Here is a 115343-nt window from a genome sequence, read left to right as displayed (position 1 = left end):
CATTCGCCAACCGTTGCCGTTTTGCACCCTGGTTTGCTTAGTCCGGCGGATACTCCAGCACATTCAACTCATGAATGGACCAATAATTGCCCACGCTTCCTGTCTGTACGACCTTGATATAGCGCGCTGTCTTCGCTTCCGGGAAACGGATCGTTAGTTTTTGCGTGCCGGCGCCTGCAGCAACGGCCGTCCCCCAATTCACCCCATCCGAGGATACGTAGACTTCATAGCCTCTCGGATAGTCGTAAGCACTTCCGGCAGCGTCCAATTCGAGGCCGTTGAAGATGTTCTGCGTACCCATATCCACCTGAAACCACTGCCCGCTTAGCTGATGTACCCCCGTATCCCACCGGGTAGCAAGATTACCGTCCAGTGCGCTCACAGCCTTAGCTGGTTGATGGGATGCCGCAGCCGTCCAGCCGGTCCGTTCCAGCTTATAGACTCCTCCCGGTGAAGCGTAGGTCGCAGCCGTGACAGGCAGCGAATCCCGCGATTCAAGCCCTGCTGCCGTTTTGGCCTTGACCGTAAACGTATAGGACGTAGCCGGAGCCAGGCCGGATACCGTGTACGTCGTCCCCGTCACCGTCTGGCTGTTCACTTTCTCGGACCCCTTGTATACCTCGTAGCCTGAGATAGCCGTATGCCCTACCGGCTCGCTCCAGCCAAGCCGGACTGTGGAAGTCGTTCTTCCAAGCACAGTCAGATTGGCAGGTGCTTGCGGAGGATTAGTCTCTGCGGCAGGCACGCCTTGAGCGAAGATATAGACGGGGTCGCCAGCGGGTCCGTCGCCGCTTCCGTTGAAGCCTGTGATCCGGTACGTGTAGAACACGCCGGGGCTGAGCCCTTCGTCGTGATAAGTCGTTCCCGTAACCGAGGCAGCTACAGTCTGCCAGGCGGCGCTTCCCCCGCTGCGCCGTTCTACCCGATAACCGGAGGCCAGCGGATCGGACGCCCAAGACAAGACAGCCGACGAGGCCGTAATCCGTGTCACGCCGAGGAATTGAACTGCTCCGGGTGCCGGCGGCGCCAGCTGAACCAGTTCATCTACAGCTGCGGTGAGACCTGCAATATCATTCGCTATGACATTTAGCGCCTGATATTCTCCGACAAAGGGCGAATTCGCCAGGCTAACCGCCGCGTGTCCCGGCTGAAGCCCGGTTCCCTGCTCCGGCAGCAAATAGCCTCGTGCCTGGTCCAGCAGCAGCACATTAGTGGATGATGTACCCAGCAGCACAAGATCGGAATCGATCGTGCTCCATTGCGGATATTTGTTGATCGATTGGTAGGTTTGCAGGCTCTTCACGACACCTCCGGGCTCAGCCAAGCCGAGCGATACGCTCCTGCCCTGCCGCGTATAATGCTGCGCAAGCCGGTCAGCCTGCGCCAACCAGACCGGATCAGCCTGCTGTGCCTTCGTCAGCGCGATCGTCAGCGGAACATCCGTCCGGGAACCGAAAGCGCGAATAGCTGCCGCCCGGTCCATCTTAACGGACGTTTCCGGCTCAGAGGCCGCAGGCTGTATGGTTACTTGCACGGTCGTCTCCAGGCCGCTCAGCAGTTCCTTTGCCTTCACATGATAGAGCCCGGGGACATCGGTGACATGCAGCGGCAGCTTGGCGGTCAAGCCGGTCGCCGTATATACCGTTGCGCTATCGCCGCTTGACGCGTTCGACACCGTCACCTCCACCGGGATGCCGGCCATAGCCTCGGGATTGCGGATCGCCGTGAAAGCCTCGTAATACCCGGTACTGGACGGGGTGACCGTGATCTCCGGCGCAGTGACCTCGGCAGGGGGCAATGCATACCACTGGAACCCGTGCGATTGAAGGTCAACCTGTGCCGCCTCTGCAGAAGTGAGCTTCCGCCCTGCCCTAATATCGTAGATCGGCCGTGACGTGCTCCACTGCAGCGCGGCCGTCTGGCCAATCAGATGCTGGCTTTCACCGGCAGCAGGGTCATGCTGCTCGTTCAGAACGGTAACGTATTCCGTATCGCCCGCCCGGGCAGGAACGGCCCAAACGGTGGTGCTGCCTGAGGATGCCGCAGGTCTTGGCACAGCCGCCATCGCCGTCCGCAGCTTGGCTATATTCGCCTCGTTACGGCTCAAGAGCAGATTCGTCTGGTCCGTGTTGCTCTGAATCACGTAGGACGCAATCTGCATGCCCGTTCCGACAGCGCTTACCGGGGAGACGGATTCGTCGTCCTTCAGAATCAATCCGCCTTGATCGACAAAGCTCTGCAGCTCAGGAACGAGACCGTCATACCATCGCCAGCTTGCGTCGAATTCATTCAGCCCAACGAGCAGAATCGCCTTGATCGACGACGGAAGCCCGCGTTTTAACTCTTCCGGCGTAATGATTTTAGAAGGCCAACCAGCCGCATGCGTCAGGAACAAAGCTTCCGTGACCTTGCCTTCATGTGAGCCTTTCAGCAGTTGCGTTTCGGTCGGATGTTCACCCCCGACAACACCCCGCAGCAGCGCCTGATCGTTCACATACATAATGCCGATCGACGGTGTGGGCTCCGTTATGGAATACACCCCGCCGTACTTGTGAATCCAGTCATAGAGCTCCTTCTGCTCCGCAATCATCTGCGGGCGGGCCAGCGAGCCGCGGTCGTTGGGCAGCACATTGGTGCCGATCGCCTGTACCCCGCGTGTTAGCGTCATCGCATACGTCTTCTCCCGGTCGGCTTTGCCGAAGAACAGGGAGAAATCGTCCTGCAGCGCCCATGTCGTTTTATTCGGTGCATAGCTGCGCAGCTTGTCGACCAGCGAGACCAGATGCAACGGCTTGGAGGAGCTTAGCTCGTTCCAGTCGTAAGCGCTCTGTACCGGCAATGATTCATGCATTTCCTTACCGGGAATGGTGGCCCACAGCCAGCCCCCGCGTCCGCCTACCCCGGGAGAGCTTCCGTAGGAACCCGTTGTCGTTATATAGGATGGCTTCACCTCGGCGGCTGCTTGAGCAAAATAGCCGTATCCCTTAAACGTATCGTTATACCGAGCGATATAATCCAGAAACGGTTTGCTGCCGCTGGCCCAATACTCATGGGACTTAAGCGTGTACTGCCCCTGCAAACTCGGGGCAATCGGCGTCGTCGGAGGCTCGCCCGCAGCAGATTGGAACGGCGTGAACGCCCGCCCCCAAGGCCGGTTCGGATTAGGCGGAGCCCAGTCCCAATACTGGGCATAAGCCGCATTGTCGGCACCCAGACTGATCCCGGCCAAATTCGGATAGCGGCTCAGCCGCTGCAGACCCAGCTGAAGCTCCCGGTACAGCGGAGCGTGAAAATCCGCGATGTAAGAACTGTAAAACGGCAGGTTCTGGCTGGCGGCGTCTACCACATCCCAATCCGTGCGCGGGATAATGCCCAGCTGAACACCACGGCGTGCAAGCGCCTGTGCCATATTCTCGTGGCTCTTGGCGCTGGAAGATTCGGAGAACGTGCCGAATTCAAAGACTCGATCATAGCCAGTGTCGCCGACATAGGCCGCATAGTCGTCGACCGTTCCAAGATCCTGATACGCTTGAGCAATGTCCCGGTGCTCCGAATGATAGAACCCGCCGGAGCTCATCCCATGGGGTAAATACACAAAGTTGATCGTCTCCGGAGAACGGGGTACCTCCGTTCCGAGATGCCGCGCAATGGAGCCTGTCTCCTGCTCATACTTCGGCGATGACGGCTTTGCCCCAGCCAGCGCCTGTACATCGGCATCCCACGCGCTCTGATGCGGAAACGTTTCAGGCGCTTCCACACTGGTAACCGTAAACTTCGGCCCCGTACCCGGTACCGTCTTGTTCAGCTTCAGCGGCACATCCTTCGGATGACCGGGAACCACCGGTGCCAGCCCGACGTCGAATGCCACCGGTCCCCGGCCGTCTACCCATAACTCGTAAGGCTTGCCCGTTTCATTTTGCGGCAGCAGCAGGGTTAGGGAATTAAGGGTTTGCGTCCCGCTATTGTAGATTTCTTTGCCGTCATTTTTCAATATGACGGATTGTACCGCTCCCGGAACGTCCCCGGTGATTTTGACCGGGAAGGTCCACAGCTCATAGTCCCAGGTCCATGAGCGGGCCGTCAGATCCGTGGTATACACGTTGGTCTGCCCCCATCGCCATGCAACTCCACGGAACCAATGATTTCCCGGCGAGAGTACATTGTCATAGGACTGCTGCACAATGGGCATGTTCGCGGGCTGCTGCTGCAGCAGGATCTCCGTCTTGTATTCCGCTCCGTCAGCGAATGGCTGTACCCTACGGATGGAGGAACCTTGGTTATCCTGAGGAAGAGCCAACTCCATCTGAGGCCAATCCACCGCATCAGGCCCGCCCTTTCGCATCGCATTCTGATGAATCTTGGCATTTCCCTTGGTAAACAATCCGGTCGGAGTATCGAAACGGACCAGCCGCAGCGTTACGTATTTAGTCGGGGCAGTGAAGTCGCTGTCTTCAGCTGATCGTGTGATAATCGTATTGTTCATATCCGCCTGAACCTGGGGCTGGGACAGCGGGGCGGCATACATTCGAAGCGAGTCGATCGCTCCCCGGAAGCCGTATTTCACCATCGAACGGGTGGTGCTGTCGTAATGCCACTCGGTCCCGAGCAGTATGGGCAGATCATTGGGCAGCAGATCGGTAAATACGCTGCTTGCCGGTACCTGACCGACCAGCTTGCCGTTGACGTAAAGCCAGACCCCTTCGTACTTTTCAAAGACAGCCGCAACGTGCGACCATTGGCCGGCTGTCAGCTCGGGGGCCGCGAACGACCAGTTATACCATTTCTCCCCATAGTCGGAGCCAAAGTACAGCTTGTTCCCCTGAAGACCGAGGTAGAAGGTCGTTCCCTTCCAATTGGCATCCCTCTTGGATGCGATCGGCTGGTATCCATTCAGATCATCGGGCTTGACCCAAGCGGAGATCGTGAAAGCCGAGGAAACCCGGTTTAACAGGCCAGGCTTCGTAATCGTCGCCTGGTCGCTTCCGCTAAGGACAAGCGCCTGGCCTGCTCCCGGGCGTCCAGGAGCATATGCGGCCGGAGCCTTCAGCAAGCCGGCATTCTCGGGCTGGGCCGGATTATGCGTATCCCAAATGGCAGTTGGAGCGGAAGCCTGGGGCTCCATTTCATACTTCGCGATCAGCGGGAGCTCCATCACCGGCAGTGTTGTGACCGATAGAGCGGCGGGAGCGGATTCATTGCCGTACAAATCACGGGCTTTGACCTCCAGCGAATATGACGAATTCGGAGTCAGGGCCGTGAAGCGATAGGTTCGCACCGCCGCGGGAGTGGACGCGACCTTGGCGGAATTCAGGTACAGGTTATATCCCGCCACCCCGGTATCATCGGTGGAAGCGTCCCAGACCGCGTCAAATTGGGTATCCATCAACTTCCTGACCGTTAAATTCCCTGGCGTTGTCGGCGGATTATAATCAGGATCGGGCACCCCGTACAGATTCAGCTCGTGAATCGACCAATAGCTGCCACTCGCTTTCGTCAGAGTAAGACGGAGGAACCGGGACGTCTGGGCCGGAAATATCGCGCTGACGATAGCGGAATTTCCGGTAAATGTCCCGACGGGAGCGCTCCAGTTCACGCCATCCTCGGATACGGACAGCTGAAATTCGCGCGGATAATCCCCGTTTGAACCGGTGGCGTCGAGCACCAGTTTGTTATACGACTTGCCTCCCGCTCCCGTATCTAGCTGCAGCCACATGCCCGGCGACTGGGCTGCCCCGCTCGTCCATCGGGTGGAAAGGGCGCCGTCCACAGCTAACGCTGTACTGCTTCCGCCATGTGAAGCACTGAGCTTCCATAAGGCCCGCTCCAGCGAGGCTTGCGTTGTAAGGCTTAGCGGCGGGCTGGCCTCCGACCGGTTCCCGGCCATATCCACTGCCAGAACTTGATAAGTGTAAGCTGTATGAGGAACCAGCCCCTTCAAGGTCAAAGCGGGCTGCCGCGTGAACCCCGCATATGCTGTCCCGGAATAAACTTCGTAGCCGAGTACTGCCACATTATCGGCGCTTGGGCTCCACGACAGCGAAGCTTCTGTGTCCGTAACCGAGTTCGCTGTTAAAGCAGTTGGAATTGTAGGCGCTTCCAAATCTTCCGTTTGCGAACCGAACAGCTTCAAATTCTGAATCGACCAGTAGCTTCCGACGCTTTTGGTCAACGTGATCCGCAGGTAACGGGCCGTCTGATCCGGAAACTCGACTTGAGTCAGTGCACTGCCGTTACCGGATGCAATCGGGCTGCTCCAAGTCAGACCGTCGTCGGATACGCTCAACGAGTATCCCCGAGGATAGTCTCCGCTGAAGGCCGTCGAATCCAGTACCAGCTTATGGTAGGACTTTGCCCCAGGTCCGGTATCGACCTGAAACCACATGCCCGGCACCTGAGCCGTTCCGCTGCTCCATCGCGAAGAGGATAGCGGATCGACCGCTTGACGGGGCGCTCCCCCTCCGTTGTTATGCGAAGCGCTAACGGTCCACAACGCACGGTCGAGCTCCTCGAGATTGACAACGATCGGGGTGCTGTCGGCAGAGCTATTCCCCGCTGCATCCTTCGCTCTCACGGTGAACGCATAATCCGTTCCGGGAATTAAGCCGTCCGCTTGGTACAGCGGGGCGCCGCTTGCGCTCCCCAGCAGCACGCCGTCCCGGTATACGTCATAGCCGGTCACACCCGAAGAGTCAGACGGGGGCGACCAAGTCAGCTGCACCGAGGTATCGGTGCGCCAGACGGACTCTACGTTAGTCGGAATCCCCGGAGCCTGCGTGCCTGCCCCCAGAGCCGGGACCGATTGAAGCGGCAGCAGACCGGCAATCAGCATCCCTGTCAGCCACATTGCCATTATGCGATGCATGGATTTCCACATTCTTTCCTCTCTCCTTTCATCGACTTTTTAATGATCCAGCCCAGTCATTAGCGGCCTCGCTTGGAAGCCAAGCCGCATCACCTCCTTTCTGCCGTAACCGGCGGGGAGCAGCAGGAACCATGAGACGCTTCTTATCCCTTTACAGCTCCTATTAGGACGCCTTTCACAAAGTACTTCTGAAGGAACGGGTATACCACAAGCAGCGGGATCAGCATAACCATAATCCCTGCCGATCGGATCGACTCCGGCGTCAGCATCTGATCGGCCTCCTGTGGCTGCACATTGTTCAGGTTCTGCAGCAGCGACTGGTTGGCGACCATATTCTGCACCAGTACAGCGAGATTGAACTTGGATGAATCATGGATGTTGATCAGCACGCTCTGGAAGGAATTCCAGTAGCCGACACCGTAGAACAGCGTCAACGTCGCCAGAACCGGCAGTGACAACGGCAGCACAATCTGCCAGAGCAGCCGCCACTCGCTGCAGCCGTCAATCTGGGCGGCCTCATTCATTTCTTCAGGAATTTGTTCAAAGAAGGACTTGAGCACGAGCATGTTATAAGCGCTGACCAGCCCCGGCAGCCACAGCGCCCAGTACGTGTCTACGATTCCAAGCGCCCGGTTGACAAGAAAGGCAGGAATCGCCTGGATACCGAACAGCATCGTGAAAACGATCCCCAATGTAAAAAACCGCCGGGCGTAGAAATAGCTCTTGGACAACGGATAGGCCGCCAAAACGGTAAACAGCATACTGAACAGGACCCCAAGGCCGGTAATGACCAGACTGTTGCGGAACGTGCGCATAATTGGCGTGCCGTCGATCAGCATCTTGTAGGATTCCAACGAGAAGCCTATAGGCCAAATGCCGACTCGGCCTGCTGCGACGGCCTCGTATTCGCTGAGAGAGATGGCCGCCAGATTCAGAAGAGGAATCAGACAGCTCATCCCGGCAATAAACAGCAAAGTATTATTGATCGCATAAAACCATTTTTCACTGCGTGAAAGTCTCATGACCTTCCTCCCTTCTTACCACATCAGAATGTTTAAGTTCTTTACAGCGATAAAGTGCGTATGAACAGCATTCTGATTGGCGATAAAAACTACCTTGACCGCGGTCGAACATCCATGAAAGGGTGTCGATAGACATTTTTTTCACCACAACGCTTGGTCGAACAGCTTGGCCAAACGATTGGCCCCCACCACCAGGACGAGACCGATGACGGCTTCGAACAGTCCCATTGCCGTCGTCATACTGTACAGCCCGCCTTGAATCCCGACGGTATAAATGTAAGTGCTGATGACGTTGGACACATCCGATACAACCGCATTCTGCAGATTGTATACCTGATCGAAGCCGACCTCCATGACATTGCCCATAGAAATGATGAGCATCAGGGTCATTACAGGCATAATCCCCGGCAGCGTTACGTACCCGATCTGCTTGAGCTTGCTCGCCCCGTCGATACTCGCCGCCTCATACAGCGAAGGGTCGATGGAGCTTATGGCCGCCAGATAGATGATGGCCGAAAATCCGGCTTCCTTCCAAATGCCGGAGCCGAAGAAGATCGCGAGCCAGGAACCGGTCTGGTACAGGAAATTGACCGGTTCGCCGCCGAAGTACCTGATAACCGCATTCAAGGCGCCTGCCTGGGATCCAAAAAGCATGACGGCGATTCCCCCGACAATTACCCAGGAGAAGAAGTGAGGCAAATATAGCAGCGTCTGCACAGAGCGTTTGAACCATGCCTTGCGCACCTCGTTCAGCATGACCGCAATCAGAATCGGGAAAGGGAAGCCAATGACGATTTTAAGAAGACTTAGGATGAATGTGTTACGAATGATGGCGATGGACTGCGGGTTGGAAAACATCATCCGGTAATAATCCAGTCCCGCCCAAGGGCTTCCCCAGATGCCTTGCATCAGATTGTAATGCTTGAAGGCGATAATATTGCCCAACATAGGCACATAGCGGAATACGATGAAGAATACGATGACCGGCGCAAACATCATCAGCAGCGGCACATTACGCCGGAATCTGCTGCGGCCTTGTGTCCGCAGTACTCCGCCCACAGCCGAAGCATTGGCTTGCTGGCCGGTGAGGCTCACGCCACCTTCTATTGCCCTTTCCTTAGTTTTCATTACAGCTCCTCCTCATGGTTTCCTATCCTTTAATGGCTTTGTATTCTGGCCGAGGATGAAACCGGGCCCGTTCGGCAGCCGACCGGACCCGTTCCCCCTCCCTATTATTTATTGGCGTACAGTTTCGCGGCATCCTCACCAAACTGATACAGATCCTTCAGCAGAAAGGCGTTAGCCTTGTTCGTTTCGTACCACTTGGCGTAGAATTCGTCGACTCGCAGACCGCCCGACTTCTCCCAGACGCTCTTGGCATCCTTCTCGGCCTGGTCCGGGGTATAGTTGCCGCCGCTCACGACCGCCTTCATCCACATGTCCTTCATCTGCTGCTCCGTGTTTTTCACGATCAATGCCAGATCCTGCGGCAAGACAGGGAGATATTCCGGCTTGAGCGTCGGAATCTGGCGCTCCTTGCTCACATAAGCCTGATTCGCCTTAATCGCGAGCTCGCGCAGCGTCTTCTGCGTCTCCGTATCCTGCGGACGCTGTTCCACGAACGAGCACTTGCCCAGCAGAAGCACGGAGGACATCATCCGCAGATCGGAGGTGTAGGAGATTTCCTTCTTGTTTTTCTCCGCGTCCAGCGGTTTGGGGCATCCCGTCTCGTCCTTGCTCCAATGAATGCCTTCCTCGCCGCTCTCCAGCGTGCGTGCCGTCTCCGGTTTGATCATGAAATCAATATATTGCATGACCGCCTTGGGATCCTTCGCTCCCGCATTGATTGCACCGACCATTTGAATCGGGCTGCCGATGACCGGGCTGAACTGGCCAAACTGGGATTTGGGTAAAGGGAGGATTGCCAATTTCGCGCCGGGGTCGTTTTTCTTCAGCGCATCGTAATCCTTGTCCGCGATCTCCTGATATAAGTACATGCCTAGCTTGCCAGATAAGAAATCCTGCTTGGCCTTCTCGCCGTTTTTGTCCGTGAGAAAGTCCTTATCCACGATACCCGCGTCGAACAGCTGCTTTTGGAAGGCGGTCGCCGCCTTCAGCCGGTCCCATTCATGAATAAAGGTATCTCCCTCGAAGCGCCACTGCACCTCGCCAAAACCGAACATATGCTGAATGATCGACATGCCGTTGCCGCTAAGATTCAAGCCGAACGTATCGGCCTTGCCGTTGCCGTCCGGATCCTGGGCGGCGAACGCTTTCGCCACCTGCAGAAACTCCTCCGACGTTTGCGGCATCTTGAGATTTAGCTTCTGCAGCCAGTCCTCGCGGATGTAGATCCGATGCCCCGCCATCAGCGGGGTGACCTTGCCAATTTCATACAGCTTACCGTCATCCTTGGTACCGAGCTTCTTCAGCTGCGGGAATTGCTTCATCAGGTCCTTGTACGTGGTGCTGTACTTGTCGATCACCTCATCCAGCGGCATGAGCAGTCTCTGCGAGTACCATTGATTCCGGTAGCCTGTATCGTACTCCAGGATCAGGTCGGGCGCGCCGCCTGTTGCGAACAGCGCATTAAACTTCTGAAGCGACTCCCATCGCGGCACTGTTATATATTTCACATCGACGGGACCGTTTTTATTCACCCATTCCGTCCAGCGGTTTTTGTCCCAGTTGCCCTCCTCCGGCGGAATATTGTTGCGTTCATACATCGAGACGGTAATGCTTCCCCGTTTATCGGGGGCGGTGCCCTTCTCTCCCTCCTTGGAGGAAGGCGTTTGTTCTGCGCTGCATCCTGCGACTACAACACCGGCCAGTGCCATGGCGGTCATGCCCGCTCTAATGAACTGTCTTTGTCTCTTGATCATTGAATCATGCTCCCCTCGGTTGACGTGATTTCCATGCGGCTCGTTGCCCTGATTGCAGAATACCTCATGGCTGCATTTTTCAGCAATGGATATGATTCTTAGGGCTAACCGATTATCCAAAAACGCGGAATGAACCAAATTCCAACGATGAACCGAATAGCAAAAAGCCCGTCGTGACGGGCTTTGATAAGATTCTGAGTCTCGGAAGCAACAATTCTATTTGGCGATAAAAACTTCCGCTATTCGCGGTCACACCTCTATGAAAGGGCATCGTTAAACGTTTTTCTCACCACAATAGAATGTATAAGATTCCGAGGTCTCGGAAGCAACATTCTATTTGGCGATAAAAACTTCCGCTATTCGCGGTCGTTAGACGTTTTTCTCGTAGTTTTTGCGGTAATCGCCCGGCGTGGTCCCCATTACCTTTTTAAAGGCGCGGATATACGAAATATCATGGAGGTAGCCGACCTCCGCCGCGATTTGCTTGAGCGACAAGGAAGTTTCCTCGAGGAGCCGGCGGCTTTGAGCGATCCGGACGCCCACCAGATAATCGACCAGCTTCTCGCCGAAAGTTTCCTTGAACAGCCGGCTTATGTATTTGCCGTTGAGACCGAATTTATCGCAGAGCTGATTCAGGGAGAGGTTGGGATCGGCATATTCACGGTCAATGTAGCTTTTGACTTCCAAGATCAGCTTGTAATGACTGCGGTTCTCCTGCTGCTCCCGCAGCTTGCCGCTAAGGTCTTCGAGGATGGCAGTGAACCGCCCCTCCATTTCCCCGCTCCAGTCGAATGTATCGCGCAATTCGCCAAGCTTCCCGACCGTCTCGTTCCTCCATATCTCCTGAGCGCCCTCCGGAAGCTCGACCATTTCCCGATACAAATGATCGATGAAGGCATTCAGCACCTGCACAAGCTCCTCTCTAGGCAGCCGCTGAGTCCGAAGCTCACGAAATACAGACTGAACCATGTCCCTCCATTCGTCATCTCCCGTCCGGAAGGCTCGGGCGAAGTTGCGGATCAGCTGGAGGTAGCGGTAGGTCTCGCCCTCATTGAAATCCGCATCGCGGTAAGAAATAACGCGGCTCAAACCAAGGCTCGCCTTGAAGCCTAGCGCCTGCAGCGACTGCGCATAGGATTCCGTTACGTGCAGCGTGTCGTCCACGGAAGCGCCAAGACCGGCCGTTACCGTAAATTCCAGATTGGCCTTCACCCAGGCTTGTACTTCGTCCGCAATCTGCCGTACCCGTTCCTCCGCCTCCTCCCCCTCGCGTATGCAAGCATACAGGGCGGCCAGCTGCTGCTGAGCGGTCCATTCCGTCCATACCGTCACCCGATGCGTCTCCGCCAGCTCCTTGATGACGCTGTTCAGCACGAATTTCAGCAAAAACAAGTCCCGCTGGGAATAATTGGACTGCACCGAGGCGTATTTGTCGATTTCATACGTCACGACAACCAGCGTGCGAAACTCCCCCTGCAGACCGAAGCGTTCCGTTTCCCTGTCCCATTCTTCACGGCCGATGGGCCGGCTCCCCTCCAGCAGCTCCATGAAAAAATGCCGGCTCCGGTAGACGGAGTCCTCTTCATGCATTTTCTGATACGTATTGGACTGATCGATTAAGCTGTCCAACGCTTGCTCGATAAATTTGAACTCGTCTTGTCCGCTGCGCGATAACTTGGAGCTGCGGTTTGCGGAGTAGTGTTGAATGCGATCTATAATCGATTCCAGCGGCCTATAGTTCCGCCGGGTGACATACGTCATCCAAACGGTACCTACGATCACCACGACCAGACCCGCCGCAATCCATACGTACGAAAATATCGATACATATCGCATCATATTGTCGTCATGTACACCGCCGGTATAAGACCAGCCGGTGTAGTCGGAGCTGAGCCTGGACAGCGTTGTGCCGGGCAGCTGTCCGTCGCCGTCCGCCGGACCTGCTATGACATTGCCGTTCGCATCGCGTATTTCGATGAAGCTGCCGGAGCCTGTCAGCTCCGCAAGCCGCTTGCCTATCTTGGCCAGGCTGATGTTGACAACGACCAAGCCCTGGCCTCCTTGAAGCAGCGGGTACTTGCGTACCATGGATACGACGGAGACCGGAAACCGTTCCTGGCCCTGAAACTCCATATAGGTGCGAGGGCCAGACAGCTCATAGAGCAATCCCCGCTCCTCCCTGCTGGATGCAAACTCCCGGTCTCCGAACTGTTCCAGAGGGATGAATGTATTGGGGCTGAGCACCATGTGATCCGTGAAACGGTACAAATAGATAGAATCAATCAGATTATCGATTCCTTCCATCTGATGAATCCGCTTCGATATTTCGTAATTGTCAAAGTAAGAAATGGCGCCCTGGCCCTGGAAGAACCCGCTGAGCTTCTCATCGGATTCCAGCTCTTTGATGAGAGCGCTATCCATTTCCTTCAGCGAATAGTCGATTAATTGCATGAGATGCCGCACGAGCTGCTGATTACTGTTCGCTGTTTCCCGTTGGGACATTTGGCTCAGCAGCAGGAAGGTAACCAGAATGAGTATCGAGGTGAGGCTAAAGAATATGGGGAAATATGAGAACAGTAAACGATAAAACCAGGACTTCTTCATGTTGTCCTCCTTCGGGACTTGGAGATAACCAGAATAAGGGGGAAATGCCTATGGGCAAAATCCCTATGGCACGAATGATAACACGTGATATCTCTGACTGTAAAGAAGCCGGTAAGAAGGTAATGAGTTCTCCCGAAATCACTCTATCCCTCAGATATAAAAATGGATATAATCATCAGGCGCTCCCCGTCACCTCGTCGCCGTCCCGATGCAGACGAAGACGCGAAAGCTTGCTGCCTCCAAATTAACACCTGCATTAACAACCATTTTCTTATCTCAGCCCGGCCGATTGATATTGGAAACTAAATCGATCGGCGCTTTAAAAATCTCATTTTCTTTTTTTATCGCACCTTTATAACGGGACGGGCTGCTGCTGAAATGTTGCTACCTGTAACGAAGATTAAGGCACCCACATGGGGTGCCTCACAGAGATACGGAGATCTTTTTTATCAATGCCACGTTTATATCGCGGAGGCTTGGCGGCTGAGAAATCGTCGAACAGAAGCATCTGTACTTAATCCGATAGCACGGCTATATGCAGAACGGGCAGCTTCTTTTCGATTCATCTGCTTGTACAGATGACCGGCAAGCGCCCAATACGGCTGATAATTCACCACTTCTTCAGATCGAATATCTTCCAGCAAGGTAATGCCCCGCGCTGGCCCATAAGCCTCCGCGACCGCTGCAGCTCGCCCGACTAAAGCGCCCAGTGTTGGGTACATACGAATGAGGCCCTCGTATAACTGAGCAATCGCCTCCCACTCGGTACGCCCAGTCCATAAACGCTGAGCATGCACCGATTGAATCGCGGCCATGAGCTGAAAGCGACCGATTCCACCAGCTTGCGAAGCGGTATGCAGATAACGCTCCGCCTCCATGATCAAGTCTTGCTCCCATTGCGTACATTTTTGCTCGGAGAGGGGAACATAGTTCCCCTCGTCATCATATCGTGCCTCGCGGCGTGCCTCACAGTGCAGCATTAGCGCCAGCAGACCATAAACCTCCGGTTCGCGGGGGGCAAATTGGAGAAGAAGCTTTCCCAGGTAAATCGCCTCCTCCGCCAAGCTCCTGCGAGGTGAATCGGCAATAGCTGCCTCGTCCCACCCGCTCCCATAAGCAGCATAAATGGCTTCCAGGACGGAATCGAGACGATTCGGGATCTCTTCCGCATCAGGCATTTCAAATACGAGGCGTTCGGCACGGATTTTTGCTTTTGCCCGTGTAAGACGCTGGCTCATAGTTGAGGGCTTGATAATAAATGCAGACGCAATTCTAGCTGCATCGATTCCCAGCACTGTCTGCAGCATAAGGGGTGTTCGCATCACTGGATCAATTGCCGGGTGAGTACAAAGAAACATCATCCTTAGGCGTTCGTCCGGAAAAGCAGCGTTTGAAGAAGTTAGACGCTGCGTATCCTCGGACATGGCAAGGAGTGTCGGTAGAGCACTTTCGGAGATACGTGTACGACGGGCACGGTCAATAAGCCTCCTGCGGGCGGCCGTAACCAGCCATGCCTCAGGCTTATCGGGTATGCCGATCTTGGGCCAAGTTTCTAACGCGGCGAGAAAAGCATCTCCAACGGCATCCTCGACAGCCTGCAGGTCCCGCCAATTTACAACCAAATAGGAGAGCAATCGACCATAAGCAGCACGTGCCGTTTCTTCAATGATCTGATGAGTTTCCATAGAACGATTACTTCAACGCGGGAATGTTCTGTCTGACCTCAACCGTATCGACAGGCCCTCGAGCAGCCCACTCCAATGCAGTGTCAATGTCTGGAACATCAATCACGAATATCCCGCCAAGCTGCTCTTTCGTCTCGGGAAATGGCCCGTCCTGAACCTCCATCTCGCCGCCGCGCCGCTTCATCGTTGCAGCTGTCTCAGGGGCATAGAGACCCGAACCGAATACTACAATTCCAGCCTGCCGCAAAGCATGCACATAGTGCGTCCAGCCTGCCAGGTATTGTTGTTGTCTAGCTGGATCCGTTCTCGCCGCAAAGTCCTCCTGACTTTCGTAAAACATCAAAGTGTAATTCATACAAAAACTCCTCTCTTCAAACCGTATAAGATTTGGTTTCACTATAATGTCGTATAAGCATTGCTGATTTCTACATTGCACAAAATTTTTATTTTTAACAACTTGCCATTCCTTGCGGTAAGGTTCAGCTTAATAATCATAACGGCGAAATGTGTATAAGAAGCAGCCTATGCAGCTCCCTTTGTTGCACTAAAGGACTTGATCCTGCTGTCAGTGAACAATGTTTGTTTGCCTAATGATATGATTCGTGAATCCCGTCTACATCAGGTGAGCCGAATCGGATCGCTGATTACTTTGGCCGCTTGGGCTACCTCATATTCATGATCATGACTTATGAAATCATTATACTCGCTCCATGTTGACAATTCAAATATTTTTGAAATATAATGACCTGGAACGTTTCAAAAATATTTGAATTGTAGGGGTGATATACTAGTGTCTAATGATCAACAAACTCGACTTTGTGCTTCTGCATCTGAATTGGCTGCTGTCAAACAGCAGGCCATGGGGTGGAGTTTGGCACTGCTCGCTTTAGCCCAGCTTATTTACGGGCTCGACATCAATATCGTTTTCGTAGCTTTGCCTGAGATCGGCCATGGTCTTGGATTCTCGGAACAGTCGCTGCAATGGGTGGTCAGTGCCTACACTGTTTTCTGTGGGGGCTTCCTGCTTCTTGGAGGGCGTGCTGCCGATTTACTCGGACAAAAACGAATGTTTATTTTCGCGTTGCTCCTTTACGCGCTTTCGTCTTTATTGGGAGGCTTGGCCTGGAACCCGCTCGTCATCATTATAGCCCGTGCCATTCAAGGTATAGGAGCAGCGTTTCTGTTCCCGGCCACATTATCGCTAATCAATCGATTGTTTGAGGAAGGTCCGCGTCGCAATCGGGCTCTTGCCGTATGGGGCGGTGCCGGAGCCAGCGGATTGACAATCGGCTCTATCCTGGGTGGAGTACTGACCAATGCGTTCGGCTGGGAAGCAGTCTTCTTGGTTAATGTTCCATTAGCAGGGATTGTTGCACTGGCTGCGCTGTACGTGATTCCCCGTGATGAGCATCGGAACCAAAAACGTCCGTTTGATTTACCCGGCGCCGCCACCGTAACCGCAGGAGCTACTCTTCTAGTCTATGTTCTTGTACAAGGACCCGAATTGGGATGGGGTGCCGGAGAAATTATCATTAGCGCCGTGCTTTCTTTGATCCTCTTGTCGATCTTCGCCATTATCGAAATGCGCAGCACCGCTCCTTTAATGTCGATACATCTTTTCCATAACCGCAGCCTGGTTACCAGCATGGTCATAACATTCATCTACATGGCCACATTCGGTGCTCTACCTTACTTCCTGACAACCTTATTTCAGAACGTGCACGGATACAGTGCTCTGCAAACCGGGCTTGCCTTCATCATTCCTTCATTGGCGATTGCAGCAGGCACCCAGCTCGGCGAACGGCTCGCGACCCGTTTGGAGGCACGAAGCACATTGCTTATCGGTATGATTATCGGAATTGTCGGGACGCTGCTGATTCCGTTAGGGGCGTACACCGGCAGCAGCTATCTGATGATTGTTCCGGGGCTCATTATTTCCGGCATCGGCCAGGGCATCACATGGACCGGCATGTGGATCGCAGCTTCAAACGGCGTAGCCCCGGAGGATCAAGGCGTTGCGTCAGGGACAGCGTCGACCACATTAAACATCGGCAATGCCATCGGGCTTGCCATTTTGATTGCCATCGCCAACTCGGGCATTCGGGGAATAACGGGTGAAGCTCTGCGTGAAGCATTAGCTGAGGGTAATCGATCAGCTATTTATATGGCGGCGCTCGGCATCCTTCTTGGCGCGATTGTCACCTTGTTTTTGCCTCGAAAACGAAAAATATAACGGCTAACACAGAAGTTTGACCCTTCCTGATTGTTCGTTAGCTCAACAAAGGCAACCGATATCAAACGGCTGCCTTTTTGTCTTTATTGTTTTTCAACCCCCGTCTGCCAGTCCGGATCGCTCCAGCGAGCGACTTCGGTTTCGCCGACTTCCGACTGCGCGTATCAAGTTCGTGGCTTTCTCCTGCCATGAACATTTTCTAACACATAGTGGTCGAATCGCCCCCCAAACATTGGTGATATACGTCGGCTTTCTAGGGTCTTCATCGTTTTTTTCACGAATTCTCCCAAATGTTACTGCTAAATATTCCAAATTGTACAGAAAACCCCGTCCGGCACAAAGCCAGATGCTCTTTTATATTTTCTTACTCATCCTTTAACCTCCGTTGATACAACACAACAGACACAATCGTTAATACAACCGTCCATGCCAAAGTAATAAGGACAGGCTTTAATAAATCTACCGTCGTAAAGCCTATATTACGTATATTTAGTAAATGCACAAGCTGAACGCTTGGCGCATACTCCAGCACTTTGAAGATCGGAAAATCATCCGCTAGCAACACCCCCCATGGTGCCCCAGTGAATACGAGCGCCACAGGCATTATAGATAATGATGCTTCAAGTAACGTCTTGGAATACAAACCACATATCGTCCCAGCTGCGGTGTATAGAATAATCGAAAAAATGATGGTCGCCACAAACGCCCATAGACTAGCTGGCACATAGCCTAATATATAGGTAGCAATAGCCAAAACAACAGCAGACATAACAAAGACTAAAGTACTTTTACCGATTAGAACATCCATGGTCGTGGCCGGAGTCATCATTAATGATCGTAAAGTGTTACGCTCCTTTTCCTCCGCAATCAAGCATGCTTGTGCTAAACTCGTTAGAATCACAAACGAAGTATTTAGAACAAAACCGGCAGCTACAGTCAAAGACGGGCTAGAAACCCGAAAAAGTAATGCGAACATAATTGGAAAAGTCAAAATAATGGAGATCGCATAATTGCGTGAAAACTCTTTGTAATCCTTCACAAATATCGCTCGCGCACGTTTTAATGAGATACTCATAGTAACTCACTTCCTGTCATTTTAATAAAAATATCACCTAGACTTGGCTCTTTTGTTTCTAATCGATCAATTAATCCTCGTTTCATCCAGTCAGCTATTTGATCAGCCGTTCCCTCATCGATCGGAAGCTCGTAGGCTTGCCCATTGATTAACTCAACACTAACTACGTCTTCCCGATGCTGTTTTTTAAGCTCCTTGGGTGAGCCGATGGTTTGGATTTGTCCTTGATATAAAATCGCTACACGGTTACATAGCAATTCCGCCTCAGCCATATCATGCGTAGTTAAAAAAATCGTTGTCCCTTTCTCATTTAAGTACCGTAAGCCTTTATAAATATGTGCGGAGTTTACCGGATCTAAAGCCGAAGTAGGCTCATCCAAAAATAATAATTCCGGCTCATGGATAATGGCGCATGCCAATATGACACGCTGACGCATCCCTTTCGATAATCGATTGACTTTCTTTTTGCGTTCTCCGCCTAAGTTAACAAATTGCAGCACCTTATCGATCGATGATTTAGGAAGATCATATAATTGGCAATACAGCTCTAGATTTTCCTCAATCGTTAATCTCTCATATAGACCGCTGTTATCCGTCAAAATGCCAAAACGCATTTTCTGTGCAGACTGTTGCATCATCTCCGCTGGCTGATTAAATACATTTGCCTGTCCACTTGTCGGATTTAATTGCGCCGTTAAAATCTTAATTAATGTTGTTTTTCCCGAACCACTCGGACCCAGGAAACCAAATATTTCCCCTTTCGGAATGGAAAAGGACACGTCTGACAACGCATCCTTATTTCCGAATCTCTTTCGAATATGTTCTACTTGAATAACATCCATGAACACCACTTCCTTCGAGTTGATGCCTTAAGCATATAAAGATTGCATGCTTTCAGCCATCAAAACCCGCCGAAATGTAGCCGTTGTCGCCCGAATGGTACCATGGAATGCTTGACTGGTTCGCTATTGCCCAGGAAATTAAATATTAAGTAGTGCTTTTAATTCATGCAATTTTGAACGAGATAACGGAACCACGGCATCTTTGCCTGTGTTTAATCGCAAGCTGTAGCTATTCTTCGTCCATGTAATAATTTCTCTTACTTTTTGCAGATTAACGATGTAGGAACGATGACACCTGAAAAATCCGAAATTTACCAATCTCTGCTCAAGCTCGGATAGCGTCAAACCACAGACATAATTTTCTCCACCCACATGAACCAGGATCGAACCATCCATACTTTCTATGTAATCGACTTCCGGCGGATCAAACAAAATCACTTTGTCATTTTTTTTCGTAGAAATCTTCTGCAAGGTGATATTGGCCTGATCTTGTTCCTGCACTTCCTGCTTATCCTCTTCGGAGTCCCGAATATCCAATGGATGAAATCCGAATTCGTTCAATCGATAAATGGCATCACAGGAAATGATGGCGTCCTCTAAATTTGAAGTTAAAATCAAAATCTGCTTTTCGTTCGAAAGGTCATCCAAAATCCGTTTCAAATGGCGACGATCTTCTTCTTCCAAATAAAAATAGGGTTCTTCCAACACCAGTGTAGGCTGATGCGAAAAAAAGACACGCAGCAATGTCACATACATCCTTTTTGATGAGCTTAGATCCTTGATTTTCACTTTACGTTCTTCGTTTAATACAAAATAATCCATTAACCGAGCGACACGCTCATCCCGCCCCGATACTTTGATTAGAAAAGTAATCAACTCTTCCACGGTTAAACGCATATACTCGCCTTGTTGAACTCGAAATACATAATACATGGAATGATCCGTCAATTGATCCATTAATAGCTGCTTACGCTTCAAGTCCGTTATAATGCCAATCGATTGGTTCGATGTCATATTTAATTCGATCTTAGGCAGGAATAGCTCCCCATTATAAAAGATTGGTTGAAATTGCATGCCGTCCTCCAGGTCCGTGCCACATATTTATATCAATTATAATGTCGGGATCCTTTTTTGTCAGTTTCTAAAAAAAAATATACCAGCTTGGGGCCCTTATTTTATTCTTTCTTGTGTTCTCAGGTATAAGAAAAAAAAACGCCAACACAATAAAGCAATTAAGTGCTGACGTCTTACCCATAATTATGTTTAGCCACTTTTCTTTTTCAACTTTTTATTTATATGAAAAGTTAGTTAAAGCACGTTCTTCCGCAAAAATTCCCGCTTTTTCAGCGATACCCACATCTGTGCTGCGATAAAAATAGAGGAATACGTTCCACTGACCAATCCGAAAATCAGTGCCAGTGAGAAATTGCGGATTCCTTCACTGCCGAGTACGGCGATTGCCAATGCGGTAATGAATACGGTCGCCACCGTAAAAATCGAGCGGCGCATCGTCTGCCATAGGCTAATGTTGACCATCTGCTGCAGCTCTTCAACGGTTTTGACTTTCATCGTCCTAAGATTTTCCCGAATCCGGTCAAAAATGACAATCGTGTCATTGATAGAATAACCGACGATCGTCAGAATCGCTGCGATGAACGTTAGGTCAATCTCCAGTTGGAACACGGAGAAGAGAGCAAGCGGAATAAACACGTCATGTAGGAGCGCGATGATACACGCCACCCCAAACAATAATTGAAACCGGATGGCGATGTAGATACAAATCCCGACCGCTGCGAGCAGCAAGGCAATCGCTGCTTTTTTCACAAGTTCGTCAGCAATGACGGGAGAGACCGTCGATTCTTGCCTGCTAACCTGATCGCCATATGTTTGCTGCAGGTCCTTTTGAATCATCTCCAGCTGAGCTTTGGAAACGGGCTGATCGAACGTTGTCGTCGCCCATTCGTTGTTGTTGCCAAACGTCGTAACAGGCTTAAAGGCAATGTCCGGAACATTTTTTTGAATCACACCGGCGATGTCGGCCGTGTTAAACTGCTTGCCGATCATCACGTCAAGCCTCGTCCCAGCCTTGAAGTCGACTCCGAGGTTAAGCCCGGAAATCAGCATGCTAGCCAGCCCCAACACCAAAATACTCAAGGAGAAGGCGTAAAACTTCCGCCGGCTTTTAACGATGTCGAATTTGACTGGGGCGACCGGGGCTGACCTGCCAATGTCTTGCTCAGCTACCGCGTACCAGGCAGGCTTTTTAAACAAATTGGACTTGATCAGCAGCCAGAGCAGGGAACGGGAACCGAAGACGTTCGTCAGAAGACTAACGATCAACGTCATGATCAGAATGATCGCGAAGCCTTGAATAGAGCTGGAGCCGAATAGCATCAACACCGCGGCCGCGATGATCGTCGTCACGTGCGAGTCGACGATGGTGATGAACGATTGGCGCTGACCCATGCGAAAGGAGGACAGAATCGTCTTGCCGCTGCGGATCTCCTCCTGAACTCGCTCGTAGGTGATGATGTTGGCGTCGACAGCCATTCCCACCGAGAGTATGAATCCGGCGATTCCCGGCAAGGTCAAGGTCGCTTGCATCCAGTACAACACGACCAGGCTGGCGTATGTGAAAAAGACAAGAGCTATGTTGGCGATCAACCCCGGCAGGCGATAGACCCACAGCATGAACAAGAGAACGACGCTAAAACCGACGTATCCAGCAAACATTGTCTTGTCAAACGCCAACGCTCCCAGGCTGGCACCGACCGAGTTGGCTTGCAGCTCGACCAACTTGGCAGGAAGCGCCCCCGTATTTAAAATTTTCGCGATTTGAGTCGCTTCCTCCACGGTGCGCTGACCCCTGATTTGTGCGCTGCCGCTTGTAATCACTTCGTCAATGACCGGATCAGTCAGCAGCGTTTCATCAAGGTAGATAACCACCTTTTTGTGCAGGTTTTCCCGGGTCACTTGAGTAAATTTATCTGCATTGGTAAACTTCAACAAAATTAATGGCCGATGCAAATCGTCATAGCCTACGCTTGCCCCATTTGGCGCGAGGTCACTGCCCTGCATCACGCGGTTTCCCTGTTCATCACGGAATGTCAGTACCGCCGGTTTGCCGATCAAGGAACGCAGCATTTCCTGGTCTGTCACCCCGGCTAATTTGACGCGGACGCGATCAGGCTGTTCGATCGTAACCTCCGGCTCTTTTACACCACCAATGTTGACGCGTTTTTCGATCATTGTCGCCATCGCTTTCAAGGTGTCCATCGTCACGGCTTCGCTCTGCTGCAATGGCTCCACCTTGTACAAGATCTCGAAGCCGCCCTGCAAATCAAGCCCGAGATTAATGTCCTTGGCAATGTTGGGTGCTGTAGAAAAAAACAACGTGCCGGTTACGGCAACAATCAAGATAAACCATAGTAATTTTGAAGATTTTATCATTCAGTTCGTACCCCATTTCAATGTAATGTTTCGTTGAAATGGGGATGGTCTATGTAACAGGATTCATATTTGATCGGGTAAAGCAGAAAGAAGCGTTTAAAGATGGGGATAAAGGAATAAATATATCGCCTTATTTTATATTCGGGGAACATAAGGGAAAGTGCTGCGGATAAACAGAACAGAAGAAGAATGTTCGTGAACGAAAGGGAATGGTCCCTTTCCTTCAGCAAAGTTGCGTGCTCATCGATATATGAGTGATCAAGCAGTAAAGGCTGAGCAGAAGCTGCAACAGCTCCGCTTGGTAGTTGAATGGAGACAAGACAGCACAGGATAATCATAATCGCTGCCAGGAAAACTTTCAGAAGCTTTGTCACGTAATCACCCCCTTTCGCCGGTCGATAAGGACTTCGCCAAAAGTGGAGCGAAGCCAGAATTCAAGCATTTGGGTAAGAAGGGTTAGAAAACCCGACCGAAATGCTTGCTATTTGAATACGACATGGATTTCGAAAAGTTTCAGTTTTTTAATAACGCTTCGCAATGCATGATTTTTTTGTAAAATCTATGAGTCTACTGCATTTTCACATAGTGTTATAAAAAAAGAGCCCTTCCGTTGTCGACTTTTAATAAGTTATGTTTCATTTTTATTAATTGAAACCAATCACTCATTATCGAAGTATAACCTTATATGTAAAAAAAAGGGGGGTCTGATTTTGAAGAAGATTTTAAAAGACACGGCGATTTTGACTGTATTGATCTTCAGTATTAAATTCGTTCTTAGACTTATTATTAACCCCGATAGTATCATAAGAACATTCGAAAAAGGAGTTTGGATAGGTTTAGGGGTTTATTTCACTTCATTAATAATGATATATGTTGTTATTTTTGTGATACTTTTTGTAAGAAGAGTTATTTTCAAACCAAAAAACTCTTAGATCATGATGGTACTTTCCGATTGATAACACACTCATATTCTTTTCCTCCAGCGCTGCAAGCTCATTATTTTTCGTGCATATCAACGACAAAGGGAGTTATAATTGAGGAGATTTAATAATCAATGATCAGAGAAGGCTAAAATGGATTCTCGAAACGAACGGAGCGAAAATATGATTAACGTACAGTTGTGGAAAAATCAGCCGGAGACTTCTTACCGTATTATTGCGTTTGGCTCCAGCAATACTGAGCTGACATGGTCGAGCGAAGGCCGACACAATTGGGTGGATTGGCTCGGGATTAATCTGAGGGCACATATTGGAAAACATGTTTGCATAATCAATCAAGGAATTGGCGGGGACACAAGCTCCGATCTGCTGCGGCGGCTGGACCGGGACGTTCTGTCTTTTCTGCCTGCAGCCGTCATCATTACGGTCGGCGGGAACGATGCTGCGAAAGGCGGGTCAGTCGAACAGTATATCGACAATGTACGTCAAATCTGTTCGAGACTGCGGGAATTGAAATCCGAACCGGTGCTCCATTCGTATTATTGCCCGCTGTATCACCTTCATCCTGAGGGATTTGAGCAAATCTTCAAGGATATTGTGGAAGCCAACCGGCTGCTGTCCAGGGAGATGAACCTGACCCATCTCGACACATACAGTCGTTTCGAGCCCTTCTACCTCCACGAGCCCGAGGAATACACAAGGCTGATGCGCGACCCGCTGCATGTTAATCATTTAGGAAATCTCCTTATGGGCATGCACGTTTCTGAGGAACTCAAGCTTCCCAAGCTGCAGTTCCCCCTAGACATTAAGGGTGAGGCTGAAATGTTGTGGGAGCGAATGAACCGATGGTATGGGAGATGAGCGTAGAAAGTCGCTCCATTCGTATCCCTCCCTCCCATTTGGTTGATGCATCTTTTTGAAGTAACGTGATCGGGCTTTTCCGACTTCGTCGTCATCCAACTCCCAATAAAAGAACATACCGAGCATCGCTATTCTTCCACATTCATCTCTTTGGCTGCTTCAGCAATTTCACTGCGTGTGACGGTTGTCAGGAAGGACAGATCCTTGCTGAGCGCCTGCTTCATCTGTTCAGCAGCCTCCTCGTTCTTCCCGAGCTTTTTAAGGGTCAACGCATAGTAATAGTACGGCTCGGCGCGTTTCGGCGATTTGGACATCAGTTTCTCGAACAGTGCCTCTGCCTCTGTCATTTGGCCAAGCATGTAATAGTTCAATGCGCAGTTGTCCAGAATCGTCTTATCGTCGCTGTTGAATTCATGCGCTGCGAGATTGAATTCCAGCGATTCTCTCAGGTCGCCGTGCATCAGCTTGAAATAGCCCAGATTGCCGTAGATTAGCGTGTTTTTGTATTGCTCGAACACGTCTTCCAGTTCTTTGACGGCTTCGTCCCGCTTCCCTTGCAGCCAGTATGCGGTAGCCAGATTGCAGGAAGCCTGCATCTTGATCTCGTGATTGCCGGTGCGGCCAAGCAGCTTCTGCAGCACGGCTTCCGCCTGCACCGACTCACCTGTCCTCATCAGCATATAGGCGTATCCGATCTGATGGTTCTCCGGACACGGCTTGCTGTTATATGCCTTCCGGTACCAGGCAAGCGCCTGCTCGAACTGGTCGGCTGCGAACGCCGAGCTGCCTCGAATGGCATAGTAGCTTGATCTGGAGACATACACCATAGCCCCGGCTAGTACGATAACGAGTCCCCACCCGAGCAGCGTATGTAAGCGAAATGCTATAATCATAATCAGTATAAGTGCGGCGACGGCAAGCGCCACTTTGATGAGCAGCTTCATTGAATCATCCCCTTTTTTCGCTCTAGTACTATAATAGCCGGAAGTGAAGAATTAGCCAAATGGAGTCTGGAAAAGTATAGGATTCTTTTGCCCCATGCTGCGAATATAAAAAAAAGGATGCCCACATCACTATTAACGAGGATGTAGGCATAATGAAAAGATTTTATCGCCGCGCGATTGCGCTGCTAATTGATTAAGTATTTCATCATTTGTTTCGCTACAACATTCGCAGCTTCTTCGATTGAATACTTGCTTGTATCGATTTCAATTACCGGGTTCCCGGTGGCATCATTTGTGCTCGAGCTTCCTGCAAGCGGTTCGTTTACATATACTTCTATATAATCTTTTCCAAGGATGTCCCGCGCAATTTCCCGGTCGTTGTCGTATGGGGAATCAATCGATACCAATGCAATAAGTCCTGCATCATTCATCCACTTTGCGACTTCCACCATTCGCCGCGCTGATTCTCCCTGGCCATTCTCAAGTAACATGGTATGGTAGCCTGCCGATACCAACCGTTTTTCTACTTCCTTCGCAAGGGGTGATTTATCCGAAACCGAACCGGTGAACCAGAGGGTTAATGGTTTCTGTCCTTTTTGTTGTGCACGAACCTCTCTGGTGATTTCCGTATCTAACTTGACCAATCTATCGGAGCTTTGAAGGGCTTGATCAATAACGCCGCAAGCGGATGTCATATTGGTTACGCGATCGATCAGAATAAATCCGCCAATGCTTTTGTACTGCTCAAAGGAATCAAACACAATGTTATCCGATAAGGAAAACTCGCATTTTGCCAGTTCATTTTTGACAATACGATCTGCCGGAACTGTATTTCCAGTATTAACATCGATTTTATGCAGAATTGCTGTCAAGGTGCCTGGCAGGACTTTCGTTCCTACTTTGACCAAATAATTTTTACCTGGTGTCAGTACGGAATCATCCATCCAAAGAATTGTGGCACTGAAACTATCAGCCTCTTTTATATGACTGTCTTTGGTGAACACACAGCCCCGCGAAACGTCGACCTCGCGATCCAATTGAATGGTTACAGGTTGTCCAGCATAGGCTGAGTCTCTGTCCTGGTCTGTCACTAGGATGCGTTTGACTTTCGCCTTTTCGCGGCTAGGTAAAGTCGTCAGCTCATCGCCTACCGCGATGCTGCCTGCCTCAATCTGGCCTTGGAAACCGCGAAACGTGTGGTCTGGCCGGCATACACGCTGAATTGGCATCATAAAGTGTTTCGCTTCATCCGTGTTATGAACATCCACATTTTCTAAGTACGACAATAAAGGAAGGCCTTCATACCAAGGTGTATTTTGCGATTTTTTTGTAATATTATCCCCTTCTGTAGCAGAAACAGGGATCACTTGTATGCTTTGAAGTTGGAATTCTGCGGTCATTTGGAGGAAATCTTCTTTGATATCATTAAATTTCTTTTGATCAAAATCCACTAAATCTATTTTATTCACAGCTAATACCAGATGCTTAATTCCCATGAGTGAACAAATCCGTGCATGGCGTTTGGTTTGGGTAATGACCCCTTTTGTTGCGTCCACAAGAATGACTGCGAGATCGGCAAAGGATGCGCCTACTGCCATATTACGTGTATATTCTTCATGTCCCGGTGTATCCGCTACAATGAAGGAACGATGATCTGTCGTAAAATACCGATAGGCCACATCAATCGTTATCCCTTGTTCGCGCTCTGCCAGTAACCCATCAAGAAGCAGGGAATAGTCAATTTTTCCACCGCGACTGCCAAGCCTGCTGTCCAGCTCTAATGCTCTTTCTTGATCGGCGAACAAGAGCTTAGCATCATAAAGCATATGTCCAATTAAAGTGGACTTTCCGTCATCTACACTTCCGCATGTAATAAATTTAAGTAGACTTTTCATTTTAGAAATAGCCCTCCCGTTTCCGTCTTTCCATACTTCCAGCCGCTTCTTGGTCAATAACCCGAGTTGTCCGTTCGGATGAAACTGCACCAAGTGTTTCTTCGATGATGGCATCTAGCGTATCCGCCTCAGACTCGGCTCCGCCAGTAAGAGGATAGCAGCCTAATGTGCGAAACCGCATCTTCTTCATTTCAATTTTTTCATGGGGTTCGAGTTTCAATCGGTCATCGTCGACCATGATGAGATGTCCATCACGCTGGAGGACAGGTCTTTCTTTTGCAAAATAGAGAGGCACAATATCAATGTTTTCTCTGCGAATGTATTGCCATATATCTTTTTCCGTCCAGTTGGATATTGGGAAGACGCGGATGCTTTCGCCTTTATTAATTCTTGTGTTGAACAGCTTCCACATTTCCGGCCGCTGGTTTTTCGGATCCCATGCATGGTTCTTATTCCGGAACGAAAAAATCCGCTCCTTCGCACGCGACTTTTCCTCGTCACGTCTTCCACCGCCGAACGCAGCCGTAAATCCGTACTTGTCCAATCCCTGTTTTAATGCTTGGGTTTTCATAATGTCGGTATACGCGGAACCATGATCAAATGGGTTGATCCCTTGATTAATACCTTCCTGATTCGAATGAACAATCATTTCGATCCCAAATTCTTTAGCTTTGCGATCGCGGAATTCGATCATTTCTTTAAATTTCCACGTTGTATCAATATGCATGAAAGGAAATGGCGGTTTCTCGGGGTAAAAAGCTTTCAGCGCCAAATGCAGCATCACGGAACTATCCTTCCCGATCGAATACAGCATCACGGGATTCTCACATTCCGCCGCTACTTCTCGTATAATATAAATCGCTTCAGCTTCGAGCTGATCCAAATGCGTCATTTCTTGCGTGGAATCAAGTTGATCCAGCTGCGTCAGTTTTTGCATGGAAAGGAGCCTCCTATTAATCCCTACTAAGTTTATAGTATTTGTTTATATTCTATCAGATTCTTACTTTTATGCAAAGTGGTAGAATCTAAAATTCTCAGTAATTCTATTATTTTGCGTCGAATACTATAGTATTTTTTTGGAAAATAACGCTCCTTTAACACAATAATCACTGTGTGTGACGGTAAAACCTGCTGCGTTGCGCTCAAACAGAAGCGGTTCTTTATGCTGCGGGAGTCGAGCCCCTGTTTATTTATCCATGCGAAAATGAAGTCCAAAACCCTAATTCAGTAAAACAAAGAGTAAACTTCATTTAAGAATGATAAAAAGCAGTTCCACAAAATGAATCTGCAGGATCAGTTATACTTTATTGCTGAACCGATGCTTTATTTTGGAAAGCGAATCAAGTATGATATTCGTAACAGCTGCTGTCCAAATATTTATTCTTTGAGGGATGTCTATGAAGCCGCAAATATTACATTTCATTGCCCCTCCGATCCCTTATTTTCTGGATTTCGGAAGCGCTTTCTACAAAAAGGGAGAACGGCATATTAGCAGAACTAACATCGGAGCCTTCGATTTAATCGTAGTTAAGAAAGGATCTCTTTTCATAGGAGAGGACACGCATACTTGGCAGATCCAACAACACGATGCCCTTATTCTTAGACCGGACTTGCACCACTACGGGAGCGCCCCTTGCGAGCATGAAACGGAGATTATTTGGATTCATTTTTATACGCATGGTGCCTGGGAAGAATATGAGGATATGAACGCATGTCTGGAAAATCAAGCTTCCCTCATAGAGAACCATAAGCAGAGCGCTTTTTTGAATCATGCCGAAGTGAACTCGATCTTTATCCCGAAATATGTAAAGTTAACGCAGAAGGCGCTAGGCAGCATCGATTATTTTTTTCAGCTGGAGCATGAATCGCGTTCGATCCGCAACTGGAGAAAGCAAAACGCTTTCCAGTTGTTTATGCAGCATATTAGCCGGGAATTGATCGCAACGACCGATATGACGGCTTTCCATTTGGCCGAAAAGGTCGAACTATTCATCCGTCAAAACTACACTCAAAAAATTTCCAATGCCATGCTGCAGGAGCATTTGAACTATCATCCCAACTACTTGGCCAAATGCATGCTGAAAGTGTTCGGTATGACACCGAATGATTATTTGCTTCAATATCGCATCGAGCAAGCCAAGAAGCTATTAATTCAAACAAACTGGTCGATGGCAAGGATCGCAGAAGAAAGCGGATTCCAGCATGCCTCCTATTTTTCCTCCTGCTTTTCGAATAAAGAAGGTATCTCTCCGCTAAACTTCCGCAAAAATTTCACCGGCCAACCTGTGCCGGGGCGCCCTATGCACGACTAAACGACCCTTACGATAAAAAAACTCCCCTGTTCTGAAGGGAGTTTTTATCTTTCAACTTTGACACTAGGTGCTTGAAATTTCCCGGGCGGCATCTAAGGCTCATCTTAAGCAGGGACACTTAGCCTTCCTTCACCCAGACACGCATCTCCCCTGCTCCGCGGTTGCCCCAAGCATAATACGGGATGAAGGTGGATTGAACAGGGTGCAGCTTCCACTGCGCATCGTTGAAATACAAATACTCCTCTTCTAACGGGACCTCGACGCGCTTTGCCGGGGCCATAATTTTATACACCCCTCCAAGCAAATTCGAATCGTACTCTACTTTGCAAGTATTATCTCCCTGCAGCTGAAATAAGTGAAGCTCCTTCCCGTTATCTGCTTCTTCTACGCAATAGATGAACGGTCCCCGCTGAAGAGCGATTTGTCCGGCCGTTTGCCGGATGAGCGGATGCCCTTTTACCCTCCGGACCGTCATGTCGAACTGCAAGTCGATTGTATCTCCGTTTTGCCAATCTCTTGTAATGAATCCATAGCCGTCCCTTATCATGTCAGGTTCATAACGTACACCGTTTACCCGATAATCCATCCGGTTAGACCATTCCGGCAGTCTTAATGCCAGGGTAAAAGCAGCGGACGCCTTCTCTGTCTGCACCCGGAACCGGACACAGCCATCTGTAGTGTAGTCGGAGCTTTGGACGACGGTTACGTGCTGTTCCCCAAGAACGACGTTGGCCTCGCTTCCAATATAGAGATGAGTATATAAAATCGTATCCCTCTGAGAATAAACATAATGATTTAATGATGCAATCAATCTGGCAATATTCGGAGGGCAGCAGGAACAGCCGAACCAAGGCTGCCGCTGTAATTTGACATGGGCATACTTTGGGTTAATCTGAATAGCTTTGGGATACACTTCGAGCGGATTGACATAGAAGAAGTGCTTGCCGTCTCTGGCCATCCCGCTTAGGACCGCATTGTATAAGGCCCGTTCGAGCACATCGGCATACTCGCTTCTAGGCTCCAAATCCAGCATTCGCTTCGCAAAAAAGATAAGACCGATGGAAGCGCACGTCTCCCCATAGATCGTATCGTTCGGCAGATCGTAATCTATCGTAAAAGACTCCCCATAAGCCATGGCGCCGATAGCCCCGGTAATATACATCTGCTTCCTGACCATATTGGACCACAGCTTGCGGCACGCTTCAATCAAGCCTTCATCTTGTGTGACTGCCGCAACATGGGCCATCCCTGTGCACATATATACGGCACGAACGGCATGACCTACGGCCGTATCCTGCTGGCGGACGGGCAGGTGCGCCTGACTGTATTTCAAATCGTGGACGATATCCAGCTCGGGAAAATGTACCTTCTTCCCCCGCTTCACAAATTCCTGACCATAGAAGCCGGGCTGCTTCCCGCGTTCGTCAAGGAAAAACTGGCTAAGACGCAAATACCGCATTTCCCCTGTCGCTTCATACAGTTTCATAAGGGCAAGCTCAATTTCCTGATGTCCGTCATAACCTTGCAGCTTCCCAGGCTCGCTTCCGAATACCGTATCTATGTAATCCGCGTACCGGCAGCATATATCCAGCAGCTTGCGCTTGCCTGTACTTTGGTAATACGCAACACCCGCTTCAAACAAATGGCCCGCACAGTAAAGCTCATGGCACTCCGCCAGATTCGTCCAGCGGCCGTCCGGTTCCTTCAATGTAAAATACGTATTCAAATAGCCATCAGGCCGCTGCGCTTTCTCAAGCAGCTCGATGACATCATCCGCTACCTGCTCCAATTCCATGTCAGGCTCTGCCTGTAACATAAACCCGACAGCCTCAAGCCATTTGTATACATCGCTGTCCTGAAAGACCATGCCGCCGAATTCCCCGTGCTCTTCACCCGCGGCGATCCGGAAATTCCGTATGGCGTGACTTGGTTCGGCACCCTTAATCGAATCGTTCAATGCATCCCATTGGTAGGGTAGCACGATGTTTTTGACAAGCTGAATATAGGGGGACCAGAAAGGGTCTGCGATTCGTACGTGTAATGAATTCGAACTGGTCACGATTATCGGCTCTTGGTTCGTCATGTGCAAGCACCACTCTCATCTTCTTATTTTCTCTATCCCTTAACCCCGCCAACGGTAAGCCCCTCAATAAAGAAGCGCTGGAAGAACACAAATAATATGAATATCGGCACAATAGACAGCACGGCTCCGGCAATTAATACATCATAGTTATCGCTGAGTGGAGACAGGAACGTAGCCAGCCCAATAGGCAAAGTAAACTGATCGGTCGTACGCAAAACAATGATCGGCCACAAGAAATTGTTCCAGCTAGCCAGCGCCTGCAGAATTGCCATGGAGGCATAGGCAGGTACCAATAGTGGCATCATAATCCGAAAAAATACGCCGCCTTCGGAACAGCCGTCCATCCGCGCAGCATCCATGAACTCTTTGGGCAGACTTAAAGCAAACTGGCGGAAGAAAAATATCGGCAGCGGAGCAACCGCAAAAGGTAAAATAATACCCCAGATCGTGTTGATCAGCCGGAGCGCAATCATTTCCTTGTATAAAGGAAGAATAATGATTTCCACTGGAACCATCATGGTTAGCAGCACAAGGGAAAAGACCAAATTTCTGCCGACGAACTTATACATGGCTAAACCGTATCCAACCAGAGAAGATAGCAGCAGACTGATGACAGTGAACAAGACAGTAATGACGATACTGTTCTTATACCAAGTAAAATAATGGCGTGCTGCGCCCTTAGCCTCGAAAATCGCCTGATAGTTTTTGAAGCTCATCAACGAGAAATCCCACCGGACATTCAGCCCATAGCGGAAAAATTCGGTCGCCGGCTTCATGGAACCGAGCAGCAGTGCGTAGAGCGGGAACAGTGCCATGATGGATAAAATAACAAACAGGAGCACGAGAATTACTTTGGGCACGGTCCGGGTCCGTTTCGCTTCCATACCGGTCATTCCTCCTTCCGAAACAAGCCAAAGCAGAGTAGTTGAATCAGATTGATGAGCATGGTAATAATCAACAGGGCTATCCCAATCGCAGCGCCGTAACCGAGATTAAAGTACTGAAACCCTTGCTGGTAAATATATCCGACAATAGTGAGTCCGATATTTTGGGGTGAAGGCTTCCCGGCCCACAACATATAGCTCTCGGTAAACATCGCGAATCCGCCATAAATGCTGATCGTTAGAACGTAAATGGTGATCGGTTTTAGCATGGGAACGGTAATACGAAAAAACTTTGCACCTATCCCCGCCCCGTCGATCTCGGCAGACTCATACAAATCCCGCGGTATGCTTTGCAGTGCGGATAAATAGTAGAGAATATTAATGCCCATCCATCGCCAGGAAGCCAAGACGACCATAGCGAGCATGGCCGAATGCTGATGCAGCAGCCATTTTTGGCTGGGTAGTCCGAATACATGCAGCACGGAGTTCATCAACGATCCATCCAGCTCGCCAAAGATAAGCCGGAAAATAGCCCCGGCCACGACAACCGAAGTCAATGCAGGGATGAACAAAGCCGAACGGAAGACGTTGCGTCCCGGCAGCCACTTCGAGTTCAGAAACACTGCGAGCACCATGGGAATCGGAATTAGTACAAGAATAGTCCAAAAGGTATAGCTGACGTTGTTAAGGATCGCTTTGAAAAAATCGGGATTCCACAGCTTGATGTAATTATCGAAGCCGATAAAAGTCTCTTCCCCTGACTCTATATGCTGGAAGCTCATGATGAAAGAGCTGACTATCGGGTACGCGAAAAAAAGCAAAAAAGATAGGATAAATGGCGATATAAACAAGTACGGTGCCCAACGAACCGTTTTCGTTCTCTTCTTGCGGACCGCATGCACCTTGGCTATTTCATTTTCACTGAGCATGTTTCAACCCCTTCACCCGCATCCATCCTGTACGCTGGCATAGACTCAATTAGCTATGCCAGCGACAGGCATACCGACTATTTTTTTCTTAGTTCGTCCCCTACGGCTTTTAATACCTGAGCTGGATCTTTCTTTTCCAGGAAAATCTGCGGCATCGCTTTATTGCGAATGGCGTCAAATACCAGCGGCTCATTATCGGTGATGTTAACTGGCACGATCTCATTTTTCACTTTCAATAACGTATCGAATATATCGTTGCCGAAGTAGTCCGTGAATTTGTTCGATTGTTTCATTGCCGGGTCCGTCCAGGCTGCCGTGACGATAGGATCGAATCCAAGCTGCTTCCAAATTTGAATCCCGCTTTCCTTAGTCAGCTTAGAATAGCTAAGGAATTTTTTGGCCAATTCCACATGCTTGGATTGATCGGTAATGGAGGTCGCTGTGCCTCCCATGCCTGCGGATCGATTCCCGCCCGGCTCCCATGCGGGCATCGGACGAATGATCATTTTCCCTTTCAAATCCGGCATTTTATCGGTAAAACGTCCCATGAACCAGAACGGCATAAATACCGATGCAGCACCGCCTCTGTTCATATAGCCAAAATATTCTTCTGTATCATGACCGGCGCCAGGCGCTACTGCCGCTACCTTCTCATTAACAAGCTTTTGAAAAAATTGCATCGTCTTAATATTAACCTCATTATCGATCGTCACGTAGCCCTGTGCGTCGACTTGATCCGATTTCTGCTGCGAAATCGCCGGCCACCAGGACCAGTTTCCATTTCCCTCAAAAGTAATGATCGGCTTGCCTGTTTTTTCAAGAACCTGTTTGCCCGCTGCTTCCAAATCACTCCATAGCTTGATAGTGTCCGGATTCACACCGGCCTTATCTAAAATCTCTTTATTGTAATAAATCACGGTAGCCCCTACATGATAATCGACTCCGTAAAATTTGCCGTTCTTGCTGTAAATATCAACGCGTGATTTCACAATGTCAGGTAATGCCGGAGTCACGATATCGTCGAGCGGCACCAGATTCGTTTGTCCCCGAACAAAATTCGGAAATTTGCTTTGCTCGATATCGACCAGATCGGGCGCCCCCGTCTTGGTCTGCAGAGCAATGAGCAGCTTGGAATGCATATCGTCATACGGGATGGTCGTCGCTTCCAATTGAATCTGCTCATCCGGGTGCGATTGGTTCCAGCTCTGCGCCATACTCTCCCAATATTTCTGATGCAGGTCGACGAATGTCCAGAACGTTAGCTTCGTTGGCGCTCCCGGTTTTGCAGTGTTGTCGGGCTTGCTGGTACAAGCGCTTAGCACAGCCGAAGTAGCTAAGGCAAAGGCCAACGCAATAAACAGAGTTCTTTTCAAAGTTCTCATCCCCCATTATGTTGTATTGATGAAAGCGCTACAAATGAATTATAGCTAAATATGGAAATCTTGACGACAAAGGATCTCAACCAATTTTTTAAAAATATCAACCTTGTGAAAACCACCATAACGTCGAATACAAGCTGCCGGCGGGTAAAAAAAGCGGCCCATCGAGGTCAGTATGAACCTGCATGAGCAGCTTTCGTCGTCCTATTAAGGTATTATAAATATTTCATAATGGTGGAATATTCCATGAAACTTTATTAAATAATGAAATTGCTGTAATATATAATAAAACAAATTGGATAGAGCAGAAGGGGAAGTCTATGGATGAAAGAACGCTGCTGCTGCTTGGAATATTGAAGTCTCAAAGTCTGCATGGTTATCAAATTAATGAATTTATCGATAAAAATTTGAGCCGGATTACCTCCATGAAAAAAGCTACAGCTTACTCCATTTTGGACAAGCTGAACACCGCAGGCTTTATCAGCGTACGCGAGGACCAGGAAGGAAATCGCCCGCCAAGAAAAGTATACTCCATTACTCCTGCCGGAGAAGAGGAATTTTACTTGCTACTTCGTGGGAACCTGTCCGAGCAGGATACTACTTCTTTCAAAGGCGATATTGGACTTATGTTTATGGACCATCTGTCCAAGGAAGAAGCGATCGATTGTCTCATGTTACGTTTGAATGGTTTGACTGAACAGATCGAAGAATTGCAGCAAACACCTAAACATAATTTCTCAAAAGGGATTGATTTATCTATCGAACATCATCTTGTATGCAAACAGGCTGAGAGGGATTGGTTGAAATCTGTAATTGAAAAATTAAAAAATGAATAATTTTCGATCGGTACAATTATTTTTATAGGGCTTTGCGCAGCAGCGCAGAGCCCTTTTTATAGTGCGCCCGGCATGGGCGATAACTTGGCGGTGAAAGTCCGCTACAGGCTTGGCAGTAGGAACTGTTAGCCAAGGGCAAGGGTGTCGACTGCGAAGTCGAATCTGAAGGAAGCCGGAGGCAAACCCTCGGTCTGACGAACAGAAATCACATATAAGGCATGGTGAGACGGACGAGCTTGCTGTACAAAGCAAAGTCCAATACTGCCCGAATCTCATCATGTAAATGTGGCAGATGGATGAGGGGAAGGTTATCGCTCTTACCCGGGGAGGTCTCACAGACGTCGAGTAGACTATTCGAAAAGATGGAGTAAAGCTAGCTGTGAGAAGTCAGCAGAGGCCATACTACCGGGAATTTTTTTTTCGGGAAGGGCCGAACAATCGTAAGTCTCGAGTACATGTAGGAAGGAGAACCGGTACGATGAAAGCAGAATACCGAAAGGGCTGCCCGCAAAGGGTTAGTGTGGAACACGAAGAGTATGCAGGAGCGCGGAGTATCGGAGCTCGGGAAAGCAGGGAAAAGGACGGTGCAATAGACCTATTGGAGAGGATACTGGGCAGGGACAACCTAAACAGAGCCTACAAGCGGGTCAAAAGCAATCACGGAGCGCCGGGAATCGACGGAATGACTGTCGAGGCGGCACTGCCGTGGCTGCGGGAACATGGAGATGATCTCTTACAAAGCATCCGGGAAGGAAGCTACAAGCCAAGCCCGGTGCGGCGTAAAGAAATCCTCAAGCCAGATGGAAGCGGAGTGCGGAAGCTCGGCATTCCCACCGTAGTGGATCGCGTAATCCAACAAGCGATCGCCCAGCAGCTGCAGCCGCTTTACGAACCGATATTCGCGGAGGGCAGCTACGGCTACCGCCCAGGACGGAGCGCGCAGCAAGCAATTCGAAAAGTGAAGGCCTATGCGGAGCAGGGATACAGCTACGCTGTCGAAATCGACCTCTCGAAGTACTTCGATACATTGAACCATGAACGGCTGCTGAACCTTCTACGACGACAAGTCCAAGACAAACGGGTAATCGATCTGATTAAGAAGTTCCTAAAGAGCGGAGTCATGGAAAACGGAGTGCGACGCGAAACAGAAGAGGGCTCGCCACAAGGCGGCCCATTATCGCCGCTATTGGCCAACATCTATCTGAACGAATTTGATCAGGAGATGAGAAACCGAGGCGTAGTGGTCATACGCTATGCGGATGACATCGTAGTGCTGGCCCGAAGCAAGCGGGCAGCAACACGGCTTCTGGAATCCTGTCGGGCGTACTTAGAGAATAAGTTGAGACTCAAACTAAATACGCAGAAGAGTAAAGTCGTCAGCGTAGTGGCACGGAAGCATTTCAAATTCCTTGGTTTTGCCCTGGGAAAGGACGGAAAAGGCGTGTACATCCGGTCCCATCCGCAATCCCTCGCCAAAGCGAAGAAGAAGCTGAAAGAACTGACGAGCCGGAGTCAAGGCAGGAATGTTCGACAAGTCATGGAGGATGTAAAGGTCTATATTCGCGGCTGGATCGGCCACTTCTACGTAGCTGACATGAAACGAATTCTACTGAGGTGGAATGAATGGCTAAGAGGCGATTTCGCATGTACATCTGGAAACAATGGAAGAAGCCGAAAACCAAGGTGCAGAACCTTCGAAAATTGGGAGTACCGGAGAAACAGGCTTACCAGTGGGGGAATACGCGCCTGGGCTACTGGCGGGTTGCCGGAAGTCCAGTGCTGTCCTGTTCCATAACAAACGAAAAACTCGCACGAGCAGGGTATTATGACTTCCCTGCACAATACGAGCGATTGCGTCAATTGCACTTAAGCGGTTGAACCGCCGTATACCGAACGGTACGTACGGTGGTGTGGAAGGTCGGCTATCCATCTCATGGATAGCCTCCTATCCGATTAGGTCCTAACCTGAATATTTCAAAGTAAATTGGTAAATAGTCACAAACAAAATAGTCAAGATTGACTATTCGAAAATCGGGGTATATAATCAAACGTGTAATAGTCACATTCGACTATTCAACTACAAACTAATCAGGAGGAATTATGTTGCTATTTTTTGCGGTTTTGTTTATAAACTTGGCGTTGGTTGCTTATACTATCGGTGTTTGGGCTGAAAAAATTTCAGGGCGACTGAAACCGAAGCATCTCGCTTTCTTCTTTTCCGGTTTATTGTTTGATGGAATTGGTACTGGTTTTATGGGGCAGCTGAATCCAGACAAAGAGATTAATTTGCATGGTATTACCGGCATGGTCGCCCTATTATTGATGCTAATTCATGCAATATGGGCAGCAATTGTATTATGGAGGAAGAAGGAAAAGCAAATTGGTCAATTCCATACATTTAGCTTGGTGGTTTGGGGGTTGTGGTTAGTACCTTACTTGATTGGAGTTGGATTAAGTATTTTTAAGTAAGCCATGATGCTTAAAGCGGTTGCCTTCGAATGCCACATGGCCTTCATCAACCTGATTGCCGAGATATCGCTAAATATAAGCCGAGTCGGAGCTTAAATTGCTCCTGAACTCGGCATTTTTTCGTACCTTTACACTTATGACGGTATATAACACGCTTTTTTGCCATCCTGAGGCACTCGATGACCATCGAACAGAGCATCCCTTAATCTCTTCCTCCGATTACTTCTGCGGGCTCACCATATGCTCCGGGCGGACGAATTGGTCAAACTGTTCCGCAGACAAAAATCCGCTTTGAATCGCCGCTTCCTTCAAGGTAAGATGCTCCTTGTGAGCCAACTTGGCGATAATAGCCGCTTTCTCGTACCCGATATGAGGATTTAATGCAGTGACGAGCATTAACGACTCCTGCAGGTAACGGTTAATCACTTCCCGGTTCGGCTCAATACCTACTGCACAATGATCGTTGAACGACACCATAACGTCCGCTAGCAGGCAGGTTGATTGCAGAAAGTTATGGATCAGCACCGGCTTGAACACATTCAACTCGAAATTGCCCTGGCTTGCCGCGAAGCCTATCACCGCATCGTTACCCATGACCTGGCAGGCAACCATCGTCATGGCCTCGCTCTGGGTCGGATTCACTTTACCAGGCATGATGGAGCTTCCAGGCTCGTTTTCGGGAATCACCAGCTCTCCAATGCCGCACCGCGGCCCGCTCGCGAGCCATCGAACGTCATTAGCGATTTTCATCAAATCAGCCGCCAATGCTTTCAACGCTCCATGTACGATCACAAGCTGGTCATGGCTTGTCAAAGCATGGAACTTGTTAGCTGCAGATAAGAACGTTATGCCGGTATCCTTGCTGATCGCCTCGGCTGCCTTGTCGCAGAATTTCGGGTGGGCGTTCAAGCCTGTACCGACTGCCGTGCCGCCGATCGCGAGCTCCTTCATCGTATCCACGCTGCTTATGATCATCTGCTCCGTCTTCTCCAGCATAGCCCACCATCCGCTGATTTCCTGCCCCAAGGTTAACGGAGTTGCATCCTGGAGATGGGTGCGGCCAATTTTGATGATGTCGGCGAACTGCTCCATTTTGGAGCGCATAGTTCCCTTCAGCTTCGCAAGCGCCGGTAGCAAATGATTCTCTACAGCAAGAACTCCCGCGATATGCATTGCCGTTGGAAACGCGTCGTTAGAGCTTTGTGAACGGTTTACGTCGTCGTTCGGGTGCACCTTTTTATCGATTCCCTGGCCTTCAAGAAGCTGATTGGCGCGATGTGCAATCACTTCATTCACATTCATATTGGACTGCGTGCCGCTACCGGTCTGCCATACGACCAGCGGAAATTCATCGTCCCATTGTCCCGCTAATATTTCCTCGGCAGCAGCCTGGATAGCCACTGCTTTGTCCGGATCCAGCTTACCCAGATCCTTGTTGGCCTGTGCAGCTGATTTTTTCAGTATGGCAAAAGCCCTGATAATCTCCATCGGCATCCGCTCCGAACCGATTCTGAAATTTTCGATGCTGCGCTGGGTTTGCGCTCCCCACAGCCTGTCGGCCGGCACTTGAATTTCGCCCATTGTATCATACTCTATTCTGTATTTCATAAGTACAGCATCTCCTTTTCTGCCTGATATTTTACCGAATACCACCTTTGAACAACATCGGGTTGGCTGCATCCGTAGGAACTTAGGATCAGGTCGTTTCGCTTGACTCAAAGAAGGCGGGGCACTCCCTACTTGGCCTGATAAGGAAATGGTTTATTCACGACTTAATCGTTTCACTATATTAGCGAGCAGCCTTGTTTTTGGCACCAAGCTTTCGATAACCAAAAATTCGTCCGCAGTATGCGCATTTCCACCACGTGGACCTAACGCATCAATTGTTGCAATCCCTACGGCCGCAGTCAGATTACCATCCGACCCTGAACCTATTTTCTTATCGGTTAACGACTCTCCCAATTGTATCGCTTCTTCTTGAACGATACTCAATAAATGCTCGGAATTCGCACTTTTGATCATCGGTAGTCTTGTAATACCGCCTTGCAAGACTGATGTTGTTCCTTCAATCATTGTAGTCGAGCAAATGCGTTTGATTTTGCGCTCCAGCTCCATAGCCTGTTCCGGTGTCTCCATTCGTACATCAATCGAAGCCTTGGCATGTGCAGCAATCGTGTTGCTGGTTGTTCCCCCGCTAATCACCCCGACATTGACATGTACGCCCGCATTTGGATCGGTCAATGCATGAAGTTGAACAATTTTATACGCGAGTTCACCAATTGCGCTTCGTCCTTTTTCCGGTTCCTCTCCGGAATGCGCCGCCTTCCCAGTTACAAGCAATTCAAATTTACCACCACCGCGCCTACCGGTTATAAGCTTCCCTGTCATATCGCTCGGTTCAACGATCAAAGCATACTTAACGCCTGCCGCCTCCCGCTCAATCAGATTCCTTGAATAAATCGAACCGTGCTCTTCGTCCGAATTCAGAATAATTTTGATCTGCTTGAAACTCTCGTCCCCTGCTTCGATCAAAGATTGTATCGCAAACAGCATCATGACCAAGCTGGCCTTCATGTCATATACACCGGGTCCGTAAGCAAAAAATTCATCACATGAAAAAGGCCGGCTTTGCGTTGTACCTACAGGAAATACGGTGTCCAAATGTCCAATCATCAAGATATTTGGATGTTGCGCCTCGGGATGAACGATGATCAAATGATCACCTCGTTCCGACTGCCGGTCGACACTAACTTGAAATCCCAGAGCCTGATATGCAGAAGCCAGCACATTCCCTACCCGATCCACACCCGCTTTATAAAACGTCCCGCTATCGATATTAACAAGCTTCTCCAGCAGCTTGAGCATATCCGCTTCCTTAGCTTCCCAACATTTTGTTGGCATCGCGCCTCATCCTTTCTTTTCCGCTTTTCTTGTATTTTCACAAAAACAATCGATGAGATAATTCGATCCATTCACATCCGCGATCCGAATTCCTTTTGTTCGTTCCGAATCCGCATAGAGGTCCACGTGCTTAACAGTATCGTGCCGCACCGCCTGCTCCTCGCAGCCTTGCAAACCTTCATATAAAACTCTTCCTGAAAAGCCGCTTTCTCCAGTAACTCCAATCAAGTGCAAAACCGTTGGCGCAATGTCAATAATGCCCGCCGGAATATGCGTTACATAGCCCTTTTTGAAGCTGGGACCGATTCCCATGCAAAACGGCTGCATATCTTCATTTCGGATAGAGCCATGGTACGATTTATTCTCCGTTTTGACGTTTAAGTAATGAACAACTCCTTGAACGCCATCCTGATTCACTTCATCGGTCCATGTTGGAACAACGGCTAACAGAGGGGCTCTGTCGTGAGTAATGCTTCCGAGCACCGCGCTCAAAGGCAGCGCATGATTCAGTTGCTGATGAAGCGGTTCTTTCGCCAGCAGCATACCGCACCAGGTTTGGGCAGATAGCCAGTCAGCGAGCGCCTGCAATTCCTCTACTTGATTTTCGTCCCCATAAATAAAAGCGTCTACTGCGATGAAATTCAGTTCTTTTTTCAATTCCTTCCGGGCTTGCTCCAAATAAGGCCCCAGACTGCCGACCATGTTAGCCGTCGAATGTCCGTGATCGCTGATGAGCAATATATCCAATTCATCCTCGAGGCCGAGTCGCGAGATAGCTTCCAAAATCTCGGACAGACATTGGTCCACAAGCCTCTGGGCTTGCTTGGTCTCTTGCGATGCGATGCCGAAATAATGCTGCGTGTCGTCGGGTTCGGGAAGCCACAGCACCATAACGGTATTCTGTTCATCGGGCAGTTGCTGTTCAATGAGCGTCCGAACGGCCCATAAAGTGCGTTCCTTCTTTCGGATCGAGACATCGGATTCGGCAGCGGCAGCGCCTCGTGCGGCATGCAGCTCGCTAAGTTCCGGGACACCATAGTCGGTAGAAGGATTCATGACATGCTGCGGATGATTAAAATTCCAGATCAACGAAGCTCCGGGCGAGCTTCCGGCCGAAACCGTCAACCGCAAGTCCGCTTGAGCTAATCGGTCCCCTAACGTCGGCCGCAAGAGCAACGCTTCCCCTGTTCGTTTCTGAAATTGGAATAATTCTCGATGGTCTCCTGTTTGGAGCAGTCCGTCTTCCGAAAAACCAGGAGCATACATGAGATTGTTCATCAGTCCATGCTCTCCCGGATAGCATCCTGTAGTTAAAGAAGCCATGCATACCCGTGTAAGAGAGGGATATACGGAATAAAAAGATTTGAACACCGTCCCGCTTTTCATTAACTGGCAATACGTAGGCATCGTATCGGCTTTAACCTGATCCGGTCTTAATCCGTCCGTTCCGATAATGAGTACCCGCCGTCCCGAAGGACTCTTCTTTTCAGCTGTTTTTCCCATGGATTTCATTCCTTTTTGTTTTATAGTCATCCGTTTTTTTCGCTATCCTTTATTTCTTCATGATCGCACGTATCTGGGCGGCAGCTTCCTTCATCGATTCTTGGGCCGGAACATTTTGTGCATAGGTTTTACCGATTGCCTTTTGGATTTCTGCTTCGATTTTATCGAAGTCAGGCACGACCGGGAGAGCCTTTCCGTAGGGAAGCTCATCGACAGCCGTTTTAAAGAACGGATTTTGTTCATAAAACTTCACCATTTCAGGCGCTGTAACGGCAGATTTTCGAATCGGCATGTATCCGGTGTGTTGGGTGAAATAAATGGTTTGCTGTTTATCGGTAAGAAACTTGATGAACTTCCAGGCAGCGTCTTGCTTTTCCTTAGGGGCCTTCGCTACAATAGCGAGATTTCCCCCGGAAGACGTAGTTACGGCATACTCTTTAAATTTTGGCACGAAACCGACGCCAAGGTTAAATTTGATACTTTTTTGAATCTCACTCAAGTCGGCTGTCGAGGCCACCAGGAAAGCCACCTTGCCATTTTTAAAATTGACGAGTTCCTGCCCGCTGTCGGTAGTCGTCCCGCCCGTAGGCTGCATCATCGTTTTTGTCTCATAGATCATGTTCCGGTACATCTCCAAACCTTGAACCGCCGGCGCTTGGTCGAGCACAACCTCCTTTTGATCCGGGCTGAAAAGATCACCGCCATTGGACCACATCAACGAGTAGTAGTAGAGGGGCGGCAAATAGGTTGAGAAGCCGAATCGTTCTGTTTTCCCATCCTTAACGACGGTCGCTTTCTTCGCAGCAGCCACCAATTCGTCCCATGTGGACACCGGATGCTCCGGATCAAGCCCGATCTCCTTCACGATATCTTTGTTGTAATACAGGATCGATGTACTCCGATTGAATGGAAGGGTGTAGGTCTTTCCATCGATTAAGGTGTTCTTTACAAAGCTGTCCACAAAATCACCGTAATCAAACTTCGAATCGTTTTGAATATAAGAGTCAAGCGGCAGCAGTGCTTTATTGTAAGCAAAGGTTGGCCAGAATCTCGCGTTCAACTGAACAACATCCGGTACAGCATTGCCCACAATGGCCGTCAATAGCTTCTTGCCTATATTATTGGTAGTCTCCTGAAACACCGCATTGACCTTTACTTCATTCTGCGATTGATTAAATTGTTCAACCAAACTCTTCGTGGCTTCCCCGATCACCCCGCCATTACCATACCAAAACTCAATTTGCACCGGGTTCCCCTGCTTGTTCTGTGATGAGGAGGAAGCTTCTTGTCCGCAGCCTGCAAGTACCGTAACCAAACATGACGTCGCGAGAACACTACTAATGAATTTACGTTTCAATGGTTTCACCTCGTTATTTTAATAGCCTGTCTCTTACTTTAAACCCGTAGTGGCCACGCCTTTGACAATAAACTTCTGCATGGAAATGAACAGTACGGCCAATGGCGCGATAATGACTGTAGCAACGGCCATGACCAGATTCCACTGCGTTCCTCCTTCTGTAATAAATCGCGTCAGTCCTAACTGAACCGTTCGCAAATTTTCATTATTGGTCACAATAAGCGGCCAGAACAATTCATTGTAACTCTTGATAAAGCACAACAATATATACGTCACAACGGCGGCTCCCGACAAAGGGAGCATGAGATGGCGCATGATTCTGGCGTGTCCGCAGCCATCGAGAATGGCGGCTTCCTCCAACTCCTTCGGTACTTGCATAAAGGCTTGCCGCAGCATAAATATGCCAAAGGCGCTCACGCTGAATGGCGCGATCAAGCCCGCATACGTATCCACCCAGCCTAATTGTTTGATCGTCAAGAAATTAGGGATAAACGTAATTTGGTTCGGGATCATCATGGTAGCCAGAACCGAGAGAAAAAGAATGCCACTTCCTTTGAACCGTAGTCTGGCAAAAGCATAAGCCGCCGGGATGATCAGAAGCAGTTGCACTATGATAATGACGCTTGCTGTAAACAGGCTGTTGAATAGATACCGAAGCAGCGGAGCCGACTTCCATATTTCTACGTAGTTTTCCAAACGGAATACTTCCGGGATCAAGGTCGGCGGAAACACGTACACCTGGTCAAAGCTCTTTAATGAAGTGCTCAACAACCAAACAAAAGGAAATAGCATAATGAATGAAAAAAGACTCAAAAAGGCGTATCCGAACCATCGAAATACAAATTGTTGCCATCTCATTGATAGTGCACCCACCTTTTGGAAACCTTCATCTGGATAAATGTAATGAGCAGAAGGATAACAAAAAGTGCTGTCGCAGCTGCAGAAGCATAGCCGATATCAAAAAAATCGAAGGCATGCTGGTAAATGTAATAAATCATCATATTTGTGCTTTCAGCAGGCCCGCCTCGCGTCATCGAATACAGAAGATCAAAATCCTCAAAAGCGCCGATTAATGCGACAATAAGAACAAAAAAGATATATGGAGAGAGCAATGGCATTGTAATATGTTTAAACAACTGCAGCTTTCCTGCTCCATCCATCTTGGCCGCTTCATACAGCGATTCTGCTATGTTCTGCTTGCCGGCAAGCAGCACCACCATGTAGTAGCCAACCACCTTCCATACTTTCGTGATGATTAGTGCAACCATTGCCCACCCCGGCTTTGCCAGCCAGGGGGCAGGAGGAATGGAGAATAAACCGAGCGCCCAGTTGATAAGACCGAAATCCTGGCTGTACATCCAGACCCATAGGGTTCCAATAGCTGCCATGGGTGTAATGTAGGGTAAAAATACGACCGAACGAAACAACCTGACGCCCCGCAGTTTTTCGTCCAGTACAACAGCAAGTACAGTAGCCAGTAAGACTGTAAAGCCGACCGAGAAGACACCAAATATAAACGTGTTTCCAACGACCTTCCAAAATTCGGACGAGGTAAGCATCTTCGTATAATTGCCTGCGAAAATCCAATTAAAATCAGGGGCAATCAGATTCCAATCCGTCAGGCTTAGAAAAAATGTCATACACATCGGATAAAGATGAAATATAAAAAGTAGAACAATAGCCGGAAAAACTAATAAATAAGCAGTTAAGTTCGCATACGCCCATTTGACTATACTTTTATTGCGTTTCACCGATGGCTCGCTCAAACCCCTCTGCCTTCCCAAAACCCTATGATTATCCATATGCACTCCTTTGTATCCATTGATGACTCACAGAATTCGAATAATATTTGGAATTGGCTCGCATTCGGATTCCACTTCGTAAGCTCTTCCTTGCTGCAGGATAGTATGGGCTACCCGGTTCATCGATAGATAAGCGCTGCGCAGCAGATGATTGGCATAAATGACGATATTCACTCCCGCTGACTCCAGCTCCGTCTCCGTCACACTTGAAAATGTGCTGGGTACTACAACGACAGGGATATCCTTGAACTGCAGTTTGAATTCCCGCAGAAAAGCAAAGATTTCATCGGGCTGTTCCTTTTTGCTATGGATTAATATCCCGTCCGCCCCCGCTTGCACATACGCTTCGGCCCGCTGCAAAGCATCCGGCAAACCTTTGTTCAAAATCAAACTTTCAATACGCGCTATCACCATAAAGTCCGAATGAACTTGTGCTTGCTTGCATGCTCTAATTTTGCTTTGAAAATGAGTAATGCTGTCTTGTTGTTGATCGGCCTCCGTTCCGAACAAAGAATTTTTCTTCAAACCAATCTTATCTTCGAGAATGATGGCTGAGACGCCCCATCTTTCCAAGGTCTTGATATGAAATACCAGATGTTCAATTTGACCGCCGGTGTCCCCATCGAGAATAATAGGTTTTGTAGATATTTCCTGAATTTGATGCAAAGTTTCGAGTCGGGAGGTAAAATCAACAAGTTCGATGTCCGGTTTACCTTTAGCAGTGGAATCGCATAAACTGCTTAACCACATGCCATCGTAAGCCTTGGTTTGTCCATTCTCGAGTGTAGCCATCGCCCGATCTACAATTAATCCCGTCAATCCGTTATGCGCCTCTAAAAATCGGAGCAATCGTCCCTCTTGTAACAATGAACGTAGCGATGATGGATTCATTTCGGATCCTCCTCTCCCATTACCAATTGAGACAACGCCGCCTTAATCAATGTAACTGCCTCTTGCAATTGCGTCATAGATGTGGCGTATGAAAGCCGAATAAAACGGGGAGCCTGAAACATTTCCCCTGGCGTCACAACGACGCCGGCTTGATCTAACAAGTATTCGGCAAAGTCCTTGCTGCCGGCGATCGTCCCCTTCTCATAAACAGAACCAAAATACCGGGACACATCTACCATCAAGTAAAATGCGCCTCTTGCATTGGGACATGTCAATCCTCGAATCGATCGAATTTCACGAATCAGATATTGCCTCCGTTCATCAAAAGACTTTGTCATTTCCTTTACCGAGTCACCTTCATCTATCAGTGCAGCAATCGCTGCATATTGACCGATCGAACTTGGATTGGAGGTCGTATAGCTTTGAATGATTGTCATTGCACGAATCACAGGCAGTGGGCCGCAGGCGTAACCGATTCGCCAGCCTGTCATGGAGAACGCCTTGGATAACCCGTTTATCGTAATCGTCAGCGATTTAATTTCCTCACTTAAAGATGCGATCGAAGGAACTTTATCGCCGTAGATTAAATGTTCATAGATTTCATCCGCGATAATGTAAAGATGATGACGAACGGCGATCATGCCAATGGCATACAACGTTTCTCGATTAAGCACCGTTCCGGTCGGATTGTTGGGATTTGTGAGCAAAATAGCTCGCGTCTTGGAAGTTATTTTACTTTCCAGTCGCTCCACGCTTAGTCCGAAATCTTGTTCCGGGTCGGTTTCAACAAACACGGGAGCCGCCCCTGCATGCGCGATCATTTCCGGGTAGCTACCCCAGCAAGGAATCGGCAGAAGAACCTCGTCCCCCTCGTTGCATATCGAGAGCAACGCATTGGCCACTGCCTGTTTGGCCCCAGTGGTGATTATCACTTCCTCCGGGGCATAACTAAGACCGTTGTCCCGCTTGAGTTTTTCACAGACTGCTTGCCGAACTTCATATGTACCCTGCACCGGGGTATATTTCGTTACGCCTTTAATTATTGCTTCTATACCTGCATGAGCGATATGGACCGGTGTGGAAAAATCTGGTTCGCCCACGTTAAGAGCTATGAGCTTGCGTCCCGATCTGCGGAGCGCTTCGACTTTATCCCTTAATTCCGCTCCGATGTAAGGATTTAACGCACTGACACGATGACTAAGTTGGTATTTCAACGTTGTTGCCCCTTTCGTTTCATGTTGTTTTTACAAATAAATCTTATCATACGAATGTAATACAAGCGTAAAAACAACGTAAATATATTGTAAATTATATAAAAACAAATATATTACAAAATAAAAACAACACGCCATTTGTTTCCAAACGACGTGTTGTTTTATCTCAAATCACTTGAATTTAGGTAGAAACCCATTTTAATGTGGATAATTCGATGTATGATTTCCATTCTTCAGGCAAATCCGTATCCGTAATAATGATGTCCACTTCATGTAAATTTGCTACTTTATATAGATGTTTGACTCCTATTTTAGATGCATCCGCTACCAGCACCTTCTTTTGGCTTTGTGCCAACAAAATTTTCATCATTACTGCGCTCTCACTTTGAAACGTACTGATATTTTCAAGAGTAAAGCCTCCACAAGAAAAAAAAGCTTTATTTACAGTAATGTCCCTTAACATGTCTTGAGCGAGTACACCCGACATCCCCATCGAAGAAACTTGAAGCTCCCCGCCAATCTGAATCACTCGCCCGTCAAATTCTCCATTTCGTTTATATTGAGCAAATTCAAAAATGATCGGAACGGAATTGCTGACTACCGTAAGCTCCTTCTTGTCTCTTAAAAATGATGGCATTTGGGCGATGGTGCTCCCTGCCTGGAGAAATATAATATCGTTGTCCTCCACCCATTTGGCTGCCTCGGCTGCTAGTTTTCTTTTGACCTCCAGATTAAGCGACTCCCGATCGTTATATGCCCATTCCAGCTTTTGATGGCTCGTTTTGATCGCACCGCCAAATATTTTTTTTAATTTATTCTGACTCTCCAGCTTGTCCATGTCTCGACGAATGGTCTCAGTTGTCACGCCGAATTTTTCAGCAAGCTCTTTTACATAGACTTTGTCGTGTTCTTCTAGTTCCTTTAAGATCTCTTTCCTTCTTTTCTCTACATCGCTATAGGAAGAATGCATCCTTACCCTCCACACTTTGTATGTCATTCCATTACATTTATCTTAATCGAATCACACCGAAGAATCCACGGGAAATAACATCATTTACAATTTAATTACAACGTAATATCGTTCATTTCATAAATTCACTTGGAACTTACAACATAAAAACCACATAGAAGATTCTTCATATGTAGTACCTCAACACTGAACTTTCCTTTTGGGCCATAATCGTTTTTAGATACTTTGTAACCAGTCTCCCTTTGCAACCAGTTGTACCTTACCGCCAATCTGGATATCATAGGTCCCATTTGTTAATTTGGCGGCAATATTCACATTTGACTGATTTCCCTGATATTTTTCTTCAGCAAAAACGTCTACAATATAAAAATCCATGCTTTCCCTCACGTTCCATGTGTTCCCCTTAAGGCCAAAGGTGAACATCAGCTTTTTGGAATATTATACGAAACCTTTGTAATTTTTTCCCATATGGTTGTTCTATGACGACATAGTTCATATTTTAATTTTGGAGAATTTTAACCCGAATCCATGCCGTTACGAATAGGAGCAGGCCGAGAGCAACATAGAAGAAATCGAACACGACTTGACTCGTTCCCAAGTAGGTCTCGAAAACGTCTACACTGGAAGGTCCCCACATGCTGATTGCGAGAATAAAAAAGCCGATCGGGAAAACCAGTGCCCGGTATTGTTTGAGCCCGAGCCATTGGGCCACCCCCAACGATGCAGTATACAAATAGGAGGTCAATTGAACGAACGTACCGAGAAGCCAAACAGCCAACATTAAAGCATCAATATGCTGGAAGAATTCCCCAACCCCAATATAGCGAACAACCTCAATGAACGGATAATTCAACGTATGAGCATGCTTGCCGAACAGTAAAACCGATACAAGCCCAGAGACGGACAGCGTAACCATGAGTCCAAACCAGGTTATTATTACGTACCTCGTCGTTTTCCTCTGATCTGACACAAAAGGAAAGTACAATCCAAGCATCAAATAGCCGGAGAACCAGCTTAAGGGGATGATGGCCCCCTTAGCGGAAGGAGCGATCCCTTTACCCATAATCGGCAAAATACGATTTGCGTCCCAATCGGGAACCGATAAGACGACTAGCAGCCCGAACACCAAGAACGTGATCGGCAGGAACAGCTGCGCCAACCGACCCAACACCTCCACGCCCCCCCTGACCGCGAAGGACACAAGAAGCAGCATCCCCCCTATAGCAACAACAGCCGGCGTTTTTTGCAAAAAGGCGACAGAAATGAAGTCGCCATACTCTCTTAAGACGACAGAAGTCAAATTGACACCGTAAATGATCACAGTAAGGCCCGCCGCTTTGCCTAACCACGAACCAAGTATACGCCCGCTGTACTGTATGATGGTTTCCGTCGGAAACATACGGCTAAGCCAAAGCATCGCAAGCACGAAGAGCAAACCGATCAAATGAGCCCAGATCGGAGATAGCCACAGATCTCGTCCGGCTTCCTCCCCCGTTATCCTCGGAATAAAAAGGATTCCATCGTAAGCGGCGACCGCATAAAAAAGAAGCCCTAGCTGTGATGCGGAAATTTTCCCTCCCTCTACCATCAGCAAACCTCTCCCCTCACTTTAACCCGCTGGCTAGCGGTTTGAGTATATTGTTGAATAGCTCGATCGGTCCGGGCATATTCGGAAAAACAAGGACTAGCACGGCTACAAGCCAGCCGGCGGCAGCGATGGCAATTAAGGCCGCTCGTTCCCTCTTGCAATCGAATTCGAGACCGCGCCATTCGGCCCAAACCATCAACGCGGTTACGCACGTTACCCCAGTTAAGTTCAACCAAGTCACTGGCTCTCACACCTCTTATTGCGGTTCATCCGGTGGGCTCGTTGTACATCCCGATATGTCGAACGTTCACCTTGACCTCCACTTTGACTTGCATAGAAGGAAAAATCATGTCCCAGCGGTCTTGCAATTGTTGCCATTCTCCAGGATAACGGCGATTAATCACTTCGCCGAAACCGAAAATGTCAGCCCCCATCTCTTGGGATTGCTTAATTGCGGTCTCTACATTGCGTCGTATGTCGTCGGATGCCGATTTTTCGACTTGACGGATGAAATTCGGATCAGACGTTTTAAAGCGAGTTGTATTTTGAACGACGTTCACCTCGGCTTCAATCCCGACCTCAATTCTTGGCATTCCCTCCTGCAGTTCAGTAACGAGCTGGGTGCTGGATGAAAGAATGCCAATTGATATGAGTGACGAAATGGGCTTCCTCATCTTCACGGTCTCGACATCACCTTTAACTTGATGAAGTATCCACTTCGCTCCCGAGAACGAATCCCCTTGGATCACTCCAGCCATACGCTCGCGGGAAAATACGGCATAACCTTTCACATAGGGTATACTTTTGTTACCCTCCTGTGTGATATCGAGGTATGGCAGCATTGCCGATTGCGTATTTTTACCAAGCCCTTGCACCAAGAGGTTAAGCGTTATCGACCGATGGAAGACGCGATCAGCTTCACCACCCAGAAAGTCCGCTTTTGTTTGTTCGAGTGGAGAGGCAGAAGCGAGAAAATCGCTCACGGCCCCCTTGCAGACGAACGGCTGCACCCTCAGGCGAATATTATTATCGCGCACGATATAATCCAACTGTTCCCGAAAACGATCGCGGGACAACGCTTCCCCTACGACCAACAGCTCCAGTTGCCCCCAATAGATGGCGCGAGATAGCTTGCGTTGCAGCTTGGAGACTGCGTCAGCAACCGTAGCTCCTGAAGCGGACCAGATTAAAGTTGGACCGCTTTCTTTAGAAGCGTTGCCGCTTATCTGTGTCTTGCCGCCTTCCTGCTTAGGCACGACGATCTCCACTGTCAACTCGATCTCCCCGTTGTCTTTCCGGTCTATCCCGGCGATCGTTACGATCGCCAGATCGTTCACTTCCTTTCGGTCCCAGCAGCCAGTCGACAATAGCAAAGCTGTCACCACCATCGCGAATGTAAGCCATTTGCAGGCACATATCCAGGAAGATGCCCATTTACTCACCATATTCCTTTAGCTTCTGCCTCCTTTACCGGGCTCCGGTTTCTGTCCCCGGGCGAGTCGCCGGCGGCTTCGCATACTCGAAAAACCGGGACGCATCGTCATTTTCCACCTTGGAGCCCGAATCGCTGTGTCCTTCATTTCACTTGCCTCAAATGGCGCAAACGGAGATAAATAAGGGACGCCGTAGGAACGAAGCATACACAAATGGATGGCAACAGCAATAATTCCGAACATAACTCCAAGCATGCCTAGCGTCCCTCCTAACACGATCAGCGGCAGCCGCAAAAGGCGTATGGCGAGCTCCAACGAATAATGGGGAGCCGTAAATCCCGCAATACCCGTGAACGCGATGATGATGACAATCGGCGCCGACACGAGCCCCGCCGATACTGCAGCTTCTCCAACAACAAGCGCGCCGACAATCGTAACGGCCGAACCGATCTGCCGCGGAAGGCGAAGCCCAGCTTCTCGCAGCACCTCGAATGCGAGCTGCATCATCATCACCTCCACGAACGTTGGAAACGGAATTGCCTCACGTGCGGAGGCAATGCTGGTCAATAATTTGCCCGGTACCATTTCATGATGAAAATTCAAAATCGCGACGTACATCGCCGGAAGAATCATGGAAATGAGCAACGTTATGTAGCGTAAACAGCGCAGAACGCTGGTGTATAACGCTCGGTTGTAATAATCGTCCGCAGCCTGTAGAAGTGTCGCAAGTGTCGCGGGTACGATCAGCACATCGGGCGTACCGTCAACCAGCAGAACGATACGGCCTTCGAGCAAACTAGCAGCCGCTATATCGACCCGTTCTGTAAATTGCTGTTGAGGAAACGGCGAGAACGGGCTGTCTTCCGTCAGTTCTTCGATGTATCCGGATTCCAGTACACCGTCCAGATCAATACGTTCGAGTCGATTTTGCACCTCTTGCAGCAAGGAAGACTTAGCCAGGTCATCCATATAAGCGATATAGACTTCCGTCCCTGTATAGCGGCCGATCTTTTGCGATTTGAGCTTTAGCTTGACGCTCTGGATTTTGCGCCGCAACAGCGACAGATTGGTCTCAATCGATTCAGTAAAACCTTCTCGCGGCCCCCGAAGCGACGGTTCGGTCTTCGGCTCTTCTACGCTGCGCTTGTCCCATTGGGGAATTCCAAGCAGTAAAGCACCGGTGCAACCGTCAATCAGAAGCACGGGATACCCTTTGATTAATTGTCCCGCGCATTCCTCAACGGTCGAAGCCTCATCGGCGGACACGACGTGCAAAAGTCTGTGCTTAACCGTTTGCAAATCGGCACACACCACGTCCTGGGATTGCATAAGCGGCTTTAGTACACTGTTGTCAATCTCCTGCTTGTCCGACATGCCGGGGATGCTGACAAGCTCCGCCCTAACCCTTCCGGCTATCAAGAAGGAGCGGAACGAAACATCGTCGGCTTCACCCAATACCTGTTTGAGTGCCTCAACATTACGGTCCAATTCCGGACCCAATGCCGTGTGATCATCGGATTCGAAGCTGACGTTACGGGTAGAATTTCGTGTCCGCATAGCACTCTCCTTGCCAATCGATTCCTTTACTGGCCGTTTCATCTTGTTAACGCACCATTATTTTATCCATATAACGGCTTTTCATTCCAACTTCAGCCAGTAACACCCGTACCCCATCACAGGCTGCCAATCATTTTTGTTCTTTCCATTTGTTTCGCACGGTACAATATATCAAATAATAATTGGAGGGAAGTAGGATGGGAATTGATGAGATTATTAGTGTAGTTCCTTATGAAGAGAACATACGATGAAATCTACATTTTCCTCTAAATAAAAGAACCTTCCGGCATAACAGGAAGGTTCTTTGGCAGGCCCGCTTTCACTTTAAGGGCAGGCTATTGTTGAAAACTCTTGACCAGACGTTCAGCTTCGCCGTTCGGCGTCGTAATGACTTCGTACATATTCACGGTTATTGGAGACGAGAATTCGTCGGATTGGATGCTGTTCGAATTGATCGTCTGTTTGCCGCTGATCAATTTTTTGGGACCCGTGAAGGAAGCGTCCGTCCTGCCGACAATCCGGCCCGCAGGATCGACGATTTCGAATCGCAGCATCGGGAAATTCGTATCGACAACGACATTCTCCTTCTGTTTGATATCCATATCAACATTAATCTTGTACGTATAGGTAATAGGATTACCGGCCATGGTCGAGTAGCTGACGCTATAATCATTCAGTTTAATATCATACGGATACATGGAGAACGTATCCCCGCCCTCTTCCTGCTGCGCCCCCGTCCGAATCGAAGCGACAGTTGTCTTGTAAGGAGCTGCCGTAATCGGATCAAGAAGCTTTAATTGGAATTGATCGCCGCTCTCGGAACGAGGCAGATGAAAGGAGTAGGCTGCAATGTAGCTTAATCCAGGTTCCAGTGTTGGAGATACGTTCGTTTGACGCACACCTGTGAAGGTTAAGCTGTTGCTATCGGCCAATTCAGCTTGAAGCTCCGGCATAGAGACGGGAGAACTGCCGTTATTCGTAAATTTGAGCTTGGCAATGGCCGTTTTGTACCCGGATTCCGGGTTTTCGTGCAAATGGAGCTCCACCAGCGAAACTTCGGTTTGTTTATCAATCACCTTAGTTAAGGAATCGAAAGGGATGGGGGTACCCATCGTATACGACGCCGCAGGACTTTTCATTTGATCCGCAGTCGGCCAAGCTATGGCCGCTTTTCCTGTGGAAATGGGCACTTCCTGATTCCCCGTTTTGGAAATAAACGCATCTGTTGAAACCACGAGCAGATCCGTCATGGCTGCATCCTGATCAACCGGGATGGAAAAATGAATATATGCTTTTTCGCCTGCCTCCAACGAAACCGGATCGTTTTCTGAACGTTTGCCTTCGTACGTTTTTTGGCCGGATCGCGCGTCGATCCGAAATGATGGGATCATTTGCCGGCCTGCACTCGGATTTTCGGCCAATAAAGTGACCAGAAGGACTGGCCCGGCCGCCGTGCTTTGCTTGGAAGCTTCAGCCGATGCCGCAGGACCTGCGCTTGCGCTTTGTTTGGAAACTTCGGCGGGCGTGTACACCAGATCCGAATTGACTCCCGGGATGCTGAAAGGCTGGCCCCATGGGAGCGAAACCATCTGATTCGTTCCGTTATTCCCGTACCATACCGACGTTGCGGGCATGGAGAGCAGCGTGGTTTCTTGCTTCGGATACGTATAAACATCGGTATGAACAAACGATAGCTGGTCAATACTGGTAATCTCTTTACTCTCCACCATCGCCATATACACCAATTCGCTAATTTCCTTAGGCTGCAAAGCCGTCTTGTTATTTGCACTCGGGACAAGCTTGTACTCTACACCGCTCGTCGTTCGCACGCGGAGCTCATGCTCCGGCACCCGGTTCTGAGCAGCCCCTCCGTTATACAGACGCACTGTTGCCGCAATTTGCGATCCCGATACCGTAGGAATGACGGAAACATTCTTGATTGCGGCACGAATGTCGTCCGTTAACCCATAGTTGCTACTTGGCGCCGATACAGCCGGTTCCGGGGCCAAAGCCGCAAGAGCCGGGACGCTTGACTGAATCATCGCTGCGCTTAGCAGCATGGCTGTAAGACTCGTTTTCCACGTTTTGTTCTTCATGATCTACCGCTCCTTCTTGATGATGTTCCATGCTTATTTGGCATTCGTTGCCGGTGCCGCAGGTTCAGCCTGTTGGCCGTCCTTGAGCGTATGCTGTCCGGTTACAACGAGCTGCTCGCCGTCTTTAACACCGGTCAGCACCTCCTGATACTCCCCGTTAATACGCCCAAGCGAAACTTTACGCTTCTGATACTGATTGCCTTGCTGCACAAAAACGTAGGCGTCGGAGTCTTCACGGATCACGCTTAACGTAGGCACGGCAATAACTTGCTCTTCCGCTTCCGTCGTAAGCTGAACCATGAATCTTTTGCCTGGTTGAAGCTGCCGGTTTGTGTTCGGAATCTCCAGCTCCAGAGAGTACGTCTTGGTCGCCGCGCTCATAATGGGCGCCAAATAGCTGATTTTGGCCGTTCCTTTGACCGAGGGAGTATCGGGGTCATAATATACAAGCTCCTGCTTCCCTCTAACCAGCTGAACATTGTTTTCCGACAATTCGGCCGTCACTTTGATCGGATCGATCTGCTGGACTTGGCCTATTTTCCCTGAGGAAGACGATACCACTTGGCCCGCCACAACATTAAAATCGGTTAAAACACCGCTTCCGGGCGCTTCCACACTGTAATTCTCTAGGGACATAGCAGCCTCATCGAGAGTCAGCTGCGCTGTTTGAAGCTGAGTTTCGTAGGACGCCAACGAATTGGAATTATCATTGGCGTTCAGCTTGTTCTGGGCGGATTGCAAATTCATCGCCGCATTATCCACCGCTTGCTTCGCTTGATCGACCTCGTGCTGCGTGATGACACCCGAGTCGAAATCGTTGCGCAGCTTATTGTAATCCTGCTGCGCATTTTGCAAAGCGGTCTGTGCGCGAGTAACCTCATCCTGCAAGCTTTGATGATTGATGGCTTTGTCGTCCTTTGCTTTCTTTAATGCTTCCTGCGCATTTTGAAGCGCAACCTCGCTTTTCCTTTTGGAGATTTCGGCTTCCTTGCTGTCGATGACAAACAGCACGTCTCCTTTTTCAACGTAATCTCCGCGCTTCTTCAGAACGTTCATAACTTCCCCGTTCGCTTTGGCGACAACATCCAGCGTCGTTCCCGCCTTAACTTCCGCTACTTGCTCTATAGGCGCGCCTATCGTCTGTTTCTTGATCAGCTCCGTCTTGACCGGTCTTGGCTCCAGTTGCACGGTTGCCGGACCTGCGCCTGCGGAACAGCCTGACGTCGCGATGACCGCTGCAATGAACATTAGTAATAAAACCGCTCTTTTTTTCCCTTTTCTCCCCCGACTAGCCTTCTTCATCGGAAAACCTCCTCAGTATCTCTATCTATTATGCTTGGAGTTCATTGCTTGTCTGCCGCTTTAATTTCCTTGCGAATCCAAGCTTCATATGCTCGATCAGCTCGTAGACAATCGGAACGACAACCAGTGTCAACACCGTAGATGTCAGCAAGCCTCCGATAACTACAATGCCGAGTCCTTTGCCGATCAGAACCCCTTCACCTGAAAATCCCAGCGCAAGCGGAAGCAGCGCGACAATCGTCGCTCCGGCGGTCATTATGATGGGACGCAGCCGCACCTTGCCGGCTTGGACTAACGCATCGCGGACTATAAAGCCTTCTTCCCGTAGCTGCTGCGTTCTATCTATCAAGACAATGGCATTGGTGACCACAATTCCGATAAGCATCAGAAATCCTATCATGGAGGTGGCATTAAGCGGTTCACCTGTAAGGAATAGACCCAGCAGTCCGCCGATAGCGGCAAGCGGAAGCGAGAACAGGATGGCGAACGGTGCGGTCGCATTGCCAAAGGCCAGAACCATGATCAAGTAAACAATAAGCACGGCTGCAGCCATGGCAACGAACAATTGGGAGAAGCTTTCGTTAATATCGTCCGTTATCCCGCCGGCTTTCGGCGTTACCCCATCGGGAAGCTCCAGCTCCTTCAGGGCTTGCCCGACTTTGCCGCTGATGCCGCCTTTATCTTGTCCGGTAATTTTGGCGGTCACTTTGACAAGCTGCTGCTGACCTTCGCGCGTCAATGAGGCGGCTCCTTTGATTTCATTCACTTTAGCGACCTCTTTCAATAAAACAACCGAGCCGTTATCGCTCTTTAACGGAATGTTGCCCAGCTTTTCGAGCGTATCTTTGTCTGATTTATCCATAGACACCTTGGCGGCATAGACGATATTGTCAAATTTCAAGTCGCCCAGCTTCTGCTCCTGGATCCACGCGCGCGCGGTGTCTCTCACGGTTGCGGGATTTAAGCCGAACGCTCTGGCTTTGCTCTGGTCAACGGCAATCTCGATCTCCGTCTTGGCGTCGCTGAGATTGTCCTCCACTTCCGTAAGCTCAGGTATCGTGTTAAGCTTGGCTTTTACCATCGCCGCCGCTTTCTCTAATTGAAGCTGGTCCTCCCCTTGCAGGCTGTACTCAAAGTCGGGCGATGTCCCCATGCTTCCTCCCATCGATTTAGGCTCTACTTCAGAGCCGGCAGGCAGCTCGGAGAGGATGAAAGCTTTGACCTGATCCTTCACTTTGTCAGCATCAACCTTATCGTTCAATTCAACGAAAATTTGCGACGCGTAAGGAGTTCGTTCTTTATCATCGCCGGCGTACCCTACCAACGCTTCGACGAAGGTAAACACCGGTTCACCGTTGGAATCTTTTTTATCCGACAAGATCGTTTCAAGCTCTTTGGTCTTGGCGTCAGTTGATTCATACGAGGTTTCATAAGGCATCTTGATTTGGAAGTACATCGTTTGGGACGTTTTTGCACTCGGCATCAGCGATACCGATAGTGAAGGAACGGTAACGACAATCGTAGCCACAAACACGATACCTGATAGAAGCAGCATCTTGATACGATGCTTCAAGCTCCAGATGAGCGCCTTCTCGTAGAACTCGGTCAAACCGGATGGCTTGGAATCGTCATGATGCGCCTTCGGCGGTTTCCCCCGCAGTACCAGAATCTTGGCCAGCATAGGGATCACCGTTAAAGCAACAAGCAAGGAAGCCAATAGGGAACAGACGATCGTTATTGCGAACGGCTTGATAAATTCTCCAATAAAGCCGGATACCAGCGCCAACGGAACGAACACGCCCGCGGTCGCCAACGTCGAAGACGTGATGGCGGACGATACTTCTTTGGTGGCCAAGGCAATGACGGATTCATTCCGCTCATGAGCTTTTTCCAGCTTGGCATAAATGTTCTCGATGACGACGATTGAATCGTCGACGACCCGTCCTATGGCCATAAATATTCCGCCCAGCGACATCGTATTGAGCGTGATTCCCAGCTCATACATGCACAGCAAGGTAATCAATATGGACAGCGGCAGCGATACGAGAACGATTAGGGTCATCCGGACATTACGTAAAAATAACAAAATCATGACCGCTGCCAAAATGGCTCCTACTATACCTTCACGAATCAAGCCATCTATCGAATGCTTGATTTCATCCGCGCTGTCAAACGTATTTTTGAACGTAATATTCGGCAGCGTGGTTTGCCATTCTTGAAGCTTGTTATGAATGGCATCGGAGAAATCCACCGCATTCGCGCTGCTAGCTTTATATAAAATCATGGCAATAGCAGGCTGCCCGTCCAGTCTTCCTTTAAATTTCGATTCGGAGATAGCCTTGACTTTCGCCAATTGATTAAGAGTAACGATACTTCCCTTTGGAGTTGTTATTTCCATTCGTTCCAGGTCATACAGACTTTGGAGATCGCCTGTGACCCGGGTCATTTTGCTGTTTCCGCTAATCTCCACGCTGCCGATCGGGCTCTTGGTTGCAGCCGCATTAATGGCATTGCTGACTTGCGACGGGGACAGACCGTAGAAATCCAGCGCGCCCGCATCCAGTTGAATATCCAGCGATGTCTCGCGGTTGCCGATGAAATCGATATGGTCGACTCCCTTAATCCCTTCCAGGCCTGGCTTGATGATGTCTTTAAAATCTTTATCCAGCTCGCTCTGGCTCATCCCGCTGCCGGCATAAGCAACCAGATAGTTGGATGGGGATGATGCCGCCCCGAAGGTTGAGGCTTTGGGCGTGCCCGCACTTTGCGGCAATGTCACTTCGGCCAATAAATCCTGGACGTCCGTCTTTTTCTTGTCCATATCCACTCCCTGTTTGAACATGAGAATGATCGTGGAATAATTATCGCTGGATGTCGAGGACATGGAATCCAGATCCTCCACATTCGCCAGTTTCTTTTCGATCGGATCGGTAATCTCATCCATTACATCCTTCGGAGACCCCGTATACGTTGTCGTTATAACCAATACCGGAAACGACACATCGGGCATGTTTTCTACCTTCAGCTTGGTCGTTGAATAAAAACCGCCCACAAAAAGCATGATTACAATGATGAATAACGCCGAGACGTTTTTCATAGAAAAACGCGTTAATTGATTCATTCCTGCACTCCTTTCATGACCTTCGATTCATTCAATCTGCCTCCTCATCTTATAGGTTTTGAGCACAAAAAAAATCGTACCTAAGGGCAGACGCCTTATGTACGATCGGGCATTAAAGGTGCAGAATTCCACGCTCCACGGCAACCGCTACAGCTTCGGAACGGGAATCTACGCCAAGCTTGTTATAAATATTCGTCAGATGCGCCTTGACGGTCCGTTCGGAAATCCCCATGTCGAACGCGATCTCTTTGCTTCGAAAGCCCCGTGCGACGGCCTGAAGGATGATCAGCTCCTTTTCGGACATCATCGGTTTTTCAGGTTTGGAGACAGGAGTCATGTCCTGCTCCTTCATGGCAAATACTCTAGCCGTAATTTCCGGTTGAAGCAGCGTCTCTCCTCTTATGGCCGATTCAAGCGTTCGAAACAAATGGTCGCGGCCGGTATCCTTCAATAAGTACCCCTTAGCTCCCAACGCCAGCCCCCTTATCATCAGCTCATCCTCGTTATAGGTGGTAAGAATAATGACAGGAACGTCATACTGTCTTTCTTTTAACACCTGCATCGTTTCCAGACCGCTCATTTTGGGCATATTCAAATCCATCAGGATCACGTCGGGCCGCAGCTCTTCCAACAAACGTAATGCCACCTCTCCGTTCTCCGCTTCCCCGATGACCTGAAATTGATCATTGGTTTCCAGTATTAGCTTGAGTCCTTCTCTAACGACAAAATGATCATCCACGATCAGCACTTGATGCTTCATGACAAATCTCCTTTCCTAAGCGGAGCCTTGACCTCAATGTGAGTGCCTTCAGTCCCGCTGCTGATATCCAACGTTCCTCCTATTAATCGGGTGCGCTCCATCATCCCCAGTAAACCATAGTGACTAGGTTGTTTACCAATTGTATGGGTGTTAAATCCGATGCCGTTATCCCGGATCCCGATCAGAAGGGAATCGCTGCTAGTGATTACTTCGATCCAGGCTCGTTCGGCTTGCGCATGCCGTGCTATATTGGTCAATCCCTCACTTACGAGATGCAGCCCGTGTTCCATGATGAGACCGGATAATGGAGCTTGAATTTTTATGTCCGAGGTCACATGGATGCCTGTAGCATTTGTGAAACGCTGGATTTCTTCGCGGACGGCTTCGGCAAAATCCGTTTCCGCTGCAGGCTTGGAGCGCAGATCGTCGATGGCTCCTCTGGCATCGCCCAGTGTTCTTCTTGCTTGTGCCATAGACTGTGTCACGATGTCCTGAGCCCTTCGTATATTGTTGTTCGACAAATGGGCATCTACCGCCTCTAACTGCATAATGAGCCCTGCCAGGCCTTGCGCCAACGTATCGTGCAGATCTCTTGCCATTCTTTGGCGTTCGTTGGCCAAGGTCAGCTCCTCTACTTTCCGGTGGGTATGCTCCAGCTCTCGAAGAAACGTTTGCGTTCGAATTCGGGCGTGCACCTGTTGAAAAAACAACGTGGCATAGGCAACGGTAATAATCGTATACAGGATTAAAAAGCATAAAAATAGCAGCGGATAGTTTGTTTCTTTAATATAAACGAAAGCGGAATAATACAAAATGTATACGAACAGGCATACAAAAAATACTTTCGTCACGTTGTAATAAACTCCAACACTCTGACCGATCAATATCGGGAATAAGCCAATGAGAACGGCTTCAAAGCCGCTCGGCACAACGTAACCGCACGCCAGGATCAAGAATCCTTGGATAACAAAATACATCCACGCTCTCTTAGTTACAAGCTGGCTTGAAAACCAATACAAACCCGCATGAAGGCACATGAGTCCTGTAAAAAGAAGCATTTGGGTCAGTAACGGAGCGGATGTTACTTCTAAAATGATCGCTGTGAGATAGACCAGGCTAAGCCAAATCAGAATGGGGCCCCTTGAAACGGATAATTGCTCATGGCTTGGGCCAGATTCCATTGTATCACCTCTTTCTATAGTCTCATTATAGTATTATTTTCCCCTTAATACTTGTACTTTAGTGCATGCCCGTAGGTACAGTCCTTCGGAAATACAAACAAAAGCCGAATCCCGGATAGGTTTCGGCTTTCGCTGCTCCTTGCCTACTCCCCTTTATTTTTGTAAGCTAAAAAGGGATAAGGAGTGAAGGATATGTCTTATATAGAATCTCTCGACTTGAATGAGCTTAAGCTTTATTTTGCCTACAAAAGACAAAGCACGGAAATCGAGCCGTTTCGAGGCACGTTCCATGCCCATCAAGGCATTGAAATATTGATCGTCCATGAAGGGAAAGGAACGCTGATCGTCGATCAAAAAAGCTACGAAGTCACCTCGGGCACGCTTTGTCTCTTTCAGCCTTATCAACTGCATCATATCCAAATGGAAGTTACCCGGCAGACACCTTTCATTCGCTCCATCATTCAGTTTGAGCCTTCGCTCTATGAAGCTTATTTCGAGAAATGGCCCGGCCTGGCGGCTTTTTTCAGACATATTCATACTAGCAAGCTGCCATATCCGTGCCTGTATCATCTTGAACCGTCGATGCAGTTTCACTCACTGCTGCAAAGCATGGAGCACAGACTGCCCGCTTTAAACAAAAAAGATGCGCTCGAAGAATACTCCTTATTTCTCATCTCGTTCTTCCGCGAATTCAAGCCGCTTTGGGAGCAAAAAAGCAAGGGCCAGATCAGCAAGAGCGTAACGCGAAAACCCCACCAAGCCGAGCGAATTCTCGCCTGGCTGGAGGGGCATTATACCGAACCGCTTCGTCTGGAGAAGATGGCGGGAGAGCTGCATCTGTCTCCGCACCATCTATCCCACTTGTTCAAGGAGTGCACAGGCTCCAGCATTTCCGACTACGTGATCGCGAGGCGGATGCAGCAGGCCGTGAAGCTGCTTATCTCCACCGATCAATCCGTAGCGTACATCGGGGAATCCGTCGGGATGCCCAACTGCTCCTTTTTTTGCAAAACATTTAAGAAACAGCTGGGAGTCACACCGCATCAATACCGGAAGCAGTGGCAAAACCAATCCGTCTTTACGACAACTCCCGACTTTTAATAATATCGATCGCATCGCGTTGGGCAATCAGGCACAGCTCCGCCGCTTTGAAGGCATGCTCCTGCGTCATGGCCGTCTCCGTGCGGTTGAGGCAATCCAGGATCAGCTGTCCGAAGTAAGGGAAGCCGACTTTTCCGTTTACGGCAAAATGATGCTCCCCCTCTTGATTCACCAAATAGACGTGGTCGCTTGTCTGATCGCGGGCGATATCCACATATTTGCGAAGCTCGATGTATCCATCCGTACCGAGGATCGTCAAGCGCCCGTCCCCCCAGGTGCTTAACCCGTCGGGCGTCAACCAATCGACGCGAAAATAACCAGTCGCCCCGTTATCTCCGATCAACGTCGCATCGCCAAAATCTTCAAAGTTGGGGTACTGAGGGTAATGATAATTAGCGACCTTGCTGTGAACAACCTTGGCATCCTTCGCGCCTGTGAAATAAAGGAACTGCTCGATTTGATGGCTGCCGATATCGCACAGAATACCGCCGAACTTCTCCTTCTCAAAGAACCAGTCCGGTCTGCTGCCGGCGTTGAACCGGTGCGGCCCCAAGCCAATCACCTGAAGGACACGGCCGATAGCCCCTTGCTGGATAAGCTGCCCAGCATAAACCGCGCTTTCCACATGCAAACGCTCGCTGTAATAGACCGCATATTTACGTCCGGTCTCGGCCGTCTTCTTCCTGGCCGCCTCCAGCTGCTCCAGTGTCGTGAAAGGCGCTTTGTCCGTGAAATAATCTTTGCCATGATCCATGACGCGAAGCCCGAGAGGCCCGCGGTCCGAAGGAATGGCGGCTGCAGCGACCAGCTTGACCTCATCATCCTGCAAAATCTCCTCCAGCGAGCGGGCCGCACGCACTTCCGGATAAGCGTTCACGAATGCCTCCACTTTCGCCGGATCCGGGTCATACACCCATTTTAACTGGCCGCCCGCTTCCCTCAATCCGTTGCACATGCCGTATATATGTCCATGGTCCAGTGCCGCCGCAGCGAAGATGAACTCTCCGGGCCCGCAGACCGCATTAAAATTGCCTTTCGGCGCGTAATTCATTCCGTCACTCTTTTGCATGTTCTATAGATCCCCTTTTTTTCATTGATAGGTGCTTCCCGTTGTAATCGACTGTGACGCGAAATTTTCAATCGACGTTTTTTTCTCATAGAATCGCGTGGCATTAGCTTGAACCCCGCTTCTTGTGTAGAACGGATCTTGTTCGGTAAGCGGAAGCTTGACCTTCTCGCCGGTGCTGGCCGACTTGTAGATCGCGGTGATGAGCTCCAGGGTTTGGCGGCCGCTAATACCATCAATCAGCACGGGAGCGCCCGTCTTTATAGCGGTTAATACGTTATCGATTTGTCCCGTATGTGCCTCATAGGCCACCTCGGGCAGCCCGTCATACAAAGCTTGAAGCTGAGCTTCCAGCGCTGTATTCGGCTCGGGGAACCCGTTCGCTCGCGAGTTGGACGCAGTCACCTTCCATGGGGCCGAAACCCTCGCTTTTTCCCCCTGGAAGATGAGCTGCTGCTCTTCGCCATGATGGACAACCGAGCTGGTCAGCTGTCCCAGAGCGCCGTCCGCATACCGGAGCATGCCGATCGAAAGATCCTCGACCTCCGCATTGTCATGCGCAACATTGCTCATCATAGCCTGCAGCTCCACCGGACTTCCCATCATCCAGAGAAGTGCGTCGATATGATGCACGGCATGGTTTAAGGTCGGCCCTCCCCCTTCCTTCTCCCAGGTTCCGCGCCACCACAGATCGTAGTAGCAGTGTCCCCGCCACCAGAACGAATCGACCTGCACATGGACGACTTTTCCGATGAGGCCGCTCTCCAGAACCGCTTTCATTTTCATCATGGGCGTTTTGAACCGGTTCTGCGCCACTACGGATAACATTCTGCCTGTCCTTCGGGCCGCTTCATTCATCCTGTCGCATTCTTCAAGAGAAGAGGCCATCGGCTTCTCCACCAGAACATGAGCACCGGCTTCCATAAATTGGACAGCCAATTCCGCATGCGTATAGGGCGGCGTGCAGATGGAGACGAGATCGACATCCTCCTGCAAAAGCTCCTTATAATCCTTGACCGCCAGGGCCTCAAGTCCGAACTGGTCGATGCGCTCCTGCGCCTTTTCAACATAAATATCGCTGACTGCAACAATGCGGCATCGCTCCGGAAATTGCAAATACCCTTCTATATGCGCCGCTGAAATCGCGCCCGCTCCGATAATAGCTACCTTCAACACGTTCTTAAGCCTCCCATCGTTTGGTTGCTCCCAGCATATCAAGAATACAGAGCCCCATGTAACGCTGCTTTGTTTAAAAATAATACTACTTTGCGGTTTCCTACAGACCCTGCCGTTATTTCATGCCGGAGGTCACCATTCCGCTCACAAATTGGCGTTGGAAAATAATGAATACAACAAGCACCGGGATCATCGTAATAACAGACATCGCGAGCAGACTGCCCCAGTCCACATTAAATTCCCCCATAAAGTTGGACAAGGCCAATTGAATGGTATACAAGGACGGATCGCTGATGCCGATCAACGGCCATAGAAAATCGTCCCACCGCCACATAAAAGAGAAAATCGCAAGAACCGATAATATGGGCTTGCACAGCGGCAAAATGATCCGCGAATAAATCCGCCATTCGGTTGCCCCGTCCATCCGCGCTGCTTCCAGCAGCTCGTCCGGAACGCTAAGCAAGTACTGTCTGATCAGAAATACCCCGGTCGGGGTGGCCGCAGGAGGAATAATAAGAGCCAGCAAGGTGTTGAACAGACCCAGAAAGCTGAGCACCTTAAAGATCGGGATCATAATTACCTCAAGCGGAATCATCAATGTAGACACGAATCCGACAAGCAGCAGGGAATCTCCTTTAAATTTGTATTTCGCCAGTGCGAACCCCGCCATCGAGTTGATCAGCAGCAGCAGCACCGTCGAGCTAATCGTTACTATGGCACTGTTCATAAAGTACCGGCCGAAATTACCCTTCTCGAAAGCATCGGTAAAGTGCTCGAACGTAAACGGCTCGGGCCAAAACCGCGGAGGAAAGCTGTACAAATCGTTGTTCGTCTTGAAGGACGAGAGGACGATCCAAAGCACGGGAAACAGCCATGCGGCAGCCAATACAAACAGAAGAAGGTACAAGGATATTTTGGCGGATGTTTTCAGTTCCACGTTAGTCGGCGCCTCCCTTGGACAGTCTGAACTGCAATGCGGTAAACAGAGAAATCAGAATAAACAGCAGAACCGACATGGCGCTGGCCATCCCCAGCTCCTGCTTGGCAAAGCCGGTTTCGTATATATATTGCACGACATACGTCGTTTCTTTGCCCGGTCCGCCGCCCGTCAGAGCAAACAATAGAGGATAGGCCTTTACCGCCTCGATCAGGGAAAGCATAATGACAAGAACGGTCGTCGGCTTGAGCAGCGGAAGTGTAATGCTCCGGAATACCCGGAGCTTGGAGGCCCCATCTAGCCTTGCCGCTTCGTAAAAATCGGTCGGAATGGCTTGCAATCCGGCCATGAAAATGACCATATAAAATCCAAGACGCGACCAGGCGGTGGCGATAATAACGGAACCGTTCGCAAAAAAGGAATCGGACAAAAAATGTACGGGCTCGATACCAAAAAGCGTCAGGAAGTAATTCAAAACGCCGAAATCACCGAAAATCCATTTCCAAGTCAAACCGACAATGATATAAGAAATCATCGTAGGCCAATAAAAGACGGAGCGAAACAGGCCTTTCCACTTGAGCGGCTGAATCAGCATCATCGCTACGGCGAGCGACAAGCAGTAAATCAAGGGCACTACGATAAGCGCATATAGGGCCGTTTTTCCCAGTGCCGTCCAAAACTCTCCGTTGGTAAATAGCTCTTTGTAATTATCCAGACCGACGAATTCCATCGGATTCAATCCGTCATACTCATGAAATGAATAGACAAACCCGGTAATCATAGGAATGACGATAAACGTGGTGAAAATGAGCAAGTTAGGCAGCACAAACAGATACGGGATCCAACCCATGGATGGAATGGTCCGCTTCCGTTTTTGTATCGCCTTGGCCGCCGAGGCTTGTGCAGACATCAGGGTTGCCCCCTCTTTTCATCTTTAATCGCTTTATCGATCAAGCCGGCAATCTTATCAAGACCTGCCTGCGCCGTCGATTTTCCGGCAACGATTTCCGATATCGTCGTTTTCAAATCGTTGCTGAATTTCGGCACGACTGTTTGTCTGGACCAATCCTCCGCCGCAGCCGGTACCGTGTTGTTCAGTTCGTTCGAGAACACTTCCATCATGTCTTTGCCGAAAGCGTAGTCCAGCTTGGCGCTGTCTTTGCGCGGACTCAGGAATAGCGCCTCTTGCGTAAATTTGGAGTTCACTTCTTTGCTCGAAATGTAGTTGATGAAATCCGTCGCTTCTTTTTCCACGCCGGAATTTTTGAACGCCATGGCGAATTTGCCGCCGGGCACCGAGGAGCGCACTTTGCCCTTCGGCATATACGTAACGCCCCACTCAAAGTTCGTAATATCTTTATAGTTGCTGATCATCCAGTTTCCTGCGAAATGCGCGGCAACCGTTCCGGTGCGGAACAAATTATTCGGGTTTTCCCCGCCTAGCCAAACAGATGTCGGGGCGATGCCGTCCGTATGGAGCTTCTTAAAATATTCCGCCGCCTGCACGCCTGCTTCGTTGTTGATCGTCGCTTTCGCACCGTCTTGACTCATCATGCTGCCTCCGAATTGATACAACAAGGTCGACCAGCGCTGCGGCGTATAGTCCCATACGAGACCGTATTTGGCTCCGCCTTTGTCCATAACCTGCTTCAAGGCAGCGGAGAACTCGTCCCATGTCCAGACATTGTCAGGAGATGTCGGCACTTTGACCCCCGCTTTGTCAAACAAGGTTTTGTTGTAGATCAATCCATTGGCCGTCACGTCCATGGGAGCAGCCACCGCTTTGCCATTGACGACATAGAACGGTTTCAATGAATCGAGGAACTGACCGGTAAAGGAATCCAAACCGCCGCTGTTCTGGCTCAAATCTACCGCTTGATTGGCGAATGCCCCAAGATCTGTCGTGACGCGGGCAAGCGCAGGGGGTTGTCCGCCAGCGATCATCGTTTTCAGCTTCGTATTCAAGTCCTTGAAAGGAACCTCGATCATATTGATTTTGATATTCGTGTTTTTAGCCTCATAATCTTTAATGATGCCTTTCATGATCTCGCCTTCATTGCCGTCCGAGAACCAAACGAAATCCAGCTTTACGTTCTTTTTGGCACCGGCCGCCTTCCCGGCATCCCCCGGCTCTTTCTTGGAGCAAGCAGCTACCATTAATGTCATCAAAACCAGAACCATAGTGATAGATACCGCTTTCATAATCTTGTTCATACATACTCCCCTTTTCCTTTAAATCCTCGTTAGCATATGATGCTCCTAGCTTGCAAATCGGGCTTCTTGCCTAGCGCGCTCCCCGTTTCACAACTTCGCCTCCTGCTTCCTAGCATATCAAGAATGCGCTTACTTAAGTAACGCTACTTTGTGAAAAAATAACACTACTTTGTGGTTGAGTGACTTTTTGCATTGAAAAAACATTAAGATTTGCGTTTAGGGAATATGATTTGTGAGCGTTGTCATTTTTTGCGTAACGCCCTGAATCAGACGCAGAAGCTTCCTTACTCCGTAGGTACAGTCCTTCGAAATACGTACAAAAGCCGGGGCCCGGATAGGCCTCGGCATAATTGGTGTTCTTTTTTAGTTGTGCTGCAGCTTGAATATGCAGCCGGTTATTCACTTCGACAAATACTGGGGCGGATTCACATCATTAATGAGCAGAATGCCGTCGTATTGATCGCGGGCGATGATGCTTTCCGGAATCATTCCCCAGCTGTAGGCAAAACGGGGCTCGAACATCCATGAGCTGCCAGCTCCATTGTTCCGATAGCGCATATCAACAAAGGTATAAGGAGAACCGGCAGACGATAAAATAGATTCGATCGAGCCGGGATCAAGTGGGGCAACGTCATGCAATTTTCTTAAGTTATCGGCGGTTTTCCCGCTGGCTGGATAAAGACCAAGCACGTAACTATACTTTTTCATTTCATCGGAGAGCATTTCCCCCATCAATGAAACCGGGTACGGCGTGCCCATCACTTCAGAGTGCGCTTTACGGATATGATCGTTGTGAGCCCAGACGATAAACTTCTCGTTAGGATATACCTGGGTAGCGAGCCACATGAGATTATCAAGCATGGCCCTGTCCCGCCATGTCATCGATTCGTAAAAAGGGGCGGGATCACCGGCTTCCAGGCCGATGTTGGACCTGATCGAGATCTCCACATACTCCTCCGCTACCCGAATCCGGTCGTTCAGGCTTCTTTCGAGCAGAACTGCGAGTTTTGGATTATTGGGATAGTTTATTTTTAAATAATCTTGATTCGCATCCGACTGCAATGATACTAACGCTTCCTTATATACCTCGATCAACGGTTTCTTCTCTTGGCGGTAAGCCTCCAGCTCTTTGCCGAGCGAGTAATTGGACAGTTTTTGCTCCGCTTCGGCAAGTCGCTTGGCGACCGCCTCATCTATAAGCCATGTACCGTCAAATAACGGGTACTGCAGCTGCATGTCGAAGCCTGTTAATATGAGAGGCTGCCGGCTGTCTTGCGACGCATGAATATAATCGAATAAGGGCAAGGTTTCCTTGGACGCCCATACACCGACAATAGACTGCTTCAACGTCTGTTCCGCACTCTGTTGTCCGGACTTGCCGTAAGCCAAAGCGGCGTTTCCTAGGGAGCTCTCAAAGGCCAGTACGTTATAGCCCATTTCTTGATGAAGAAATTGAATGAGCCGGGTCTTCGCGAGGTTGAACTCAGCAACACCATGGGAGCTTTCGCCCAGAAAAACAATACGTTTGTCATACAGCAGAGGCTTCAGCATGTTCAGATCCCGGAACGAGTCCGTCCCACCATCACCATTAGAGGGCTGGATCGTATCCAGACGGTATACGTTCTCTTTGGTCCATGATTTCCAATCAGCGATTTTTTCATCGGATGTACGGGCGCCCTTCCCTTCGGCAGCCTGGTTCTGAGAATTTTCGGCGGCATAAGCCGTCCGAGAACCTCCTTCTAAAGTAACGGCGGCTCCCAGAATGGAGACCGTCAGCAGAAATGCCGCAGAAACTTTGCTTATACTAGAAAATGATTTCATGGTAGACTATTCTCCTTTACGTGTTCTATTCCTCTTCCCAGAACAGATCGTCGAGCGTGCAAGACAGCGCCTTGCAAATGGCCACACACAAACTGAGGGACGGATTATATTTGCCCAATTCGATTAATCCTATGGTTTGTCTGGAAACACCGACGATCCGGGCAAGCTCTTCCTGAGAAAGATCCTTTTCCACCCGAGCCATCTTGAGTTTGATATTTTTCATTGCGCGTCCGCCTCATCTCTTCTCTACGATTCCAGATCGTTGTGCGACATATTCCGGCTTACTTTGTTGGCAAAATAATGAAGACCCGAGACGGCCGCCACAAAAAACGGGATATAGATGATTAGCGAGACGAAGAAGACGATAAAGAAATATTTGATTGTGGTTGCACCGCCGCCATCCCCATAAAGTACCGCGCTTCGAATACCGAGCAGCATGGCGATAGAAAAGCCGATAACGAGACCCGTAAATGCGATTCGTTTGCTGAACGACATTTTTCTTTTCCTGTCGTGCACCTCTACTTCGTCGGAATACAATCCCAGCGTTACGCTGCGGATAAAGCAATAAAGGCTCCCTCCCGCAAGAATGAGCAGCTCCAGCATAACGGATTCCATATCGGAGGACATAAAGGTTTTCACAATGACGGAAATACTGCAGATCGTCATGATCAGCGCATAAGCTTCTTTAAAAATTTTGTTTTTCATGTTAACAATACGTTCATCATCCACAGCGCTCTTCCTGGTCCAAATCATGACTCCCACTCCTCTGTATAAGATTTCTCGTGTGTATTGTAACAAATATATATGTCATAATGCAACATATATATTACATTTTGACATATATACTTATCTTCACTACAAAAACAAGGTGGAAGAACCTTCACGAAATTTTATAAACCTATCATGTTTGCCCGGTGACTTATTGCATTGAGATAGCCGATGTATACGCTGTCATTTTGCTCCTCCTCGTTCGAAAAGATAAAAATAAAAACCCACGATTGATGTGGGTCTGAAATAGTATTCTTCCTTGTCATCCGACACGTTGTCGAAATACTGGCACAAACTTATGCTTTAACAGGCTCTGCCGCATGGATTTCTGAGCTTTCGGAAGAAACCGAAGCCGAAGCGGGCTGCTCCTTTGCTTCCTTTTTTTCTCTCAGCAAAAAGACAAGAGGAATACAAATGAATGCTGGTATAGCTGAAACGTAGAAAGTATCTGCGATACCGCGAACCAGCGCTTCCTTTTGCATTATGCCTGCCAGATAACTTATCGCCGTGCTGTTGCTGGTCGCTGAATCGACGCCTCCCTGCATAAGCACCCCGGATAAAGTCGAGATGAAGGAAGCGGCAGCCTCCGAATAGCTCGGCACATCTTCTGTAATGCGGTAGTAATGAAAATATTGCCGTGAATTCATGATGGTGGTCAAGATTGCGATCCCCATGGAGCTCATTACTTGACGGGTTACGTTAGAAAGCGGCGACGCATCATTGATCAGTTCTTTTGGGACGCTGCTCATCCCGACCGTTGAGATCGGCATCATACATAGCCCGATACCAAAGCCACGAATCGTTAATACAACATTAATCCACAGATGAGATGTATCCGCTGTAAGCTTACAAAGATCATACGTTGTTACACCAAGGATGAGCAGCCCGATGACGCCTAACGGGAGAACACCAATCTTCTCCTGGAGCTTCCCGCTTATCGGCATCATAAGTGCCATAGCTACCGACTGTGGAAGCAGTAAAATACCGGAATCCAGTGCTGTCATGGATTGCACGTTCTGCAGATAAATCGGCATCATGAACGTACCACCCATCATGGCCATAGTGATAAGTCCTGCGGTCAACGTACTTGCGCTAAATTGCAGATTCTTGAACACCTTCAAATTAAGAAGGGGCGCCTCAGCGGTCAATTCTGCCCATAAAAGCAGTGCAAAGCTTACTGCGGAAATGAAGAACAAAGTGACGATATACTGCGAGGTCCATCCTTCCGTTTGTCCTTTACTCAAGGCAAGCAGCAATGATCCGAAAAAAATGACCGACATGGCAGCCCCAAGCGTATCGAATTTCAGATTGGTCTGCTTCACGCCGTCCTTTAGAAAAAAGTAGCTGGCTATTGCAGCGACAACGCCAACCGGCACATTTAAAAAGAATAATGTTCTCCAGCTGTAGTACTGAATCAAGAAGCCGCCTAGCGTAGGACCGAGAGCCGGCGCAACCATTGCTGCAACACCCCAGATCCCCATCGCCAGACCGATTTGCTGTCGCGGTACGATCGTATAGATAACAGCCATACCGACCGGCATGATGAAACCGCCCGTCAACCCTTGAAAAATCCGGAATGCAATCAAGCTTGTATCATTCCAAGCAAGGCCGCACAATAAAGATCCCATCGTAAAACCGATAACGGAAAGAAGCAGCACCTGCTTGCTGCCGAATCGGGCGGACAAAAAGCCGCTCGCCGGAATAACAACCGCTGACGCCAGCATGAATCCGGTGACAACCCATTGAATTGTTGTCGTCGGTACTCCGAATACAGTTGATAGCTTGGGAAGCGCAACGTTCACCAGGCTGCTGCTTAGTACCGACACGAAGGTAGCCAGAATAATAGCAATAAGAGGCAGCCAAAAGTTAGACTCCTCCGTATGATCGAGCGGAGGAACCGCTGCTGCAGCTTGAGACGGGTCTGACATGTTTAATGCCTCCTATTCTACTCTTGACTTGGTACCAGAACGAACACCCGCCCCAAGCTGCGACAATCATCGATACGGCGAGAATCATATATTTCCTGTTCATGGTTCTTCCTCAACCTTCTTCTCCAAATAACTAGTCAGCAGATCCAATGACCGGATAATGCTATCCAGTTCCTCCGGTGCCAAATCCTCCAGAAGACTCTCTACCTCAATCCCCATCGGAGTATTGAAAATAGTAGTCAGTTTACTTATAGATTCGCCGATTTGTATTTTGCTCATTTGTTATTGACCCTTCGTTTTATTTCGTACACGAAATATCGTTCTATACCATAGGAACCAGCTGCTCCTTGAACTTTTCATTTTTTTAGAAGCCTGCTGTCCACCCGGCGTCTGCGGTAATGACCGTGCCATTCACAAAGCTTGATTCATCGGATGCAAGGAAGAGAGCCACTTGTGCGATTTCTTCGGCTTGGCCGATGCGCGGAATAACTCCTTGGGTTACTTTTGTTCGGGAAGCACCGAACTCATTCACGTTATGGATCGATGAAGTGATGTTCGTCATCGTTGCACCCGGTGCTATCGCATTGCAGCGAATGCCTTTTTGCGCGTACATAAAGCCTGTGTTTTTGGTGATACCGACAACGGCATGCTTAGAAGCTGTATAGGCTGCTCCCGCATGGGCGCCGCTGAAACCGCCCGTAGAGGCTGTGTTTATAATAACGCCCTTCCCCTTTTCCAGGAAAATGGGAATCGATTTACGGATTGCACGCATAACGCTTTTCGTATTTACATCAAAAATAAGATCCCATTTATCGTCGTCCACGTCGCCTACGGGTGCCATGTTATCCATAATGCCGGCGTTGTTAACCAAAATATCAAGCGTTCCGTACTCATTAACAGCCGTATCGATCATACTATTAATGTCATTCAAGTCGGCAACATTCGTTTTCACAGCAATGGCTTCGCCGCCGTTGGATTTAATGCTCTCTACAACTGCTGCAGCACCTTCCATATTCAAATCGGAGACGACCACCTTTGCTCCTTCTTTTGCATACAGTTCAGCAATGGCTTTGCCCATGCCTGAGGCTGCCCCGGTAACGACCGCTACTTTACCTTCCAAACGCATAATAAATCCCTCCAAATAGTTTATTAAGATATGAAGATTTTCCAGCAGTAAGGAAAATGGATATAACAATAAGAAATTCCAACAATGACCAAATCTCCTCCATGTTTCCCTATATGAACCTCCTCACCATCTTCTTATTTTAGTCATCAAGCTGATCGTGACTTAGTTTACATCTTGTTGTATAGTTAACAATATATAAATTAGATTATAAATAAGACAGCCGTATTTACAAGCGACACATAATGATGAAGTGTAAATTAGAATACAGAACACATTATTTCTGTAGCTAATCCTGAAAAAATACTACGTCCGGCAAATCATTTGTAGTTTTTATATAAAAAGGAAAGGATAGAATCCGATGGACAAAACGCCGCCTCGCATGGATCCCCGTGTACTTCGTACACGTCAACTTCTTAGAAATGCTTTAATTGAATTGCTTCAGGAAATGGAGATTGAGAAAATATCGGTCAATCGCCTCTCTGAGAGGGCAACCATTAACCGAGTTACCTTTTATCTGCATTATAGGGATATTCCAGATATGCTGGAGAAGATGGCGGATGACATGATTATAGAAATTACAGGGGTTTTGCAAAAAACACCGACTAGCTCTAATTCCTCGGAAGAAGAGCTTCCGGCGCTGATTAGTTTACTCGAGCATATTGCCGAGCATGCCTCATTTTATAAAGTCGTTCTTGCATCCAAACGTATTCCGATCTTTACGGATCGTCTGTTAAAGCTGTTGTCAGAATTGATTAGCGCAAGAATAGAAGAGATCATGGAGGGCGGTTCCCGTTCGACAGACGGCATTCAAAAAGATATTGCTATCTGGTACGGTTCTTCCGCCTTAATCGGGACAATCGTTTCTTGGCTTCGAAATGACATGCCTTATACGCCGCTTTTTCTTGCCAAACAGTTTACTTTGTTGCGGACAACCATGCGATAATCGATCTCTATTTACCCAATCGACCTACATTGGAAATCGTGGAAGGAACAGCTTAAACTTGGTGCCCATGGGATTATTTCATCATCATTTATAAAGCGGGGAACGGACGGTATAAGGTTGTAAGGCAGTACAGCCGATACTACATTGACCATTTACCCTTACACCATCGATCGAGAACATTAGGCAGGTCCTCTCTCATATGAATTGTAGTCAGGCAACATCAAGTTGTAATCCTATGTTCCTTCCCTTATATCCGATGGATACATAGGCATGAGAGGTACGGTAGACTCGCATAATGGAACCTCCGGGGGCAATGGCCCCCCTATAAGTACCGGTTACGATAATCCGTTGGAGTTAGTCCGAACTGCTTCTTGAAGCTCTCCCGGAAATGATCCTGATCCGAATACCCGATCCGCTCGCAGATCTCGTATATTTTGACGGATGGGTCTTTCAGCAGCCGGGCCGCTTCCTCCATTCGCAGACGAATCATCGAATGATGGATGGTCGTTCCAGTCACTTCTTTAAACAGCTGATTCAAATATTTGTCGCTCAGCCCGACTGCCGCCGCCACGTCCGAGAGCGCCAGCTCTTGACGCAGATCTGCTTCCTTCATGTAGCGGAGCGCACGCTCCGCCAGCTTTTTCTTCTTCACGCTTCCTGCCCATTCCGCGGGAGGCAGCGCTTCCGATAAATGCGGCAGATGATCCTTGGCGGCTTGTTCCGCGAACGCCAGCGTCCGCCGCTCTTCCCTCTCCTTATGCAGCGACTCGACCGCGCTTGATACGACCCGTTCCAGCTCATCCATGTCGATCGGCTTCAGAATATAGTCGAGCACCTGCAGCTTGATAGCCTGCCGTGCATGATCAAATTCATTCAGTCCGGATAAGATGATGCATGCGAGCTCCGGCTTAAGAGCTTTTGCCGACTCGATCAATTCCAGGCCGTTCATCCCGGGCATCCCGATATCGGTTAGGAGCAAATCCGCTTCTTCTCGCACAAGCCGGTCGAGCGCCTCTTCCCCATCCTCTGCAGCGCCCAGCAGCTCGATGCCCAAGGCATGCCAAGGAACGGAACGTACCAGCGTTTCCCTGACCGTTCTTACATCTTCGGCAATCAATAGTTTATACATCTGTTCCCCTCCGTTGTCCAGCCGCTTCCCGTACAACCTGGCTATAAGGCAGCACGACTTCCACACAGGTACCTTCCACTGCATTCACATAACGCAGACCGAATGCTTCTCCGCAGTGAAGCTGGATTCTCCGGTGGACATTCATCGTACCATAGCCGGTGGCAGCGCCCAGTTTACCGCCTGTATCGCTCTCCGGCTGCTGCCTCAGCATCCGGTTCATTCGCTCCGCGTCGCAGCCGCGGCCGTTGTCCTTCACCCGCAGCACCAGCTCCGTTCCTTCCTTGCGGGCTGAGATGACGATCCGGCAGTCGGACCGTCGGCCGGCAAAGCCGTGTATAATCGCGTTCTCCGCCAGCGGCTGCAGTGTCAGATGCACAACTTTCGCGGATAAACAGGAGTCTGGCACATGAATCTCCACGTGAAGGTCGTTCATCAGCATCTTCTGGATGTGGAGATAGGCTTCGACCTGCTTCAGCTCATCCTCCAGAGTAATCCAGGTTTGTCCTTGATTTAGCCCGTAGCGGAATACATTGGCCAAGGAACGAACGATCCGGCTTGTTTCCCGGTCACCTGCCATAATGGCTCGGCAGTTGATAAGATCGAGCGTATTGTACAAAAAATGCGGATTGATCTGAGCATGCAGCAGCTCCAGACGCAGCTCCCGGCGCTCCAGCTCTTCCTTAAAGGATTGCTCGATCAAATCATGAATCGTCTTCAGCATGGAAGCAAATTTCTCATTCAGCTCATCCACTTCATAGATGCCGGTATTCCGGTACACGAACGGCTCCTTTCGCTCGACGACCCCAGGGCGCTGAATGGCGCCAACTAATCTGGAGATCGGAACGGTCACCCGTACGACAATGCTTCGCAGCCAGATGCCAGCAACCAGCAGCGCGATAAGGGCGGTCGCGACCGCGATAGCTGATATGGCGAACGTATAGCGGCTGAAGTGGCTTTCCGGTACAACCGCCAGCAGCTTCCACCCGTTTCCTAATGCTTCGGACATCACCCGGTGGTTCTCTCCGTCGATCTTCGTCACAACTGAGGCATTGCTACCGGCTAGCGAGTCAACGAAAGGAAGCGCTCCCGCATTTTCCAGAAAAGCGTACCGCTCGCTGTATATAACCTGGTTTTTTTCATCAAGCAGAAGATGATAGCCTTTCTCGAGCGGTGCATTGTCAAATACCCCCTGAATGCTGCGCTTATCCGCGCCAACGATAACCGTGCCGATCGTCCTGCCGTCCTTGATGCTCGTCTTCTTTCTAGCGGAATAAATCATCGGGGCGTGCAGTGTGTCCGTGTTCTGCGCCCACCAGACGGTCTGTCGTTCCCCGTGCTGGAGCTGCTGGAACCATTCCTCGTTTTTCAAGTCCGCCTCCTTGAAAATTCCCGTGGAAGGATCGAAATGGTCCGGGGCCATAGTGTACAGTCCGCTGCCGGGGGCCAGGGTGACTGCCACAACGTAGGATTGCTGTGCAACCGAGAGGGGGCCGAAATTGTTAAGCAGCGACAATAGGGACAAATTCTGCAAATTCATCTGCAGCGTGTAAAAGTCGTCGACGGCATCAAACGGCTGCGGGTGCGTCTTCTCCAGCAAATTTTCTATAGACTGATTGCTCATAATAAACGCCGCCATGTTATTCATCGTATCGAACTGGTATTCGATGTTTCTGTCGACGAATTTCATCGACTGCTCCGCCAGCTTGAGGTTATGTTCATTTTGCACCCGGATGAGGATGTAGCTGGCCGCTGCTGCAAAAAGAGCGATGAAGGTGACGATCAACACGAAGATTGGTATCCCGAGCCTGGCTAACAAGCCGGAATACCCGGTCCGCTTGGATATAAGCAAAATCATCGTCCCCCCTCTCTCTATTGCTCTCATCAAGCGGGAGCTTCATCAGCCAAGACAGACCCGATCCGATGAAGCTCTCCCTATGCCTCCGAAAATCATGCCCGGCTTACCAAAGCCTTTCGGACTGGCACCCGCTTGCCGGGGCCAGGCTGTGGTACCGTACCCTATCCCCGCTTATCTTAAAAAAAGTATCTTTATTTCATGCTTCGCCGCAAATACTCGATATCCTCCAACAAGCGTGAAGCGAATGCTGCGTCTATGTGTTTGCCAGCTTGGGCCTCCATTTCATGAATCAGCGGCGTGAAATCGAACTTCTGATTGCCTCGAGCGCCGTCTTTCAGAGCGGACTCCACTTTGGCTAGCAAGCTGTCCCGGATGCCCCGGCCGTCGATCCAGCCTTTGTTGTACCCATACCTAATCAAGTCGCCCAGCTCCTCTACGGTCAACATAACCGTCAACACCTGCTGCACCATCGTCTTGTTGCCTGCCGCATCTGTGGCTTCCAGCATCAGTTGATGCTCCCCAACGCTCAGTGACATCGGTTCGATCGTATAAGGGCTTTGGATCGGCTTGCCGTCCAGCCGGTACGAGACTTCCTTTACGCCGCTTAGCGTATCCTCCGCGACAAAGGTCAGGGTTCCGTAAGCCGCACGGGACACCGTAATCGGCCCGATCACTTGAAACGACGGCGGAGCGGAGTCGATACGGATCACCGCCGTTTTGGGAACTTCCCGGTTGCCAGCCCGGTCCGTGCTTGTGTATACGAGTACATGCATTCCGTCACCGTTCACTTGAACCGATGTCCCTTCCGACAGTGGCCCGTCGTCCAGCCGATACTCCGTCCGGGCGGTACCGCTTAAGGCATCGTAAACGGACAAGGTTACGGTCTGCCCTGCTCGCTGCCACCCTGGAGCAGCGTCGTCGGCCGTTACCGGTGGCGTGCCGTCCACGATCACGGCAGCTGAGGCCTTGTAGCTGCCGTCAGTGGTCGTCGCCGTCACAGCGGTCCTGCCTTCGCTAACGCCGGTGACGAGGCCGCCGTAAGTGACCTCGGCGACCGATGCGTTGCCGGTCGACCAGGAGAGCGACTTATCCGTTGCGTCCTTCGGCGTAACGACGGCTATTAACGCAGTCCCCTGTCCCGGCTGGAGCAGCAGCTCCTCTGGCTGCACCGCAACACCTGAAACGCCGGTTGCCGGTAGCTGTGGCTGATAATCAATGAACGTAAACGCATCATACAGGGCCGTATTCTTCGAATCCGCCGTGCCGGGAGTCCATTGGATGAAGTTATCCCTGCCGTTCTGCAGATCCGCGTCGTTCACTGCGACATTCAAGCCGATTTTCCCTCCGAGTCCAGGTTTCAAATCCTTCACATAAGCGGATGGAATTTTGAATTCATAAATCGTCCGTTTGGCCGTTTCATCCCGAACCGCCTTGAAGGGAACACGGCCGCTTACTTCGCCGTTCGGATTGGGCGGGGCTGAATAGAAAATATGAACGGGCAGACTACCGTCGTTCGTCAAAGCGAATCCCCATTCGGAATCGTCCGCCCCGTACGGAGCCTCCCGATTGTTCAGAGGATCCAGGCTGATCTGAACGGAATCGTTCTTCCACATATTCGACGCATTCTCCGATTGCTTATGGATATTATCGCGGACCGACACGGCGAAATACATCCCGTCCTCGGCCCATTTGGCGTAAGCCGCGGCCTCCAGATTATCGGGATCGTGAAAGCCGTCCGCATTCTGATCGTTCCTGCGGAGATGGAACGGATAAGCATCGTTCCAATCGCTCAGATCGCCGTCGATCGTTACGGCTTGTGCCTTCTGCACCAGGTTGAAGTCAACGGGCATCGCAGGATCGCGGAAGATCACTTTATCGCTTGCCGTATCCTCGACTTGCAGGTCGATGCCGTATTCGTTGAATGCAGCCGGTTTATGATACGTCCAGCGGAAATCCAGCTGAAGCCGGTCGCCCTTCTTCAAGCTGCTGAACGTATCGGAGGCGATAGGCTCAAGCGCAACGCCATCCGGGCCCTTAACCGTTACTCGGCCCGATTTCTCAAATGACGACGTTCCCGTCAGCTGCACGGAGACGACATCCAATTGTTCGATCGTTTTTTTGACGGGCAGCAGTTTCAGGCCGATGCCGTCTTCGATGGTCAGTTGAACCTTCTTTGTATCCAGAACCGCTCCGTCGAAGACGATATCTAATGCGATTTCATAACGTCCCTTGACCGTACGGTCCGGGACCTTCACTTGGTAAAGCCGATCAAGAGATGCATGCGGCGAAATCATCACGGTGGCTTCCGCCGGATCAGTTTGTGCGGCTTCCCAACCCTCTGGCAGCTTCATCCGCACAGTCACTGGCTGCGGAGTATCTGTATCGTTGACAAGGGATAGCTGGAATCCGCTTGGATGGCCGGCTTCCCCGGTAATTTCCGTCGGTACGACACTAGCCTTGACGCCGACGAATTTAACCGGCTCGGAACGAACTATCGCCAATGCCGCACCGGCGAATTCCCGTGCCAGCAGATTGTAGGCGTAGCTATCCGCATAGCTGCCTCTGGCCGAAGCAGCTTCCGCCAAGCGGCCGTACCGGTTCATGCGGAGCACGGCAGACGCCGAGACGGGCATTACGCTGTAATCGCCCTTCTTCGTGTTGAAGGCGGCGGTGGCCGTCTGCACGGCTGCCGCATAATCGAGGGTATTCGCGCCCACGCCTTGAAGTGTGTAGGATAAGGTAACAGAGGCGCTCTCCGCCGCGTTATACAGTGCCTCCAGAGCCACGTAGCCGGGAGCTCGCTCTAGGGAGCCTGCCTCGATCTGACCCGCTATCCGGGTCATCAGCCGGTAGATGTCCTTGATCCCCTGCTCCAGTCCGAACGAGCTCCTTCCGCTCCCCAAGGCCGTCTCCCATTCCATAGTTATGCGACTAAGCTCCGCCTTATCCCCGTCCACAAGGACGGCGTTAGCTGGCGTGCGCATCCGGACCAGCTTGGCGGCCGCCTCCTGCGCCTTATTTTTCAGCAGCTGTGCGGCAGCGCCAAGCACGAAATCCTCAGGCACACCCGTGAGGTAAACGGGTGATCCACTGACAGTGATCTGTACACCTCCACCTGTACCCGTTACCGGAAGCTCCGCGCCGTTAACATTCTTCAGCTTCACTCCCGCCGCAGCGAAAGGCAGCGTGATGACGCTTTCAGGTGCGCGAACCGCCGGATCGTCCTTGTGGTCGACCTTTCTCCAGGCGACCGTCACCGGTAATCCTTCGTTCAGGAAAACCTGCACGGCGACATCCGCATCTCCGGTATCGTACGTTCCGACATACCGCGCCTTGTCCAGAGAGGTCATCAATTGATTGACCGCAGTATAAGCGAGCTTCGGTCTTCCGTCATTGTCCGTGATACCCCAGAAAATATCATAGTACCGGTCATCCGTTCCGTCGTTTTTATAGTTATAATATTCGTAGACCTTCACTTGATCGGTAATCATATAGTTCAGAAAAGCCCGGACGATATAGTCCCGCTGGGTTTCCTCCGAAACCGACGGGTAGCCTGCTTTGGCCGTCGGCCATCCGCCCTCGGTCAAATAATAATCTTTCCAGCCTCCATAAGTGTTTACAAGCTGTTTGACTCCATCCATCATATTTTGGAGATTCCCGTCTGGCATCGAATTGTATACGTACGGATGATAAGAATAAGCGTCGGCATAGTCGAAGGAGCCCAGCTCCAGCTCGCTTGGAAGCACGCTCAATACGCTGGATGTGTGGTCACCGGCCAGCAGCATGGCGTCCGGATCCGCCTTTTTCATCGCCAGATAGGCGGTTTTCTGCAGCTGTACGAATTCCTCCGGGATATAAGGCTTGGAGAAAATCTCAGGCTCGTTCGGCATTTCCCACTGCCGGATTTTGCCCTTGTAGCGGCTGACGGCATTCGCAACGAAGTCACCCATCGCTTTGAGAGCAGCTGGCGTGTTGGCCGTTCCCTGTTGATAATAAGCGTTCCGGTCAATACCGAGCACCGGAATCTGATTAAACCCGTAGGAGAATAGCTTATTTAGCAAAGAATCGGTCCCGCTGTAATTGTAAACCGTCCGGCCGGAGCTGTCCTTCATATTTCTGTCGACATCCTCCCAAGAAATCCCGGAACGGTGGCTGCGGGCACCCATCTTCCGCGCGCCGTCTATGATATCGTCTCTCCAGTTCAATGCGTAATGCGTATTCAAGCCGAATTTACTCTCGTTGTCCAGATCGGCTTGCGGGATAGGCGCCGCTTTGGTAATGATCGCAAGGCGCATCCGCTTTGATTGTTCGGGCTGCTTCACGCCATCCACCGTAAAGTCGGCCGATACCTCGTAGGTCCCGATCTCCTTGAGGTCCGGGTTGAAGGGAATCGTGTCCCGCTGATTTGCATATCTGGCCAAGCTGTACGTTTTTGAGCCTGATGCGGCAAGCGCTCCGTCACCGTCCGCCCGTCGTACGGTATAATCGATCCGCAGCTCATGAGGCTCTGCTCCGGCTTCCAGGGCGAGACTAAGGCCCGGTGACTCCTCCTTCGAATAAATTCCAGCATAATTGCCGGCAGGTTGGAGATCGATCACATAGGGCACAGGCAGCGGATCGATGGAAAAATCGTCAATCATCAGGTTAATTCCGCCAACAACATTCCACTGAAAATAGCCTTTCTTCAAAGCGAGTGGATCAGAATCGTCACCGCTTGCCGTCTCCACACCGTCTATGAGCAGCTTATGGGTAATGCCGCTGACGCGCAGCTCATAGTCATGCCAGTCGCCGAGCAGCGATTTGACGTAGTTGGCGATATAGTAATTGCCCCCAAGCGTCGTCTTCCGCATGAGAAAATATTTGGAATTATGCGTTGCCCATTCCAGCGCATTGTTGTTCGCGTCGTCTGAGGCGCGGTATCGCAGCCGCCATGTGTTCTGCACCGCTGTACTGGTCCGCTCATACTTGGCCTTAAACTTGACGACGAAGTTATCGGTATTCTGATACACGGGAAGATTCAGCTTGGCGCTCCCCGACCCGTTCAGGTTCAGCACCTTGTTCCCATCCGGCAGCTGAATCACCTTCGTCCCGGCCCCCGTCACGGACCAACCGACAGGGGCTATATTTGCCGGCTCCGCTTGAAAATCGTTCCGGTAAGGCGTTATTTCCCTGATCGCGACCTCGATTGCTCCCGTTGCCGGATAGCGCGCGGTTTGGCCGGAGCCGTCTTGGGCGGTAATATAATAGCGAATACGGTCGGACCGGTTCGTTCCCGGAATCGTGCCCGAATACGATCTGCCGCCTCCCGATGCCTGAACCGACTGTTCGGTTCCGTCGCTTCCGTAAGCATAGCGGATCTGAGCCGTCACTGCTGAGGCGGCATTCGCTACGGTAAAGGCAACCGGTACATCGGCATTGTACGGAACCTCGGTTAGAGGCGTATGAACGATCCCGAACGCTGGTTGTGAGGAAAGCGGCCAGACCACGATACGATCTACGCTCAAATGAACGGCCGGACCGATACTTTTCAGTGAGAAGCCTACCCCGCCATCCGCAAGGGACGAGTCGTTGAAGGCAGCAGCTTTAGTGCCGTCGACGAGCAACGAGAAACCGCTTCCATTTATCTCAATCCGATAGGAATGCGTATCCGCAAGCTGAAATCCATGAACTGCTGCGCTAATATCTGCGGAAGCCCCCACCTGCACGGCGGAGGGCGACTCTGGGTATTTCCATAGTTCGACGAAACTGGAGTTTTTGAATTCCATGAAATAGTAGCTGGTACCGGAGCTGTAGCGGAACAGCGCCCGAAACCGGTCTCCTTTGGCAGTAAACTCCATGACGTAATCCTTGGAGCTGTACGGTAACGAAGACGTCTTCACAATAGCCCGCTGAGGGGAGGTCGCTGTCGTCGAGCCTGTTAGCACCGCCTCCGCTCCGCTGCCCTCGGTTTGCCACGCCGTGCTGCCGAACATATCCCAATTACCAAGCCCTCCGGCAAAGCTGTCCTCGAACAACGGTGCCGAATCCGCCGCCTCTCCGGAAACCGGAAGCGGCTGTATCAGCAACGTCACAATTAACAGCATGCTTATCTTGCCGAACCACTTTTTCATTACGGAATCACCCCTTGCCTGATTTCTTCTTCAGCGACTCCTCCAGCTCTTTCAAAATTTGTGCGCCTCCCTGCGACTTCCACTTCTCCGTGAACTCGTCGAATTTCTTGATGTCACCGCCCATAATGATCTGTGTGAAGACGGAGTCGCGCATTGTATTCAACTCCACCAGCTTAGCGATTTTGGTCGGGGAATCCAGATAATTGGAAGCGTCGGTAATCTGGTACGGATTATGGATTGCTATTTCAAGTGCTTGTGCATTTCGCTCCGGGAGCGATTCAAGGTATCGCGGCCACCCTTGCAGCCCGGGAGCGAACAGATAGCCCTGCGTCCCGCGGAAATTCCCGTTCTTGTCCTGCTGTGTCTTGGGGTCGATCAGATCGGTGGCCAGCTTCATCTTGCCGTTCTCGATCTTGTAGTCTTCTCCTTCGATGCCCCAAACGGTCAGCATCTGGTTATCGAGCGACAACGATTGCTCGATTATGCCCAGAACTTTTTTGGGATCCTTGGTTTTCGCGCTGATGGCGTGCATCTGGGAGAAAGGCGCTCCCATTGGAGCCACCGCCTTCCCGTCCGGACCCGTAAGCGAACCGGTCAGGGTCAAATATTTGAACGGCTGATCGGCTTGATTCGGGAGATTCCCGTCTGCGGCCAGCTTGCCGCTTTTCTTAAGCTCGCTTGTCTCGATCTGGGTGTCGTAATCGCTTGCCGTAGACCACCAGCCCATCCAGGAGAACAGCTTGCCGCTATACAGCTTTGCCCGCAGCTGCTCCTCCTTGATGGTGGCAAACTCCTTATCGATCAGACCTTCCGCATACATTTTTTGCAAATATTGAAGGGCTTGCTTCATTCTCGGATCGATGTCATAGTTGCTGAACTTGCCGTCTTTCTCCGTGAAATAACCCGGCGTCACTCCGAACGCGCCGAAGATGTGGTCGAAGGAATTGTTGGCGTACTTGGGCTGCCCGATTTGAGCCGTATACCCACCGAGCGGGATAACCTCCGGCTTTTCCGCTTTGATCTTTTTCAGCAGATTGTAATATTCGTCAAGCGTCTTCGGCACCGCGCTTCCCGCTGCTTCAAGATAGTCCTTGCGAAGGACCAGATTCCACCGGTACCCGGCACCAGGCCCTCCTTGATAAGGAATCCCGTACATTTTGCCGTTGACCTTTGCCTGTTCGAAAACGTCCTTCGGTACCTCCTTCAGAATGTTCGGAGTATCCTTCTCGTTAATCAGATTGGTCAGATCGACGAAGGCTCCCTGCAGGGCATACTTCTGGAAATCGTCAGCAAAATCGATTCTTGCTACATCGGGAATGTCACCGCTGGACATTTTCAGATTCAGCTTCGTCTTGTACTGCTGAACATCGACTAGCTCGGGCACAATCTTCACACGGAGCTTTTGCTCGATCGCCTGCTTGACTACATCTTTTGAAGGGTCGTAAGGCTTAGAAATGTCTTGAGCCCTGAGCCATTTGAGCTCATAGGGGGTTTCCGCCTTCGCCTGAGGTGATCCTGAATCCCCTGAGGGCGCAGGCGGAGTGCTTTCTGCCCCATTCTCCTTGCTGCAACCCGCAACAGTTACGGTCCCGGCCAGTACGGCGGTCAGTATGCCGAGCGGCCATCTTTTCTTTGAACTCGCCATCATTCATAAACCTCCTTATTTTCCTTCCAATCCGTTGTCTATTTCTCCCCGGCTGCGATCCTATTTACGGCGGACGATCCCACTATCCTTTCACTGATCCGACCAGCATGCCCTGCTCGAAATATTTTTGCACGAACGGGTAAATGATCAGCATTGGCAGCGCTACAATGACAATGGCAGCCATCTGGATGCCTATCGTAGGCGGTGGCGTCGAGCCTGCCGCTTCCAGCAGCTCCGGCGGGAGGCTGGAGCTGGCGACGATCGTGCGAAGAACAAGCTGCACAGGCGCTTTGTGCCAATCGGTCACATACAGCATGGCGTTGAAGAAATCGTTCCAGTACACCACCAAATACAGCAAACCGATGGTAGCTATCACCGGCATGGACAGCGGCAGCACAATCTGCCACAGCATTCTGAGCTCCGAGGCTCCGTCGATCGAGGCAGATTCCTTCAAGCTTTCCGGGATACCCTCGAAGAACGACTTCATAATGATCATGTTAAATGCGCTGTAAGCCATAACCAGGATGAGCACATAGCCGGTGTTGAGCAGCCCAAGCTGCTTGATCGTGATATAGGTGGGAATCATCCCGCCTTTGAACAGCATCGTAAAGAGAAAGTACAGCAGGATGATCCGCCTGCCTGGCAGCTTTTTCTCTGCCAGCGCGTAAGCGGCCGTTGTGGTCAGGAACAGAGCCAGTAGGACACCCGCCGCTGTGTTGCGGATCGTGGTGCCGTAGGCGGTATAGATCAGGGAGCCTTTCTGCAGTAAATATTCATAGTACTGCAAGCTGAAGGAGGTCGGAAACAGGATGAATCCGTTTTTCTCGCTGAACAGGTGATACGGTGTCACCGAGATGGTTATGACGTACCAGAAAGGAATGACGATTAGTACGGTTAAGGCGGTGAGTACGGTATAGTTGACGGTAACAAAGGCGGTCTCGCCTCTCGTGAGCTTCATCGTTTCTCTTCTCCTTCGCTAGAAAATGCCGGAATCGTTGATGCGCCTGGCGATATGATTGGCGATCAGCACCAGTGCGAGCCCGATGACACCTTTGATGACGTCGGCTGCAGCGGCGAGGCTGAGGCTGAACTGCTCGATGCCTACCCGGTATATGTAGGTGTCCAGAATATCGCCAACCTCAAACACCATCGGATTGTACAGGTTGATCACCTGATCCAGCCCGGCGCTCATGATGTATCCGACTCTAAGGATGAAGATAACGACGATCGTTCCTGTGATGCCCGGCAAAGTGACGTGAAGGATCCGCTGAAGCCGCGTCGCTCCGTCCATCACCGCCGCCTCGTATACTTCCGGGTTCAGCCCGGCGATGGCGGCCATATAGATGATGGCTGCCCAGCCCATCTCCTTCATCGCGTCGGTAACCACCAGTATCGTCCGGAAGTAGGCAGGCTCGACGAGCAGATAAGCGGGTGTCCCGCCGAACAGCTCGACGATTTTGTTAACAACGCCAGTCTCTGGCGAAAGCAGCAGTGTAATGATCCCGCCGTATACGACCCAGGAGACAAATCTTGGCAGGTAGACGGCGGTTTGAAGCGTCTTCTTGAACCAGACGGCGCGAATTTCGTTCAAGGCAAGCGCCAGTACGATCGGGCACAGGAAGCCGCTGATCATTTTGTACAAGCTGATCAGCAGCGTGTTCTTAAACGCATTGCGGAACATCTCGGATTCGAACAGTATCCGAAAATATTTGAGCCCCGCCCACTCGCTTCCGGAGAAGCCCTGAATGACGTTGTAATCCATAAACGCGATGCTGATCCCGTACAGGGGGAGATAATCGAACAGGAACACCCAAATAAAAGCAGGCATCAGCAGCAGGTATAGCAGCTTGTATTTCCATAACCTTCCGAGGCGACTCCGGGGAGTCGTCTTCTTTTCAACAGCGGTTCCGGCGGTCACCAGCTCCATCTTCATGTCCTCCTGCAAGAAAGTGCTTACAAAGGATAGTGTATCGGAAAGCGGATGACCGGAAAACCGGAGTGAAGAACCATTATACCGGGGAAAAGTCCGATTTTACTGCTTCCTATTCCCCTGCTGCGCCGCCGGAGCAACCGAGCGGGTGATCGTCCAATCGGCGAAATTGTAGGTCAACGACTCGCCTCCCTGAGATGCAGTGAACGTAACGGCGTTTTGCCCCTGCTGCAGCCAAGGTGTGTCGAACAGTTTGAAGGCGGAATAATCGACGGGCGTATTGTTGATTTTATGTGTATTGTTGTAAGCGTCCGCAGCGGAAACAAACGTAATGTCCATCCAATCCCCACTTAAGCTTTTATAAATCAGACGCGGGTTGGCCTCGTTGATATGCGTGCTGTCGACTGTCGTATTCGCAAGAACCGCGTTCTTGAAGGCAGCAAAGTCCGTATACTCGGAAGCGTCTGCGGTTTCAAGCACCCATCCATTCGTATCGGCCTGACTGCGAAGGATATGGTAGCTGTAGAGCAATTGTTTGGTAGGGTGAAGCTGGGCCGTCGTCTTGACCTTGTTCGCCGGATCGGTTGGCGTCTGTTCATACCATGAATACGGCTTAATCATCTTAAAAGCGAAATACATCGGTCCGGCATCGCATAATACCCATCCCGCCTGCTCTTCTCTCGCAATAATCGAACCGGTGTCCGGGAACATGGCGTTAATAAAATTGGAGCTCGGAGTATTTAGCAGTTTGTACACGCCCACCGCCGCTTTGCCGTCCTGCATAATCCGATGGTTGGCCGGCTGGTCATAATTGCCAATGGGTGCATCCCCCTGATCGACGGACAGACGGAAGAGTGGATTCGGCTTGGGAGAATGCCAGCGCAGCACCACGGGGATATCTTCAATCCAGTTGTCGACGCGGTTATACGTTACCTCGGTAGACAAGCCCCAAGTCGGCCGGACATAGGCCTGACGGTACGTGCGAAGATTGCGGCCGCTCGAATTTTGCAGATTGGTTTTGCGGGACACGTAGCTTTTATCTGCGGTTTGGCCGATCCTGACAGCCATTTCCGGCGGTGCATAGCTCATACCTCGGTACAGTACCAGGCCCAAATATTCGAGATACGGGCGGTACGTTACAGGCGCCATCCCTTCCGATTCGCCGATTCTCTCCTGCGCCCGGTAGGAGCCGAAATACATCCAAGACAGAGCGGTATGGTCCGCTCCCCTCCATGTCGGATCGCTTGCCGAAACCGAGTCTCCCTTGGCCCGGTTGGATGTAGAGATGAACGTTCCATTGATCCAGTCGTTCGCCCACTCGAACCACATGATGTCCATGGCCATTTTAACCTTCTGCTTGAAATCCGGTTCATCCGAATACTGGTACAAGGCGTTCAAGCACAAATAGGTCATGAACGTATATTCCGGACTTTCATATTCGGCCCATCCGTAGCGAACTCCCGAATCGAGCATCTCCTCGAGATTAGCCCGGTTCTCAGCTTTCAGCACAGCCCCGGACTTGCCGTTCAAATCCTTCAAATCGGGCAAATACTGCCCTACCAAATAACCTGCGGTGTAGTTGCTCATTCGGAGATTTTCGGTTTGGGGCAGCTTTGCATAGGCATATTGCGAGAAATACCACCGGACGTGATCCGTCATCGCGCTGTTGAACCGGTCGCCGACCAGCAAATAGGCATACATTTTGGCGACCGTTTTGTATTGCTCCCAGTCGTAAGTTTGGAACATATCGTCGAGCTTTTGAAGATTAGCGGTGACATTCTGCCCGTCGAGAATTTGCGCGACGTACTGTGTAATATTGAGCTGTCCACCCAGCTCTGACATCGATTTCGTCTTGCCCCACAGCCATTGTCTTCGGCTGTCTAAAGTGCCGGGAAAAGGTGCATTCGTGCTATCCGAAGGCGGAATGGGACTGACGCTCACATTATCGAATTCCGCCGCCGCCAGCCGGTTGTTGTTATGACTTGTTACCGCCAGACCGAAATAAACCGTTTCCGGCAGATTCATCGCCTCTTTCTTAACGAACGTCCAGTTCGTGCCATCGGCCGAATCGTACGCGCTGATCACATTATTCTGCCGCACCAGCTTCACCCAGTAAGGCGCGGATGCTTTGGTTCCTGCCGTCTGGCTGGAGTCCGCTCCTGGCTGCAGCCGTTCCTGGAAGAAGACCCCTCCCGCAGGCGTCACCTCCATCATTGTGTAAGGGGACTGCTTCGTAATATCGCCTCGGATCATAACCCCTGCCTTGGTCCATTGGGCTGTATTCTCGACGCTGTAGACGCGCGCCATCACCTGCCCGTCGCCCGTCCATGGCCGGTATACATAGTGGAACGCATCCTCCGTTCCCCAGATATCCGTTCCGGAGCCCTGAACCTTGAAGGTGCCGGTATCCCGGTTATAAACGGCACGGCCCACCGTGCCCACACTGCCGATATCCGTATCTCCGAATGGCTCCGGCATCCCGCTGATCGAGGGCAATGTAGTGACGGTGGCTTCATTGCTCAGCCCCGATACGTTCCCTGCTTCGTCCCTCGCTTTGACGGTAAACCGGTAAGCCGTATTTGGCCTCAATCCGAGTACAAGATCGCTCGTTGTGAAACCGCTTACTGTTTTCAGCAGCTTGCCATCTCGATACATATCGTATCCCGTTACTCCGACATTATCCGTCGAAGCCGTCCAGCTCAGGCTAACGCTCGTATCTGTTTTCCCTGTGACCGTCAAATTCGACGGTGCCGCAGGCGGTACAGTATCCTGATTTTGCCCGCTTGCCACCTCGTAGACCGCCAAATCGTCGACCATGTAGGCTTCATCCGTACCGCCGGTGTCGACGCGAACGGAGAAGGCCAGCTTGATGCTCGTAATCGTTTTCTGCCCGCCGTTCGGAACGATCTTGAAACGATAGCTCGGAATGTCACTGTCGTTAATCGTTCCCATCGCATTCGGATCGCTGTTCAGATAAGCCGCTGTACCGGAAATACTCGGATAACCGGCCGGAAAGCGGGGAATCAACACGTTGTCGTACGGCGCGAACTGCAGCTGGGCATAGATGTCCTTGGCCACTGGCTTGTCGCTGGCGGCGCTGCGCTTCAGCTTGTATTCCAGGATGAATTCCACCGGAGCGCTTCCCGTCGGCATACCGTAAATCGCATTAATCCTGTCCTTTAGCTTGCCGTTGTTCAATTGATAATAGAAATAACTTGCGGCATTGGTGCCGAGCGAAGCGTCACGAAACTCAACCGCATTGTTGCCGTTCCATTGCACGATTCTTTGCGAACCGCCGCTGCTGCTGTTATCCACCGTAAAAGGACTTACTCCGTCGTCGAAATGGGTGTCCATATCCTGCGCCAGCAAGTTGATCATGACCGGCTGGCCGCTCTCCGACGCATGCGTGATAGGAACGCTGCTAATGGCCATTAGCCATACAAGGACAAAACTTAGCAATTTTCTGGTTTTTCGCGTCAACATCATTCATCCACCTCCAAAGTTCAAAGCATTCGGTTCGGTACACCGCAATTGACCGGCTTTTCGGTTGCTTGCTATTTCACCCCCTTTCACGCCGCTGCCCGCTGCCGCTTGCCGTTATTCGCTCTTTTGCTCTCGATATTGGTTCGGTGTTAAGCCCGTATACTTTTTGAATGAAGTAAAAAACGTCGTTTTCGATTGAAACCCGGACCGTTCCGCAATGTGAAGCACTGGCCAATCTGTGGAAACAAGCAATTGCTTGGCCTGCTCCAGCCGTTCCTGGTGTATGAAATCGGATAGTGTAATCAAGTAGGTCTCTTTGAATACCAATCGGACGTAGCTGACGGAAAGCATCAAATAATCCGCAATCCCCTCCAAAGAAAGCATCGGATCCTGAAGATGCTGTTTGACATAATCAAAAATTTCCGCTGCCAATTCTTCCTTCCGGTTTGAATTGGAATGTTTGATGTTAATGCTGTCAATAATACCGGCAAGCTGCTGGCAGATCCATTCCTTCACATCGGCTAAGGTGTCGAATCTCCGTAACAAGTCCACCCCGCCCAGCTCCTGATCGAGCATCACTTTATTGAAAGCTTTGAAAATATAGAAAAACAGCAGCTTCAGCTGAAACTGGCATTCCGCATAGGACAAATGGTGAAGCTCGGCGAAGATCGCGTCCAATAGCTCTTGAACCTGATCCTTCCGGGATTTGCGAACGGCCTGGATCAGCTCCTGAACCAGCTTCTCGTCGAGCCCCGACTGCGGCTTCGGCCAGTAATCCGGCATATCTTCTTCTACATACACGCTGTCCTTCTCGTTGAAAAATCCCAGCAAAGTCAGGTCGTAAATACGGTCATACAGGATGCGCATGTTGCCGTCCTTTGGCGTTCTGCCGCTAAGTGCAGCGGTAGCCCGAATTTGCAGCCAGCGACCGATCTCTTCCCGCGCTTCATTCAGTGCCTGGAGCGGAGTCCTCTCCTGCTTTCCACCGCCGATAAACACGACCAAATGATCGCTGCCCACGTCCACATTCTCGATAGCAAAGCCGTGCCTCCCCATCACTTCACTTGTAATATTGCCCATTGCATACAGAAGGAGTTTCCGTGAAGGGTAGGAATAGCGGTCCGAGAAAGACTTGAACCGGTTAATACGCAGAACGGCCAAATATAGTTCAGGAAAGAGCAGCAGCTGCATGTTTTTATTTTCCAGGAAGGATTCATGGTAGGTCCCCTGCAGTAGCCATTGCCGCAAAAATTCGTTCTTGACCACTTCCTGATGGTTTCTTATGATGTGGTTCATCTCTTCCACGGTTTTGACCATATGGTCTAGACCCGATTTGATGATGGCGAATTCCGTATTTCGGCTGGGTTCGGGGACGGACACGGCCGTGGCAACCGTCTGCCTGATCTGGCTCGCCAACTGGCTGAACGGCAGGAAATGGTGTCGTGAATTCCAGTAGGTAAGCCCGGAAAGCAGCAGCAGCAGGAAAAGGCACATCCCCAGTATTTCCATTTGGATTCGGTCGATTTTGCCGCTAATGTCTTTCAGTCGGACGGTGGAATACAGCGTCCAGTCCTCTAATTTAAAGGCATGGGAATGGATTAGAAAGACATTGCCTTCAACTACGAATTGATGGTTAGCCGAGTTTTGACGCAGCATCTGCTTCTCGCGGAACGCGCCGGAGCTGCCAAGAATGACGTTCTGCTCGCTGTCGGTAATGACGATGCCAGTGGCGGGATCGTTCAGATTTTGCAGCAAATAGGTTTCGAGCAGGCTTTTGTTCAATAAAATGACCAGATATCCTTGGCTTGCGATTTGGGAGCGGTTCGCAGGCACGATCAAGGCCAGAAAGGACTCGTCTCCGAGCGTATGATCGAAAAATCTTAAAGTCATCGGAGGCTGGCTGCTAATGCGTGCCAGCATCTTCTGATCCGAAAATTCGGCAAACGTATGGATGCCTTCCTTGGAGTCGATTACCCGCTGCGTTTTGGTGTTCACCAGATAGGTCGTTCCAATATACGACTGCAGGCTCATGAATTTCGAAACCGATTTAAAGGACGAAGCCGCAGCCAAAGGATCGTTAAGATCGGACATCAGCCAGTTGAAGATGTCCGGATCCTGATACATGCTTAAGGCGTAAGAACGAAGATGATCCAGCTGGTACTCGAAGCCTTGGCTCAGACTGTCCGTCTTGATTTCCATCAAATGGTTTATGTCGTCATAAGCTTGCTTGGCATATTGCTGCCTTAATAAATAGGAGAAGATGAGAATGATCACCGTAAACAAAATTCCCATATTCAAAACGTTACGAAGGTATGTTTTTTCAGGCCGTAATCGCAGCATTCTTATTCCCCTTCATTTCTTTTTTCCTATTCATTAAAGCACAAATTCTCGTATTTGATGAAGCGTCCCGCTATTTTTTGCCAGCAAGAAATGCGTCGATCTGCTTTTGCTCTTCCAATTGAATTTTCTTGGCTAGCGGTGCAGCCTCCGCTTTGAATTTGGACCAGTAGGTTTCAGGATCTACCACGCCGTTGAACAAGGCTGAGTAGTATTTGGCTTCGATACTAACGTATTGCGAGATTTCATTGCTGACTGCTGCGTTGTTGAATGTAAATCCAGACAGCTTGTCGATCTTGAAGTTGCTTGCATCGGAGGTCCACTTGTTCAGCCTTTTCGTCTCCTCGTCCTGGCTCGCATCCTGCCTGTCGGTCGTTGGATTCCAAACCCATACGAACGGGAACCATTTGTAACCGTCGCCTTTGAATTTGTACTGGTCGTCCCCGACGGCTTCCCAGTTTTTATCCTTAATCCCGTACACCAGCAAATCATAATTTTCCTTCTGATTGGCCCATTCGAGGAATTGGATGGCACGCTCCTTATGCTTGCTGACGACGGGAACGGAAATGAAGTTGTATTGAAGGGAATTCGTCACCATGGCGCCTTTTTCCAAATTCATGAAAGTCACCGCTTCCAATTCCGCTTTGGGGTTAGCGTTTTTCAACGCTTTCTGCACGTCGTCCCTCACTCCGAAATCATTGCTGGCAATGATGGCCGCCTTGCCCTGCTTGAGCAGCTCGGCTTCGTCCTTGATCGCCAGAACATCCTGGCTGATGATCTTATCCTGATACAGCTTGCGGGCGTTTTGAATCCAGGACCAGACCATGGGCTCCATCTGATCGAATAGATTGTAAATTTTTCCGTCGTTATTTTTGGTATACAAGACGAGCGATTCCGAAAGCGCCGGGCTCGGGGCGATATTCTCCTTATTATCTGCCCAATAATGACGGAATGCGCCCTCCGACAATCCTTTCTTCACGTCCTGGCCGGCCGGAATGAACGGTGTGATGTTAGGAACTCCGTCTCTGACGGCATAGGCGAAGCGGATCAGCTCGTCATAGGTCTTGATCGGCGGGATATTCAACTGCTCACGCAAATCTTTTCGCACGTAGTAAACGCGGCCCTGCAGGAAGGAATTTCCGTTCGGGATACCCATAATTTTTCCGTCGAATTTGTTGGCGTCCCACATCTGCTGCGGACGGTTCTTTAAAATCGTCGGTCCGTACTGCCGGAGCAGATCGTCCAACGGCGCGTAGCTGCCTGCAGCGATTTGCTGTGTAAGATGCAGCCACGGTGCATCGAAGATCAAATCGATCTCTTCGCCGGACGAGAGGGTAACCTGCGTTTTTTGCGCCAGGTCGGCCCACGGTACGAAGACCACATCCAATTTGACGTTAACGGAGTTGGCCATTCGCTTCTCCGCCTCCTGGATGACCTCATCGAAATCCTTGGGGCGGTCGCCCGGGACCATGATTTTCAGTGTCACTGGCTCTTGCTTTTTCCCATCTCCCGTATTATCGGCTTTCTTGGCCGTGTCGGAAAGCTCCGCTCCGCTGTTCGTACATGCCATCAACAGAGCTGTAAGCAAAAGCATGGCTGCGGCTGCGCCGGTCGTTTTTTTCTTGTTCATGTGCAAATGACCTCCTGTGTATCGTTGAATTAGCCTTTGACGGCCCCAATGGTAATGCCTTTTACGAAATACTTTTGCAGCAGCGGATAGAGGAAGACGATCGGTCCGATGGTAAGGCAGACAATCGCCAGCTGAATGGCATTTGTCGGCGCCGTCACCTGGTAGCTCGCCCCGCCCCCTACGTAAGCGGATACATTGAGATTGGAAAGTAACTGGCGAATCATTAACTGCAAGGGATGCAGCTTGTGATTGTCAATGAATAAGAGCGACAAATACCAGTCATTCCAATATTGAATCGCATAGAAGAGTGAGACTGTCGCAATGACCGGCGTGGATATCGGAATGATGATCGTATAAAACAGCCTCATCTCCCCCGCTCCGTCGATCGTCGCCGCCTCGTTGATTTCATATGGAAGCGATTTATAGAACGCTACGAGAATAAAGGCATAGAATGGATTTAACAAATAAGGAAGAATCAGTGCCCACAAGGAATCCTTCAAATGCAGCCAATTCGCCACCATGATGTAGAAGCCGACTAGCCCGCCGCCCAACACCATCGCCAGATACGTCAGAAAGGATAAAATATGGCGGTATTTCACCATCGGATGGGCAAGCACATAAGCGAACATCGACGTCATGAGGACGGCCAGTACCGTTCCGACGATGGTGACGATCAGTGAATTTTTGTAACTGGAAATAAATTGCTCTCCTTGCAGCAAATATATATACGCATCGAGACTCCATTCACTCGGAAGAAGCTGATAGCCATGCTGCAAAAAGCTCGTCTCGGAAGCGAACGAATCCGCCAGCACGATCCAGAACGGAATGACGCACACCAGGCTGAACAAAATAACGACGGCGTAGATGAGGACTACGAATAATTTCTCCCCCCAGGACTGGTCTTCCCGGATTCGGGTTCGAGCGTGTTTTCCAGGTAAAGCCACAGCGGTATGTTCCATAAGCCCTCCTAAAATAAGCTCGACTCGCGGTCGATTTTTTTAGCGATTTTGTTAAAGATCAGGATGGCCGCCAAGCCCATAACGGATTGATACAGAACGACGGCGGAAGACATGCCGAAGTTGCCCAGCTGGCGCAGCGCGCGGAACGAATACGTATCGATCACATCCGTGGTCGGATACAAAATGGAGTTGTCCCCGACGATGCCGTAGATCATCCCGAAATCGCCGAAGAAAATTCTTCCTACTCCGAGCAGCAGCAGGACAACAATTACAGAACGGATCGACGGAATCGTAATAAAAACGATTTGCTGGAACCGGGTCGCCCCGTCGATCCTTGCCGATTCGTAATATTCCGAAGAAATGCCGACGATCGCCGCCAAAAATATAATCGAGTAATAGCCCGCGAATTTCCAGACGTAGACCAAGGTTAAAATAAACGGCCACAGCTGGGCATTCTGGTACCAGTTGATCCCGCCAATCCCGATCTGCTTCAGTCCGTTGTTCAAAATACCGTCGGTGCTCATAAAGGCGAGCATCATCAGGCTGACGACCAGCCAGGAGATGAAATATGGAAGAAATATCAGCGATTGGCTGAGCTTCTTGACGATGACCGAGCGAATTTCATTGATCAGAATGGCGAGCACGATGGCAAAGCCGATCCCGAAGAGGAGGAATAACAGATTCAAGTACACCGTATTGAAGGTGACCCGCAGCCAGTCGCTCCCTCCGAAAAAAAACTTAAAATTGTCCAGCCCTACCCAAGGGCTGCCCCATATTCCCTTCACAGGCTGAAAGCGTTCAAACGCTATGAGATGCCCGAACATCGGAATATACGAGAAGATGGCCAAAAAAATAATGCCCGGCAAGGCCAGTAAATAGAGCTGGCGTTTTTTTACAATTTCCTCGATAAACCCTGTCAAATGTAACGGCCCCTTTCTTCATGATGGTTTTCCCTTTCACCATAAAGAAATTTCGGCGGATTGGATAGTTCGAATACTGTTTTTCAGGTTCCGATTTTGCGATAAACCGGGGATTTACCGGGGAAAGTCAAATTTCAAACCGCATTTTAAGTCCCTACCTACCATAAGCGGCACTGCATCTGTGTGGTCGTCAGCGTTATTTGGGTGAGTTTACACAGGTATAAAATAAGCGGGTAGTCCTGTCATCTGCGATGACATCAGGACGGCCCGCTTGAGTTTTCGGATTTATAATACACTTGACTTTAGGCGTCAGCCACTACCTCAACGGACGCTTCCAGCAAAGCGTCGCTCAGCTCCCGGTCAGGGAGGCTATCCGTTATCAGCCTGTTCACAGCATTCAAAGCCGCGAAGGAGAACAAGTCCTGCTTGCCGAACTTGGTATGGTCCATGACAATATTCACTTCAGCCGACTGTGCGATAGCGATACGCTTAATCTCTGTCTCGTACATATTGGAATTACTGAAGCCATGCTTGACAGCCATCCCCGTTGCTCCGATGAACGCCCGGTCGAACGCCATGGTCGACAGCGCGTTGGCTGCAACGGGGCCGATCAGAGTATCCGTCGCATCCAGCATCATGCCGCCGACGATAATAGTCGGAATCCGCTTCCCTCGAAGCTCGGCGGCGATATTCAGCGCGTTGGTAACGACGGTCATATTGCGGTCCGACGCCAAGCATCGCGCCACCTGCAGAGTCGTCGAGCCTCCGTCGAGAAAGATCGAATCTCCGGGCTGCACCAGCTCAGCCGCACGCCTGCCGATTCGCATCTTCTCCTCGATCAAGACGCCGATACGCTCCTGCAGCTCGATATCCTTGCCGAGCAGGATTGCCCCACCGAAGGTGCGCTTTATATGTCCCCACTGCTCCAGCTTTTCCATGTCCCGACGCAAGGTCATTTCGGTAACATCGAAAATCTCCTTCAGTTCTGCGATTTTTACCTCGCCGGTCAGAGCCATCCGATCCAAAATTTGCTGTTGGCGTTGGTTTACTTGATTATGCGACTGTGACATGTGAACCCCCGTAACTTTTCATCATGCTTCTATTATCCCAGTAACCTGTTCCACATTCAACCTGATTTCATACCGCACGATTTGGCCTGGCTCCAAATACACAAGTGTTCCTTGCTCCTGCTCCTTTCGTCTGCCCTCCACACGGCAGTTGGCCGGCTCCAAGCCAAGCACGTGCGTTCCGGCTCCGGGCATGTACCATTGTACCAGCAGCGGAAGCGTCTCGGCCGACCAGCAAAGCGTAACCCGAATCCTTCCAGCACCTTGCGCCAGCGGGAAGTTAGCGTTTTCAATACGGACTTCCGGTTGAGCCCCGCAGCTATGATAGTACACTTTTTCTTGAAATTCGGGATCGGGTGACTGCCAACGGTCGTATCCGTCAATCAACACCGAGCTCCCCCTCGCCTGAACGGCTTCATTGCTGCCGATGTAAATCCGCGTATCTTCACATAATAAGGGAAAACCAAAATTAAAATGATACAAGTGCATATGAGGACAGCGAGAGAAGCCCATATTCCGCACCTCATCGCGGATGATGATTTCGTTTCTGCCGAGTTGACTGCGAATTTGCCTGGAGAGACGAAGCGTTCCGCCGAATATGGACGTTTCTTCCACTACGCCGGAAATCGTCATGTCCATTTCGTCTCCCTGCCACACGCTTGTTGCCGCAACTTGGGCTGCAGGGGTATGATGCGCCCGGCCGTGCAAGCCGAGCTGCTCCCCTTGATCCTCGCAAGCCGATCCGACTTGAGTCAAGCCGCAGGTCATCAGCAAGCCTCCTGACGCCGTGCGAAGCCATTCATTCTCCTGTGCGGCATAATAGCCGGGGTGGACGTCAGTGTTAGGGGACTGCCAGCTGATAGGCGTTCCGCCGAATTCTGCTAAGGAAATATCCAATCCCTTGGTTGGGGTTACATAATAACATAGCCCCGCGCCGGTGCGAACCTGAATCTGCTCAACACCCGACTCCTTCCCTTCCGTGCTGAGGAATCGCCGAATGCCGGCTATTTGCTCAACTCTGCCTACACGCGCCTCCAATTCGCGACGAGACCAATCTTTTCCGTACAGCCTCATGTCCGATCCTGCCCGTCCTCTTCGATAACTGGCAGCCTTGCGATACGAGGATCGGTGAACTGATCGTACTCATCCCGGCTGGTGCTGGAAAATTCGGATACGACGGCCCCTTCCTCTCCCGCTTGAAACCAATGCTTGACTCCAGGTGCGATCGTATACTGCTCTCCCGGATGCAGCTCCACTTCATGGAAAACGGTGTAATATGCCTCACTGCCCGGCGGAAGCGCGGCCTGAATGTCGGAAGCGGCCTCGCCCTCGACATAGAGCAATACTTTTCCTAACCGGCAGCGAAACGTTTCCATTTTGCCTGGTTCATGGTCTATCGGCGGATGCAGATGCTCGGGGCATGTTTGCTTCGGGAACAGGACCAGCTCCTTGGCGCAGTAACGATCCGAATTTACATAGGTAATTAATTGCAAACCCTGAACTTCAAGGTCTCCCAGCCCGAAATCCGCGACTTCGATATGCTCGGCTTCCGGCTCTGCGATCACAATGCCGCCGGATTTCAGAATGGCCGCCGCCCTTTCTTGAGCCCGTTGGTATTCGCTTCTTTTCATCGTTCATTCCTGCCCTTCAACATAGAATTGATGGTGCGGGCCGACCCATAATCCAGGCTCCAGCAGGCTCCATCCAGTTAGATCTAGCTTCATCCCGCGCTTGGCCCATCCCCGGCCGATTCGCTCCCAGACCTCTTGCCAGCCTGGAATCCCGCTTGTCGCATCCGCCCGCTCTACATTGAACGCACCGGCCCCGACCGCGGCATGAAGCGACTCTTTCAGTGACAAGCCCCTCAATAACCCTGTCAGGAAACCCGCTATCGTGCAATCGCCGGCACCCGTCGTCCCCACAGCATCCACCTCGTAGCAGGCCGTCAGCATCTCACACCCGAGCCAATGCTCCGCCATCGCTTGTTCTGGCGCACACGGCCCCATGGCTCTCAGACGGTCTGCATCGGATGTCGTTCGCACGTACAATCCGTGCTCTCCCAGCTTAATCGCAGCGATAGCCGTTCCCATCTGCAATAACTGCTCCGACATTTCACTCAAAAGCCCTCCGTCAGCGGCGTAAGACAGCAGATTACCGTCAGGAGCCTCCCCCAGCAGGCGCTCGAAGCGCTCTCGCTGCAGCATATACAGAATCTCTTCGAAGCTGGGCATGAAAATATCAACATATGGCAGCGCATGGGTAAGTACAGCGGTCCAATCGACCTTTCCTGCTGCGGAATCAGGGTCGGGCCTCGCCATATCGAGAGATACGGTAAGGTCGTGATCCTTTGCTTTCTTTAACAGCAAGGCCAGCTCTTCTCCTTGATTTTCATACATTTTGCGCATGAGAGGGGGATACCCAAAATGAAACAGCCTCGCACCCTGCAGGTGGGCGGGAGTCAAATCCGCAGCCGAATAACTATCGTTCGCTCCCGTCGAATGCAGAAAGGTACGGTCTCTATGCGGAGGGCTGATGACGATGGAATACGAGCTGTGCTCATGAGGTGCGATGATCATGCCGTCCGCCAATGCCGGGCTATGCTGGTGCAATATCGTCAGTATCGTCTCACCGAACGGATCGGTTCCGATCTTGCCCATCAATTTCACTTTGCCACCGAGCCGGTGAAGCGCAATACCGGTGTTGGAGACGGCGCCCCCGGTAGAGAGGATTGCCGGTCCGATATTGACAAGCTTGCCCGGAGCAAGGAAAGCGCTCGTTCCCGCCGCTTGCGTCTCCTCCATTGCCGGGATGATATCCAGACAAATATGCCCGGCAACAATCACTTCCATCTCATCGGGTTTCAATATCAATTCCTCCAGTCAATTGGAATCGTTTGTCCGGTCCGGTTCGACTCCAATGCCGCCGTGAATATTTTGTGGCTGCCAACCGCTTCTTCCGGCGTCGCGCAGCGGAAGGGAAGCCGTGCGTCCTTCCCGTGCGCCAGCTCGTCGCAGAAGGCCGCCCACATTTGGAGGATCGAATCCGAGAAGCCAAACTCGAAGATGCCTCCGGTAATGGTGCCGTAGGCCGATTGATAGGGCGCATCCTCCACATGCCATGCCTGAACGCCTCCCGGCGTGTACGGCAAATAGGTGATCTGCTTTGGATGCTTGGTTGTAAATTCCGCGGAACATTCCGTTCCCGCGATCCGGATAAACCAGGTGTTAGCATGCCCGGGGGCGATGCGTTTGGTCGATAAAACCATCGGAAACCGCTGGTCTTCCAACTCGACGTCGCAGGCAAGAATCGCGTTGTCCCAAGTTTCACAAGGAACTGGGCTCCCCGAAGCATCCGGCCGCTGCCGTATAATGTTGGCCAGCAGCGCTCGGACGGACTTCGGCTTCCAGCCGAAACGCATCGGCAGATGCAGGACATGCATGCCCAAGTCTCCCATACATCCATATTCGCCGTTCGAAGCGATTTGCCTTTTCCAATTCATCGGTTTTCCCGGGTCCAGATCGCTGGAATGCCAGAAGCCCGCCTCGACCTCCATAATTGTACCGAACTTCTTCTCCTTCACCCACTGAACGATTCGCTGAGCCCCCGGAAAAAACGGAAATTCCGAAGAGCAGCGTACGATAACATCGGGATGCTTCAGGACAGCTTCCTGAATGAGGCGGTTCGCGTCCTGATCGATTCCGAACGGCTTCTCGCCTAGCAAATGCTTGCCTGACTCTATAATATCGACATAGATTTGCGCGTGCAGATGATGCGGCACGGCGCAGTATACGGCGTCAACGGAGGGGTCGGCCAGCAGCTCCTTATAGTCCGTATACACGGCCTTCACACTTGGCACATGTTCCTTGAACCATTGCGTTGCTGAGACGTTGGCGTCGCAGACAGCGGTAATTTGGGGTTCGAAATCGACATTTGTCAAATGACACCAGCGGGCCGCTGCGCTGGCAAATTCTTTGCCCATTAACCCGCAGCCAATGACGCCGAAGCGTATGATCGTTTTTGACATATCCTATCTTCTCTCCTTATTTTGCAGATTCCCCGGCGAGCAGGGCTAATGCTTGCGCTTCGGCAGCCCCGTGATGAACAATCGCCATCAAGGCCCGGGTCATGCCGGCCGGATTCGGGTGCTGAACGACATTACGGCCGTATACGATACCGGAAGCTCCCTGCTTCATCAATTGCACGGTACGTCTGACGATTTCCTCATCCCCGGCCCTGCCTCCGCCCCGCACAAGAACGGGAATCCCGGAGGCAATCTCGATAACGCGATGATATTCTTCCACATGATCGCACGGATCCGCTTTGATCACATCCGCACCCAGCTCCACCGCTTGCCGGACAAGCGGCAAAATCTTGTCGATATCACCATCTACCATGTAGCCGCCCTTTGCTTCGTTAGGCAGCATGACCAGCGGTTCGACCATAAGCGGCATGCCGTATTTCTCGCACTCGGTCTTGAGCAGAGATACGTTCTTGACGCATTGATGGTGAAGCTCCGGCTGGCCTGGAAGCAGCAGTAAATTCACACAAACCGCCACCGCATCCATGCGCAGGGCGTGCTCTACGGCCTTGTCGATCAGCTCGCTATACAAAAAGCGCGGAAGCGTATGACCGTAAATATTAGCCGCATCGGTACGCAAAACAAGTCCGGGCTTGCGTCCACCGGGAATCGATTGTAAATGCCGAGCCTGGCCAAGGCTTAATTGGATACAATCAGGGCCCGCTTCGACGACTGCCGTGATCGCCTGCATCATATTCTCGATGCCGGACAAGAAGGAAGCTTCGTTGAAAAAGCCGTGATCCATAGCGACGTCAAAGCATTTTCCCTGGGCGCTGAACATCCGGTTTAATCTGGGTTTTGTTATCAATAGAGTTCATCCTTTCAAGAATAAGTTCATTTGTAACATTAATGTTTATTTACAACATAATATTATGTTATTTTATAACATATGTCTATAAAAAAATAAACCGCCATTAGGCGGTTTGGGACTGACCCCACAGCATGAAACTAAACAAAACACCTTCAAGAGAAAGCTTCCATGTCGTCAAATGTGGAAGACAACTTTGGAGGTCTACTGCCGCTTTCTTTAGCAAATTATGGGCAAGCGAAAGCCACCCGACCTCTAAGCTTACTTTAGGCAAGCCTCGAAGCAGTAATCTTTTGAATCCCCGATTGTTCTTGATATCACCAATACAGGCTCCGGTTCGATCATCCGCCTTACCGACTGGCAGTGCTTTCATCGAAACTGTAGGGCGGGAAGAAATCCGAAAAGTTGGAAATTAGTGCACAATTGATTGTAGAATAGAAAGGAAAGCAAGAAAAGGAGTGTGTCCGATGAACGAACAAAATGAATATCGGTTTCAGGTCAATTTGAGCGGCATGATCAACATTTTATCCAACCATTTGTATAGCAGTCCGAAGGTATACTTGCGCGAGCTGCTGCAGAACGCAACGGACGCCATTACGGCAAGAAATACAATCGACCCGGCTCACGCGGGACAAGTGTCGGTGGACATTGCGGGCAGCGGGTCCAATCGGACGATGACCATCGAAGATAACGGCATCGGCTTAACCGAGGAGGATATCCACCGTTTCCTGGCCATGATCGGCCATTCCTCCAAGGTCGGGGGAGATTTCCTGGCGGCCGAAACGTCCTTTATCGGGCGTTTCGGCATCGGCCTGCTGTCCTGCTTTATGGTCAGTGATGAAATTATCGTCCTGACGCAATCGGCCGAGGGCGGGCCTTCGATGGAATGGCGCGGCAAGCCTGACGGCACGTATACGATCCGCAAGCTGGATACCCGTCTGTCCACGGGAACCCGCGTCTACTTGCGCAGCAAGCCGGGTTGCGAATCATATTTCGAGCCGGAGACGATCAAGGAACTGCTCTTCTATTACGGCGCTCTGCTGCCTTACCCCGTCACTCTCAGAGCGGACGGAATGCAGGAGATTATCAACAGCTCCCGCCCTGCCTGGATCGAAGAGCCTGAATTGGCTCGTGGCAGCCGCCACGAGGTACTGGCTTTCGGACAGCGGCTGCTCGGGGAACGATTCCAGGACTTCATTCCGCTGCGCACTTCAAACGGCCGGACCGGCGGCATAGCCTTCATCCTGCCGCATACCGTCAACTTGAACGCACGGCGGGCGCACAGAGTCTATTTAAAGCAAATGCTTGTATCGGATCAAGCGGACAACATTTTGCCGGAATGGGCTTTCTTCGTCAAATGTCTCGTTTGGACCGACGAGCTGCAGCCGACCGCCTCGCGCGAGCATTTCTATGAGGATGAACGACTGCAGGAAGTCAGAAACGAGCTGGGGCAGGCCATTCGGGATGAGCTGATGCGGATGGGAGAGTATGAGCCGGACCGGCTGCAGCACGTGATCGGACTTCATGTGCTATCCATGAAAGCGCTGGCGGCCGAAGACGCGGATTTTCTCTCGGTTATTTATCGCTGGCTGGCCTTCGAAAGCACCTATGGCGAGCGTACGCTGGGAGAGCTGCTCAATGAGCGAAGAAAGATTTACTATACCCTCTCCGTGGATGAATATCGGCAGATTGCCCATGTAGCGGCGGCGCAATCGCAGCTTGTCCTGAACGGGGGCTATATCTACAATGCAGAGCTGCTGGAGGGGCTGGCCTACCTGAAGCCGGAACTGGAGCTGGAACGCCTTGTTCCGGAAGATGTATCTTTGGCCTTCGCCGATCTTACCCTTGAGGAAAAAAGCCGTTATTACGAAGCGATCCGTCTGGCGGATGCGGCGCTGCAAAGCTTTAAATGCCAGGTGCAGCTGAAACGGTTCAAGCCGTCCGAGCTACCCGCGCTCTATACGTTATCAAAAGAATCGTCGGCTCTCCGCTCCATCGAGAATGCCCGGGAATCGAGCCCCGATTTGCTGGCCTCTGTGCTGGGTAATTTGAGTGCGGGACTGAACGAATCCGCCTATTCCACCCTCTACTTTAATCTGGACAATCCGATGATAGCGCGCGTATTCGCGTCTGCTCATCCACAGATGCTTCCGGCCGCGGTAGAAGTGCTGTACACAAACGCCTTGATGATGGGACATTATCCGATGACCCGGCGGGAATTGAATGCGATGAATCAAGGCATCGTCCGCTTTATCGAATGGGGACTTGCCGCCACGTCCAAGAATGGGGGGACTTCCGAATGAATCAGGATTTGCAGGCTTTGCTTCAGGAGGCAGGATCGCTTCCGGACGGCGCGGCGAAACTCGAGGTACTGGAGGCGGCGGTGCGCATCGCCGATGCCGAAGGACTGCTGGAGCTGGCTTACGATATAAGGAGCGATATCGTCCGAACGTCTATTTTTAACGGATTTCCGCTGAAAGCCGTCGTTGCGTTCTCGTGGCAGCTGGGACAGTACGACCGGCATCCCGAATTATTCGACAGCTACGATCTGTTATGGTCGTACAAATGGATTCTCGGGGAAATCTCCCACTTCCCGGATATTCCGCTGCAGCAGATCGAAGCGCTGGCCGAGGATTTGGGCAAACGATACCAGGAGCACGGGTATGGCCCCCGCACGTATTGGTATTACCGCTTCCGGCTGGCCATGGATCTGGGCCGTTTGCAAGAAGCCGGGACATTCATGGAACGCTTTCAAACATTGCGAAGAGACGACATGAGCGACTGCATCGCCTGCGAGCAAAATCAAATTGTGCAGTATTACGCCGAAGCCGGGGACGACGAGAAGGCGCTGGAAGCGGCTAAGCCCATTTTGTCCGGCTCGATGCGCTGCGCCGAGGTGCCTCATATTACGATCTCCCATCTTCTGCTTCCGCTGTATCGCGCGCGGTCCGCGGAGGAAGCGGCTAAGGCGCATACCCGCGGCTACAGGCTGGTCAAAGGAAAGCGGGATTTTGTCGGGGCCCTTGCGAGGCATATCGAGTATTTGGCGGTAGCCAATCCGAAGAAAGGGATCGAATTGTTCGAGCAGCATATCGCCTTGACGCTGCAGCATGAGGATCCATACCAGACGATGCTGTTCCACCTGTATTCGTCAAAGCTGCTGCGAAGGATCGCCGCGGAGGATCCGGTTTACCGGCCCAGGCTGCCGGCATCATTCGTATCGGCGAACGGGGATATGTCTTTGGAAGAGCTGGCACGGCATTTGGGCGGGCTTGCGATCTCCGCAGCACAGAAGTACGACCAGCGCAACGGTAATACAGTTTATTCCGAACTGGCCTCGGTCGCATTGCGCGACTAAGCCGTTCGAAATCGAAAACGGACCGCCCGGTTATCTTCCGAGCGGTCCTTGCGCATGTTCTTATCGCTATTTATGTATCCATCGGGATATGATCCCATTCCTCGTCGTCGCAGCCGACCATCCAGAACAATCCTCTGCGCCTCTCCATCACGACGCTCTCGTTCATGCCTGCAGGGGCTTCCTGTCCCTGGATGCGGCTGTTTACGCACGCCCATTGCAGACGATAGATTTTGTCCGCCTCATCCAAAATTTCCTCCCGGCTGCGCATGGCCGTCTGCCGGTAAAATTCCTCGAACGATCCGCAGCGGGAGACGACCTCAATCGCATAGTTGCAATCGCAAATCCGGTCGGGGAACTCCAGCGTCTCCACCAGCTGCAGCGCCCAGATCAGCGGCCAGTACGCTTCGTACTGCCATGCGATATTGACGGCCTCTTGCGGCGCCGGTTCTTCCGCTTCCAGCAGCCGGCGTTCGCTTGGGGTCAGCTCGTCCTCTACGCCGAATGTCCGCAGCGTATTCATAACAAAATCCTTAGACTCGGCGAGGTCGCCGCCTTGTGCGATGTCGCAAGCGTACTGGATCACGATCAGCAGAGCAACCGCTCTCCTGGCGATCTCTTCCTGCGACTTCCATCGGCATTCGGCTGCGGACGGCAGCTGAGGCAAAGCTTCCAGATACGGGACACCGCGCTCCCGGATATAATCGATGGAGGCTCTTTTTCTTCGCTCGCCCTCATCGGATACAGCCTCCGGCCCGACCACTTTCACGGTGCAGGCCCGGGGCCGGAAATCGGCCGGACCCGACGTTCCGTCAGGATACACAATGACTTGACCGTCGTAATCAAGAAGCGTTCCATCCTGCAAAAAGCCGATCCCTTCGACCTTGGACAGCAGCGCCATGCATAGCTGCAGCTGCTTCTCGTTCAGCTCCTTCTCCGCTTCGAGCGCGATTATCGTATTCAATACTGAGATTTGCGTTAAGACCAGTCCCTTCCGATGGTCGTCGGCAAAAGGAATGCGGTCGTAAAACCCCATCATCCCGGGAATATTCGTTTCGAAGTAAGCGGGATTCGTGCGTTCATTCGACACCCGGATAATCGTCTTCCGCTTGTTGAACAGCGAGCCTGTCTCGACAGTATAATCATTTCTATTTTTCTCGATGGTATGGTCTTTCGCATACAGGTCCGTAATGATATCTTCGATATCGTCCATATCGTTTCTGGATGCAAATATAGTAAAATATTTCAATGCCATGCCTCCTCTGGGAATATTATTACTAGATTACTTGACCCCCAAAGCGGCTGTCAAATTCTAGCATGACCGGCAGACGCCTGCAGTTCCATATCCATAAACACATCCGCTCTTACGCCCGAATCCGCGTATCTATCCCATACTAAAAAACACACCCTAAGGTGTGTTCTCCATATACTTCTCTATAATTGCAGCTACCGCATTCATACTAATCGGTTTACTCACATATTCATCCATTCCCTGGGATAAATATCTTTCGCGATCGCCTTTTATGGCATGAGCCGTTACCGCTACAATGAATGGAGTTTTCCCACCCGTCATTTTGGCTTTAATCTGCCGGGTGGCTTCCAATCCGTCCATTCCCGGCATTTGCACATCCATAAAAATAATATCATAAGGGAAGCGTTGAACCGCTTCAACCGCATCAAGGCCATTTTCCACGATAGCAGGCCGATATCCCAGCTTCTCAACCATCTTCTTTAACACGATCTGATTCACGGCATTATCCTCAGCTATCAGAATATGAAGAGTATTGTCCGTCGTACTTATAGGATCAAGAGCATATTCTAAGGAATTTGTCTCCGAATGGGGTTCAAGCTGAAATTGGGTCGTGAAGACAAACCGCGATCCGGATGGTTCAGCCGAGGCTTCATAGGTGATTTCCCCGCCCATAAGCTGAACCAGCTTTTTACAAATAGCTAAGCCTAAGCCTGTCCCCTCTGTCTTGCGGGTCATGAAATTATCGACTTGGTAAAATGGCTCAAATAAGTATGCGGCCTTGTCCTTAGGAATACCAATCCCCGTGTCCTGAACAGAAAACTGAAGACAAACATGATCCCGTTCGAGGGACAGACACTCCACCGAAACGGATATCGTGCCTTCCGCTGTAAATTTCACAGCATTACTAAGCAAATTAATAAGCACTTGCCTTAATTTCGTGTCGTCGCCACCTACAATATTAGGAACATTAGGACAAACCGAGGTAGAAATCACCAAGCTCTTTTCCAATGCTCTTGGCATAATAATATTGATAGTTTCCGAGACAATGACTCGAACATTGAACGGTTCCATAGCGACCTCAGAAACCCCTGACTCGATTTTGGAAAAATCCAGAATATCGTTAATGATCGTGAGAAGTGTGTTCCCGCTTTTTTTTATAATTTGCACATACTCCTGCTGCTCCGAATCCAATTGGGTCTCCAACAGTAAATCCGTCATGCCGATAACCCCATTCATAGGGGTCCGGATCTCATGACTCATCATGGCCAAAAACTCGCTCTTGGCCTTGTTCGTTTTCTCGGCAGCCTCTTTTTCGATAAGCAGCCGCTTTTGCTCCGTCATATCCTTGGCAATGAGATAAAATCCGAAGTTCTTACTATGTATAAAAATGGGAGCCAAAGTGGCCAGCACTTCAACCGTATGTCCATCTTTGTGATAAATATAATTAATATTTTTTTCTACAGACGAATAATCCTGAGCTGAGGAAAAAATATCAGCCAAAATTTTAGGTCCCAGGATTTTGGAGATACTCTCTCCGATTAGCTTTTCTATCTTATAGCCGGTTAATTGCTCCGCCATTTGATTACCGTTAATAATATTACCATCCAGTCCAAAAGATATGATAGCGTCATGATTGTATTTTTTTAATGAAGTATAGCGTTCAATGCTTTCCTGCAGCTTTTGCTCGGCAAGCTTATTCCTCGTATTGTCAATGATCTGGAAAATAAAATATTGCGGACTTCCATCATTCTCATCGCGAACCAGAGAAACGTGCAAGGAAGCCCAAATCATTTCGCCGTTTTTCTGTACGAAACGTTCGTCCGCTTGGCAGGATTCTCTCCCGTTATCTAGCAATTCACTTATTAGAACCTCCGTCTGGCTTTCGGCTGCTTCAAAGAGCAGGTCTCTCATAGTAAGTTCCCTCAGCTCTTCTACCGAATAACCGAATATTCTGCACATGGTGGGATTTACATTGACCCACTTTCTGTCTAATGAGACAAAAGCGATGCCTATGGGAGCAATGCGATATACTTGTTCAAAAAGAACCTGGTGGTCAATTTCCGTTAATTGCTGCATAGTCCGCCCTTCTTTCCTTTCTCATATCTCATATAATAAAGAACATATGATTCAACCTTTATTACCCCAAGACGATAGATTTGAAACAAGGTCACATGCTAAAAATAAATTACCAGCTTGATCGCATCCGGTCTGATAATAAATAAGGACGCAGGTTGCTCCCGCGTCCCAATCTTTCGTCAAATAAAGTTACCGATCTTCACCATGATTTTCGGCAGCATGATCGTTATCGTCAACATTTGCTCCGACACTTTCTCCTGCCTTGTTACCTACAGCAGCGCCTACAATGCCGCCAACAATAGTGCCTACAGGACCCAATGCAGAGCCGACTAAGGCTCCCAGGACTCCACCTCCGGCAGTACCTACGGAGCTTTTCCTGCCAAAGCGTTTCGAGCTTTTTCTTGGCGTATAACCTTGGACGAGTTTTGAAAGATGCCCGCCATTGTACGGCGGGTTTTTCAGCTAAAGTTCTCCGCAACTGACTCTCAATGAACCTGTGTTTCCAAATTAATGACTACCTTGCCTACCACGCGACCTTCTCCAAAATACTCAAGTGCTTTTGCTGTGTCCTTTAAAGAAAACCGCCGATCTATAACTGGCTTGACCTGACCTGTTTCAATAAAGGATTTCCATACCAACTGATCGTTATGGTTCGGTTTATGAACTAGTACCTTCACTTTCTTCTTTTCAACCCAAGCGATCAACGGTGACACCAGCAGAGCCTGAAGGATCCGAGGCAGAGAACCGCCAACCATGACATACGTGCCTCCTGATTTGAGTGCTTTCTTGATCTCGAAAATCGAACGATTCCCGACAACATCAAGGATCACGTCGTAACGCCGACCGCTGTTGGTGAAATCTTCTTTCGTATAATCCAGCACGTGATCTGCTCCGATTGAACGCAGCATTTCCAGCTTCTCAGCTCTATCCACACCAGTCACATCAACCTCAAGCAATTTGGCATATTGAATTCCAAATGTACCTACACCGCCGCCCGCCCCATTAATCAAAACCTGATAACCTTTTGAAAGCTTTCCTTTATCACGTAATCCTTGTAAGGCTAGAACAGCCGCTTGTGGAATGGCGGCTGCCTGTTCAAAACTCAAACCTTCAGGTTTTTGTGTCAATGCTTCTTCGTTAGCGCATACATATTCAGCAAACCCGCCCCAACCGCAACCAGAAATGTCTCCAAAAACTTCGTCCCCCTGCCTAAACTTATTGACAGCTGCGCCCACAGAGACTACCCGCCCCGCTATGTCAGCGCCTAGGGTGCGGTAACGGGGCTTGCGAAGTCCGCCAAGTCGGGTCACAAACGGTTTTCCACGTAGGAGATCCCAATCCCAGGAATTCACCGATGCAGCGTGCACTCTGATCAGCACTTCATGATCCAAAGGTTGGGGGATTTCCACTTCTTCCATTCGTAGGACATCGGGTGTTCCGTAGGTATCATACACCAGTGCCCTCATTTTACCTACCCCTTGTTTCACTTGACGACCTCCTTCCAATCCTAAACTAATGTTCATTGCATAGGTCTTTTCTAACATGGTTGAGTCCGACCATTCGCAAAGCACACATTTCTGGTTTCAGCCTAAACTATACTCGCGATCACTCAACAGTATGCCATCCGTCGAAGCCTAGCGTTCGTATTCTTCACAGAGAAAAGGCATGAGGACACCAACATGTTTTTCTTATTCGACGTTGTGTTCTCATATTCCTTGCTGTCAAGATAGCGGAACCACGCCAGGTAATGCTCCAAATATTTAGTTGCCACACCGTTGAAACGGTCCATCCACTTCTTCAGACGGCTATGGTAGCTGTTGACGTTCTGGATATGGTAAACGCCTTTGACGCGCTGTTTCCCATCGGACTTGAAACGGTAATGTGCTTAAGCGCAGCGAGAATCTTATGGCGCCAGTAAAAGAGGGTCACGCATGAAACCTCTTCATACATCAGTTCGATAAAGCGAACCTACAGATGAGGTCGCCGCGTCCGCTGGAGAGGCGTATTCGTCAGGTCATTGAACGTTTGAAGGCAAGACTTGCAGCGATAACGTTGGCGTTTGACCGCTCCCGCTCGTGTTGTAATTGTGTACTTTCCGAAACGAACAACGCTATGGCTATGGCAATGCGGGCAAACCAGCCCGTCTTTATGCTTTTGCTCTTGATTTTCATCAATCACTCGGGAAGGAGCTGCCCCACCTTTGGTTTCCGACTGCAAAAAGAGAGTAAGCTGTTGCTTGTCCTTACTGTCCAAGCCCTTAGCGAGTTTTATCAGTTCCTTTATATCCATAGGGTAATCAGCTCCAAACCATATGATTACCCTCACTATAGAACGAATGTTCGTAAACATCAAATATCAACAATAAGGTTTAACATAGCCTAAATAAAAAAAGAGAGGGACTCCCCCGGGCTCCCCCTCTCTTTACCCTTAACTACATCTGCTATAGCCGCAGTTGCTGCAGTTTTTGCAGCCCTCGGTGTTAATAAGTGAAGCACTGCCGCAGGATGGGCACAAGTCGAGCGAAGTTGCCGACTGGCGGTTCACTGCGTATTGGGCCGTCGTCTCTGTGACGACTTCCTGAGTTGCTGTGACGTAAGCGTCCGCCTCGTCGGAGAAATCGCCGTGCATCTCCAGCGCCTTGGCTACCGCATCCGCAATCGATTCGACGCGGTTGGCGCCGAAACCAATCGCACCGGAGCCTCCAATGCCTTTGAGATGCTTTGTCAGAAGCTGCACCTTGTTGCCATGGTCGCCGTATCGCAAGAACAAAGAAATGACTCGGCCTAATGCCTCAGACATCGCGAACACATCGGAGCCCGCTTTCCCAACGTTCAAGAAGATTTCACTCGGAGAGCCGTTCATATCGTTAATCGTAATGTAGGCCATTCCGAACGGTGTATTGAATTTATAAGTAGCGCCGCGCAGGATTTGCGGACGGCGTTTATATTCCTTATCCACTACCGTGCCAGGCTTCGCATCGGTAGAAACCGCCATGGATTGAAGCACGCTGCTAACTGCTTTGAGTTCCTCGCCCGCTTGTGGCGCCTCCGGTTTCGCTTCAGCCTTCAACGTCTCCGCAGGAGCAGAAGTCTCCTCCTTCTTATCCGTGGAAAGTACCTGCACATCGCGGCTGCCGTCACGATAAATCGTTACCCCTTTGCAGCCAAGATCGAAGGCAAGCTCATACAATCGCTTGGTTTCTTCTACGGTGAAATCGGAAGGACAGTTGGCCGTCTTCGAGATGGAGCTGTCGACCCATTTCTGAATAGCGGCTTGGGCTCGAATATGATCCTCCGCCGACAAATCCATCGCCGTCACAAAGTAGTCGGGAAGCTCCTCATTCGGATGAGCGTCCTTCCATTCTTGGGCAATAGGCACATACTGCTTGTCGAAGCCTAGACGGCTCTGCCGATAGTACTCGAATGCGAAGTACGGCTCGATCCCCGTAGAGGTTCCAACCATGGTCCCTGTGCTGCCTGTAGGTGCTTGCGTAATAACAGTAACGTTGCGCATACCCTTTTTCTGAATGGCTGTTCCAACCTCGGGATAGACGCTCGTCATCGACTTCATGAAGCCGCTTTGCAGGAACGGCTCAGCCTCGAATTTCTCGAAGCTGCCCTTCTCGGCGGCAATATCTGCCGAAGCAAGGTAAGCTTCTTTGGCGATAAAACCGTAAAGCTGATCCAGGAATACGAGCGACTCCGGACTCCCGTAACGAATCTCCAGCTTGATCATCAGCTCTGCCAGACCCATCGTACCGAGCCCTACACGGCGTTCGCCCTGCTGGTTGATCCGGTTTTGCTCGAAATGGTACGGCGTTTTATCTATAACGTTATCAAGGAAGCGTGTGGAGTAGCGAACGACCTTGCTGAGTTCGTCCCATGCTACGTCCTGCTTATCCTCATCATAGAATCGGGATAAATTGATCGCCGACAAATTGCAGACGCCCCAGGCCGGCAGCCCCTGCTCCCCGCAAGGATTGGTGCAAATAATCGGATTAAAGTACCAGCTGTTAGACATCTGGTTATAATACTCCATGAATACGACGCCGGGCTCTGCCGATTTCCACGCCGATTCAATAATCGTATGCCATACATCGCGCGCCTTCACCGTGCGGTACACGTTCACCTGCTTGCCGAGCTTCTTCCATTTGTCCAAATCTCCGTCCCAGAGCTCATCATACTCTGGGTCCGTCGTATCAGGATAGACAAGATCCCAGTTCAGATCTTCCTTCACGGCCTTCATGAAGCCGTTGCTGACGCAGACGGACAGATTGGCATTCGTGATTTGTCCCATCGTTTGCTTGACAGTAATAAAGTCTACGACATCCGGGTGCCAGTCGTTCATCATGAGCATCAAGGCGCCGCGGCGGCTGCCCCCCTGCTCGATCAGACCGGTCGTATAGCTGAACAATCCGCCCCAGGATACGGCACCGCTTGAGGAGCCGTTAACTCCTTTTACTACAGCGCGGCGCGGACGCAATGAGGATAGATTGATGCCGACGCCGCCTCCGCGCGCCATAATCTCTGTCATTTCGGAGAGCGTGCTCATTATGCCTCCGCGGCTGTCATGCGGTGACGGAATAACATAGCAGTTAAACAGCGTCAGCTCATCGCTGGCATCCGCGCCTGCAGCAATCCTGCCTCCGGGAACCAGCTTCCAATCATCCAATATATATCTGAATTTATGAGTCCACTCGTCCTGCTTCTCGGGGGTTGCTTCGACTGAGGCCATGGCCCGGGCCAACCGGTCCCACAGCTGCTCCGGTGTTTTCTCCAATGTTAAAGTAAGCTTTTCTACGGAAGATTCCACTATATCTCCGCTGCGAAGCTTTACACGAACTTGCTTACCGTCTCTAGAGATGACCTCGCCGACTTCCTTGGCCGGAAATTTAGGATCGTCCTTCGTTAAAACAAGTACGGTATCTCCAACCTGTGTATGGTTCGTATCCGCGTCCTTCATCGCGTAGCGGTCTAGAAATATTTTTTCACTTAATCCCTCGAGTTTATTGCCGTTCACCGTGTTCAATACAACAACCTCCCGAAAATTAAACTGCAACAAATATCACAATATCTGGTATGCATTATCCATTATACAATACAATATATAGTGCTTCTAATGGGCCAGTAGCGGAATTTGGAAATTAGGACAAGACGTCGAGCCGAATGCTCCTATTTGCTCCTTTATTCGCTTTTTTTCGTTAACACCAGCTTCATTTTATTCGACAAAAATCAGTGCTTCCCAGTGGCGAAAAATGGTCAATTAGAGTCCGGAGACCTATTGGCATCCTGCTAAAAATCGTTGCACCCTCAGGGCGATCCATTCGATTTTGACATCTGTTTCTATCATTGATAACCTATTTGAGTAGCAGCGAAAATGATAATCGTCAGCCTATCCGTTGATTGGTATTATAACATAGTTTATGCAAAAACAGCAAACATATGTTCCTGTATATTTTGCCCTAAGGAGGCCCGTTTGAATGTATTTATACCAAAATGAGTTTGTTTCCAAGGAGCAGGTCCGCATATCTCCGGATGATCGCGGCTACTATTTCGGAGACGGGGTATACGAGGTGTTCCGTGTCTACAACGGCATTTTGTTTGAAGCCGAAGGCCACTACGAACGACTGGAGAAAAGCGCCAGAGATGTGCGGATTCCGCTCCCTTATTCAACGCGGCATCTGGATAAGCTGCTGAACCAATTGATCCGGCTGAACGAGCTTGCGGAGGGTACGGTTTATATGCAAATTACCCGTGGCGCCGCACCAA

Annotated in this window: 82 protein-coding genes and 2 pseudogenes (1 of these 84 only partly in view); 11 read left to right on the top strand and 73 right to left on the bottom strand. The window is 50.2% G+C overall.

Annotated elements, in window-relative coordinates; all coding sequences use genetic code 11:
- Positions 1 to 37: 37 nt before the first annotated feature.
- The 7 genes from ABEA66_RS24685 to ABEA66_RS24655 all read right to left on the bottom strand — a co-directional run bounded on the left by ABEA66_RS24685 (position 38) and on the right by ABEA66_RS24655 (position 15410).
- Complete coding sequence (locus tag ABEA66_RS24685) at positions 38 to 6874, bottom strand: fibronectin type III domain-containing protein (RefSeq protein ID WP_345591689.1); 6837 nt, start codon at positions 6872 to 6874, stop codon at positions 38 to 40.
- Between the two features lie 131 nt (positions 6875 to 7005).
- The gene (locus ABEA66_RS24680; protein ID WP_345591687.1) at positions 7006 to 7884 is read right to left on the bottom strand and encodes a carbohydrate ABC transporter permease; all 879 of its coding nucleotides are present in this window, start codon (positions 7882 to 7884) and stop codon (positions 7006 to 7008) included.
- A 141-nt stretch (positions 7885 to 8025) separates the two neighbouring features.
- A complete protein-coding gene (locus ABEA66_RS24675) occupies positions 8026 to 9012 on the bottom strand; it encodes an ABC transporter permease (protein WP_192700851.1) in 987 nt (328 codons plus the stop codon).
- A 104-nt stretch (positions 9013 to 9116) separates the two neighbouring features.
- Positions 9117 to 10766 carry an extracellular solute-binding protein gene (locus ABEA66_RS24670; RefSeq protein WP_345591684.1) on the bottom strand — a complete coding sequence of 550 codons (1650 nt, stop codon included), beginning with the start codon at positions 10764 to 10766 and terminating at the stop codon, positions 9117 to 9119.
- Between the two features lie 369 nt (positions 10767 to 11135).
- On the bottom strand, positions 11136 to 13370 hold the full coding sequence (locus ABEA66_RS24665) for a helix-turn-helix domain-containing protein (RefSeq protein ID WP_345591681.1): 2235 nt from the start codon (positions 13368 to 13370) through the stop codon (positions 11136 to 11138).
- 461 nt (positions 13371 to 13831) lie between these two features.
- A complete protein-coding gene (locus ABEA66_RS24660; protein WP_345591680.1) occupies positions 13832 to 15055 on the bottom strand; it encodes an RNA polymerase sigma factor in 1224 nt (407 codons plus the stop codon).
- A 7-nt stretch (positions 15056 to 15062) separates the two neighbouring features.
- On the bottom strand, positions 15063 to 15410 hold the full coding sequence (locus ABEA66_RS24655) for a YciI family protein (RefSeq protein ID WP_192700855.1): 348 nt from the start codon (positions 15408 to 15410) through the stop codon (positions 15063 to 15065).
- A gap of 435 nt (positions 15411 to 15845) precedes the next feature.
- On the opposite strand from ABEA66_RS24655, the gene ABEA66_RS24650 reads away from it, so the two are divergent.
- Positions 15846 to 17288: an MFS transporter gene (locus tag ABEA66_RS24650; RefSeq protein ID WP_345591677.1), complete on the top strand. Its 1443-nt coding sequence runs from the start codon at positions 15846 to 15848 to the stop codon at positions 17286 to 17288.
- A gap of 364 nt (positions 17289 to 17652) precedes the next feature.
- Here ABEA66_RS24650 and ABEA66_RS24645 read toward each other — a convergent pair whose 3' ends face one another.
- The 4 genes from ABEA66_RS24645 to secD all read right to left on the bottom strand — a co-directional run bounded on the left by ABEA66_RS24645 (position 17653) and on the right by secD (position 22655).
- Positions 17653 to 18363: an ABC transporter permease subunit gene (locus ABEA66_RS24645; RefSeq protein ID WP_079908778.1), complete on the bottom strand. Its 711-nt coding sequence runs from the start codon at positions 18361 to 18363 to the stop codon at positions 17653 to 17655.
- A complete protein-coding gene (locus tag ABEA66_RS24640; protein WP_345591673.1) occupies positions 18360 to 19205 on the bottom strand; it encodes an ABC transporter ATP-binding protein in 846 nt (281 codons plus the stop codon). Before ABEA66_RS24640 ends, ABEA66_RS24645 begins: the two co-directional genes overlap by 4 nt.
- A gap of 138 nt (positions 19206 to 19343) precedes the next feature.
- Positions 19344 to 20279: a LytTR family transcriptional regulator DNA-binding domain-containing protein gene (locus ABEA66_RS24635; RefSeq protein WP_345591671.1), complete on the bottom strand. Its 936-nt coding sequence runs from the start codon at positions 20277 to 20279 to the stop codon at positions 19344 to 19346.
- Positions 20280 to 20513: 234 nt separating this feature from the next.
- Positions 20514 to 22655: a protein translocase subunit SecD gene (gene secD / locus ABEA66_RS24630; protein ID WP_345591669.1), complete on the bottom strand. Its 2142-nt coding sequence runs from the start codon at positions 22653 to 22655 to the stop codon at positions 20514 to 20516.
- A 1103-nt stretch (positions 22656 to 23758) separates the two neighbouring features.
- On the opposite strand from secD, the gene ABEA66_RS24625 reads away from it, so the two are divergent.
- Positions 23759 to 24454: an SGNH/GDSL hydrolase family protein gene (locus ABEA66_RS24625; protein WP_179135863.1), complete on the top strand. Its 696-nt coding sequence runs from the start codon at positions 23759 to 23761 to the stop codon at positions 24452 to 24454.
- 128 nt (positions 24455 to 24582) lie between these two features.
- On the opposite strand, the gene ABEA66_RS24620 is transcribed toward ABEA66_RS24625, so the two are convergent.
- From ABEA66_RS24620 to cysD, 3 genes are all read right to left on the bottom strand, one after another.
- On the bottom strand, positions 24583 to 25398 hold the full coding sequence (locus tag ABEA66_RS24620; protein WP_345591666.1) for a tetratricopeptide repeat protein: 816 nt from the start codon (positions 25396 to 25398) through the stop codon (positions 24583 to 24585).
- Positions 25399 to 25583: 185 nt separating this feature from the next.
- Positions 25584 to 27407: a GTP-binding protein gene (locus tag ABEA66_RS24615; RefSeq protein ID WP_345591664.1), complete on the bottom strand. Its 1824-nt coding sequence runs from the start codon at positions 27405 to 27407 to the stop codon at positions 25584 to 25586.
- Positions 27295 to 28230, bottom strand: coding sequence for a sulfate adenylyltransferase subunit CysD (gene cysD, locus ABEA66_RS24610; protein WP_079908769.1), 936 nt, complete (start codon positions 28228 to 28230; stop codon positions 27295 to 27297). Before cysD ends, ABEA66_RS24615 begins: the two co-directional genes overlap by 113 nt.
- Before the next feature lie 460 nt (positions 28231 to 28690).
- Here cysD and ABEA66_RS24605 point away from each other — a divergent pair, with 460 nt between their 5' ends.
- Entirely contained in the window at positions 28691 to 29605 is a 915-nt protein-coding gene (locus ABEA66_RS24605; protein WP_345591661.1) for a helix-turn-helix transcriptional regulator, read from the top strand.
- A gap of 118 nt (positions 29606 to 29723) precedes the next feature.
- Here ABEA66_RS24605 and ABEA66_RS24600 read toward each other — a convergent pair whose 3' ends face one another.
- The 4 genes from ABEA66_RS24600 to ABEA66_RS24585 all read right to left on the bottom strand — a co-directional run bounded on the left by ABEA66_RS24600 (position 29724) and on the right by ABEA66_RS24585 (position 34883).
- Complete coding sequence (locus ABEA66_RS24600) at positions 29724 to 31664, bottom strand: glycoside hydrolase family 127 protein (RefSeq protein ID WP_345591659.1); 1941 nt, start codon at positions 31662 to 31664, stop codon at positions 29724 to 29726.
- Positions 31665 to 31720: 56 nt separating this feature from the next.
- Complete coding sequence (locus ABEA66_RS24595) at positions 31721 to 32572, bottom strand: carbohydrate ABC transporter permease (protein ID WP_345591656.1); 852 nt, start codon at positions 32570 to 32572, stop codon at positions 31721 to 31723.
- 5 nt (positions 32573 to 32577) lie between these two features.
- The gene (locus ABEA66_RS24590; RefSeq protein WP_345591653.1) at positions 32578 to 33501 is read right to left on the bottom strand and encodes a carbohydrate ABC transporter permease; all 924 of its coding nucleotides are present in this window, start codon (positions 33499 to 33501) and stop codon (positions 32578 to 32580) included.
- A 77-nt stretch (positions 33502 to 33578) separates the two neighbouring features.
- The gene (locus ABEA66_RS24585; RefSeq protein ID WP_377741456.1) at positions 33579 to 34883 is read right to left on the bottom strand and encodes an ABC transporter substrate-binding protein; all 1305 of its coding nucleotides are present in this window, start codon (positions 34881 to 34883) and stop codon (positions 33579 to 33581) included.
- A 317-nt stretch (positions 34884 to 35200) separates the two neighbouring features.
- Between ABEA66_RS24585 and ABEA66_RS24580 the strand changes: the two genes are divergently transcribed.
- The 3 genes from ABEA66_RS24580 (at position 35201) to ABEA66_RS24570 (ending at position 38185) form a co-directional block, all read left to right on the top strand.
- A complete protein-coding gene (locus tag ABEA66_RS24580; RefSeq protein ID WP_345591648.1) occupies positions 35201 to 35716 on the top strand; it encodes a PadR family transcriptional regulator in 516 nt (171 codons plus the stop codon).
- Between the two features lie 598 nt (positions 35717 to 36314).
- Complete coding sequence (ltrA, locus tag ABEA66_RS24575) at positions 36315 to 37511, top strand: group II intron reverse transcriptase/maturase (protein ID WP_345591646.1); 1197 nt, start codon at positions 36315 to 36317, stop codon at positions 37509 to 37511.
- Between the two features lie 308 nt (positions 37512 to 37819).
- Positions 37820 to 38185: an HsmA family protein gene (locus ABEA66_RS24570; RefSeq protein ID WP_345591728.1), complete on the top strand. Its 366-nt coding sequence runs from the start codon at positions 37820 to 37822 to the stop codon at positions 38183 to 38185.
- Between the two features lie 219 nt (positions 38186 to 38404).
- Here ABEA66_RS24570 and fumC read toward each other — a convergent pair whose 3' ends face one another.
- From fumC to ABEA66_RS24475, 19 genes are all read right to left on the bottom strand, one after another.
- Positions 38405 to 39793, bottom strand: a complete 1389-nt coding sequence (fumC, locus tag ABEA66_RS24565; protein ID WP_345591643.1) for a class II fumarate hydratase — start codon at positions 39791 to 39793, stop codon at positions 38405 to 38407.
- A 153-nt stretch (positions 39794 to 39946) separates the two neighbouring features.
- Entirely contained in the window at positions 39947 to 41086 is a 1140-nt protein-coding gene (locus tag ABEA66_RS24560; protein WP_345591641.1) for a M20 family metallopeptidase, read from the bottom strand.
- A gap of 6 nt (positions 41087 to 41092) precedes the next feature.
- Positions 41093 to 42589: an alkaline phosphatase family protein gene (locus tag ABEA66_RS24555; protein ID WP_345591639.1), complete on the bottom strand. Its 1497-nt coding sequence runs from the start codon at positions 42587 to 42589 to the stop codon at positions 41093 to 41095.
- A 49-nt stretch (positions 42590 to 42638) separates the two neighbouring features.
- Positions 42639 to 43955, bottom strand: coding sequence for an ABC transporter substrate-binding protein (locus ABEA66_RS24550; RefSeq protein WP_345591637.1), 1317 nt, complete (start codon positions 43953 to 43955; stop codon positions 42639 to 42641).
- Between the two features lie 24 nt (positions 43956 to 43979).
- Positions 43980 to 44804, bottom strand: coding sequence for a carbohydrate ABC transporter permease (locus ABEA66_RS24545; protein ID WP_079908758.1), 825 nt, complete (start codon positions 44802 to 44804; stop codon positions 43980 to 43982).
- Positions 44801 to 45712: a carbohydrate ABC transporter permease gene (locus tag ABEA66_RS24540; RefSeq protein WP_345591635.1), complete on the bottom strand. Its 912-nt coding sequence runs from the start codon at positions 45710 to 45712 to the stop codon at positions 44801 to 44803. The genes ABEA66_RS24545 and ABEA66_RS24540 overlap by 4 nt, the downstream gene beginning before the upstream one ends.
- A 63-nt stretch (positions 45713 to 45775) precedes the next feature.
- Complete coding sequence (gene aepX / locus ABEA66_RS24535) at positions 45776 to 46639, bottom strand: phosphoenolpyruvate mutase (protein WP_345591632.1); 864 nt, start codon at positions 46637 to 46639, stop codon at positions 45776 to 45778.
- Positions 46636 to 47853: a pyridoxal phosphate-dependent aminotransferase gene (locus ABEA66_RS24530; RefSeq protein ID WP_345591630.1), complete on the bottom strand. Its 1218-nt coding sequence runs from the start codon at positions 47851 to 47853 to the stop codon at positions 46636 to 46638. Before ABEA66_RS24530 ends, aepX begins: the two co-directional genes overlap by 4 nt.
- A gap of 181 nt (positions 47854 to 48034) precedes the next feature.
- Positions 48035 to 48823 carry a DeoR/GlpR family DNA-binding transcription regulator gene (locus ABEA66_RS24525; protein ID WP_345591628.1) on the bottom strand — a complete coding sequence of 263 codons (789 nt, stop codon included), beginning with the start codon at positions 48821 to 48823 and terminating at the stop codon, positions 48035 to 48037.
- Between the two features lie 216 nt (positions 48824 to 49039).
- A complete protein-coding gene (locus ABEA66_RS24520) occupies positions 49040 to 49198 on the bottom strand; it encodes a hypothetical protein (RefSeq protein ID WP_345591626.1) in 159 nt (52 codons plus the stop codon).
- 124 nt (positions 49199 to 49322) lie between these two features.
- Positions 49323 to 50411, bottom strand: coding sequence for a GerAB/ArcD/ProY family transporter (locus ABEA66_RS24515; protein ID WP_345591726.1), 1089 nt, complete (start codon positions 50409 to 50411; stop codon positions 49323 to 49325).
- Between the two features lie 16 nt (positions 50412 to 50427).
- Positions 50428 to 50652: a hypothetical protein gene (locus ABEA66_RS24510; protein ID WP_345591624.1), complete on the bottom strand. Its 225-nt coding sequence runs from the start codon at positions 50650 to 50652 to the stop codon at positions 50428 to 50430.
- A 25-nt stretch (positions 50653 to 50677) separates the two neighbouring features.
- Positions 50678 to 51856, bottom strand: a complete 1179-nt coding sequence (locus tag ABEA66_RS24505) for a Ger(x)C family spore germination protein (RefSeq protein ID WP_345591622.1) — start codon at positions 51854 to 51856, stop codon at positions 50678 to 50680.
- Between the two features lie 6 nt (positions 51857 to 51862).
- Positions 51863 to 53401 (bottom strand): spore germination protein, encoded by a 1539-nt coding sequence (locus tag ABEA66_RS24500; protein ID WP_345591620.1) that lies wholly within the window; start codon positions 53399 to 53401, stop codon positions 51863 to 51865.
- A 335-nt stretch (positions 53402 to 53736) separates the two neighbouring features.
- A complete protein-coding gene (locus tag ABEA66_RS24495; RefSeq protein WP_345591618.1) occupies positions 53737 to 55497 on the bottom strand; it encodes a hypothetical protein in 1761 nt (586 codons plus the stop codon).
- A 33-nt stretch (positions 55498 to 55530) separates the two neighbouring features.
- A complete protein-coding gene (locus ABEA66_RS24490; RefSeq protein ID WP_345591616.1) occupies positions 55531 to 56799 on the bottom strand; it encodes an efflux RND transporter periplasmic adaptor subunit in 1269 nt (422 codons plus the stop codon).
- Between the two features lie 28 nt (positions 56800 to 56827).
- Positions 56828 to 59920, bottom strand: coding sequence for an efflux RND transporter permease subunit (locus ABEA66_RS24485; RefSeq protein WP_345591614.1), 3093 nt, complete (start codon positions 59918 to 59920; stop codon positions 56828 to 56830).
- A 112-nt stretch (positions 59921 to 60032) separates the two neighbouring features.
- A complete protein-coding gene (locus ABEA66_RS24480) occupies positions 60033 to 60680 on the bottom strand; it encodes a response regulator (protein WP_079908746.1) in 648 nt (215 codons plus the stop codon).
- On the bottom strand, positions 60677 to 61657 hold the full coding sequence (locus ABEA66_RS24475) for a sensor histidine kinase (protein WP_345591610.1): 981 nt from the start codon (positions 61655 to 61657) through the stop codon (positions 60677 to 60679). The genes ABEA66_RS24480 and ABEA66_RS24475 overlap by 4 nt, the downstream gene beginning before the upstream one ends.
- Positions 61658 to 62053: 396 nt before the next feature.
- Between ABEA66_RS24475 and ABEA66_RS24470 the strand changes: the two genes are divergently transcribed.
- The gene (locus ABEA66_RS24470) at positions 62054 to 62962 is read left to right on the top strand and encodes a helix-turn-helix domain-containing protein (protein ID WP_345591608.1); all 909 of its coding nucleotides are present in this window, start codon (positions 62054 to 62056) and stop codon (positions 62960 to 62962) included.
- Here ABEA66_RS24470 and ABEA66_RS24465 read toward each other — a convergent pair.
- The 11 genes from ABEA66_RS24465 to ABEA66_RS24415 all read right to left on the bottom strand — a co-directional run bounded on the left by ABEA66_RS24465 (position 62940) and on the right by ABEA66_RS24415 (position 73998).
- A complete protein-coding gene (locus ABEA66_RS24465; protein ID WP_345591606.1) occupies positions 62940 to 64031 on the bottom strand; it encodes a Gfo/Idh/MocA family protein in 1092 nt (363 codons plus the stop codon). The genes ABEA66_RS24470 and ABEA66_RS24465 overlap by 23 nt on opposite strands.
- Before the next feature lie 21 nt (positions 64032 to 64052).
- Positions 64053 to 65204 (bottom strand): Gfo/Idh/MocA family protein, encoded by a 1152-nt coding sequence (locus ABEA66_RS24460; protein WP_345591605.1) that lies wholly within the window; start codon positions 65202 to 65204, stop codon positions 64053 to 64055.
- A 115-nt stretch (positions 65205 to 65319) separates the two neighbouring features.
- Positions 65320 to 66141 carry a carbohydrate ABC transporter permease gene (locus ABEA66_RS24455; RefSeq protein ID WP_345591604.1) on the bottom strand — a complete coding sequence of 274 codons (822 nt, stop codon included), beginning with the start codon at positions 66139 to 66141 and terminating at the stop codon, positions 65320 to 65322.
- A gap of 1 nt (position 66142) precedes the next feature.
- Positions 66143 to 67051, bottom strand: a complete 909-nt coding sequence (locus tag ABEA66_RS24450) for a carbohydrate ABC transporter permease (RefSeq protein ID WP_345591603.1) — start codon at positions 67049 to 67051, stop codon at positions 66143 to 66145.
- Complete coding sequence (locus tag ABEA66_RS24445; RefSeq protein ID WP_345591602.1) at positions 67051 to 68355, bottom strand: ABC transporter substrate-binding protein; 1305 nt, start codon at positions 68353 to 68355, stop codon at positions 67051 to 67053. Before ABEA66_RS24445 ends, ABEA66_RS24450 begins: the two co-directional genes overlap by 1 nt.
- A 399-nt stretch (positions 68356 to 68754) precedes the next feature.
- On the bottom strand, positions 68755 to 70176 hold the full coding sequence (locus ABEA66_RS24440; RefSeq protein ID WP_345591600.1) for an erythromycin esterase family protein: 1422 nt from the start codon (positions 70174 to 70176) through the stop codon (positions 68755 to 68757).
- A gap of 25 nt (positions 70177 to 70201) precedes the next feature.
- On the bottom strand, positions 70202 to 70399 hold the full coding sequence (locus ABEA66_RS24435; RefSeq protein WP_079908737.1) for a helix-turn-helix transcriptional regulator: 198 nt from the start codon (positions 70397 to 70399) through the stop codon (positions 70202 to 70204).
- A 23-nt stretch (positions 70400 to 70422) separates the two neighbouring features.
- The gene (locus ABEA66_RS24430) at positions 70423 to 70929 is read right to left on the bottom strand and encodes a DUF6773 family protein (protein WP_345591597.1); all 507 of its coding nucleotides are present in this window, start codon (positions 70927 to 70929) and stop codon (positions 70423 to 70425) included.
- Between the two features lie 311 nt (positions 70930 to 71240).
- Positions 71241 to 72872 carry a DHA2 family efflux MFS transporter permease subunit gene (locus ABEA66_RS24425; protein WP_345591595.1) on the bottom strand — a complete coding sequence of 544 codons (1632 nt, stop codon included), beginning with the start codon at positions 72870 to 72872 and terminating at the stop codon, positions 71241 to 71243.
- A 99-nt stretch (positions 72873 to 72971) separates the two neighbouring features.
- Entirely contained in the window at positions 72972 to 73151 is a 180-nt protein-coding gene (locus ABEA66_RS24420; protein ID WP_345591593.1) for a hypothetical protein, read from the bottom strand.
- 85 nt (positions 73152 to 73236) lie between these two features.
- Positions 73237 to 73998, bottom strand: coding sequence for an SDR family oxidoreductase (locus ABEA66_RS24415; RefSeq protein ID WP_192700890.1), 762 nt, complete (start codon positions 73996 to 73998; stop codon positions 73237 to 73239).
- A gap of 358 nt (positions 73999 to 74356) precedes the next feature.
- Here ABEA66_RS24415 and ABEA66_RS24410 point away from each other — a divergent pair, with 358 nt between their 5' ends.
- Entirely contained in the window at positions 74357 to 74941 is a 585-nt protein-coding gene (locus ABEA66_RS24410; RefSeq protein ID WP_079908732.1) for a TetR/AcrR family transcriptional regulator, read from the top strand.
- Positions 74942 to 75263: 322 nt separating this feature from the next.
- Here the strand turns inward: ABEA66_RS24410 and ABEA66_RS24405 are convergent, their stop codons facing one another.
- The 18 genes and pseudogenes from ABEA66_RS24405 to ABEA66_RS24320 form a co-directional block, all read right to left on the bottom strand.
- Positions 75264 to 76070, bottom strand: a complete 807-nt coding sequence (locus tag ABEA66_RS24405) for a response regulator transcription factor (RefSeq protein ID WP_345591589.1) — start codon at positions 76068 to 76070, stop codon at positions 75264 to 75266.
- A complete protein-coding gene (locus ABEA66_RS24400; RefSeq protein WP_345591587.1) occupies positions 76063 to 77925 on the bottom strand; it encodes a cache domain-containing sensor histidine kinase in 1863 nt (620 codons plus the stop codon). Before ABEA66_RS24400 ends, ABEA66_RS24405 begins: the two co-directional genes overlap by 8 nt.
- A 191-nt stretch (positions 77926 to 78116) precedes the next feature.
- Positions 78117 to 84035, bottom strand: a complete 5919-nt coding sequence (locus ABEA66_RS24395; protein ID WP_345591585.1) for an OmpL47-type beta-barrel domain-containing protein — start codon at positions 84033 to 84035, stop codon at positions 78117 to 78119.
- 7 nt (positions 84036 to 84042) lie between these two features.
- On the bottom strand, positions 84043 to 85683 hold the full coding sequence (locus ABEA66_RS24390) for an extracellular solute-binding protein (RefSeq protein WP_345591583.1): 1641 nt from the start codon (positions 85681 to 85683) through the stop codon (positions 84043 to 84045).
- Positions 85684 to 85762: 79 nt separating this feature from the next.
- Positions 85763 to 86638: a carbohydrate ABC transporter permease gene (locus ABEA66_RS24385; RefSeq protein ID WP_345591581.1), complete on the bottom strand. Its 876-nt coding sequence runs from the start codon at positions 86636 to 86638 to the stop codon at positions 85763 to 85765.
- Between the two features lie 18 nt (positions 86639 to 86656).
- Complete coding sequence (locus tag ABEA66_RS24380) at positions 86657 to 87607, bottom strand: ABC transporter permease (RefSeq protein ID WP_345591579.1); 951 nt, start codon at positions 87605 to 87607, stop codon at positions 86657 to 86659.
- A gap of 105 nt (positions 87608 to 87712) precedes the next feature.
- Positions 87713 to 91096 carry a fibronectin type III domain-containing protein gene (locus ABEA66_RS24375; RefSeq protein ID WP_345591577.1) on the bottom strand — a complete coding sequence of 1128 codons (3384 nt, stop codon included), beginning with the start codon at positions 91094 to 91096 and terminating at the stop codon, positions 87713 to 87715.
- Positions 91097 to 91207: 111 nt separating this feature from the next.
- Positions 91208 to 93433: a helix-turn-helix domain-containing protein gene (locus ABEA66_RS24370; RefSeq protein ID WP_345591574.1), complete on the bottom strand. Its 2226-nt coding sequence runs from the start codon at positions 93431 to 93433 to the stop codon at positions 91208 to 91210.
- 70 nt (positions 93434 to 93503) lie between these two features.
- Positions 93504 to 95060, bottom strand: coding sequence for a DUF3502 domain-containing protein (locus ABEA66_RS24365; protein ID WP_345591572.1), 1557 nt, complete (start codon positions 95058 to 95060; stop codon positions 93504 to 93506).
- A gap of 29 nt (positions 95061 to 95089) precedes the next feature.
- A complete protein-coding gene (locus ABEA66_RS24360) occupies positions 95090 to 96019 on the bottom strand; it encodes a carbohydrate ABC transporter permease (RefSeq protein WP_345591570.1) in 930 nt (309 codons plus the stop codon).
- A gap of 8 nt (positions 96020 to 96027) precedes the next feature.
- Positions 96028 to 96939: an ABC transporter permease gene (locus tag ABEA66_RS24355; RefSeq protein WP_192700899.1), complete on the bottom strand. Its 912-nt coding sequence runs from the start codon at positions 96937 to 96939 to the stop codon at positions 96028 to 96030.
- 302 nt (positions 96940 to 97241) lie between these two features.
- Entirely contained in the window at positions 97242 to 98009 is a 768-nt protein-coding gene (locus tag ABEA66_RS24350; protein WP_345591566.1) for a DeoR/GlpR family DNA-binding transcription regulator, read from the bottom strand.
- A gap of 21 nt (positions 98010 to 98030) precedes the next feature.
- Positions 98031 to 99080: an aldose 1-epimerase family protein gene (locus ABEA66_RS24345; RefSeq protein WP_345591564.1), complete on the bottom strand. Its 1050-nt coding sequence runs from the start codon at positions 99078 to 99080 to the stop codon at positions 98031 to 98033.
- Positions 99077 to 99637, bottom strand: a complete 561-nt coding sequence (locus ABEA66_RS24340) for a D-lyxose/D-mannose family sugar isomerase (RefSeq protein WP_345591562.1) — start codon at positions 99635 to 99637, stop codon at positions 99077 to 99079. The genes ABEA66_RS24345 and ABEA66_RS24340 overlap by 4 nt, the downstream gene beginning before the upstream one ends.
- Before the next feature lie 3 nt (positions 99638 to 99640).
- Positions 99641 to 100870 carry a carbohydrate kinase family protein gene (locus ABEA66_RS24335; protein ID WP_345591560.1) on the bottom strand — a complete coding sequence of 410 codons (1230 nt, stop codon included), beginning with the start codon at positions 100868 to 100870 and terminating at the stop codon, positions 99641 to 99643.
- A 2-nt stretch (positions 100871 to 100872) separates the two neighbouring features.
- Positions 100873 to 102030 carry a Gfo/Idh/MocA family protein gene (locus ABEA66_RS24330; protein ID WP_345591558.1) on the bottom strand — a complete coding sequence of 386 codons (1158 nt, stop codon included), beginning with the start codon at positions 102028 to 102030 and terminating at the stop codon, positions 100873 to 100875.
- A 16-nt stretch (positions 102031 to 102046) separates the two neighbouring features.
- Positions 102047 to 102892, bottom strand: a complete 846-nt coding sequence (locus ABEA66_RS24325) for a class I fructose-bisphosphate aldolase (RefSeq protein ID WP_345591556.1) — start codon at positions 102890 to 102892, stop codon at positions 102047 to 102049.
- Between the two features lie 208 nt (positions 102893 to 103100).
- A pseudogene (locus tag ABEA66_RS24320) lies at positions 103101 to 103258 on the bottom strand (transposase); the annotation flags it as partial.
- Between the two features lie 101 nt (positions 103259 to 103359).
- On the opposite strand from ABEA66_RS24320, the gene ABEA66_RS24315 reads away from it, so the two are divergent.
- Positions 103360 to 105195: an HSP90 family protein gene (locus ABEA66_RS24315; RefSeq protein WP_345591554.1), complete on the top strand. Its 1836-nt coding sequence runs from the start codon at positions 103360 to 103362 to the stop codon at positions 105193 to 105195.
- Positions 105192 to 106250, top strand: a complete 1059-nt coding sequence (locus ABEA66_RS24310) for a hypothetical protein (protein ID WP_345591552.1) — start codon at positions 105192 to 105194, stop codon at positions 106248 to 106250. Before ABEA66_RS24315 ends, ABEA66_RS24310 begins: the two co-directional genes overlap by 4 nt.
- A gap of 70 nt (positions 106251 to 106320) precedes the next feature.
- Here ABEA66_RS24310 and ABEA66_RS24305 read toward each other — a convergent pair whose 3' ends face one another.
- From ABEA66_RS24305 to ABEA66_RS24280, 7 genes and pseudogenes are all read right to left on the bottom strand, one after another.
- Positions 106321 to 107496: a DUF4272 domain-containing protein gene (locus ABEA66_RS24305; RefSeq protein ID WP_345591550.1), complete on the bottom strand. Its 1176-nt coding sequence runs from the start codon at positions 107494 to 107496 to the stop codon at positions 106321 to 106323.
- A 159-nt stretch (positions 107497 to 107655) separates the two neighbouring features.
- Positions 107656 to 109575 carry a PAS domain S-box protein gene (locus ABEA66_RS24300; RefSeq protein WP_345591548.1) on the bottom strand — a complete coding sequence of 640 codons (1920 nt, stop codon included), beginning with the start codon at positions 109573 to 109575 and terminating at the stop codon, positions 107656 to 107658.
- Between the two features lie 189 nt (positions 109576 to 109764).
- Positions 109765 to 110037: a glycine zipper domain-containing protein gene (locus ABEA66_RS24295; RefSeq protein ID WP_377741472.1), complete on the bottom strand. Its 273-nt coding sequence runs from the start codon at positions 110035 to 110037 to the stop codon at positions 109765 to 109767.
- A 23-nt stretch (positions 110038 to 110060) separates the two neighbouring features.
- Positions 110061 to 111062 carry an NAD(P)-dependent alcohol dehydrogenase gene (locus tag ABEA66_RS24290; protein ID WP_345591546.1) on the bottom strand — a complete coding sequence of 334 codons (1002 nt, stop codon included), beginning with the start codon at positions 111060 to 111062 and terminating at the stop codon, positions 110061 to 110063.
- A 235-nt stretch (positions 111063 to 111297) separates the two neighbouring features.
- A pseudogene (locus ABEA66_RS36410) lies at positions 111298 to 111454 on the bottom strand (IS1595 family transposase); the annotation flags it as partial.
- A gap of 89 nt (positions 111455 to 111543) precedes the next feature.
- Complete coding sequence (locus ABEA66_RS36405) at positions 111544 to 111864, bottom strand: IS1/IS1595 family N-terminal zinc-binding domain-containing protein (RefSeq protein ID WP_425571499.1); 321 nt, start codon at positions 111862 to 111864, stop codon at positions 111544 to 111546.
- A 138-nt stretch (positions 111865 to 112002) separates the two neighbouring features.
- A complete protein-coding gene (locus ABEA66_RS24280) occupies positions 112003 to 114537 on the bottom strand; it encodes an adenosylcobalamin-dependent ribonucleoside-diphosphate reductase (RefSeq protein ID WP_377741470.1) in 2535 nt (844 codons plus the stop codon).
- A gap of 517 nt (positions 114538 to 115054) precedes the next feature.
- Between ABEA66_RS24280 and dat the strand changes: the two genes are divergently transcribed.
- Positions 115055 to 115343: the 5' portion of a D-amino-acid transaminase gene (gene dat / locus ABEA66_RS24275; protein WP_345591542.1), read on the top strand. It continues 557 nt past the right edge of the window; only the first 289 of its 846 coding nucleotides appear in the window; the start codon lies at positions 115055 to 115057; the stop codon falls past the right edge of the window.

Origin of the sequence: Paenibacillus vulneris, from assembly GCF_039543185.1 — a bacterium.
GTDB lineage: Bacteria > Bacillota > Bacilli > Paenibacillales > NBRC-103111 > Paenibacillus_S > Paenibacillus_S vulneris.
This window is presented reverse-complemented; position numbering and strand designations above follow the sequence as displayed.

Excerpts from the sequence above, each read along its gene's own strand:
- ABEA66_RS24310 (WP_345591552.1), top strand. The coding sequence starts at position 105,192 with ATGAATCAGGATTTGCAGGCTTTGCTTCAGGAGGCAGGATCGCTTCCG.
- ABEA66_RS24660 (WP_345591680.1), bottom strand. The coding sequence starts at position 15,055 with ATGGAAACTCATCAGATCATTGAAGAAACGGCACGTGCTGCTTATGGT.
- ABEA66_RS24390 (WP_345591583.1), bottom strand. The coding sequence starts at position 85,683 with ATGATGGCGAGTTCAAAGAAAAGATGGCCGCTCGGCATACTGACCGCC.
- ABEA66_RS24375 (WP_345591577.1), bottom strand. The coding sequence starts at position 91,096 with ATGATGTTGACGCGAAAAACCAGAAAATTGCTAAGTTTTGTCCTTGTA.
- ABEA66_RS24415 (WP_192700890.1), bottom strand. The coding sequence starts at position 73,998 with ATGCGTTTGGAAGGTAAAGTAGCGGTCGTTACCGGGGCAGCCTCAGGC.
- ABEA66_RS24675 (WP_192700851.1), bottom strand. The coding sequence starts at position 9,012 with ATGAAAACTAAGGAAAGGGCAATAGAAGGTGGCGTGAGCCTCACCGGC.
- ABEA66_RS24495 (WP_345591618.1), bottom strand. The coding sequence starts at position 55,497 with ATGAAGAACAAAACGTGGAAAACGAGTCTTACAGCCATGCTGCTAAGC.
- ABEA66_RS24470 (WP_345591608.1), top strand. The coding sequence starts at position 62,054 with ATGTCTTATATAGAATCTCTCGACTTGAATGAGCTTAAGCTTTATTTT.
- ABEA66_RS24605 (WP_345591661.1), top strand. The coding sequence starts at position 28,691 with ATGAAGCCGCAAATATTACATTTCATTGCCCCTCCGATCCCTTATTTT.
- ABEA66_RS24525 (WP_345591628.1), bottom strand. The coding sequence starts at position 48,823 with ATGCATTCTTCCTATAGCGATGTAGAGAAAAGAAGGAAAGAGATCTTA.
- ABEA66_RS24340 (WP_345591562.1), bottom strand. The coding sequence starts at position 99,637 with ATGAAAAGAAGCGAATACCAACGGGCTCAAGAAAGGGCGGCGGCCATT.
- secD (WP_345591669.1), bottom strand. The coding sequence starts at position 22,655 with ATGATAAAATCTTCAAAATTACTATGGTTTATCTTGATTGTTGCCGTA.
- ABEA66_RS24475 (WP_345591610.1), bottom strand. The coding sequence starts at position 61,657 with ATGTATTTTGTTATCCAAGGATTCTTGATCCTGGCGTGCGGTTACGTT.
- ABEA66_RS24330 (WP_345591558.1), bottom strand. The coding sequence starts at position 102,030 with ATGTCAAAAACGATCATACGCTTCGGCGTCATTGGCTGCGGGTTAATG.
- ABEA66_RS24560 (WP_345591641.1), bottom strand. The coding sequence starts at position 41,086 with ATGCCAACAAAATGTTGGGAAGCTAAGGAAGCGGATATGCTCAAGCTG.
- cysD (WP_079908769.1), bottom strand. The coding sequence starts at position 28,230 with ATGCAAAAACTGACGCAGCTGGATCAACTTGATTCCACGCAAGAAATG.
- ABEA66_RS24465 (WP_345591606.1), bottom strand. The coding sequence starts at position 64,031 with ATGCAAAAGAGTGACGGAATGAATTACGCGCCGAAAGGCAATTTTAAT.
- ABEA66_RS24450 (WP_345591603.1), bottom strand. The coding sequence starts at position 67,051 with ATGTCTGCACAAGCCTCGGCGGCCAAGGCGATACAAAAACGGAAGCGG.
- ABEA66_RS24300 (WP_345591548.1), bottom strand. The coding sequence starts at position 109,575 with ATGCAGCAATTAACGGAAATTGACCACCAGGTTCTTTTTGAACAAGTA.
- fumC (WP_345591643.1), bottom strand. The coding sequence starts at position 39,793 with ATGAAATACAGAATAGAGTATGATACAATGGGCGAAATTCAAGTGCCG.
- ABEA66_RS24680 (WP_345591687.1), bottom strand. The coding sequence starts at position 7,884 with ATGAGACTTTCACGCAGTGAAAAATGGTTTTATGCGATCAATAATACT.
- ABEA66_RS24545 (WP_079908758.1), bottom strand. The coding sequence starts at position 44,804 with ATGAGATGGCAACAATTTGTATTTCGATGGTTCGGATACGCCTTTTTG.
- ABEA66_RS24585 (WP_377741456.1), bottom strand. The coding sequence starts at position 34,883 with ATGAGAACTTTGAAAAGAACTCTGTTTATTGCGTTGGCCTTTGCCTTA.
- ABEA66_RS24350 (WP_345591566.1), bottom strand. The coding sequence starts at position 98,009 with ATGTCACAGTCGCATAATCAAGTAAACCAACGCCAACAGCAAATTTTG.
- ABEA66_RS24345 (WP_345591564.1), bottom strand. The coding sequence starts at position 99,080 with ATGAGGCTGTACGGAAAAGATTGGTCTCGTCGCGAATTGGAGGCGCGT.
- ABEA66_RS24595 (WP_345591656.1), bottom strand. The coding sequence starts at position 32,572 with ATGGAAGCGAAACGGACCCGGACCGTGCCCAAAGTAATTCTCGTGCTC.
- ABEA66_RS24515 (WP_345591726.1), bottom strand. The coding sequence starts at position 50,411 with ATGGTAGAGGGAGGGAAAATTTCCGCATCACAGCTAGGGCTTCTTTTT.
- ABEA66_RS24520 (WP_345591626.1), bottom strand. The coding sequence starts at position 49,198 with ATGGATTTTTATATTGTAGACGTTTTTGCTGAAGAAAAATATCAGGGA.
- ABEA66_RS24385 (WP_345591581.1), bottom strand. The coding sequence starts at position 86,638 with ATGAAGCTCACGAGAGGCGAGACCGCCTTTGTTACCGTCAACTATACC.
- ABEA66_RS24425 (WP_345591595.1), bottom strand. The coding sequence starts at position 72,872 with ATGTCAGACCCGTCTCAAGCTGCAGCAGCGGTTCCTCCGCTCGATCAT.
- ABEA66_RS24395 (WP_345591585.1), bottom strand. The coding sequence starts at position 84,035 with ATGAAAAAGTGGTTCGGCAAGATAAGCATGCTGTTAATTGTGACGTTG.
- ABEA66_RS24410 (WP_079908732.1), top strand. The coding sequence starts at position 74,357 with ATGGACAAAACGCCGCCTCGCATGGATCCCCGTGTACTTCGTACACGT.
- ABEA66_RS24625 (WP_179135863.1), top strand. The coding sequence starts at position 23,759 with ATGATTAACGTACAGTTGTGGAAAAATCAGCCGGAGACTTCTTACCGT.
- ABEA66_RS24505 (WP_345591622.1), bottom strand. The coding sequence starts at position 51,856 with ATGGTGAGTAAATGGGCATCTTCCTGGATATGTGCCTGCAAATGGCTT.
- ABEA66_RS24480 (WP_079908746.1), bottom strand. The coding sequence starts at position 60,680 with ATGAAGCATCAAGTGCTGATCGTGGATGATCATTTTGTCGTTAGAGAA.
- ABEA66_RS24590 (WP_345591653.1), bottom strand. The coding sequence starts at position 33,501 with ATGCTCAGTGAAAATGAAATAGCCAAGGTGCATGCGGTCCGCAAGAAG.
- ABEA66_RS24500 (WP_345591620.1), bottom strand. The coding sequence starts at position 53,401 with ATGCGGACACGAAATTCTACCCGTAACGTCAGCTTCGAATCCGATGAT.
- ABEA66_RS24440 (WP_345591600.1), bottom strand. The coding sequence starts at position 70,176 with ATGAAATCATTTTCTAGTATAAGCAAAGTTTCTGCGGCATTTCTGCTG.
- ABEA66_RS24620 (WP_345591666.1), bottom strand. The coding sequence starts at position 25,398 with ATGAAGCTGCTCATCAAAGTGGCGCTTGCCGTCGCCGCACTTATACTG.
- ABEA66_RS24380 (WP_345591579.1), bottom strand. The coding sequence starts at position 87,607 with ATGGAGCTGGTGACCGCCGGAACCGCTGTTGAAAAGAAGACGACTCCC.
- ABEA66_RS24490 (WP_345591616.1), bottom strand. The coding sequence starts at position 56,799 with ATGAAGAAGGCTAGTCGGGGGAGAAAAGGGAAAAAAAGAGCGGTTTTA.
- ABEA66_RS24670 (WP_345591684.1), bottom strand. The coding sequence starts at position 10,766 with ATGATCAAGAGACAAAGACAGTTCATTAGAGCGGGCATGACCGCCATG.
- ABEA66_RS24580 (WP_345591648.1), top strand. The coding sequence starts at position 35,201 with ATGGATGAAAGAACGCTGCTGCTGCTTGGAATATTGAAGTCTCAAAGT.
- ABEA66_RS24365 (WP_345591572.1), bottom strand. The coding sequence starts at position 95,060 with ATGAACAAGAAAAAAACGACCGGCGCAGCCGCAGCCATGCTTTTGCTT.
- aepX (WP_345591632.1), bottom strand. The coding sequence starts at position 46,639 with ATGAATCCATCATCGCTACGTTCATTGTTACAAGAGGGACGATTGCTC.
- ABEA66_RS36405 (WP_425571499.1), bottom strand. The coding sequence starts at position 111,864 with ATGGATATAAAGGAACTGATAAAACTCGCTAAGGGCTTGGACAGTAAG.
- ABEA66_RS24430 (WP_345591597.1), bottom strand. The coding sequence starts at position 70,929 with ATGATTTGGACCAGGAAGAGCGCTGTGGATGATGAACGTATTGTTAAC.
- ABEA66_RS24445 (WP_345591602.1), bottom strand. The coding sequence starts at position 68,355 with ATGAACAAGATTATGAAAGCGGTATCTATCACTATGGTTCTGGTTTTG.
- ABEA66_RS24640 (WP_345591673.1), bottom strand. The coding sequence starts at position 19,205 with ATGGATGTTATTCAAGTAGAACATATTCGAAAGAGATTCGGAAATAAG.
- ABEA66_RS24400 (WP_345591587.1), bottom strand. The coding sequence starts at position 77,925 with ATGATTTTGCTTATATCCAAGCGGACCGGGTATTCCGGCTTGTTAGCC.
- ABEA66_RS24635 (WP_345591671.1), bottom strand. The coding sequence starts at position 20,279 with ATGCAATTTCAACCAATCTTTTATAATGGGGAGCTATTCCTGCCTAAG.
- ABEA66_RS24555 (WP_345591639.1), bottom strand. The coding sequence starts at position 42,589 with ATGGGAAAAACAGCTGAAAAGAAGAGTCCTTCGGGACGGCGGGTACTC.
- ABEA66_RS24485 (WP_345591614.1), bottom strand. The coding sequence starts at position 59,920 with ATGAATCAATTAACGCGTTTTTCTATGAAAAACGTCTCGGCGTTATTC.
- ABEA66_RS24370 (WP_345591574.1), bottom strand. The coding sequence starts at position 93,433 with ATGCTGCGATTACGGCCTGAAAAAACATACCTTCGTAACGTTTTGAAT.
- ABEA66_RS24315 (WP_345591554.1), top strand. The coding sequence starts at position 103,360 with ATGAACGAACAAAATGAATATCGGTTTCAGGTCAATTTGAGCGGCATG.
- ABEA66_RS24655 (WP_192700855.1), bottom strand. The coding sequence starts at position 15,410 with ATGAATTACACTTTGATGTTTTACGAAAGTCAGGAGGACTTTGCGGCG.
- ABEA66_RS24685 (WP_345591689.1), bottom strand. The coding sequence starts at position 6,874 with ATGTGGAAATCCATGCATCGCATAATGGCAATGTGGCTGACAGGGATG.
- ABEA66_RS24645 (WP_079908778.1), bottom strand. The coding sequence starts at position 18,363 with ATGAGTATCTCATTAAAACGTGCGCGAGCGATATTTGTGAAGGATTAC.
- ABEA66_RS24420 (WP_345591593.1), bottom strand. The coding sequence starts at position 73,151 with ATGAGCAAAATACAAATCGGCGAATCTATAAGTAAACTGACTACTATT.
- ABEA66_RS24280 (WP_377741470.1), bottom strand. The coding sequence starts at position 114,537 with ATGAAGGACGCGGATACGAACCATACACAGGTTGGAGATACCGTACTT.
- ABEA66_RS24665 (WP_345591681.1), bottom strand. The coding sequence starts at position 13,370 with ATGAAGAAGTCCTGGTTTTATCGTTTACTGTTCTCATATTTCCCCATA.
- ABEA66_RS24435 (WP_079908737.1), bottom strand. The coding sequence starts at position 70,399 with ATGAAAAATATCAAACTCAAGATGGCTCGGGTGGAAAAGGATCTTTCT.
- ABEA66_RS24360 (WP_345591570.1), bottom strand. The coding sequence starts at position 96,019 with ATGGAACATACCGCTGTGGCTTTACCTGGAAAACACGCTCGAACCCGA.
- ABEA66_RS24615 (WP_345591664.1), bottom strand. The coding sequence starts at position 27,407 with ATGCCATCATCGAAGAAACACTTGGTGCAGTTTCATCCGAACGGACAA.
- ABEA66_RS24405 (WP_345591589.1), bottom strand. The coding sequence starts at position 76,070 with ATGTATAAACTATTGATTGCCGAAGATGTAAGAACGGTCAGGGAAACG.